95 protein-coding genes, 1 tRNA gene and 1 pseudogene are annotated in these 105,815 nt (G+C 62.4%); 58 read left to right on the top strand and 39 right to left on the bottom strand.

The window, feature by feature from the left end; translation table 11 throughout:
- Positions 1 to 555 (bottom strand): annotated as a pseudogene (locus ASU23_RS01900) (hypothetical protein); the annotation flags it as partial.
- Positions 556 to 733: 178 nt separating this feature from the next.
- Between ASU23_RS01900 and ASU23_RS01895 the strand changes: the two are divergent.
- Positions 734 to 1,234: an ImmA/IrrE family metallo-endopeptidase gene (locus tag ASU23_RS01895; protein ID WP_003946241.1), complete on the top strand. Its 501-nt coding sequence runs from the start codon at positions 734 to 736 to the stop codon at positions 1,232 to 1,234.
- The gene (locus tag ASU23_RS01890) at positions 1,231 to 2,232 is read left to right on the top strand and encodes a hypothetical protein (RefSeq protein ID WP_003946245.1); all 1,002 of its coding nucleotides are present in this window, start codon (positions 1,231 to 1,233) and stop codon (positions 2,230 to 2,232) included. The genes ASU23_RS01895 and ASU23_RS01890 overlap by 4 nt, the downstream gene beginning before the upstream one ends.
- 60 nt (positions 2,233 to 2,292) lie before the next feature.
- On the opposite strand, the gene ASU23_RS01885 is transcribed toward ASU23_RS01890, so the two are convergent.
- The gene (locus ASU23_RS01885; RefSeq protein ID WP_003946231.1) at positions 2,293 to 2,709 is read right to left on the bottom strand and encodes a helix-turn-helix domain-containing protein; all 417 of its coding nucleotides are present in this window, start codon (positions 2,707 to 2,709) and stop codon (positions 2,293 to 2,295) included.
- A gap of 479 nt (positions 2,710 to 3,188) precedes the next feature.
- Here ASU23_RS01885 and ASU23_RS34150 point away from each other — a divergent pair, with 479 nt between their 5' ends.
- The 3 genes from ASU23_RS34150 (at position 3,189) to ASU23_RS01875 (ending at position 4,866) form a co-directional block, all read left to right on the top strand.
- Entirely contained in the window at positions 3,189 to 3,344 is a 156-nt protein-coding gene (locus ASU23_RS34150) for a hypothetical protein (protein WP_003946253.1), read from the top strand.
- 145 nt (positions 3,345 to 3,489) lie between these two features.
- Positions 3,490 to 4,335 carry an SDR family oxidoreductase gene (locus ASU23_RS01880; protein WP_007729029.1) on the top strand — a complete coding sequence of 282 codons (846 nt, stop codon included), beginning with the start codon at positions 3,490 to 3,492 and terminating at the stop codon, positions 4,333 to 4,335.
- A gap of 48 nt (positions 4,336 to 4,383) precedes the next feature.
- Positions 4,384 to 4,866 (top strand): DUF2505 domain-containing protein, encoded by a 483-nt coding sequence (locus ASU23_RS01875; protein ID WP_054780866.1) that lies wholly within the window; start codon positions 4,384 to 4,386, stop codon positions 4,864 to 4,866.
- Here ASU23_RS01875 and soxR read toward each other — a convergent pair.
- Both soxR and ASU23_RS01865 read right to left on the bottom strand, forming a co-directional pair.
- Positions 4,852 to 5,331: a redox-sensitive transcriptional activator SoxR gene (soxR, locus tag ASU23_RS01870; RefSeq protein ID WP_058037036.1), complete on the bottom strand. Its 480-nt coding sequence runs from the start codon at positions 5,329 to 5,331 to the stop codon at positions 4,852 to 4,854. The genes ASU23_RS01875 and soxR overlap by 15 nt on opposite strands.
- 5 nt (positions 5,332 to 5,336) lie before the next feature.
- Entirely contained in the window at positions 5,337 to 5,825 is a 489-nt protein-coding gene (locus ASU23_RS01865) for an FABP family protein (RefSeq protein ID WP_054827500.1), read from the bottom strand.
- A 99-nt stretch (positions 5,826 to 5,924) separates the two neighbouring features.
- Here ASU23_RS01865 and arcA point away from each other — a divergent pair, with 99 nt between their 5' ends.
- On the top strand, positions 5,925 to 7,142 hold the full coding sequence (gene arcA / locus ASU23_RS01860; RefSeq protein WP_003946210.1) for an arginine deiminase: 1,218 nt from the start codon (positions 5,925 to 5,927) through the stop codon (positions 7,140 to 7,142).
- 13 nt (positions 7,143 to 7,155) lie between these two features.
- Here the strand turns inward: arcA and arsC are convergent, their stop codons facing one another.
- Positions 7,156 to 7,509 (bottom strand): arsenate reductase (glutaredoxin), encoded by a 354-nt coding sequence (gene arsC / locus ASU23_RS01855; RefSeq protein WP_003946209.1) that lies wholly within the window; start codon positions 7,507 to 7,509, stop codon positions 7,156 to 7,158.
- Positions 7,510 to 7,603: 94 nt separating this feature from the next.
- On the opposite strand from arsC, the gene ASU23_RS01850 reads away from it, so the two are divergent.
- From ASU23_RS01850 to ASU23_RS01835, 4 genes are all read left to right on the top strand, one after another.
- Entirely contained in the window at positions 7,604 to 8,287 is a 684-nt protein-coding gene (locus ASU23_RS01850) for an SDR family oxidoreductase (protein ID WP_003946268.1), read from the top strand.
- A gap of 42 nt (positions 8,288 to 8,329) precedes the next feature.
- Positions 8,330 to 8,689: a GntR family transcriptional regulator gene (locus tag ASU23_RS01845; protein ID WP_003946225.1), complete on the top strand. Its 360-nt coding sequence runs from the start codon at positions 8,330 to 8,332 to the stop codon at positions 8,687 to 8,689.
- A gap of 48 nt (positions 8,690 to 8,737) precedes the next feature.
- Positions 8,738 to 9,169, top strand: coding sequence for a DoxX family protein (locus ASU23_RS01840; RefSeq protein ID WP_003946228.1), 432 nt, complete (start codon positions 8,738 to 8,740; stop codon positions 9,167 to 9,169).
- Between the two features lie 84 nt (positions 9,170 to 9,253).
- Positions 9,254 to 10,888, top strand: a complete 1,635-nt coding sequence (locus ASU23_RS01835; RefSeq protein ID WP_003946258.1) for a BCCT family transporter — start codon at positions 9,254 to 9,256, stop codon at positions 10,886 to 10,888.
- Positions 10,889 to 10,960: 72 nt separating this feature from the next.
- Here ASU23_RS01835 and ASU23_RS01830 read toward each other — a convergent pair whose 3' ends face one another.
- On the bottom strand, positions 10,961 to 12,469 hold the full coding sequence (locus ASU23_RS01830) for a dolichyl-phosphate-mannose--protein mannosyltransferase (RefSeq protein ID WP_003946230.1): 1,509 nt from the start codon (positions 12,467 to 12,469) through the stop codon (positions 10,961 to 10,963).
- A gap of 74 nt (positions 12,470 to 12,543) precedes the next feature.
- Between ASU23_RS01830 and rsmI the strand changes: the two genes are divergently transcribed.
- Positions 12,544 to 13,374: a 16S rRNA (cytidine(1402)-2'-O)-methyltransferase gene (rsmI, locus tag ASU23_RS01825; protein WP_003946264.1), complete on the top strand. Its 831-nt coding sequence runs from the start codon at positions 12,544 to 12,546 to the stop codon at positions 13,372 to 13,374.
- Here the strand turns inward: rsmI and ASU23_RS01820 are convergent.
- Together ASU23_RS01820 and metG are read right to left on the bottom strand one after the other, a co-directional pair.
- Complete coding sequence (locus ASU23_RS01820; RefSeq protein ID WP_172826980.1) at positions 13,371 to 14,618, bottom strand: DUF2786 domain-containing protein; 1,248 nt, start codon at positions 14,616 to 14,618, stop codon at positions 13,371 to 13,373. The genes rsmI and ASU23_RS01820 overlap by 4 nt on opposite strands.
- Before the next feature lie 81 nt (positions 14,619 to 14,699).
- Entirely contained in the window at positions 14,700 to 16,298 is a 1,599-nt protein-coding gene (gene metG / locus ASU23_RS01815) for a methionine--tRNA ligase (protein WP_058037035.1), read from the bottom strand.
- Positions 16,299 to 16,319: 21 nt separating this feature from the next.
- Here metG and ASU23_RS01810 point away from each other — a divergent pair, with 21 nt between their 5' ends.
- Together ASU23_RS01810 and ASU23_RS01805 are read left to right on the top strand one after the other, a co-directional pair.
- Complete coding sequence (locus tag ASU23_RS01810; RefSeq protein ID WP_030536315.1) at positions 16,320 to 17,147, top strand: TatD family hydrolase; 828 nt, start codon at positions 16,320 to 16,322, stop codon at positions 17,145 to 17,147.
- Between the two features lie 77 nt (positions 17,148 to 17,224).
- Positions 17,225 to 17,614: a DUF6578 domain-containing protein gene (locus ASU23_RS01805; protein ID WP_058037034.1), complete on the top strand. Its 390-nt coding sequence runs from the start codon at positions 17,225 to 17,227 to the stop codon at positions 17,612 to 17,614.
- A gap of 36 nt (positions 17,615 to 17,650) precedes the next feature.
- On the opposite strand, the gene ASU23_RS01800 is transcribed toward ASU23_RS01805, so the two are convergent.
- Both ASU23_RS01800 and ASU23_RS01795 read right to left on the bottom strand, forming a co-directional pair.
- Complete coding sequence (locus tag ASU23_RS01800) at positions 17,651 to 18,397, bottom strand: amino acid ABC transporter ATP-binding protein (protein ID WP_030536313.1); 747 nt, start codon at positions 18,395 to 18,397, stop codon at positions 17,651 to 17,653.
- A gap of 17 nt (positions 18,398 to 18,414) precedes the next feature.
- Positions 18,415 to 19,863 carry an amino acid ABC transporter substrate-binding protein/permease gene (locus ASU23_RS01795; RefSeq protein ID WP_003946214.1) on the bottom strand — a complete coding sequence of 483 codons (1,449 nt, stop codon included), beginning with the start codon at positions 19,861 to 19,863 and terminating at the stop codon, positions 18,415 to 18,417.
- 236 nt (positions 19,864 to 20,099) lie between these two features.
- Here ASU23_RS01795 and ASU23_RS01790 point away from each other — a divergent pair, with 236 nt between their 5' ends.
- From ASU23_RS01790 to rsmA, 3 genes are read left to right on the top strand one after another with little or no spacing between them, the layout of a single operon-like run.
- On the top strand, positions 20,100 to 21,224 hold the full coding sequence (locus ASU23_RS01790) for a resuscitation-promoting factor (protein WP_042921286.1): 1,125 nt from the start codon (positions 20,100 to 20,102) through the stop codon (positions 21,222 to 21,224).
- Positions 21,225 to 21,255: 31 nt separating this feature from the next.
- Positions 21,256 to 22,383: a resuscitation-promoting factor gene (locus ASU23_RS01785; RefSeq protein WP_058037033.1), complete on the top strand. Its 1,128-nt coding sequence runs from the start codon at positions 21,256 to 21,258 to the stop codon at positions 22,381 to 22,383.
- Between the two features lie 9 nt (positions 22,384 to 22,392).
- Positions 22,393 to 23,292 carry a 16S rRNA (adenine(1518)-N(6)/adenine(1519)-N(6))-dimethyltransferase RsmA gene (gene rsmA / locus ASU23_RS01780; RefSeq protein WP_003946263.1) on the top strand — a complete coding sequence of 300 codons (900 nt, stop codon included), beginning with the start codon at positions 22,393 to 22,395 and terminating at the stop codon, positions 23,290 to 23,292.
- 59 nt (positions 23,293 to 23,351) lie between these two features.
- Here rsmA and ASU23_RS01775 read toward each other — a convergent pair whose 3' ends face one another.
- The 3 genes from ASU23_RS01775 to ASU23_RS01765 are packed head-to-tail and all read right to left on the bottom strand — an operon-like array spanning position 23,352 to position 26,744.
- Positions 23,352 to 25,613 (bottom strand): cation-translocating P-type ATPase, encoded by a 2,262-nt coding sequence (locus ASU23_RS01775; RefSeq protein WP_058037032.1) that lies wholly within the window; start codon positions 25,611 to 25,613, stop codon positions 23,352 to 23,354.
- A complete protein-coding gene (locus ASU23_RS01770; protein ID WP_058037031.1) occupies positions 25,613 to 26,527 on the bottom strand; it encodes a hypothetical protein in 915 nt (304 codons plus the stop codon). The genes ASU23_RS01775 and ASU23_RS01770 overlap by 1 nt, the downstream gene beginning before the upstream one ends.
- 7 nt (positions 26,528 to 26,534) lie before the next feature.
- Positions 26,535 to 26,744 (bottom strand): heavy-metal-associated domain-containing protein, encoded by a 210-nt coding sequence (locus ASU23_RS01765; RefSeq protein ID WP_003946267.1) that lies wholly within the window; start codon positions 26,742 to 26,744, stop codon positions 26,535 to 26,537.
- Positions 26,745 to 27,058: 314 nt separating this feature from the next.
- Between ASU23_RS01765 and ASU23_RS01760 the strand changes: the two genes are divergently transcribed.
- On the top strand, positions 27,059 to 27,262 hold the full coding sequence (locus ASU23_RS01760; protein WP_003946232.1) for a cold-shock protein: 204 nt from the start codon (positions 27,059 to 27,061) through the stop codon (positions 27,260 to 27,262).
- Positions 27,263 to 27,358: 96 nt separating this feature from the next.
- Here ASU23_RS01760 and ASU23_RS01755 read toward each other — a convergent pair whose 3' ends face one another.
- On the bottom strand, positions 27,359 to 28,327 hold the full coding sequence (locus ASU23_RS01755) for a YafY family protein (protein ID WP_042449230.1): 969 nt from the start codon (positions 28,325 to 28,327) through the stop codon (positions 27,359 to 27,361).
- Between the two features lie 97 nt (positions 28,328 to 28,424).
- Here ASU23_RS01755 and ASU23_RS01750 point away from each other — a divergent pair, with 97 nt between their 5' ends.
- From ASU23_RS01750 to ASU23_RS01735, 4 genes are all read left to right on the top strand, one after another.
- Entirely contained in the window at positions 28,425 to 29,420 is a 996-nt protein-coding gene (locus tag ASU23_RS01750; RefSeq protein WP_082661283.1) for an ABC transporter ATP-binding protein, read from the top strand.
- A gap of 36 nt (positions 29,421 to 29,456) precedes the next feature.
- The gene (locus ASU23_RS01745; protein ID WP_058037030.1) at positions 29,457 to 30,233 is read left to right on the top strand and encodes an ABC transporter permease; all 777 of its coding nucleotides are present in this window, start codon (positions 29,457 to 29,459) and stop codon (positions 30,231 to 30,233) included.
- Positions 30,234 to 30,314: 81 nt separating this feature from the next.
- Positions 30,315 to 31,250 (top strand): 4-(cytidine 5'-diphospho)-2-C-methyl-D-erythritol kinase, encoded by a 936-nt coding sequence (locus tag ASU23_RS01740; protein WP_030536307.1) that lies wholly within the window; start codon positions 30,315 to 30,317, stop codon positions 31,248 to 31,250.
- Positions 31,250 to 33,058, top strand: coding sequence for an ABC-F family ATP-binding cassette domain-containing protein (locus ASU23_RS01735; RefSeq protein WP_003946255.1), 1,809 nt, complete (start codon positions 31,250 to 31,252; stop codon positions 33,056 to 33,058). Before ASU23_RS01740 ends, ASU23_RS01735 begins: the two co-directional genes overlap by 1 nt.
- Here ASU23_RS01735 and ASU23_RS01730 read toward each other — a convergent pair.
- Complete coding sequence (locus tag ASU23_RS01730; protein WP_081558219.1) at positions 33,055 to 33,474, bottom strand: TetR/AcrR family transcriptional regulator; 420 nt, start codon at positions 33,472 to 33,474, stop codon at positions 33,055 to 33,057. The two genes, ASU23_RS01735 and ASU23_RS01730, sit on opposite strands and share 4 nt — an antisense overlap.
- 218 nt (positions 33,475 to 33,692) lie before the next feature.
- On the opposite strand from ASU23_RS01730, the gene ASU23_RS01725 reads away from it, so the two are divergent.
- Positions 33,693 to 34,931: an HNH endonuclease signature motif containing protein gene (locus tag ASU23_RS01725; protein ID WP_058037028.1), complete on the top strand. Its 1,239-nt coding sequence runs from the start codon at positions 33,693 to 33,695 to the stop codon at positions 34,929 to 34,931.
- Between the two features lie 80 nt (positions 34,932 to 35,011).
- Here the strand turns inward: ASU23_RS01725 and ASU23_RS01720 are convergent, their stop codons facing one another.
- Entirely contained in the window at positions 35,012 to 36,502 is a 1,491-nt protein-coding gene (locus ASU23_RS01720) for an acetyl-CoA acetyltransferase (protein WP_058037027.1), read from the bottom strand.
- Positions 36,503 to 36,641: 139 nt separating this feature from the next.
- Here ASU23_RS01720 and ASU23_RS01715 point away from each other — a divergent pair, with 139 nt between their 5' ends.
- Positions 36,642 to 37,466: an AraC family transcriptional regulator gene (locus tag ASU23_RS01715; protein ID WP_003946247.1), complete on the top strand. Its 825-nt coding sequence runs from the start codon at positions 36,642 to 36,644 to the stop codon at positions 37,464 to 37,466.
- 43 nt (positions 37,467 to 37,509) lie between these two features.
- On the opposite strand, the gene ASU23_RS01710 is transcribed toward ASU23_RS01715, so the two are convergent.
- Positions 37,510 to 39,267: an ABC transporter ATP-binding protein gene (locus tag ASU23_RS01710; RefSeq protein ID WP_058037026.1), complete on the bottom strand. Its 1,758-nt coding sequence runs from the start codon at positions 39,265 to 39,267 to the stop codon at positions 37,510 to 37,512.
- Positions 39,264 to 40,922, bottom strand: coding sequence for an ABC transporter ATP-binding protein (locus ASU23_RS01705; protein ID WP_253741122.1), 1,659 nt, complete (start codon positions 40,920 to 40,922; stop codon positions 39,264 to 39,266). Before ASU23_RS01705 ends, ASU23_RS01710 begins: the two co-directional genes overlap by 4 nt.
- 257 nt (positions 40,923 to 41,179) lie before the next feature.
- Here ASU23_RS01705 and ASU23_RS01700 point away from each other — a divergent pair, with 257 nt between their 5' ends.
- From ASU23_RS01700 to ASU23_RS01680, 5 genes are read left to right on the top strand one after another with little or no spacing between them, the layout of a single operon-like run.
- A complete protein-coding gene (locus ASU23_RS01700; protein WP_003946220.1) occupies positions 41,180 to 42,067 on the top strand; it encodes a siderophore-interacting protein in 888 nt (295 codons plus the stop codon).
- Positions 42,064 to 43,191 carry a Fe(3+)-siderophore ABC transporter permease gene (locus ASU23_RS01695; protein ID WP_058037024.1) on the top strand — a complete coding sequence of 376 codons (1,128 nt, stop codon included), beginning with the start codon at positions 42,064 to 42,066 and terminating at the stop codon, positions 43,189 to 43,191. The genes ASU23_RS01700 and ASU23_RS01695 overlap by 4 nt, the downstream gene beginning before the upstream one ends.
- Complete coding sequence (gene fepG / locus ASU23_RS01690) at positions 43,188 to 44,237, top strand: iron-enterobactin ABC transporter permease (protein ID WP_003946259.1); 1,050 nt, start codon at positions 43,188 to 43,190, stop codon at positions 44,235 to 44,237. The genes ASU23_RS01695 and fepG overlap by 4 nt, the downstream gene beginning before the upstream one ends.
- Positions 44,238 to 44,260: 23 nt before the next feature.
- Positions 44,261 to 45,112 (top strand): ABC transporter ATP-binding protein, encoded by an 852-nt coding sequence (locus ASU23_RS01685; protein ID WP_058037037.1) that lies wholly within the window; start codon positions 44,261 to 44,263, stop codon positions 45,110 to 45,112.
- Complete coding sequence (locus ASU23_RS01680; RefSeq protein WP_054827505.1) at positions 45,109 to 46,149, top strand: ABC transporter substrate-binding protein; 1,041 nt, start codon at positions 45,109 to 45,111, stop codon at positions 46,147 to 46,149. Before ASU23_RS01685 ends, ASU23_RS01680 begins: the two co-directional genes overlap by 4 nt.
- Before the next feature lies 1 nt (position 46,150).
- On the opposite strand, the gene ASU23_RS01675 is transcribed toward ASU23_RS01680, so the two are convergent.
- The gene (locus ASU23_RS01675; RefSeq protein WP_042448946.1) at positions 46,151 to 47,125 is read right to left on the bottom strand and encodes an ABC transporter substrate-binding protein; all 975 of its coding nucleotides are present in this window, start codon (positions 47,123 to 47,125) and stop codon (positions 46,151 to 46,153) included.
- 71 nt (positions 47,126 to 47,196) lie between these two features.
- The gene (locus tag ASU23_RS01670; protein ID WP_030536301.1) at positions 47,197 to 47,835 is read right to left on the bottom strand and encodes a TetR/AcrR family transcriptional regulator; all 639 of its coding nucleotides are present in this window, start codon (positions 47,833 to 47,835) and stop codon (positions 47,197 to 47,199) included.
- An 84-nt stretch (positions 47,836 to 47,919) separates the two neighbouring features.
- Between ASU23_RS01670 and ASU23_RS01665 the strand changes: the two genes are divergently transcribed.
- The 7 genes from ASU23_RS01665 to ASU23_RS01635 all read left to right on the top strand — a co-directional run bounded on the left by ASU23_RS01665 (position 47,920) and on the right by ASU23_RS01635 (position 55,950).
- The gene (locus tag ASU23_RS01665; RefSeq protein WP_047270341.1) at positions 47,920 to 49,302 is read left to right on the top strand and encodes an MFS transporter; all 1,383 of its coding nucleotides are present in this window, start codon (positions 47,920 to 47,922) and stop codon (positions 49,300 to 49,302) included.
- A 55-nt stretch (positions 49,303 to 49,357) separates the two neighbouring features.
- Positions 49,358 to 50,350: an ABC transporter substrate-binding protein gene (locus ASU23_RS01660; RefSeq protein WP_058037023.1), complete on the top strand. Its 993-nt coding sequence runs from the start codon at positions 49,358 to 49,360 to the stop codon at positions 50,348 to 50,350.
- Positions 50,347 to 52,272: an ABC transporter ATP-binding protein gene (locus tag ASU23_RS01655; RefSeq protein ID WP_253741120.1), complete on the top strand. Its 1,926-nt coding sequence runs from the start codon at positions 50,347 to 50,349 to the stop codon at positions 52,270 to 52,272. The genes ASU23_RS01660 and ASU23_RS01655 overlap by 4 nt, the downstream gene beginning before the upstream one ends.
- Positions 52,269 to 54,005, top strand: a complete 1,737-nt coding sequence (locus ASU23_RS01650; protein WP_030536297.1) for an ABC transporter ATP-binding protein — start codon at positions 52,269 to 52,271, stop codon at positions 54,003 to 54,005. The genes ASU23_RS01655 and ASU23_RS01650 overlap by 4 nt, the downstream gene beginning before the upstream one ends.
- Before the next feature lie 5 nt (positions 54,006 to 54,010).
- A complete protein-coding gene (locus ASU23_RS01645) occupies positions 54,011 to 54,652 on the top strand; it encodes a TetR/AcrR family transcriptional regulator (protein WP_244993139.1) in 642 nt (213 codons plus the stop codon).
- 97 nt (positions 54,653 to 54,749) lie between these two features.
- Positions 54,750 to 55,250: a nuclear transport factor 2 family protein gene (locus tag ASU23_RS01640; RefSeq protein WP_003946235.1), complete on the top strand. Its 501-nt coding sequence runs from the start codon at positions 54,750 to 54,752 to the stop codon at positions 55,248 to 55,250.
- 25 nt (positions 55,251 to 55,275) lie between these two features.
- Positions 55,276 to 55,950: a pyridoxal 5'-phosphate synthase gene (locus ASU23_RS01635; protein WP_042920963.1), complete on the top strand. Its 675-nt coding sequence runs from the start codon at positions 55,276 to 55,278 to the stop codon at positions 55,948 to 55,950.
- Between the two features lie 18 nt (positions 55,951 to 55,968).
- Here the strand turns inward: ASU23_RS01635 and ASU23_RS01630 are convergent, their stop codons facing one another.
- The 3 genes from ASU23_RS01630 to ASU23_RS01620 all read right to left on the bottom strand — a co-directional run bounded on the left by ASU23_RS01630 (position 55,969) and on the right by ASU23_RS01620 (position 58,986).
- The gene (locus tag ASU23_RS01630) at positions 55,969 to 56,541 is read right to left on the bottom strand and encodes a hypothetical protein (RefSeq protein ID WP_047270289.1); all 573 of its coding nucleotides are present in this window, start codon (positions 56,539 to 56,541) and stop codon (positions 55,969 to 55,971) included.
- A gap of 76 nt (positions 56,542 to 56,617) precedes the next feature.
- Positions 56,618 to 57,268: a nicotinamide riboside transporter PnuC gene (pnuC, locus tag ASU23_RS01625; protein WP_019744670.1), complete on the bottom strand. Its 651-nt coding sequence runs from the start codon at positions 57,266 to 57,268 to the stop codon at positions 56,618 to 56,620.
- Positions 57,268 to 58,986, bottom strand: coding sequence for a peptide chain release factor 3 (locus ASU23_RS01620; protein WP_050654517.1), 1,719 nt, complete (start codon positions 58,984 to 58,986; stop codon positions 57,268 to 57,270). The genes pnuC and ASU23_RS01620 overlap by 1 nt, the downstream gene beginning before the upstream one ends.
- A 238-nt stretch (positions 58,987 to 59,224) precedes the next feature.
- Here ASU23_RS01620 and ASU23_RS01615 point away from each other — a divergent pair, with 238 nt between their 5' ends.
- The gene (locus tag ASU23_RS01615; RefSeq protein WP_007728923.1) at positions 59,225 to 60,859 is read left to right on the top strand and encodes a fatty acyl-AMP ligase; all 1,635 of its coding nucleotides are present in this window, start codon (positions 59,225 to 59,227) and stop codon (positions 60,857 to 60,859) included.
- Between the two features lie 3 nt (positions 60,860 to 60,862).
- On the opposite strand, the gene pth is transcribed toward ASU23_RS01615, so the two are convergent.
- Positions 60,863 to 61,435, bottom strand: coding sequence for an aminoacyl-tRNA hydrolase (gene pth, locus ASU23_RS01610; protein WP_003946229.1), 573 nt, complete (start codon positions 61,433 to 61,435; stop codon positions 60,863 to 60,865).
- Positions 61,436 to 61,541: 106 nt separating this feature from the next.
- Positions 61,542 to 62,150, bottom strand: coding sequence for a 50S ribosomal protein L25/general stress protein Ctc (locus tag ASU23_RS01605; protein ID WP_003946242.1), 609 nt, complete (start codon positions 62,148 to 62,150; stop codon positions 61,542 to 61,544).
- Positions 62,151 to 62,440: 290 nt separating this feature from the next.
- On the opposite strand from ASU23_RS01605, the gene ASU23_RS01600 reads away from it, so the two are divergent.
- Positions 62,441 to 63,646, top strand: a complete 1,206-nt coding sequence (locus ASU23_RS01600) for a GAF domain-containing protein (RefSeq protein WP_058037021.1) — start codon at positions 62,441 to 62,443, stop codon at positions 63,644 to 63,646.
- Here the strand turns inward: ASU23_RS01600 and ASU23_RS01595 are convergent.
- Positions 63,643 to 65,103, bottom strand: a complete 1,461-nt coding sequence (locus ASU23_RS01595; protein ID WP_058037020.1) for an FAD-dependent oxidoreductase — start codon at positions 65,101 to 65,103, stop codon at positions 63,643 to 63,645. The two genes, ASU23_RS01600 and ASU23_RS01595, sit on opposite strands and share 4 nt — an antisense overlap.
- Before the next feature lie 82 nt (positions 65,104 to 65,185).
- Positions 65,186 to 66,367, bottom strand: coding sequence for an aminotransferase class V-fold PLP-dependent enzyme (locus ASU23_RS01590; protein WP_058037019.1), 1,182 nt, complete (start codon positions 66,365 to 66,367; stop codon positions 65,186 to 65,188).
- Between the two features lie 14 nt (positions 66,368 to 66,381).
- Here ASU23_RS01590 and ASU23_RS01585 point away from each other — a divergent pair, with 14 nt between their 5' ends.
- The 7 genes from ASU23_RS01585 (at position 66,382) to ASU23_RS01550 (ending at position 75,286) form a co-directional block, all read left to right on the top strand.
- Positions 66,382 to 67,656 carry an APC family permease gene (locus ASU23_RS01585; RefSeq protein ID WP_058037018.1) on the top strand — a complete coding sequence of 425 codons (1,275 nt, stop codon included), beginning with the start codon at positions 66,382 to 66,384 and terminating at the stop codon, positions 67,654 to 67,656.
- 78 nt (positions 67,657 to 67,734) lie between these two features.
- Complete coding sequence (gene egtA, locus ASU23_RS01580) at positions 67,735 to 68,958, top strand: ergothioneine biosynthesis glutamate--cysteine ligase EgtA (protein ID WP_050654522.1); 1,224 nt, start codon at positions 67,735 to 67,737, stop codon at positions 68,956 to 68,958.
- Positions 68,955 to 70,262, top strand: coding sequence for an ergothioneine biosynthesis protein EgtB (gene egtB, locus ASU23_RS01575; protein ID WP_042920949.1), 1,308 nt, complete (start codon positions 68,955 to 68,957; stop codon positions 70,260 to 70,262). Before egtA ends, egtB begins: the two co-directional genes overlap by 4 nt.
- 1 nt (position 70,263) lies before the next feature.
- On the top strand, positions 70,264 to 71,010 hold the full coding sequence (egtC, locus tag ASU23_RS01570; protein WP_050654523.1) for an ergothioneine biosynthesis protein EgtC: 747 nt from the start codon (positions 70,264 to 70,266) through the stop codon (positions 71,008 to 71,010).
- Positions 71,007 to 71,978, top strand: coding sequence for an L-histidine N(alpha)-methyltransferase (egtD, locus tag ASU23_RS01565; protein ID WP_058037017.1), 972 nt, complete (start codon positions 71,007 to 71,009; stop codon positions 71,976 to 71,978). The genes egtC and egtD overlap by 4 nt, the downstream gene beginning before the upstream one ends.
- A gap of 344 nt (positions 71,979 to 72,322) precedes the next feature.
- Positions 72,323 to 73,972 carry an HNH endonuclease signature motif containing protein gene (locus ASU23_RS35225; RefSeq protein ID WP_082661280.1) on the top strand — a complete coding sequence of 550 codons (1,650 nt, stop codon included), beginning with the start codon at positions 72,323 to 72,325 and terminating at the stop codon, positions 73,970 to 73,972.
- Positions 73,973 to 74,080: 108 nt separating this feature from the next.
- On the top strand, positions 74,081 to 75,286 hold the full coding sequence (locus tag ASU23_RS01550) for a sorbosone dehydrogenase family protein (RefSeq protein WP_058037014.1): 1,206 nt from the start codon (positions 74,081 to 74,083) through the stop codon (positions 75,284 to 75,286).
- Between the two features lie 3 nt (positions 75,287 to 75,289).
- Here the strand turns inward: ASU23_RS01550 and ASU23_RS01545 are convergent, their stop codons facing one another.
- The 6 genes from ASU23_RS01545 to ASU23_RS01520 all read right to left on the bottom strand — a co-directional run bounded on the left by ASU23_RS01545 (position 75,290) and on the right by ASU23_RS01520 (position 81,395).
- Entirely contained in the window at positions 75,290 to 76,177 is an 888-nt protein-coding gene (locus ASU23_RS01545; protein ID WP_030536286.1) for a cyclase family protein, read from the bottom strand.
- Complete coding sequence (locus ASU23_RS01540; RefSeq protein ID WP_007728891.1) at positions 76,177 to 77,757, bottom strand: SLC13 family permease; 1,581 nt, start codon at positions 77,755 to 77,757, stop codon at positions 76,177 to 76,179. Before ASU23_RS01540 ends, ASU23_RS01545 begins: the two co-directional genes overlap by 1 nt.
- A 79-nt stretch (positions 77,758 to 77,836) precedes the next feature.
- Entirely contained in the window at positions 77,837 to 78,370 is a 534-nt protein-coding gene (locus tag ASU23_RS01535; protein ID WP_058226039.1) for a hypothetical protein, read from the bottom strand.
- A gap of 362 nt (positions 78,371 to 78,732) precedes the next feature.
- Positions 78,733 to 79,713, bottom strand: a complete 981-nt coding sequence (locus ASU23_RS01530; RefSeq protein ID WP_003946284.1) for a ribose-phosphate diphosphokinase — start codon at positions 79,711 to 79,713, stop codon at positions 78,733 to 78,735.
- Between the two features lie 71 nt (positions 79,714 to 79,784).
- The gene (glmU, locus tag ASU23_RS01525) at positions 79,785 to 81,236 is read right to left on the bottom strand and encodes a bifunctional UDP-N-acetylglucosamine diphosphorylase/glucosamine-1-phosphate N-acetyltransferase GlmU (protein WP_003946310.1); all 1,452 of its coding nucleotides are present in this window, start codon (positions 81,234 to 81,236) and stop codon (positions 79,785 to 79,787) included.
- Between the two features lie 88 nt (positions 81,237 to 81,324).
- Positions 81,325 to 81,395: transfer RNA gene (locus ASU23_RS01520), tRNA-Gln, on the bottom strand.
- Between the two features lie 154 nt (positions 81,396 to 81,549).
- On the opposite strand from ASU23_RS01520, the gene ASU23_RS01515 reads away from it, so the two are divergent.
- The 11 genes from ASU23_RS01515 (at position 81,550) to ASU23_RS01465 (ending at position 96,097) form a co-directional block, all read left to right on the top strand.
- Positions 81,550 to 82,203, top strand: coding sequence for a TetR/AcrR family transcriptional regulator (locus ASU23_RS01515; RefSeq protein ID WP_003946303.1), 654 nt, complete (start codon positions 81,550 to 81,552; stop codon positions 82,201 to 82,203).
- Positions 82,204 to 82,392: 189 nt separating this feature from the next.
- Positions 82,393 to 83,034: a ScbR family autoregulator-binding transcription factor gene (locus tag ASU23_RS01510; protein ID WP_003946317.1), complete on the top strand. Its 642-nt coding sequence runs from the start codon at positions 82,393 to 82,395 to the stop codon at positions 83,032 to 83,034.
- Between the two features lie 285 nt (positions 83,035 to 83,319).
- The gene (locus ASU23_RS01505; protein ID WP_003946314.1) at positions 83,320 to 83,766 is read left to right on the top strand and encodes a holo-ACP synthase; all 447 of its coding nucleotides are present in this window, start codon (positions 83,320 to 83,322) and stop codon (positions 83,764 to 83,766) included.
- Positions 83,759 to 84,001 (top strand): acyl carrier protein, encoded by a 243-nt coding sequence (locus ASU23_RS01500; RefSeq protein ID WP_003946296.1) that lies wholly within the window; start codon positions 83,759 to 83,761, stop codon positions 83,999 to 84,001. The genes ASU23_RS01505 and ASU23_RS01500 overlap by 8 nt, the downstream gene beginning before the upstream one ends.
- Entirely contained in the window at positions 83,998 to 85,188 is a 1,191-nt protein-coding gene (locus tag ASU23_RS01495) for an acyl-CoA dehydrogenase family protein (RefSeq protein ID WP_042448906.1), read from the top strand. The genes ASU23_RS01500 and ASU23_RS01495 overlap by 4 nt, the downstream gene beginning before the upstream one ends.
- Positions 85,185 to 86,126, top strand: a complete 942-nt coding sequence (locus ASU23_RS01490; protein WP_058037013.1) for an amino acid--[acyl-carrier-protein] ligase — start codon at positions 85,185 to 85,187, stop codon at positions 86,124 to 86,126. Before ASU23_RS01495 ends, ASU23_RS01490 begins: the two co-directional genes overlap by 4 nt.
- Positions 86,126 to 87,112, top strand: a complete 987-nt coding sequence (locus ASU23_RS01485) for a DUF1839 family protein (RefSeq protein WP_003946304.1) — start codon at positions 86,126 to 86,128, stop codon at positions 87,110 to 87,112. The genes ASU23_RS01490 and ASU23_RS01485 overlap by 1 nt, the downstream gene beginning before the upstream one ends.
- Before the next feature lie 2 nt (positions 87,113 to 87,114).
- Positions 87,115 to 89,697, top strand: coding sequence for a glycosyl hydrolase (locus tag ASU23_RS01480; protein ID WP_058037012.1), 2,583 nt, complete (start codon positions 87,115 to 87,117; stop codon positions 89,695 to 89,697).
- A gap of 128 nt (positions 89,698 to 89,825) precedes the next feature.
- The gene (gene mfd, locus ASU23_RS01475; protein ID WP_003946285.1) at positions 89,826 to 93,452 is read left to right on the top strand and encodes a transcription-repair coupling factor; all 3,627 of its coding nucleotides are present in this window, start codon (positions 89,826 to 89,828) and stop codon (positions 93,450 to 93,452) included.
- A gap of 7 nt (positions 93,453 to 93,459) precedes the next feature.
- On the top strand, positions 93,460 to 94,296 hold the full coding sequence (locus ASU23_RS01470) for a MazG family protein (RefSeq protein ID WP_030536281.1): 837 nt from the start codon (positions 93,460 to 93,462) through the stop codon (positions 94,294 to 94,296).
- A 319-nt stretch (positions 94,297 to 94,615) separates the two neighbouring features.
- The gene (locus ASU23_RS01465; protein ID WP_030536280.1) at positions 94,616 to 96,097 is read left to right on the top strand and encodes a sugar transferase; all 1,482 of its coding nucleotides are present in this window, start codon (positions 94,616 to 94,618) and stop codon (positions 96,095 to 96,097) included.
- Positions 96,098 to 96,111: 14 nt separating this feature from the next.
- Here ASU23_RS01465 and ASU23_RS01460 read toward each other — a convergent pair whose 3' ends face one another.
- The 6 genes from ASU23_RS01460 to ASU23_RS01435 form a co-directional block, all read right to left on the bottom strand.
- Positions 96,112 to 96,666 carry a YdcF family protein gene (locus ASU23_RS01460; RefSeq protein ID WP_030536279.1) on the bottom strand — a complete coding sequence of 185 codons (555 nt, stop codon included), beginning with the start codon at positions 96,664 to 96,666 and terminating at the stop codon, positions 96,112 to 96,114.
- Positions 96,667 to 96,699: 33 nt separating this feature from the next.
- Positions 96,700 to 97,821, bottom strand: a complete 1,122-nt coding sequence (locus ASU23_RS01455) for a glycosyltransferase (RefSeq protein WP_030536278.1) — start codon at positions 97,819 to 97,821, stop codon at positions 96,700 to 96,702.
- Positions 97,818 to 98,354, bottom strand: coding sequence for a DapH/DapD/GlmU-related protein (locus ASU23_RS01450; protein ID WP_030536277.1), 537 nt, complete (start codon positions 98,352 to 98,354; stop codon positions 97,818 to 97,820). The genes ASU23_RS01455 and ASU23_RS01450 overlap by 4 nt, the downstream gene beginning before the upstream one ends.
- Complete coding sequence (locus tag ASU23_RS01445; protein ID WP_007728859.1) at positions 98,351 to 99,331, bottom strand: GDP-L-fucose synthase; 981 nt, start codon at positions 99,329 to 99,331, stop codon at positions 98,351 to 98,353. The genes ASU23_RS01450 and ASU23_RS01445 overlap by 4 nt, the downstream gene beginning before the upstream one ends.
- Positions 99,328 to 100,365, bottom strand: a complete 1,038-nt coding sequence (gmd, locus tag ASU23_RS01440; protein WP_007728857.1) for a GDP-mannose 4,6-dehydratase — start codon at positions 100,363 to 100,365, stop codon at positions 99,328 to 99,330. The genes ASU23_RS01445 and gmd overlap by 4 nt, the downstream gene beginning before the upstream one ends.
- An 83-nt stretch (positions 100,366 to 100,448) precedes the next feature.
- Positions 100,449 to 101,741, bottom strand: a complete 1,293-nt coding sequence (locus ASU23_RS01435; RefSeq protein ID WP_080712731.1) for a glycosyltransferase family 4 protein — start codon at positions 101,739 to 101,741, stop codon at positions 100,449 to 100,451.
- 408 nt (positions 101,742 to 102,149) lie between these two features.
- Between ASU23_RS01435 and ASU23_RS01430 the strand changes: the two genes are divergently transcribed.
- The 3 genes from ASU23_RS01430 to ASU23_RS01420 all read left to right on the top strand — a co-directional run bounded on the left by ASU23_RS01430 (position 102,150) and on the right by ASU23_RS01420 (position 105,707).
- Positions 102,150 to 103,412: a hypothetical protein gene (locus ASU23_RS01430; protein WP_007728853.1), complete on the top strand. Its 1,263-nt coding sequence runs from the start codon at positions 102,150 to 102,152 to the stop codon at positions 103,410 to 103,412.
- A gap of 166 nt (positions 103,413 to 103,578) precedes the next feature.
- Positions 103,579 to 104,883 carry a hypothetical protein gene (locus ASU23_RS01425; protein ID WP_156423046.1) on the top strand — a complete coding sequence of 435 codons (1,305 nt, stop codon included), beginning with the start codon at positions 103,579 to 103,581 and terminating at the stop codon, positions 104,881 to 104,883.
- Positions 104,880 to 105,707, top strand: coding sequence for a hypothetical protein (locus ASU23_RS01420; RefSeq protein ID WP_216637109.1), 828 nt, complete (start codon positions 104,880 to 104,882; stop codon positions 105,705 to 105,707). Before ASU23_RS01425 ends, ASU23_RS01420 begins: the two co-directional genes overlap by 4 nt.
- The last annotated feature ends 108 nt before the right edge of the window (positions 105,708 to 105,815 follow it).

Genomic DNA, 105,815 nt, shown 5'->3' with positions numbered 1-105,815 from the left:
CACGACGACTGAGCCCACGACGACTGAGCCGACCACGACTGAGCCCACGACCACGACTGAGCCCACGACGACTGAGCCCACGACGACTGAGCCCACGACGACTGAGCCCACGACGACTGATCCCACGACGACTGATCCCACGACCACGACTGAGCCCACGACCAACCCTTCGGCGTCGCAACGTCCGAGCAGCAGCGCTTCCCCCGCGACCAACGCAACTTCTGCGACCAACGCAACTTCGCAGACCGAGAGTCCTTCGAGCCAAGCACCCTCCGAGACACAGTCTCCTTCCGAATCGCAGCCGAGTTCCGAGCAGTCGTCCGCGGTAGCGGCTCCGCCGGCTGGACCGTCTGATCCGCAGGGACCGTCAGCGGGCGGCGGAGCGCCTGCACCCTCTGCCGGTGGACCGGCAAACGCTGCGCCGGGCGCAGTCGCAGCCCCTTCCGCACCCGAGGTTCTGGCCGCACCCGCACCCGTAGCTCCGCAGGTACCGTCGAACGTTCCGAACGTCGCGGCTCCGACTGACAACCCGCAGGCATTTCCGACGGCGTTCACTCAAGGGCTTCCGCCGATTCTCAACGCCGCCGCCGTCGCCGGCGGTGTAGGCGGAATGGCAGTGGTAGCGGCCGGTGCGGGAGCACTGACTTTCCGCGGAGCATCGCTGCAGAAGGCACGATTGGCTGCCGCGCGTGCCGAATTCCTGGCACCCGGATCACAGGGAGGTGCGTGAGTCGTGCCGGACAGACGTTCACATCGCCGCGTTCTGGCCGCGGTGGATGCCGTATGCGACGCAGCAGCGTCGTCGGAGGCAGTGTCACTGCTGACGGTGGTGCAGACAGTCGCCCGCGAGCGTGGGCGCCCGATCGAGATCGATCTGGAAACCCCTCTCGCCACCGGAGTGTGCGGTCAGCGCCGGGCCTACGACGACCACGACGTCATCGTTTTGGCTCCCGGACTACCCAATGTCGAGCGGACTCTGGCACATGAGTTGGGGCACATAGTGTTTCGCCACGAGGGTGCCGAGATCGCCGAGGCGACGCTCGAGGTCAGTGACGATTTGATCGCCTACATGTTGAGTCAACGTTCTCTGCGGCGCAACGAACCCGTGCCGATGGACGACATCGCGGAGTGGGAAGCCGAGACGTTCGCGTCGATGTTGATCATGCGTCTGCGAACGATGAGTGGCCGTGGGACACCGCTGTCGGTGTTGCGGTACGACGAGGCGATCGGATGATCTTTTGGGCTGTGGCCCTTCTCGTCTGGGTTGCAGCCGGCGCGAGACTGGGTCGAGTTGTCGCGCGCACCGCGACGCCGTTGCGAATGTCGATGGTCTTCGCCGGCTTCTCGGTCGCATTGTCGTCGACGGTCATGGTGCCTGCGGTATGGGACATCGTCGATCGCATTGCGCCGGAGCAGCATGCCGCCGCGATGATCGTCATCGTCTTGTGGACAGCGTTGTCTGCGGCCAGTGCAGTCGGCGCCGTGTCTGCGTGGCCGGTGATGTCACGTCCGGCTATGCGCGGCCTCGCCACCGTGCTGTACTCGGTGGGGCTCCTGGTGGCGATCGCGGTTCTCTTCGGCTACCCGGCGCCGGCTCTGATCTTTATCATCGTCGCTCTGTCCCTTGTCATTTCGACGGGGCTACGGCACGTTGCGTGGGCGCCGTTGGGGCGCGGAATCGCGTTGATCGTGACCGGTTCGTCGATCCTGCTCGTCGTGGTCGTCGTGATGCTTGTCGAATCGATCGGTGGCACCGGCGCACTCGAATCGGATATCTGGACGGGCGCAGGGGTGTGGTTCATCGCTGCCTCGAGTGTTCTGATTGCGCTGGGCATCACGTGGGTGCTTCTCGAGACCTGGTTACGTGCGCGACGAGATCTGTACCGGCTGCGGCGGATGCACGCGCTTCTCGTCAAGCGATTCCCCGAGGTAGTCGACGCGGACAGCGCCGGGAGTACGTCTGTGCTGCGGGCATCGGACATGATCGCGCAGATCATGGATGCGATGTACATCCAGTCCGGCGCCGGGATGTTCGACGTCGGTGGTCAGGAACCGCCGCGGGCCGTCACTGCACACGCGGGGATTTTGGCGGGGTGGATCGCCGATCCCTTGGCCTCGGATGTGTTGGACACCAGGTGGATTGCGCCTCCTGAGAAGATGTCGGCGCGCCGATGGGTGTTGTTGTTGGCGAAAGAACTCGATGAAACGACAAAAGTAGGTCGACGTTCGTAGTCGACCTACTCCATGTCATTGCAGTGCTCGAGATCGAGTCAGTGCTTCAGCACGTTCACATCAGCGTGACGCGTCAGGCGGAACCTCTGGCAAACCTTCACTCGCGCGGAGCTTTTCAGCCATCGTGGTGAGTAGATTCTGCGATTCTTCCGAGAGGTCGAATGCACGGCTCGAGAGGCGGCGAAGCCCGTAGCCTTGGAGCTGTGAGAGCAGTTCGAGATCGTGATCGATCTTGGCTGCGTAGATGTCGTTGAAGAAGTAGTCGGGCTTCACCTTGAAGAACCGGGCGAAGGCTGCGACTGTCTCGTCTGAGGGGTTGGTGCGCTGTCCCGAGCGGAGCTGCGAGATGTACGGCTTGGAGATCTGATGGCCGTCTTCGATGAGCGCTGCCGCAACCTCGGCGTTGGTATGGGGTTTGCGCCCCGGAGGATGAACACTGTCGAACAGTTTGTTCAATCGTTCTGCAAAGTCAGCCATTGTGAACCGCCCCGTAATCCTCTCTAGCTAGCAATTGTCCGTTCAGTGAATCCTACGGTATCACGCGGATAACCGATCGGTAGCTCACCGTAGTCTGTTTAGTGGACTAGTTGTCAAATGTGTCCGAGATTCGATTCGTCCGGCCAATGAGTGCTCAGCTATGTCTCAGCGCACATTGAGTTTCCGCCACACGGAAATGTGCAGCTACGACTGCGCTATTCGAACCTTCCAGTACTTGGCCAATCTGCCCAATATCAAACCTTTTACCCGTTTTGGCGATATTAGCTATGCGTTAGCCTGGTTTTTCACAACTATTTCGATTGAAAAACTGCAGTTCAAGCGATGTTTGAAGGTTTGGGGTCGCGATCAGGGTGGCTGGTTGCGATGTCATGCGGATCACCTCGGGGTTGAACCTTGAACGGTTTGCCGGATTGCGATCTGTGCTAGCTAAACCCTCCGAGTGGGTGCAGAATTGTGACATGAAACACACGATGAGCGATGATGAATTGCGCCGCGCAATCCGTGAAATTCAGGATCGAGCCCACGACGCACGCAAGCGTGGGGACGATGTAGCGGCGGAAGAACTCGACCGTACGGTCAAGGGCTATCAAGAGCAGATGATGCAGCGTCTCTAGTGCTCGCTGCGGTCGTCTCTGTGCGGTGTTTGCGCGGAGGACGGCCGTGCCCCGCTGGTCGTCTTGCGTGTTTCAGGGCGGCCGCACCGTGCGTGCGTAGACTTTCCCGCATGTCCACAGTACGAGTGCGGGGGAGTGTTCATCCATGTCTGTAAGGTCGCTCGACGGCAAGAAATGCCTGATCACCGGCGCTGGTAGTGGAATTGGACGTGCAACTGCGCTGCGTGCATCAGAGGTCGGCGCCGAATTGTTTCTCACCGATATCAACAGCGTCGGATTGGAAGAGACGGTCGCGATGGTCGGCGCCGGCGGCGGCACGGTCAGCATGGCGAAGGCACTCGATATCTCGGACTACGACGAGGTCGTGAAATTCGGTACCGAGATTCACACTCAATTTTCTTCGATGGATGTCGTCATGAATATCGCCGGCATTTCGGCGTGGGGAACTATCGAGAACCTCGAACATCGGCATTGGAAGTCCATGGTGGACGTCAACCTGATGGGGCCGATCCATGTCATGGAGACGTTTGTTCCACCCATGATTCGTGCCGGCAAGGGTGGACACCTGGTCAACGTGTCTTCGGCTGCCGGACTTTTGGCCCTGCCGTGGCACGCCGCCTACAGTGCGAGCAAGTTCGGCCTTCGCGGGGTGTCCGAGGTGCTGCGATTCGATCTGAAGCGGCACGGAATCGGGGTCAGTCTGGTTGTGCCGGGTGGGGTGAAGACGCCATTGGTGGGAACCGTGGAAATAGCGGGTATCGACAGGAACGACCCGCGGGTCGAAAAACTCACGCACCGGTTCGAGGCGCGTGCTGTCTCCCCGGAGAAGGTGGCGTCGTGCATTCTGCGGGGAATCGAGAAGAATACGTACCTCGTATATACGTCCAATGACATCCGATTCGGATACTGGTGGGCGCGCAAATTCGCCCTGCCTTACGAGTTCGTGATGCAAAAAGCGAACGACCAGTTCAGTAAATTGCTCAAGCGATGAGCGTTAACTCCGCCGGGACTTTTATCTAGTCGAATAGGGACCAAAGTCATGCCGAAGAGTTTTCACTTCGATATCGAATTCAAATATCCGATCGACGACGTGCATCGAACTTTGACAGACTCGAATTATTGGAAAGGCAGACTCGGAGACCTTTATGCCACCTCGGACATCGAAGTTCGAGACGGATCGATCGAAGTATCCGTGTCCGAGGAAATCGACTCCGCCTCCCTCCCGAGCCTGGTCGCCAAGGTTGCGCCGAGTCGGCTCGGTCTGAAACGGGTCGATCGGTGGGGACCTCTGTCGGACGGGCGTGCAGCAGGGTCGGTCACCGGAATCGCGCGGGGACTGCCGATCCGAATCGAGACGACGCTCGATCTCACCGCCGCCGAGTCCTGCACGCGGTTGGTCGTCGACGGAACGGCTGAGGTGAAGATGCCGATCATCGGCGGCCAGATCGAGAAGTTGCTGAAGAAGACCGTCGAGGACTTGCTGGGGCGCGATCGGGACGCCGTCGAGTCATTTCTCGCCTGAGCCTGCACCGAAATCTACTTCCAGAACGCGCGCACCCGGGCCGGCGGATGCGAGTTGATCGTGCGGGTTGGCGAGGGCGCACCCCTCCAACGAGAGGCACCCGCAACCGATGCAACCGGTGAGGTTGTCCCGTAGACGTTCCAGTTGCTCGATGCGTAGATCGAGGTGGCGCCGCCACACGGTCGACAATCTTTCCCAATCTGCGCGGTTCGGGGTACGGCCTTCAGGAAGTGTGCCGAGGGCCTCTCTGATTTCCGACAGCGGAATGCCGACGCGTTGCGAGATTCTGATGAAGGCGACGCGTCGAAGCGTGTCTCGTTGGTATCGGCGCTGGTTTCCGCTGGTCCGGCGACTGACGATGAGGCCTTCTCGTTCGTAGAAATGCAGGGCCGAGACGGCGACACCGCTGCGCTCGGAGAGCTGGCCGGGCGTGAGTTCCTTTGCCTTCCACGACGGCATCTCCATGGCGACTACCGGTCCGTCGCGCGGTGGAGGGTGGCGTGGAGATGATGCGTCAGCGGGGTGTCGCCGTGCGCCATCCACAGGTCGTATGTCAGCGTGTCGCCCTGAACGCGCACGACTCGCCGAACGTCGTGAACCGGTTTTGCGTCGGGTGATGCTGCGAGCGTGAGACGGGTCAAGGCGAGAGTGCCTTCGGAGTCGAGGGTGCCGCGATGGATCTCGACGAATCCGGTGGGCTGGCTGACCAGCAATTCGAGCTCACCACCCGGTGTTGGGCGCAGGTATCCCGATTCCATGTGAAGCGGTCGTCCGTCGGGGAGCCCACGAGTGCGCGACGAGTAGGTGAGAAACGGTTTCGGGGTGGGCGCGAACTCGATCTCCTCGGAGTACTCGAAGTCGTCGATGGTGGGGAAATGTCCGGCTCCAGCGCCGACCCAGCGCCCGGTGAACCTCTCGATTCCGGCGCCGTTCAGCGCCGCCTGATCCGTACTACTCATTGCCTGGTCCTCTCGCCTGCGTCGGATCAGACGTTACGCGGGCCGGTACGACAGCTGCTTATCCCTGCTGGGTGGGGCCTACGGGATTAGTGTTCACTCATGAACGCTTCTGGCTCCGTCCCCCTCGGTGTCGATTCCGAGGTGGGCCGATTGCGATCGGTCATTCTTCATCGACCTGGCGACGAGTTGAAACGATTGACTCCGCGCAACAACGACGAGCTGCTGTTCGACGCGTTGCCGTGGGTGGACCGCGCGCAGGAAGAACACGATCAGTTTGCGACCGTCCTTCGTGAGCGCGGCGTCGAGGTACTGCTTTTGTCCGATCTCCTCACCGAGGCGCTCGAGGTCAGTGGCGCAGCGAGGATCCAGGGAATCGCGGCCGCCGTCGACGCACGCAAGATCGGCCACGCGCTCGGGCAACACCTGGCCGCCTACCTGCGAAAGGTGGAGCCGAAGGAGCTTTCGTCGATCCTTACTGCAGGAATGACGTTCGACGAATTGCCGATCGATGCCGACTCGACCTCGTTGGTGCGCAGGATGCATCACGGCGGTGACTTCGTGATCGACCCGTTGCCCAACTTGCTCTTCACCCGTGATTCGTCGTTCTGGGTCGGGCCACGGGTCATCATCACGTCCTTGGCGTTGTCAGCGCGAGCTCGCGAATCCTCGATAACGGATCTCGTCTACGCGCATCACCCTCGATTCAAAGGCGTGCGCCGCGCGTACGAGTCGCACACGGCTCCTGTCGAGGGAGGTGACGTGCTGCTTCTCGCGCCGGGGGTGATCGCAATCGGTGTCGGTGAACGTACGTCACCCGCCGGAGCAGAAGCATTGGCGCGTAGCGTGTTCGACGACGGCCTCGCCCACACGGTGTTGGTTGTTCCGATCGAGCAACGCCGAGCGTCGATGCATCTCGACACGGTTTGCACCATGGTCGAGGCCGACGCGGTCGTCATGTATCCGGCCATTCAGGACACCCTGGCGGCGTTCACTCTGCGCAAGGAAGACGACGGGGTGAGTATTCGCGGTGCGACGCCGTTCCTCGAAGCGGCGGCCGACGCCATGGGAATCGGAAAACTGCGTGTGATCGACACCGGACTCGACACGGTGACTGCCGAGCGTGAGCAGTGGGACGACGGAAACAACACCCTCGCCGTCGAGCCTGGCGTCGTCGTCGCTTACGAGCGCAACGTCGAAACGAACGCCAGGCTGGAGGCCTCGGGTATCGAGGTTTTGCGAATCGCGGGTTCGGAACTGGGGTCCGGCCGAGGTGGTCCTCGGTGCATGTCCTGCCCGATCGCCCGCGATCCGCTGTAAGCCGTCGACGCTGTCAGAGAATTTCTTCCACCTTGGCTGCAGGCCGCGCGAGGACGGTGCCTTTGTCGGTGACCACGAACGGGCGTTCGATCAGAATTGGGTGCTCGATCATCGCGTCGAGGATCTCGGATTCGGATGCATCGGCGAGCCCGAGTTCCTTGTACTGCGTTTCGCGCTTGCGAACGGCTTGGCTGGGCTCGAGGCCGGCGTCGGCGAGGAGTTTTTCCAGCTCGGATCGGGTAGGCGGAGTATCGAGGTACTTCACAATGGTCGGTTCGATGCCGGCGTCGCGGATAAGTCCGAGAACAGTCCGCGACGTGTTGCACCGTTGATTGTGGAAGATGGTTGCAGATGCCATGTCCGTCATTCTGCCTCTGTGTCCGAACTCGTGGGACAAACAGGGGAACAACGGACACCTCCGGCGCGCTGCACTTGAAGTACCGACTTGTGAGGAGAAAACGATGACGGAACATCGAAGTGTGGACGAACGGCGCGTGGTCATTGCCGGTGGGCACGGCAAGATCGCGCAGCACCTGACGTACCTGCTGGCAGGACATGGTGATCGGCCGGTAGCGCTGATCCGCAACTCCGCGCACGAGGGTGCGGTCCGCACACTCGGCGCGTTCCCCGTGGTGATCGATCTGGAATCCTCCACGGTCGAGGAAGTTGCGAAGGTACTCGACGGTGCCGACGTCGCGGTCTTCGCCGCGGGCGCCGGACCTGGTAGCTCGATCGAGCGGAAGGACTCCGTAGACCGAGCTGCGGCGGTGCTGTTGGCCGATGCCGCCGAGAAAGCGGGAGTGCGTCGGTTCATACAGATCAGCGCCATGGGTGCTGGTGACGAAATACCGGAGAACACCGACGAGGTTTTTGCCGCCTACCTGCGGGCGAAGACTGCAGCAGAGGAAGACCTGAAGACAAGGACTTCGCTGGATTGGACGATTCTTCGGCCAGGCCTTCTGACAGACGACGACCCCACCGGTGAAGTCCTTCTTGCAGAGCCGCCCGTCGATCGAGGCTCTGTGCCTCGTGCAGATGTCGCCGCAGTGATCGAAGCGCTCATCGACGCGCCGTCCAGTGTCGGCAAGATATTGGTTCTGACCTCCGGCCCGCATACGATCCGCGAAGCGATCGAGGGTTTGTGAGAGAGAAGATGCTGTGACCGAGAAGATACGACGAGGGTGACGATGAAGATCGCGATCGAACACGATTCCTCCACAGCTCCGTACGACCAACTGCGGCAACAGATTATCGAGCAGGTTCACGGCGGCGGATTGATTGCGGGAACCAAGATCCCGACGGTGCGTGCATTGGCCTCGGAGCTGGGATTGGCGGCCAACACCGTCGCGAAGGCTTATCGCGCGCTCAGCGATCAGGGCGTGATCGAGACGAGGGGAAAGCAAGGGACGTTCATCGCTTCGGGGACCGATCCGGTGCAGGCGCAGGCGGAGCAGGCGGCGACCGCGTTTGCGCATAAGGTCCGCTCGCTCGGGTACTCCGACACTGAGATCGTCGCCATGGTGGAGTCGGCATTGAGAGGTGCGTGACACATTGATTAAGTTGACGCTTCAACTTAAAGCTGTCAGTCTTGGCTCATGAATTCGTCGATTGCTCGTGACCTCGGACTCCTCATCGCCCGTGTCGGCCTCGGGATCATCTTCATCGCCCACGGTTGGCAGAAGTTCTTCACCTACAAGATCGCCGGAACGCAGGCCGCATTCGAAGGGATGGGCGCCCCGCTCCCCAAGATTTCTGCAGTTCTGGCAGCATCCATCGAACTCGGTGGCGGCATCCTGCTCATCGCGGGTCTGCTGACCCCGCTCGTCGGCGCACTGCTGTTCCTCGACATGGTCGGCGCGTTCTTCATCGTGCACGCCGACAAGGGCGTCTTCATAGACAACGGCGGCTATGAACTCGTCGTCGCACTCGGTGTCGGTTCGCTCTTGATCGCTGTTATCGGCGCAGGACGCATCAGCATCGACGGATTGATCGGCAAGGGCAACGGTTGGGTTAAAACCCCAGCTTGATCGGGGTGAGAAGGCGGGTTCAACGGCTGTTGAGCCCGCCTTCCAGCTTGCTTTTGGCCCACAAAGTGACGAACGTAGTCATCTATGGTGACGAAATCTGATCGATCCGAACAAGATTCCGGGGCCAACGAAGAGCGCCCGGAGACGGGCTTTACTCGGGTAGGCGTTCGGACCGACTACGTGGTGTTTTCCGTGGCGGCCGCAGCGGTGCTGGCTATTGTCGTGTGGGGTCTCGTAGCTCCCGACAACCTGAACTCGGTAACCGGAAGTGTTCTCGGCTGGTTGGTGACGAACATCGGCTGGCTCTTCGTACTCGCAGCTTCGGCTTTCGTGCTGTTTTCCATCTACCTCGCTGTCAGTCGATTCGGCGACATTCCGCTGGGCAAAGACGGTGAGAAGCCCGAGTTCCGAACCGTCAGCTGGATCGCCATGATGTTCAGCGCCGGCATGGGCATCGGCCTGATGTTCTTCGGTGTCGCGGAACCGCTTGCGCACTACGTGACTCCGCCTCCCGGTACCGACGGTGGCGTCGGAACTGCCATGGCTACCACCATGTTTCACTGGGGTCTTCATCCTTGGGCGATGTATGCCGTTGTGGGCCTTGCCATTGCGTACGGGTCGTATCGCCGAGGACGCAAGCAACTGTTCAGTTCGGCCTTCATCCCGTTGCTCGGTCGCAAAGCCGAAGGGCCGATCGGCAAGGTCATCGACATCCTGGCAATCTTTGCGACACTTTTCGGCACCGCAGCATCTTTGGGGCTCGGCGCACTTCAGATCGGCTCCGGTTTCGAGGTAGTCGGCTGGATGGAAGAGGCCGGCGTATTCCTGCTCGTGGCCATCGTTGCGGTGCTGACCCTGGCGTTCGTCGCTTCGGCAGTTTCCGGTGTGGCCAAGGGAATTCAGTGGCTCTCCAACATCAACATGGTGCTAGCGCTGATCTTGGCCCTGTTCGTGTTCGTTCTCGGGCCGACCGTGCTGATTCTCAATCTGCTCCCGACGACCATTGGTGCATACGTTTCCGACCTCGCCCAGATGTCGGCCCGCACGGGTGCATCGTCGAATCCTGAAACCGGCGCGTGGCTTTCGTCGTGGACGATCTTCTACTGGGCATGGTGGGTGTCCTGGACGCCGTTCGTCGGCATGTTCCTGGCCCGCATCAGCCGCGGCCGCACGATCCGCCAGTTCATCGTCGGCGTCATCGCCGTTCCCACGACTGTCAGCTTGCTCTGGTTCGCGATCTTCGGCGGCGCAGGCATCGGCGAGGAACGCGACGGAATCGGCTTGTCCGGCCGAGGCTCGGAAGAGGCTCAACTGTTCGGCATGCTCGACAATCTGCCGTTGGCCGGAGTGACGACTGTCCTGGTCATGCTGCTCGTCGCAGTGTTCTTCGTCTCCGGCGCCGACGCTGCGTCGATGGTGATGGGGACGCTCTCGCAGCGCGGAACGCTCGAACCGAGTCGCTGGGTCGTGGTGTTCTGGGGCATGTTGACCGGTGGCGTCGCGGCGCTTCTGCTGTGGACCGGTGGTTCCGAAGCGCTCGACGGCTTGCAGACCATGACGATCATCGCTGCGGCGCCGTTCGTGCTGGTCATGATCGGATTGTGCTTCTCGCTGTACAAGGATCTTTCGCACGACCCGATCATCATTGCGGCGAAGGAGCAGAAACGTGCTCTCCTACGCCCGCGCCGAGGACGCCGTGTGGGTAAGTCAGTGGAGTAGGACTTGAGCGGAGTAGGACTTGAACCGTGAAGGGGCACCGAACTGCGGTTCGGTGCCCCTTTAGTCGTCCGGTTATTTCCAGCTGGGCAACCACAGATGGTTCTGCCACGATTCCGGCGTGATCGGCATGGCGGTGAGTATCGGCCAGAGGTAGACGAAGTTGGCCACGACCAGACCGATGTACAGACTGACTGCCAGAAGTCCGGTGGTACGACGCTCGACGGACGCGCTCGCCTTGCCCAGTACATCGCCGAGGACCAGCGCAAATCCCATGACCATGAACGGGGCGAGTGCAACTGCGTAGAAGTAGTACATCTGGCGGTCGAGCGTCGCGAACCACGGGAGGTAAGCGGCACCGTAGCCCGTCAGGACCACGGCGTATCGCCAGTCCCTGCGCACGAACGTCTGCCAGATCGCCCACGCCAACATCGGTAGGGCCAGCCACCACATCGCCGGTGTGCCGATCAGCATCACGGCCTTGACGCAGCTGGCGGCCCCGCAACCGGTGACCTGCTCGCCGTCGGCGTAGTAGTAGAGCATCGGTCGTAGCCCCATCGGCCACGTCCACGGTTTCGACTCCCACGGGTGGTGGTTTCCGGCGGAGTTGGTCAGACCGGCGTGGAACTGGAGAACGTTTCCGCTGTAGTACCAGAGTGAGCGCAGCGCGGAGGGAATGAAGCTCCATGTGCCGCCCTCACCGATCTCGTTACCGACGGCGTGACGGTCGACGCCGGTCTCGCTGGTGAACCAGGCCCAGTAGCTCGCGAGGTACACACCGAGCGGAATGATCACCAACGCATACAGAGCAGGCCCGATGTCGCGAACTGCAGTGCCGACCCATGGGCGCTGCACGCGGTAGGCGCGGCGCGCTGACAGGTCGAAGGCAACACTGAGCAATCCGAAGAACAGAATGAAGTACATGCCGGACCACTTGGTTCCGCAGGCCAGGCCGAGCAGGATGCCGGCGCCGAACCTCCACCACCGGAAACCCAGCCGCGGACCCCAGGCAGAGTCGCCGATTCGGCCCTCTTCGTATACCTTCGCCATCCGTTCGCGGACTTGGTCGCGATCGACCACCAGGCATCCGAGGGCGGCGAGAACGAAGAAAGCCAGGAAGATGTCGAGCATCCCCAGGCGTGAGGAGACGAAGGTGACGCCGTCGACGATGAGCAGGATTCCGGCAATCGCGCCGATCAGCGTGGACCGCGTCATGCGGCGCACGATCCGGATGATCAGCAAGACCATCAGTGTCCCGACCAGGGCCGACGAGAATCGCCACCCCCAACCGTTGTAACCGAAGAGTGCTTCGCCGATCGCGATCATCTGCTTACCGATCGGCGGGTGTACCACTAATCCGTAACCGGGATTGTCTTCGATGCCGCCACCGGTCAGAACTTGCCAGCCCTGCGGAACGTAGTGCTTCTCGTCGAAGACAGGTGTGCCGGCGTCGGTCGGGTAGGCGAGCATCGTGAAGCGTGTGATCGCCGCGATAGCGGTGACGAAAGCGGTGACAATCCAGCCGCGCAATCTGTCGGTCGGGCCGAAATCAGGATCCGGTACCAGCGGGCCGGGACTACGCATTACCCGATCGCTCGTGGCGGGCGTTGGCCGCTCGTCCGTCTGCACAGTCACCTGGCAATCGTAGGCTGTCAGGTATGACTGGTCGCTTGGTACTCGCCGCAACACCCATGGGAGATGTCGGTGACGCGTCTCCGCGTCTTCGGTCTGCTCTCGCAACCGCCGACGTCGTTGCTGCGGAGGACACACGACGCACCAAGTCTCTGGCGTCCGCGCTCGAGGTAACCATCACCGGGAAGATCGTCAGTTTCTACGATCAGGTCGAGATTTCCCGGCTGCCCGCGCTGGTCGCCGACGTCGCCGAAGGCAAGACCGTCCTGCTGGTCACGGACGCGGGCATGCCGTCGGTCAGCGATCCCGGATATCGCCTTGTCGCCGCCTGCGTAGCCGAGAACCTCGCCGTCACGTGCTTGCCCGGTCCGTCGGCGGTGACGACGGCGCTGGCACTCTCCGGATTGCCCGTCGAGCGGTTCTGCTTCGACGGGTTCCCGCCGCGTAAGCAGGGGCAGCGCAAGACGTGGCTCTCTGCCTTGGCAACCGAGCAGCGAGCGTGTGTGTTCTTCGAAGCGCCTCATCGCCTTGCCGACTGCCTCGCAGATGCGGTGGAAGTTCTCGGGCCGAATCGGCGCGCGGCCGTGTGCCGGGAATTGACCAAGACCTACGAGGAAGTGAAGCGCGGCACTCTCGGGGAGTTAGCTGCTTGGGCCGCCGAGGGCGTTCGCGGTGAGATCACGGTGGTGCTCGAAGGCGCAGTGCTGGTGGCATCTGATCCTGCCGATCTAGTCGACGAGGTGGAAAGGCTGGTCGAGGGGGGAGCACGATTGAAGGACGCGTGTGCTCTGGTCGCAACGGCCGGAGTCTCCAAGCGTGAGTTGTACGAGACGGTCCTGGCCGCTCGAAAGGACTAGCGGGAGCGGTTCACGGCGGGTGCGCCGGGACGCAGGTTGGCGTCGTCGGCTGCAGCCTGGCCGGCGTGCCAGCCTTCGGCGTCCACGGACCGTCCGCGAGTCTTGCGGGTTGTCGGGAACAATCGATCGAATTCGGCGTCGACGGCCTCGGATGTGGTGGCGAGGATCGGCAGAAGATCCGCGACGTCCATCGATGCCGCGTCGGCCGCTTCGGCGGTGGCTTTGGTGCCGGCGTCACGCAGGCGGTGTCCGATGCGGCTGGCGAACCCGGCCAGGAATCCCTTGCGGAACGAGGTGGTGCGTGAGCCGCCACGATTGCTCGAGTCGGCGAATTGCATTGCACGGGTTGCCTGTACGAGCAGGGAAGTGAACAGCATGTCGACTTGCTGAAGGTCGACCGGAGTGCCGACGACGGTCGCGAGTGCAATGTCGCTGAACCAGACAGTCCTGACTCGATTCGATTCGCCGATCTCGGTCAGGAGGTGAACCTTTTCCTTCACGTACGGGTTCTCGATGTGAATGCGTCGGGCATTGACGGATGTGTCGGTGACCCCGGCGCGACTGTGGAGCAGTGCGGAGTCGATGGCGTACCGGGTCATCAACTCCTGGGCCTTCGCGGTGAAAATCTCGGCTTCTTCCGCGAAGTTGGTTGCTTCCGCTTTGGCGAGTAGTCCACGAATTCGCTTGAGTACCTTGGCGTCGACCTCGGTATCGCCGACGCCGGCATAGCTGGTATCGGTGCGTTGCGACGGCCAGGTGGATGGTGGCGCGAGCAACACCGTCCACTGAGGTAGGCGCATCCACGATCGCGCGACGTCGACGATCTGCGAAACGAGGAAGTAGGGATCCTGGAACAGAAGGCCGGCCGCGAGGGAGCGAAAAACGTCGTCGTCCACGGTGATTCGAGAAGCGATATGCCGAGACTTCGGATACTGCTCGCCGATCGTCTGCAACTGCCCCACCCATTCGAGCGGAGCGCGATCGGAGGCGCGCGACGCCTTCGCGTCGAACAGGATGGTGGTGGCGGCGAGATCGGCGTCGGACGCGTCTTTGCTTCGACGCGCCAGATGAATCAGATCCGCCGGCTGCCATCCGCGGTCGTACGCCGCGGACAGTTCGGAAACGAGATCTCGCACCGCGGAAACGGATTGAGGGCTGACCTCCTGAGTGGACACCCGCGCTCCGTTCCATGGCAGTGTCTGCGCCGAAGCGCTGGTTCGAATGTATGTTCTATTCGTCGTCATGGCTGGAGTGTGCACGTGGGGTCCGACACATCCGCCTGTAACCGGATATCTCGGACCCCACGTGCGGCACTCTCGCTTAGCTCATTCCTCGACGAAGCGGGGGAAAACTGGCGCCGGAGCAGGCAGTTTCCGGTTCGCGTCGATGCGAACCGCAATGTCGGCGAACTGCCGGTTCTCTTCGCTCTGGCCAAGCAGATCGAGGATGCGTGACGCCGCGTCGGGCATCACCGGCTGAACGAGAAGCCCGACGATACGGACCACTTCGAGCGTCACGTACAGAACCGTCGCCATGCGTGCCGGATCCGTCTTGCGCAGAACCCACGGTTCCTGCTTGGAGAAGTACCGGTTGGTCTCGCCGAGAACGCCCCAGATGGCTTCCAGTGCGAGATGCAGCGCCTGCACGTCGAACTCGCTGCGGCACTTGGCAAGCAGGGCATCCGCCGACGCCAGCATCGCCAGGTCGTCCTCGGTGAACTCGCCGGGGGTCGGTACCTGGGCATCGCAGTTCTTCGCGACCATCGTCAGTGAACGCTGCGCGAGGTTGCCCAGTTCATTGGACAGGTCTGCATTCATACGCGTCACGATTGCTTCGTGGCTGTAGCTGCCGTCCTGGCCGTACGAGATCTCGCGGAGCAGGAAGAAACGGACCGCGTCGAGGCCGTACTGATCGACCATCGCGATGGGGTCGACGACGTTGCCGACCGACTTCGACATCTTCTCGCCCTTGTTGTACAAGAACCCGTGGACGAAGACCCGCTCCGGCAGTTCGATGCCGGCAGACATGAGGAACGCCGGCCAGTACACGGTATGGAAACGCGTGATGTCCTTGCCGATGATGTGCAGGCTCGCGGGCCAGAACTTCTCGAACTCCGCCGAGTCGACGTTCGGGTAACCCACGCCGGTCAGGTAGTTGGTGAGGGCGTCGACCCAGACGTACATGACGTGGTCGGGGTCTCCGGGAACCTCGACGCCCCAGTCGAACGTGGTGCGCGAGATCGACAGGTCCTTGAGGCCGCCCTTGACGAAGCTGACGATCTCGTTGCGACGAGTCGCGGGGGCAATGAACTCGGGATGCTCTTCGTACAGAGCAAGCAAACGGTCCTCGTAGGCCGAGAGACGGAAGGTGTAGTTGGACTCCTCGGTCCACTCCACCGGAGTGCCGGTCTCCGTCGACTGACGGGTGCCGTCGTCCAGAAGCGTGGTCTCGGCTTCGGTGTAGAAGGCCTCGTCACGAACCGAATACCACCCCGAGTACGTGTCGAGGTAGATGTCGCCCGATGTGGCCATCTTTTCCCAGATCGCCTTGCTGGCGACCTGATGATCGGCGTCGGTGGTGCGGATGAACCGGTCGTACGAGATGTTCAGGACCTTGTCGAGGTTCTGGAACACGTCGGAGTTCCGAGCCGCGAGTTCGCGGACGTCGATGCCCTCTTTGATTGCTGTCTGCTGCATCTTCAGACCGTGCTCGTCGGTGCCGGTCATGAAGAACACTTCGTGACCGTCCAACCGCTTGAAGCGGGCGAGCGCGTCCGAGGAGATGTACTCGTACGCGTGGCCGATGTGCGGAGCGCCGTTGGGATACGCGATCGCTGTCGTGATGTAGAACGGCGATCGTTCCGCGCCTTCCGGGGCAGCGGAGTCCGGGCGCGGGGTCTGGGAGGGTGAGGCAGGCACAGTCATGGTGGGCTTACTCTATCGGGCGTGAGCAAAGACCGTCCCGCCCCCGATGCCCCTGAGCCCTTGTCGCCTCTGATCGACGCACATACGCACCTCGACGCCTGTGGTGCGCACGACGCTGCGACCGTGGCCGAAATTGTCGATCGGGCCGAAGCCGTCGGCGTCGGACGGGTCGTCACGGTGGCCGACGACCTTGATGCCGCACGCTTTGCCGTCGACGCTGCGAACTGGGATTCGAGGGTTTACGCAGCCGTCGCAATCCATCCGACCAGGGCGAACGTCCTCGATGTCGATACCAGAGCCGAGATAGAACGGTTGGCGTCCGATCCGCGGGTCGTCGCGGTGGGGGAGACCGGGCTGGATCTCTACTGGCCAGGCAAGCTCGAAGGGTGCGCCACCATCGAGGAGCAGGTCGACGGTTTCCGGTGGCACATCGACCTCGCGAAGCGTCTCGGCAAGACGCTGATGATTCACAATCGCGAAGCCGATGAGGACCTGCTGCGGGTGCTGCACGAGGAAGGCGCGCCGGAGACCGTGGTGTTCCATTGCTTCTCCTCGGATTCGGAGATGGCCCGTGCGTGCATCGACGCGGGCTACGTGTTGAGTTTCTCGGGAACCGTGAGTTTCAAGAATGCGAAGGCGCTGCGTGAGGCCGCGCTATTGGTGCCGTCGGATCAACTGATCGTCGAGACGGATGCGCCGTTCTTGACGCCGCACCCGTTCCGCGGTGCGCCCAACGAGTCGTACTGCCTGCCGTACACGGTGCGCGCACTCGCAGACATCCGCGGCGAGGATCCGCAGGCGCTGGCAGCAGCGTCCACGGCGACAGCGGAGCGCGTCTACAAGCTCTGACGCTATGGTGGTCTGACAGGTAACTCCGCGCCCGGGATCGTCGTGTCCCGGTCCGTCTACTGCGCGGAGTAATTCAGATGAATGACTACAACGTGGTCACAGTCCGCATCGAAACATGGGAATTCGAGTGCTGTGCACCGTTGCCGGTGGTCGGCGAAAAATCTGCGTGGGCTTTGCACCCCATACGTGAGTCGCTGTGGTTCGACGGGACGGTTCATGGAGGAATCTATCCCGACGACGTGGAACCTACGGCCGGGATCGTTCTCTCGATCCGACTCGAGCGCGGCGAGTTTGTCGAACAAGAACCCAGGCACTGGGTATTGGTACCTGGGAGCACCGATCACGTTCGAGTCGAGAAGGTCCCACGGTCTTTTCGCGGCATGTCGTCGCTGGTTGCCGGTCGTCGTGGCTGGATGGAGACGGCCGTTGTCGTCGAATTGGCCACCACCCGTGCGCCTTTCCGGTAGTCCCCACTACCAAAAAGGCGCACAGGGGGCTTGCCCCTAGAGAACCTTCGCCAGGAAGTCCTGGGTGCGCTGCTGCTGGGGGTTGCCGAACAGACTCTCCGGCTTACCTTCTTCGACGATGTATCCGTCGGCCATGAAGATGACTCGGTCGGAAACCTCACGGGCGAAGCCCATCTCGTGGGTCACGACGACCATGGTCATGCCCTGCTTGGCGAGGTCGCGCAGCACCTGCAGAACCTCACCCACCATTTCGGGGTCGAGGGCGCTGGTGGCCTCGTCGAAGAGCATGATGTCCGGACTCATCGCGAGTGCGCGGGCGATGGCAACGCGCTGCTTCTGCCCACCGGACAGGCTGGCGGGCTTGGCATCTGCCTTCTCCGCGAGACCGACCTGGCCGAGCAGCTTGACGGCGATCTCGCGAGCTTGCTCCTTGGTCGATCGCCCGGTCTGCACCGGAGCGAGCATCACGTTTTCGACGACGCTCATGTGGGGGAACAGGTTGAAGTGCTGGAACACCATCCCGATGTGCTGGCGCACCTTGTCGATGTCGACATCCTTGTTCGTGAGGTCGAACTGGTCGACGCGCACGGATCCGGCGGTGATGTCTTCGAGGCGGTTGAGGCAACGCAGGAAGGTCGACTTGCCGGAACCGGAAGGCCCGATGACGCAGACCACTTCACCGCTCTTGATGTCGACGTCCAGGCCCTTGAGGACCTCGTTGTCGCCGAACGACTTCTTCAGTCCCTTGACCGAAATCTTGACCTCGGTGGCGGACTTGCCCATGTTGACGGCTGTTTCGGTCACTTGTTGATCCTCTTCTCGAGGCGGTTCGACAGCTTGGTGAGCGCCATGATGATGATGAAGTACATGACGCCGATGATCAGCCACATGTTGAACGACTGGAAGTTGCGCGCGATGATGATGCGCCCTGTCTGAGTGAGCTCGGCGAGTCCGATGACCGACAGGATCGACGTGTCCTTGAGGGTGATCACGAACTGGTTGATGTACGACGGGATCATCGTGCGAATTGCCTGCGGCATGATGACTTTTCGCATCGACTTCATGTAGCTGATGCCCAGGCTTCGTGACGCCTCCATCTGTCCCTTGTCGACGGACAGGATGCCGCCGCGGACGATTTCAGCCATGTACGCGCCGGCGTTGAGCGAGAGCGTGATGATGCCTGCGGTGAAGGCGGACATCTGGAAATGCAGGGCTGCCGGGATGCCGAAGTAGATGAAGAATGCCTGCACCAACAGCGGTGTGCCGCGGAAGATGTCGACGTAGGTCGTGCCTATACCTCGGACGAACATGTTGGTGGACACGCGGCAGAGACCGAAGATCGCGCCTAGGACCAGAGCGATCGCGATCGAGACGACCGAGAGAACGATCGTCAACCACAGGCCCTTGAGAAGCTGCGGGTAAGTGCTCTTGATCAAGCCGATGATGGAGTTGTCCGACGTCGACGCGCCCTGACCGAGGTAGGTCGAGACGATTTCGTCGTACTGGCCGTCGTCGCGCAGGTTCTGCAGTCCGGCGTTGAACATCTGGAGCAGTTCGGCGTTCTGGCCCTTGTTGACTGCGAAGCCGTAGCTCGCGCCCACCTCTTTTTCGGTGACCGTCTTGAGGCCGTTGCCCTGTGTGATGCCGTAGGCGAGGACGGGGTAGTCGTCGAAGACTGCGACGGAGTTCCCGGTGCGGACCTCGTCGTACATGCTGGCGGAGTCGGCGAAATAGACTGTGGTGAAGCCGTATTGGTCCTTGATGGACTCGGCGAAGCTGGCGCCCTCGGTGCCGTTCTTGACGGCGACGCGCTTGCCCCTCAGATCCTCGTACGACTTCACGTCGTTGTCGGTCTCGAGGACCGCCATCTGCACGCCCGACTCGAAGTACGGGTCGGAGAAGTCGAACACCTGCTTGCGGGCGTCGGTGATGGACATGCCCGCGATGACGCCGTCGGCCTGCCCGGCCTGCACGGCCTGCAGTGCAGCGTCGAAGCCGAGCTGCTTGATGTCGACCTTGAAGCCTTGGTCCTCGGCGATCGCATTGAGCAGGTCGATGTCGATGCCGACGAGTTTGCCGTCTTCGTTCTCGAATTCGAACGGGGCGAATGTCAGATCGGTGGCGATCGTGTAGGTGCGGCCGGGTTGCGCGCTCGCGATTCCGGGGGCGAACAGCGCTGCGATCAGCGCCAGCAGGATGGCCAGGATCGGCCACCTGGCATTACGTGGTCTGTCGAATCTTCTTCGCACTATCGCCCAGCTTTCTTCTGTCGCGCCCGGGATCGCCGGACTGCTTTGAACCAGACGAGAACATACTGCGCCCAGAGCTGAATCGATACACGGGTATCGGAGCCGGAAAGTGCAGAACACACGACACGCCGTTGCCGTTCCGTGACAAAAGTCGCATTTCGTTGTGATTTGGTTGCCGATACAACGCTCGGTCGTTACCGTATTGTGATCGAACGTCGTCTGCCTTGGGATTTCCTGTGTCGCCTTTTGCCAAGATCAACTCCACGAAGTCACCACTTCTCTATTCAGTGGTGGGTGCGTTGCTTCTGACGCTCATCGTCGGGGGTGCGCTCGCCGTGGTTCGGCACAAGACGATCACCCTCGATGTCGACGGCGACATGATTTCGCTGTCCACGATGTCGAGCAGCGTCGGTACCGCTCTCGAGGACGCCGGATACCCGGTCGATCCCAAGGACGCGCTCGCACCCAGTGCCGATTCCTCCCTGTCCGATGGCGATACCGTCGTACTGCGCCGTGCCCGTGAGTTGGCTCTGACCGTCGACGGTCAGCCGACCACCATCTGGACCACCGCATTGACGGTCGACGAGGCATTGAAGCAGGTAGATGTTTCCGACGACTTCGCAGTCTCAGCTTCGCGCTCGCATCGTCTGCCGCTCGAACGGACCGAGCTCGACGTCGTCAGCCCGAAGACCGTCAGCGTCAGCGACGGTGGCGCTCCCGCGGCGGAGGTCAAGCTCGCCGCCGTGACCGTCGGCGATCTTCTCGCGGCCAAGAATGCGCCGCTCGAGCAGGCCGACTCGGTGGTTCCCACCGCCGACACACCCGTTACCAACGGCCTGACCATCCAGGTCACTCGCGACCGCACGGACACTCGCGTCGAGACGCAGCCGATCGCGCCGCCGGAGAACAAGGTCGAGGATCCCGAGCTGGAGAAGGACAAGACCGTCGTCGAGAACCCGGGTGTTCCGGGTGAGCGCACGGCCACTGTCGAGGTCAAGACCGTCAACGGCGTCGAGGCCGGACGAACCGAACTGTCCGCGACCGTGATCAAGGAACCGGTCGCAGCAGTGGTGAAGGTCGGTACCAAGCAGGCTTCCGCTCCCGCTGTGTCCAACGCGTCGACGTGGGATGCCATTGCTCAGTGCGAGGCGACCGGAAACTGGGCCATCAACACCGGCAACGGTTTCTACGGAGGACTTCAGTTCACCCAGAGCACCTGGGAAGCATTCGGCGGCGGTCAGTACGCAGCTCGCGCCGACCTCGCATCACGTGAACAGCAGATCGCGATCGGCGAGAAGGTCCGCGCCGGTCAGGGCTGGGGTGCTTGGCCGTCCTGCACCAGCAAATTGGGCCTGCGCTGACGCGCTCACACCTCACAGAACACAGGAACCGATGTCACCGTTCGCCAAGATCAACTCGACCAGGTCGCCGTTGTTGTACTCGGCGATCGCCGCTCTTATCCTGACGGTTCTCGTGGGTGGTGTTCTGGCCGTCGTCCGGCACAAGACCATCACTCTCGATGTCGACGGTGAGCAGATTCGCCTGAGCACCATGTCGACCAACGTCGACGGCGCTCTCGAGGACGCCGGTTACCCGATCGGTGACAAGGATGCAGTTGCTCCCGCGGCCGACGCTTCGCTGTCCGACGGCGACACCGTGGTGCTCCGTCGTGCCCGTGAGATCACGCTGACGGTCGACGGTCAGCCGCAGAAGCTCTGGACCACTGCCTTGACCGTCGACGACGCGTTGAAGCAGTTGGACGTCGCGGCGGATGTGCACGTGTCGGCTTCGCGCTCGCAGCGTCTTCCGCTGGACGGCGCCGCGCTCGACGTGCTGACACCGGTCGTCGCAAAACTGGTCGACGGCGCAAACGCGGCAGCAGACGTGCGTATCGCGGCGCCGACGGTCGGGGAGTTCCTTACCGCCAACGGCACTCCGCTCGAGCAGTCGGACACGGTGGTTCCCGCCGCCGACGCTCCACTGACCGAGGGCCTGGAGGTCACGGTGACGCGCAACCGCACCGAGAACAAGGTCGAGACCTTGCCGCTCGATCCGCCGGATCAGCGCATCGAGGATCCGACGATGAACCAGAGTCGCACGATCGTCGAGAACCCGGGCGTGCCCGGCGTGCGTGACGTGACGTTCGCCGTGAATCTCGTCAACGGTGTCGAAGCCGGACGTACCCAGGTCTCGGAGACGATCACCACACCGGCGCAGCCGAAGGTCGTGCGTGTCGGAACGAAGCCGGGCACCGAGGTGCCGCCCGTGGAGAACGGTTCGACGTGGGATGCGCTCGCACAGTGCGAGGCCACCGGTAACTGGGCCATCAACACCGGCAACGGTTTCTACGGCGGCGTGCAGTTCGATCAGAACACCTGGGAACGACAGGGCGGGTTGAAATATGCGCCCCGCGCCGACCTCGCCACCCGTGAAGAACAGATCGCGATTGCGACACAGACCCAGCGCACTCAGGGCTGGGGCGCATGGCCGTCGTGCTCGGGTCGCCTCGGACTGGGATAAGTTCTACTGGTGTCAGACGCCGAACAATCGAACGAACCCATCGCTACTCCGCGCGGGCAGGCAGCCCTGCTCGGTCCGGTCGAGGTGCGCGCTCTTGCCGAGGAATTCGGTGTCCGGCCCACGAAACAGTTGGGGCAGAACTTCGTTCACGACGCCAATACCGTGAGGCGCATCGTCACCACGGCAGGCGTGACACGTGACGACGTCGTTCTCGAGGTAGGGCCTGGTCTCGGTTCGCTGACGATGGCGCTGATGGACGTCGTCGATCGTGTGATCGCGGTCGAGATCGATCCCAACCTCGCGGCTCGCCTGCCGAAGACGGTGGCCGAGCGAGCGCCGGAACTGGCCGATCGACTGACCGTCGTCGAAGCCGACGCGATGCGTGTGCTGCCTTCACAGATTCCCGGCGAGCCGACCGCGCTGGTCGCGAACCTGCCGTACAACGTCGCGGTGCCGGTGCTGTTGCACCTGTTCGCGTCGCTTCCGAGTCTGCGGACCGCACTCGTGATGGTGCAAGCCGAGGTTGCCGATCGCCTGGCGGCTGATCCGGGAAGCAAGATCTACGGCGTTCCCAGCGTCAAGGCCAACTTCTTCGGCGAGGTTCGCCGCGCCGGTGCCGTCGGACGCAACGTGTTCTGGCCGGTGCCGAAGGTCGAATCAGGACTGGTTCGTATCGACCGGTATGCGGAGCCGCCGTGGCCGATGGACGAGAAGCACCGCAAGCAGGTTTTTGCGGCGATCGACGCCGCATTCGCGCAGCGCCGCAAGACTTTGCGTGCCGCTCTCAGCGGTTGGGCAGGTTCGCCTGCCGAGGCCGAACGACGGCTCCTCGCTGCCGGCATCGAGCCACAGACGCGTGGCGAGATGCTCGACGCAGCAGCCTTCGTTCGGCTGGCTGGAGGCGAATAGCCCCGTGCGCGGTTAAGGAGTGCAGGGACTCCCTAACCGCGCACAGGGGGCTTGCCCCCTTATTTGAACCGCCGCAACCTCAGGCTGTTGCTCACCACGAACACACTGCTGAATGCCATTGCGGCACCGGCGAGCATCGGGTTGAGCAGGCCGGCCGCAGCCAGCGGGATCGCAGCCGTGTTGTAGGCGAATGCCCAGAACAGGTTGCCCTTGATGGTCTTGAGCGTCTTGCGGGACAGTCGAATTGCATCGGCTGCCGACCGCAGGTCACCTCGCACCAGAGTGATGTCGCTGGCCTCGATCGCAACGTCGGTACCCGTGCCCATCGCCAGGCCGAGATCGGCCTGAGCCAGGGCTGCCGCGTCGTTCACGCCGTCGCCGACCATGGCCACGACGCGTCCTTCCGCTTGCAGTTTCTTGACGGCGTCGACCTTGTCCGCAGGCATGACCTCGGCGAAGACGGTGCTGATCCCGACCTGATCCGCGACAGTGCGAGCAACGGTGGCGTTGTCACCGGTCAGCAGAACCGGTTCGAGGCCGAGTGCTTTCAACTGCGCGATTGCTTCGGCGCTCGTGTCCTTGACCGCGTCGGCGATCACGAGGATGCCGTGCGCCTTGCCGTCCCAGCCCACCGCGATTGCGGTGCGCCCGGCCTTCTCTGCTGCAGCCTTCGCCTCGCGGAGATTTTCCGGCAACGGCATCGACCAGTCGGCGAGCAGCGCGTCTCGGCCCGCGACGACGGCGTGACCGTCGACCATTCCCTGCACGCCGCGCCCGGCGACGTTCACGAAATCCTCGACCGTAGGCAATTCGCCCACGGCTTTGGTCGCACCCTTCGCGATCGCTGCGGCGATGGGGTGCTCGGAGCGATGTTCGAGTGCGCCGGCCAGCCGAAGGACCTCGTCGACGGTTGTTCCTTCGCCCACCACGGTGTCCAGCAATGTCATCTGACCGGTGGTGACGGTTCCCGTCTTGTCGAGCACGACGGTGTCGACTGCGCGCGTCGATTCGAGCACCTCGGGTCCCTTGATGAGGATTCCCATCTGAGCTCCGCGACCCGTGCCCACCAACAGGGCTGTGGGCGTTGCCAATCCGAGGGCACAGGGGCACGCGATGATCAGCACGGCGACCGCAGCGGTGAAGGCCATCTCGATGGGGTTACCGGTACCGAGCCAGTAGCCCAGTGTCGCAACGGCAATCGCGATGACGACCGGCACGAAGATACCGGCGATCCGATCGGCGAGGCGCTGAACTTCGGCCTTGCCGTTCTGGGCGTCTTCGACCAGTGCCGCCATCTGGGCGAGTTGGGTGTCGCTCCCGACCCGGGTTGCCTCGACGGTCAAGGTTCCACCGACATTGACGGTGGCGCCGACGACAGTGTCCCCGACACCGACTTCCTCCGGCACGGATTCGCCGGTCAACATGCTCATGTCGACGGCTGAGCGGCCCTCGGTGATGATGCCGTCGGTGGCGATCTTCTCGCCGGGCCGGACGATGAAGGAGTCGCCCGCTGCCAGTTCTTCGGCGGGGATTCGTACTTCGACGCCGTTGCGCAATACCGCGACGTCTTTCGCACCGAGTTCCATGAGTGCGCGTAGTGCGGCGCCGGACGTGCGCTTGGACTTGTGCTCGAAGTAGCGTCCGGCCAGCACGAACGTGATGACGCCCGCGGCAACTTCGAGGTAGATGTTGGCGCTGCCGTCCATCCGGTCGACCGTCAGCCGGAAGGCGTGCTTCATACCGGCTTCGCCCGCAGTGCCGAAGAACAGTGCGTAGAGCGACCAGACGAAGGCCGAGATGGTGCCCAGCGAGATGAGCGTGTCCATCGTGGCCGCGCCGTGACGCAGGTTCACCCAGGCAGCCCGGTGGAAGGGGAGGGCCGCCCACACGATGACCGGTGCGGCCAGTGTGAGGGAGAGCCATTGCCAGTTGTCGAACTGCAGCGCAGGAATCATTGCCATAGCGATGACCGGCACGGAGAGAAGAGTCGAGATGATCAGGCGGGTACGGAGCTCGCGCAGATCACGATCCTGCGGGGTTTCCGCATCCGGGTCGACGGTGTCCGGCGCGCTGGGCGGCTTGGGGAGCGCGGCGGAATAACCGGCGTTCTCGACGGCAGTGACCAGATCTTCGACGGGTACCCCGTCCGGGAAGGTGACCTTGGCCTTCTCCGTCGCGTAGTTGACGGTGGCTGTGACGCCGTCGATCTTGTTGAGCTTCTTCTCGATTCGTGACGCGCAGGAGGCGCAGGTCATCCCGGTGATCGCGAGTTCGACGCTGCTCGAGTTGGCAGCATTGTCGACCGCAGTCGGTGACGTCATCAGTGCCCTCCCTCGTGATTGTCTGGAACTGAAGCTGTGGAAATGCCTGCATCAACAGTGAATTCGGCGGTCCGAACCACGCCCTCGTGCTGGAAGTCGAGGAACAGCCGGTATGTGCCTTCGCTCGGTGCCTGTGCGTGGAAGGAAATGTCCGGACCAGGAGCTGTGACGCCGTCGCCTGGCTCGCCTTCGGGGTGCACGTGCAGGTAGGCGAGGTCGCCGGTGCGCAGGGCAACGAGGTGACCGAAGGCACCGAGGTACGGATCGAGATCGGTGACCGGGGCTCCGTCGCGAGCAACGCTCAGCGTGATCGGGCCGCCGGCAGTGGTCAGATCACCGTCGAGAGTCACGGTGTATCCGTCGACGGTTGCGGTCGCGCTCTTCGCAGGTAGCGGCGTAGGAGTGAATTCGCCTGCCACGTCGAAGTTTCGGCCGAGTGTCAGTTGGGTGCCGTCGGTGGGATCGAAGTCCGCGAAGACTCGGTAGGTGCCGGCGGCGGGCCAGGCCCAGTCGATCGACCAGGTGCCGTCTGCAGCGAGGGACGGATGTACATGGCGGAATTCGCTGGTGTCGTTTCGGACGACAATGAGGTGGAGTTTCTTCTCGTGCAGGAGGTCGAAATCGACGACGGGCGTGTTGGTGTCGTCGAGAATCCGGAAGGTCAAGGTTCCCGGCTCCCCAGCTCTACCGGGTGCGGTCACATCGGTGAGTGTGTATCCGCCGGAGGAGACTTCGAGTCCTGCAGGTGTTGCCGAATCCATGCCTGGCATCGATTCGGTGGTTGATTCGTGGGTGCTGTGCTGGGTGGTGGACATGTCTATCGGGCTTCCGATTGCGGCCCCCACGCCGAGGGCGGCGCCGAAGACGGCGACCAGCCCTACGGCGTAGGCGGCAAGTGTTGTCGAGGTGCGCACGGCTGACTCAGCTTGGTACGACTGCGTAGCCGGCTTCGTCGACTGCTGCGACGACGTCGGCTGCGGAGACGGGAGCATCGCTGGTGACGACGACACGTCCGCTCGCCAGTTCGACATCCACCGCGGTTACTCCCGCGATGTTGCCGATCTCTTCCTTGACGGATCCGACGCAGTGTCCGCAGGTCATTCCGGAAACGGTGTATTCGGCGGTGGTCATCGCAGGTCCCTTCGGTTGTGGAAAGCTTATTTTACGGATACCCGGTGTAGGTATCACTCTGCAATCGAAGGTACCCCCAGGGGGTATGCCTGTCAACGGGCTGGGCAGTGACGAAGGCCTCAGGGAAGACAACAGGGCGGATGTGTGGTCTACTTGTGTTGGTCGTAAGTGTTTGTGTTTGTGTTTCCACGCTCGCAAATGGTTAGGTTGCGAGCGTTTGGACATCCTCCACGGATTTGTCTCAGAACGGTCGTAGTAAGTGACCCGGGCGGTCGAAGCGACTGCCTGTTGACACTGTGTTAGAGGAGATTTACATGGCAGAGGGCATCGTGAAGTGGTTCAACTCCGAGAAGGGGTTCGGCTTCATCGCTCCCGAAGACGGCAGTGCTGACGTCTTCGTTCACTACTCCGAGATCCAGAGTGGCGGCTTCCGCACTCTCGAGGAGAACCAGCGCGTGGCGTTCGAGATCGGTCAGGGCAACAAGGGCCCGCAGGCCACCGGCGTTACCATCGTCTAAGACGTCCATGTGAGTCGGGCAACCGACGCATGACGTACTGACAAGACCCCAACTCTTCGGAGTTGGGGTCTTGTTGTATTTGGGTGAAAAACGCTGTCATGCATCCAGATACCGCTGAGTGGCGACTGCCGTCTCCGCCGCGATCGTGCGGCATTCTTCGCGGAGTTCAGGTGGATTCACAACGGTGAAATCGACGTCGAAAGCTCTGAGCCAGTGTGCGATCGATCGCAGAGAAGTGCCCGAAAGCACTATGACGCAACGCCCTTCGTCGGTGGACTCCACCGATCCCCACTGTTCGTTGACCATGGGTGCTATCTGCTCGATGGGTGCATGCAGTAGAACTGTTGCGCGCGTGGAGGAATAGGCCCGAGCGACACCGCGGGAAACGAAGTCTGCTGCACCACCGGCGGGTAGTTCCCGCGGCACGAATCGTGGGCCGGTGGGGATCTTGGGTTCCATTCTGTCTACGCGAAATGATCGCCAGTCTTCGCGAGCGAGATCCCAGGCCACCAGATACCACCGGACGCCCGACCGTACGAGCCGGTACGGTTCCACCTCGCGCCGGCTCTGGGTGCCGTCGTGAGTGCTGTAGTCGAATCGCAGGCGTTCGTGGTTGTGGCACACCGACGCGATGGCGGACAAGACCGACGCATCGACTGCGCTCGCGGCGGGCTCGCGTGGCACGACGTCGATCGACAGCGACTCCAGACGGTGTCGCAGCCTCGACGGCATGATCTGCCGCAGCTTCGCCAGCGCGCGCATCGAGGCCTCGCCGATGCCGACCACCGAGCCGGTCGCTCCGGACTGCAGTGAAAGTGCCACCGCGAGCACTTCTTCGTCATCGAGCTGTAGCGGGGGCATCTCCGCGCCCGCTCCCAGGCGATATCCGCCACCGACTCCGACTGTCGCGTCGACCGGGTAGCCGAGATCGCGGAGGCGGTCCACGTCACGTCTGACTGTGCGCGGGGTGATCGCGAGTTTGTCCGCGAGTTCGGCACCGGACCAGTCTCGACGCGTCTGGAGCAGTGACAGCAACCGCAGTAGGCGAGCCGATGTCTCCTTCATGGCCAGAAGTCTGCCAAACATTTAGGACCCAATGCGTCCTCAATTGAATTTAGGTTGGTCCGCATCCGACCAATCGAGAAGAAATTGGGGCCACATCATGAGTCGCATCAACGACGGCGGACCGATGATCGAGACGAAGGCGCTCACCAAGCACTTCGCTCAGGGCAAGAAACTCGTGGAAGCAGTCAAGGGAGTCACGCTCGACGTAGCGGAGGGTGAGTTGGTTGCCTTGCTTGGGCCGAACGGTGCCGGAAAATCGACGACGTTGCGCATGCTGACCACCTTGCTCGAGCCCACGTCCGGCAGCGCGCGAATCGCAGGATTTGACATCGCTGCGGCACGAAACGAGGTGCGCTCCAGCCTCGGATACGTCGGACAGGGGAACGGAGCCGGCCACAACCAGCGAGTTCGCGACGAGTTGGTGACGCAGGGGTTGTGCTACGGAATGCCCAAGGGCGACTCGCAGGTCCGGGCCGACGAATTGCTGCGTGATCTCGAACTCACCGCGTTGGGTACTCGAAAGGTCAGTACGCTGTCCGGCGGGCAGCGACGGCGGCTCGATATCGCCCTCGGCCTGGTCCATCGCCCACCGCTCCTGTTCCTCGACGAGCCGACCACGGGCATGGACCCGCAGAGTCGGGCCAACCTCTGGGACCACATCCTGCGGTTGCGGCGCGAGATGGGCACCACGATCGTGCTGACCACGCACTACCTGGAAGAAGCGGATTCGATGGCGGAGCGGGTCATCGTCATCGACGAGGGCACTGTTATCGCGGACAACACCGCCGCTGCACTCAAAGTGGATCTTGCGGGGGATCATCTTCTGCTCACCTTCGACAGCGTCGAGGCGGCCGCCGTCGCAGCGTCGGTGGCCGAGCGACTTGTCACTGTGCGTGACGTCACCGTCCAGGCGAGTTCGGTGAGTATCCGTGCTGGCGAGGGTGATTCGACGCTACCGGTGTTGCTGCGTGAAGCCGATGCCCGTGGTGCCCGCGCACTCACTGCCGACATCACCAGGCCGACTCTCGACGACGTCTTCCTCACTCTCACCGGCCGCAGCCTGCGCGAGAGCGCCGCTGCTGTCGCTTCCTGAAACACGACAAAGATCTTCGACGAACAGGAATCCGCCATGACAATCACACTCGATACCCCACGTACCGTGCACGGCAACATCGTTCGAGACAGCGTAGTCGTGATGGGCCGTGAGCTACGACCGATGTTGCGCGACCCGGTCAGCGTCATCTTCAGCCTCATCCAGCCGCTGATCCTGTTGGCGTTGTTCGGGCCTCTGCTCAAAGGGGTTCCGGGTACCGGTGACGGCGTATGGAATTGGTTCATTCCCGGTGTGTTGGTGATGATCGCGATCTTCGGAACGACGATGACCGGGTCCAACCTCCTGATGGAGATGCAGCAGGGATCGCACGAGCGAATGTTGGTGACTCCGCTCCGACGCTCGTCCTTGTTGATCGGGCGAGCGTGCAAGGAGATGGTTCCGCTTGCCGCGCAGGCGATTCTGATCATTCTTGTCGCACTTCCGCTCGGATTGGACGTCAATGCAGCGGGAGCCGCGCTCGGGATAGTCCTGCTGGGAGTGTTCGGCGTCGGACTCGGTGCGCTCTCGTACGCTCTCGCTCTGGCTGTGCGGGAGCAGGATTGGATGTTCTGGGTCGTTCAGCAGACGCTGATGTTCCCGCTCCTGATCCTGTCGGGAACCATGCTTCCACTCGAGGACTCACCAGGTTGGATGAAGGTCCTCGTGAACATCAATCCGCTCGGCTACGTCGTAGACGCCGAGCGGGCACTCTTTGCCGGAGACTTCGCGTCGAGCAGCGTTCTGGCAGGAATCGTCGCCGCCTTGGGCGTGGCGGTGGTCGGTCTGGGCGTAGGTGTGCGCGCGGTGAAATAGCGTGGGTGTGCTGGCTGTCGGACGGGCTGCTGCGGTCGCAGGTTTTCGCCCAGGTGTTCGCAGCGCCTATTGTTGTTCCTTGTGCTCTCCGTCGTTCCACGCCCCGTAGTCGTCCGGGCCCCGTCCAAGGTGAATCTCCACCTTGCCGTCGGGGACCTGCGAGACGACGGCTATCACGAGCTGACGACGGTTTTTCAGGCATTGTCGCTGGCAGACACCCTCACGGTGGCGCCTGCGGACACCTTGACCGTGCGGGTGATCGGCGACGACGCCGCGGCCGTGCCGACCGATCGCACCAACCTCGTGTGGCGTGCCGCCGAGATGCTCGCCGTCGAGGGTGGCGTGGCCCCGAACGTCGAGATAGTCATCGAGAAAGGCATCCCCGTCGCAGGCGGAATGGCCGGCGGGAGTGCCGACGCAGCCGCCGCTTTGGTTGCGCTCAACGCTTTGTGGAAGCTCGACTTCTCGCGGCCTGATCTCGACGCTTTTGCGGCACGCCTCGGGAGTGACGTTCCGTTCTCGCTGCACGGTGGCACTGCCCTCGGAACCGGCCGCGGCGAACAACTTGTCCCCGTGTTGACCCGCCACACTTTTCACTGGGTGTTGGCGCTGGCCAAGGGTGGCTTGAGCACACCAGTCGTGTTCCGCGAGCTGGACAAGCTGCGGGCAGAAGGCTCCCCGAAACGGTTGGGGAGCGCCGATGCGTTGATCCAGGCACTGACCACGGGTGACGCTCATCTGCTTGCGTCGCTGCTCGGCAACGATCTGCAGGCTGCGGCACTCTCACTCAACCCGGATCTACGACGGACGCTTCGAGCGGGCGTCGAAGCCGGAGCTTTGGCCGGCATCGTCTCCGGCTCCGGACCGACATGCGCCTTTCTCTGCGCCGACGCACAGTCCGCGGTGGAAGTGAGCGCAGAACTTGCGGGAGCGGGGGTGTGCCGCACCGTTCGCGTGGCGAGCGGACCCGTTCCCGGAGCACGAATACTCGACAATGCGGCAAAGGGACAGCACTGATGGCGAATCTGATCAATCTGGAAAACGTGTCGAAGTCTTTCGGCGTCAAGCCGTTGCTCGACGGGGTCTCCCTGGGCGTCGAGGAGGGCGAGCGCATCGGCGTCGTCGGCCTCAACGGTGGCGGTAAGACGACCATGCTCGAAGTCCTCGCGGGTGTGGAGCAGCCGGATTCGGGACGCGTCAGCCGCGTCGGCGGATTGCGTATGGCCGTCGTGACGCAGCGCGGTGTGCTGCCTCCCGGCTCCACTGTCGGTGAAGTGGTCCTGGGGCCGCTCGGAGTGGCGCAACACGAATGGGCCGGCGACGCGCGCATCCGTTCGGTGCTCTCGGGTATCGGCATCGACAACCTGGGCGCCGGTGGCGAGCGGTCCGCATTGGACGCCAAGGTCGACGGCCTGTCCGGCGGTGAGCGTCGCCGCGTGGCTCTCGCTGCGGCCCTGGTTCAGGACCTCGACCTGCTGGTGCTCGACGAGCCCACCAACCACCTCGACGTCGAAGGTGTTCAGTGGTTGGCCGAGCACCTCGTCTCGCGTCGCAGCGCGCTTGTCGTCGTGACCCACGATCGCTGGTTCCTCGACACCGTCGCCACCCGCACCTGGGAGGTTGTCGGCGGCGGCGTCGAAAGCTACGAGGGTGGCTACAACGACTGGGTGTTCGCTCGCGCCGAGCGTTCGCGTCAGGCTGACGCTTCCGAAGAGCGTCGACGCAACCTTGCACGCAAGGAACTCGCATGGCTGCGCCGCGGTGCGCCGGCCCGTACGTCCAAGCCGAAGTACCGCATCGAGGCCGCGGAGGCCCTGATCGCCGACGTTCCGGCACCTCGTGACGCGGTGGCACTTGCGTCCTTCGCCCAGCGTCGACTCGGCAAGGTTGTCATCGAACTCGAAGACGCGCGTCTGGAGACTCCGGACGGCCGTGTACTCGTCGAGGATCTGACCTGGCGTCTCGCTCCAGGTGAGCGTGTCGGCCTGGTCGGTGTCAACGGCTCGGGCAAGACGACTCTGCTGCGGACTCTGGCCGGCGAACTCGAGCCTGCCGCCGGAAAGCGCATTCAGGGGCAGACCGTCCACATCGGTTGGCTCAAGCAGGAACTCGACGATCTACCGACCGACATGCGCGTACTCGACGCGGTCAAGGATGTAGCCGAGCGAATCACGCTGGGAGACAAGGAAGTATCGGCGGGTCAGCTGGCTGAGCGGTTGGGCTTCACGCCGGCGCGTCAGCGCACCCCAGTCGGTGATCTCTCCGGTGGTGAGCGCCGACGTCTGCAGTTGACGCGTGTCCTCATGGCCGAGCCCAACGTCCTGCTTCTCGACGAGCCGACCAACGATCTCGACATCGACACGCTTCAGCAACTCGAAGATCTGCTCGACGGCTGGGCGGGCACCATGGTGGTCATCTCGCACGACCGGTACCTGATCGAGCGCATCTGTGACACCACTTGGGCGCTCTTCGGTGACCGCAAGCTCACCAACCTTCCCGGCGGTATCGAGGACTACCTGCGTCGGCGCGCAGCAATGGGGGATGGCGACAACCCGTCGGTGGCTTCGACGGCGAGTGGTGCGTCGAAGAGCAAGCAGGTCCGCGACGGCGCCGCGGATCGCGCTGCACGCAAGGAACTTTCGAAGCTCGAGCGGTCCATTGCGAAGTTCGACGACCGAGAGAAGAAGCTGCACGCTTCCCTCGCCGACGCGGCCACCGACCCGGACAAGCTGCAGAAGCTCGGCGCCGAACTCAAGCAGGTCATCGCCGACAAGGAAGCCGCCGAAGAGCAGTGGATGGAGCTCTTCGCCGAGCTGGACGGCTAGGGGAACTTCGCTGCGAACCTCTTGAAGATTCGCTCGGGATCCAGGGTTTCCGGAGCATGCCTGCGCAGCAGTGCGTCCAGAACGAGCCCGTCCAGTGCTGCGACCAACTCCGTTGCATCGGACGAGGTCATGCCGCGTTCGACCAGGATGTCGACAAACCGATCCCGACCACGCACCAGTTCCACTGCGAGGTCGGGATCGTGGAATGACGCGATGATCAGTTCGTAACGCGCCCGAGTGCGGCCGGATTCAGGCCCCAGCCACCGGGCCACCTGTTGCTTCGGCGTCTCGCCCGGGCGAGGAAGATCACCGTCCAGAAGGTGTCGCACCACCTCGACTATCAGTCCACGCTGGTTTGCGAAGTAGTGCCGTGCGCTGCCGTGTGGCACGCCCGCCTCGTCTTCGACGCCTCTCATCGACCAGGCTCGAAACCCAACCCGGCCCGTCTTTTTCGACATCCTGCTTGTGCTGTGCGTTGTTGCGATTGTGTGTTTCGCGGGATACGTCCTCTATCGCGTCGTCTTTGACGGCTAGCTGAATGGTGATGTACTGCAACAGGTCTCAAGTCTTCATGTTCCCGAAGTTGTCCGGTTTGTCTCTGGTTATCGAAAGTATGTTCTATTAAACTTTGAGCATGGACAGTCGGGAAGCGTGGCAGCTGGATGGCGAGGACCTCAAGGGTGAGGTTCTGGATCTGGTGCGCGCCCGACACGAGTTGCAGTCGCGGATGGTGTTGCTGATCGTGGAGATGTTTTCCCGGGAGGTTCTCGGTGGGAAGGGTTTTCGGGCGATCGCGCAGTGGTTGCATGGGTCGACGAATCTGGAGATCGGTGAGTGCAGTCTGCTGGTCGGGTTGGCGCGGTTGCTGATGCTCGAACCTGTTGTCGCGGATGCGTTTCACCGTGGTGACGTGGATGCGTTGAAGGCGCGGCAGGTGGCGTCGTTTTGTCAGCATCCACCCAAGAACATGACCCTGGCGGATGTGGACAAGGCTCGCGGGATCCTGCTTGGCCTGGCGTCGAAGAACATCGCCGATTGTGATGCAGTGCGGGCAGCGATCCGGCGGATCGAGAAGCAGTACGGCAAACGCGAAGACGGCGTTCCGGTGGGTGAGGATTCGGAGCGTAACGAGTTCTACGCCTCGAAAGGCTTGTACGGGCGGGTGACCGTGAAGGGCGACCTGGATGCTGTGAACGGGGCACGTCTGATCACGTTGCTGTCGAGCCTGTCGGCGCCGACGCCGGAGAAAGACGGCGTCAAGGACGCCCGCACGCCGGCATTACGACGGGCGGATGGGTTCTGCGAATTGTTGCGGCGGTACGAGCGGGCGGGGCTGGGTCCGATCGAAGGCGGAGTGAAACCGCACATCACAGTCACCGCCAGTGCAAAAGACATGACCGACCTCAAAGCATTGAAGGATCTACTGCCGTCGACTCAGGAACTGGGTTTCGCGTGGGCGGATTGGGTAGGTCCGATCAGTATCGATACTGCCCGGATGCTGGCGTGCGACTGCACGGTCACCCGGATTTTGTTGGACGAGAACGGTGTTCCGCTCGACTGCGGCAAAGAAGCAAGGACCGCGACGCTACCCCAGCGGCGGGCGTTGGCGGTTCGTGATGGTGGGTGTGCGTTTCCGGGATGCGGGACACCGTCGGGGTGGTGCGATGCCCATCATATTGTTCACTGGAACGATGGTGGCCCAACGGATCTCGACAATCTGATCTTGTTGTGCGGTCATCATCATCGGACGATGCACCGCACCGAATGGCGGGTGGAGATCGGGCCGGATCGCAAATCGGTGTTCTATCCGCCGATGTCTGTTGATCCGTATCAGCAGCCGATCGGCGGGAACAGCCCACCGACAGCAGCCTGAACCGCGACAACTGAAGACGTGAGCACCGGGGCATCACCATGCCCCGGTGCTGACGGCTGTCTACTGTCAGAACGCTACTGTCAGAACGTGAGCGTGAGTCGCCCGTTCTCGTCGCTGATGTGAACAGTTCGCCCGATCGACGGAGGGTTGTCACCGCGAAGCTGGGTCAGTTCGGCGGCATTCTCGGGACCGGTGTGACCGGCGACGCGGCCGCCGTCCGGCGTTGCCGCGATCACGAACCCGATCTCAGGCTCCCCGGTGCGGCCGTATTCGACAGAGGCCGTAACTATTTCCGCCGTGCCCGTGTAATCAGTGATCAGTTCCGGAACCTCCGCAGTTAGCGCGCGTGCGTCGGGATCACCGACGTACCCGCCAGCGTGAGCGGCGGACGACAGCAGTACGCAGTGCTGGTAGGTGAGGAATCCACCGTTGCCGTGGACGAGGGCAAGGTTCGCGCCGTCGCGAATTCGCCTGGTGACTTCAGCGACGGAATGCAGGGTGTAGCTGTTGAGCGGTCCGCCGAAGAACGAGTGTCCTCCGGTGACGCTTGGGATCGCGGTATCGGGAAGTCCGAGTTCGCGGATCAACAGCTTGGGCACGATCGGGAAGCAGCTGTAGGCATCGACGATGTCGAGTGCGTCGGCGCCGACTCCGGCACCATCGAGTGTGCGATGTACGGCGTCATGCATCGCGGCCGAGCTGTCGAAGCTGTTGCGGCTGAGGATGTCCAACGGATCACTCGCACCAGCGCCGCCCCAGAGGTACACCAGCTTGTTTTCATCGATCCCGAACTCGCGGGCCGTCGACAACGAGCAGACGACAACGGCCGCAGCCTGATTGACGAAAGGCATGGCGTTGAGCATCAGCGGGTACGGCTCGGAGACCATCCGATTGCCGGGGCCGACGGTGCCGATCTCGTCTGCCGATCGGATCTCCGACGTCCAGGAGGCGGGATTCTTCGAAGCCAGTTCCGAGAATGCGGCGTACATCCGCGCGGACCAGTCTAGCGATTCACGGGCGTCGTGGCCCTCGGCAGCGCTGAAACAGTTCTCGAAGAGCGGGTAGACGCGCGTAGGCACGATGAAACCGGCGCGCTGCATTTCAGGGCTTCCCAGGTCGGTCGGATCGAATCCGGGAGGCCCACCCGGCGCGGCTGTCCACCCGATCGAGTCGGGGGCGACTCCGGACTTTCGCAGGGCGGTACTGCTGGCGTGCGATTCGCCGCCCACGAGCAGAGCAGCCGAGGATTCACCGCGAGCGATGGCCGCGCCGATCCGATCGAGGAGCGCCGCGGGCCAGTGGCCACCGATCGGCGAGGTAGAGGTGACCGTGGGGGTCGCGCCTAATCGTGAGGCGAGTAGTCCGGGGAGATCGTCGTACGACCAGCTGACTGTCTTGATCGCGAACACGGAATCGATCTGTGTTCCCAGTTCAGCGTGTCCACTGTCGTTCAACGCGGCGACGGTGGCGTCGTGAATCAGATCGAGGGGTTCGCGGTGCCCGTCGGCAGGATTCCAGCGCAGATCGCCGACGCCGACGATGACCGGGATTCGTGATGCGTCAACCATCATGTACCTCTCGTTGCCGACCCGTAGCCGGGAGTTGCAGTCACGATATCGGGGACCCTGGTATGTGTAACTCGGGGGTCACAGTCAACAATTTTCGGGTTCCTATTTAGGTATGCCTAACGAAAGTCCTATACTCGTCTTCATGACAGCTGTGGCAGAGAGAATTTCGGTGCCCGTGGGGCCGCGTTCCATCGATCACCCCTACTCGATGACAACGGTGACTCTGAAGCTCTCTCATCAGCGGCAGTGGGCCCCGCATCGTCATCCTGAACATGAGCTGATCTGGGGAAACTCCGGTGGAATGCTCACGGTTGTCGCTGACGGCATCACTTGGGAGGTGCCGCCTTCGGCCGGACTGTGGCTGCCTGCCGGGGCGTTGCATGCCGTGAAGGCTGGTCCGGGTACGGAGTTCTTCTGCACCTACTTCCGGCCCGAGGCTCACGCCGCGCCGTCGGGTGTTCCGGGCTTGTTCGGTGTCAGCGCTCTCCTGCGTGAGGTACTCCTGCACATGCATCGGCGGAACATGCCCGACGAGGCGCGCAGTCGCGCCGAGCGGGTGGCCTTCGACATGTTGCAGCCGCTCGAAGTTGCTGCGGTGGAGGTTCCGATGCCGACCGATCCGCGAGCGTTGTTCGTCGCCGAAGCGTTGGTCGCCAATCCGGCAGACCAGCGGTCGCTGTCCGAATGGGCGCTGACGGCTGGCGGTAGCGTCCGTACGCTGACGCGTGTGTTCGCGCAGGGCACTGGAATGACTTTTGCGCAGTGGCGAATTCAGGTACGTGTCCGCGCAGCATTGACGTATTTAGCTGCTGGAGTGCCGGTTTCGGTTGTCAGTAGGCGGGTCGGATACGAAACTCCGAGTGCTTTTGTCGCAGTGTTCCGCCGGGTCACCGGCCGTACGCCCGGCAGCATGATGAACAAGGGGAGTGTGGCGCCCGAATCGGTGCCGTACCTTCTGCACGCTTGAGTTGGGTTGCACCGGGCGGAAGTGCTCGGTGCAACCGTCGCGGTCAACTCCGCGGCGCGGACCACGCTTCCCACAGCTCCGCGTACCGACCCCCGAGGTTGACCAACTCGTCGTGAGAGCCGTGCTCGACGACGCGGCCGTCGTCCATCACCAGGATCTGATCGGCGTCGACGGCCTGTGAGAGTCGGTGTGCCACTGTGACAGCAGTGCGACCTCGGGTCAGAGCGAGAGCGGCATCGTCGAGGACCCTGGCTCCAGCGCTGCCCGCTTCGGCGGTCGCCTCGTCGAGAATCAGCAGCGGCGGATCCAGTAATTCGATTCTTGCCAACGCAAGTTGTTGGGCCTGTGTTGCGGTCAGCCGGTGTCCACCGTCTCCGACCACGGTTTCCAGTCCGTCCGGGAGAGCCCGCAGCCAATCCGACGCGCCGACGGTATCGAGCGCCGCGGTGATGTCGTTGTCGGTTGCCGACGGGTCGGCCAGCCGCAGATCCTCGGCCAACGTGCCGGCGAAGACGTGGACCTCCTGAGTCACGAGGGCCACCGCGCTCCGAGATGTCGACGGTGGCAGTTCGTTCCGGGGCACCGTCCCGATCTTCACGACGCCTTCGGTCGGTTCGTAGGTTCCCGCGATCAGCTTTGCGACTGTAGATTTTCCGGCTCCGGTAGCGCCCACCAGTGCGGTGACGGTTCCTGCCGGAATGGTGATGTCGATGTCTCGCAGAACAGGAGCGTCGCCGCTTCGGTACGAGAATGTGACGCGTTCCAAAGAAGCTGAGCTGTCGACAGGTTCCTGCGGATCGGTCGGTGCAGATGGCACGGGCGCAAGCGTGACTCCGACCAGGCGAGCCAACGCGATTGTGCCTTCCTGCAATTCGTCGAACACGCTGAGAACTGCGCCCACCGGATCGAAGAGGCGGTGGAAGAACAGGGCTGCGGCTGTGGCGGCACCGATGCTGATCTGCCCGTCTTTCACCAGCCAGAAGCCAGTGATCAGCACGGCGGACAGACCGATGAACTCCGCGATGTTGAGCCGGCCGAAGAACCTGGTGCGTAGACGCGTGGTCAACAGGCTCAGCCGGACGGCCGTCATCGATCGGGATTCGATCTGTTCGAGATGCGACTCGGCCAGGCGAAGCGATCCGACGGTGTCGGAGTTGCTCAGCGAGTCCAGGAGCTGTTGCGCACGTGCACCTTCTGCCTCCCGCTCCTCGCGGTAGACCGGTGCCGACCTCGAGAGGTACCAGCGCAGCGCCTGGATCTGGATGGGTGCCGCGATCACCGCGGCGACGGCGAATCTCCAATCGAGGCTACCCAAGCCAATCAGCGTCAACACGATGGTCAGTGCCGCGGTGGCAAAAACCGGAAGTGCTTCGGATACGGCCCGGGTCACCAACCGCACGTCACCGGTGATGCGGGAGACGAGATCTCCGCGCCCGGCGCGTTCGACGTCGCTCTGCGGAAGGTCGAGAACCCGGACGACGACTTCTTCGCGAAGGTCGGCGACAACGCGCTCGCCGACGCCGGCGAGCAGGTAGTTGCTCACTCCGACGAGAAAGGATGAGGCAACCGCGATACCGACCAACGCGAGAGTCAGTGTGCCGATGCGAGAGACAGCGTCGCCGTCTGCGTCGGTCACGGCGTCGACCATGGCGCCGAGGACCAGCGGTGTGAGCAGACCGATCGCGGTCGCGGCGGTCAGGGTGACGACTGCTGCGATCGCGGAAATTCGGTGGGGTCCCATCAACCGAAGTGCCGCGCGGCGCGCTTGTTTCGGTGTTGCGGTGGGGAGTAGTTCGTTCACAGCTCGATCACCCGATCGCAGATATCGAGCAGCACTGGGCTGCTGGTCAGAAGTATTGTGGCGTGCGCCCCGCGTACCTCGGCGATCCCGCGAGCAATGCGCGCTTCGGTGACGGAGTCGACGGCAGTGGTGGGATCGTGCAGGACCAGGACGGGAGCTTCGCTCGCCAGTGCCCTCGCCAGCGCGATGCGCTGACGCTGACCGCCGGACAAAGAATTCCCTTGCTCGGTGACTCGGGTTGCGAGGCCGAGCGGCAGTGCCGAGATCACTTGATCTGCCGCAGCAGCGGCGATGGCCTCGTCGTTGCGGCTGCCGATCGGTGCGAGGGCGTCGATGTTGTCGCCGACTGTGCCGATGAACAGTGCCGCGTCGTGCGGTGCTGCCAGAACGTGAGTGCGAAGTTCGTCGATGTGCAGCTCGTGAATGGCGTTGTCGCCGAGATGAATTGTTCCGCTCGAAGGCTCGATTCGACGCGCCAGTGCGTCGACCAACGCATCCGCCCAGACGGCATTCTCGGTGACGATGCCGATGATCTCGCCGCGTTTGACGTCGAGATCGACTGGTGACGCTCCGGCCAACACGACGTCGCGCAGCGTCAGGAACTCGGAGTGATTCAGGGACACAGGTTCACCCGCGGGAGTGACAGCCTCGGTGGTCCCGAGAAGTGCTGCGACGCGGTTGGCGGAAGCACGCGCCCGTGCCAGACCGGCGCCGAAGTAGATGATGTCGATCAACGGACCCCGAAGGAACTGTGCCAGACCAACCACGGCAACGAATTCACCGACCGAGATGCTCCCGGACGCTGCCATCCGTCCGCCCACGTACGCGATGACGGCGAGGAAAGCGCCGGCGATCGCAACATTGGCGGCGGAGTACATCGCTTGGTATCTCTGTGCGCGAAGGGTTGCTTCCAACGAAGTCCGGCTGGCTCCCCGATACCGCTGCGCTGCAGCATCTCCGGCGCCGATTCCGGAAAGGATTCGGAGTCCGGAGAGTAGATCTGCGGCTAGCGCGCCGGCCTTGGCGCCCTGCCATTGATCGGTTTCGGCTCGGCGTTCGAGCGGCCGACTGACCACCTGCATGAGAGCCAGCACCGGGGGAGTGCCGAGGATGACGAGCAGGCCGAGTGGCACCGAGATCACCAGTAGCGAAATCGCGGCGGTCAGCACTCCGCAGGCGGCCGCAAGTTTGGTGCTCAGCGTGTGCGTGAATCCGGCCACCGAACCCGCGTCGGATGTTGCAATCGAGTAGACCTCGCCCGGCATACGCCGCGGCGACATGCCGTGCGGATCGAGGCCTCGGCGCGCGATGTCCATCCGCAAGCGATGTGCTCCGTGCTCGGTGACGGAATCGGAGATGCGCGCCGCGAAGCGCCAACTGAGCAACAAGCCGGTGAAGAGAATTCCGAGAACGAGGATCCAGTTTCCGAGCGCTGCGGCATCGCTGGTCGCCACAGCACGGTCGATCACTGCACCGATCACCACCGGCACCAACGCTTCCGCGACCTGGTGGCCGGTGAAGCCGACGGACGCGGCCGCCAGCTTGGCTCCGCGACCTTCGGAAGCGATCGCGCGTGTGATTACCTGACGCGGCGTGATCGCCGGGCTGGTTGGGGGACCGTTTGTCTCGGCCGAAAGAAGTGGTGTCGAAGGCACTGGGTCCACGCTAGGGATCGTGGGCGGTAGTCAGAAGTCACACCGGTGCCAATACTTGTCGTGAACAGGCCATACGTATTGCGTTGGCCGAATTGCGATAGTAGTTGGCCCCGTTGCAGCGGAGAAGGCATCGACTCATCGACGACACTGCAATAAATTAAGGTCTACCTTACTTAGCACGGGTTAACTATGTCCGGAAGTCGGATAGATCCTCGTGTTCGGGTCCGGTTCATGTTCCATCGATGTTGGAGATTGTTGTGAGTCTTGTGTTCGGCGAGGTACTTCACAAGGAGTACGTGACCCCGGGAATGGTTCGTATCGTGTTCGGTGGGGAGGAGCTGACCGCCTTCGAAACCACCGGTACCGGTGACGAATACCTGCGCCTCCACTTCCCGGTCCCGGCTACAGGCAAGTTCGTTCTTCCGGCGGAAGATCCGGATGCACCGCGCGGTTGGCGATACCCGGAGGGAGAGGAACCGTCCCCGTGCCAGCCGTACACCGTGCGACGGTTCGATTCCGAAACCAGCCGCATGACGATCGACTTCGTCGTTCACGAGGGTGGTATCGCCAGCGACTGGGCACAGAAGGCCGAGATCGGTGACAAGTTGGCGATCGGCGAGTCTCGTGGCCTCTACGAGCCCCCGGCCGACGCACGCTGGCAGGTGTTCGTCGCCGACGCGACTGGACTCCCCGCACTCGGGCGCTTGATCGAACAGTTGCCCGCCGGGATGTCGGCCAAGGCGATCGTCGAGGTGGTGGACGAGTCTCACAAGCAACAGATCACCTCGTCGGCCGACGTCGAGTTCATCTGGCTGGTCGGCAGTGGCAACGGTGTTGCACCGTCGAAGTTGCCGGACGCGGTTCGCGCGATGAACCTGCCCACCGAACTCGGATACGTGTGGGTTGCAGGCGAGAGCACGATGCTCCGTGACATCCGCAAGTACCTTCGCCACGAACTGAAGTTGCCGGGTGAGCAGTACAAGGTCATCGGCTACTGGACGTACAAAGCCGAGGTGTGGAACGCGAAGTACGAGGCCCTCGACGAAAGTGTCCGCGCGGCACTCGATGCGGCCTGGGAATCGGACCGCGACGAGGAAGAGATCCGCGACGAGGTCGAGAAGACTCTAGAGAGCGCCGGCTTGTGACCGTTGGATTCGACAAGAGTGCTGTCGACAGCGGTGCGGCGGACAAGAGCGCAGTCGACAAACACACCGAAGAACTGATCGACGAGTCGCTAGACGAGAAGCAGAAGCAACCGGACGGGCTGGTATCGACCAACTCTCGTCGTATGGCGGGTCTTCTGGTGTGCCTGGTGGTGCTCGCCGCCGTGCTCCTGCTGAGTATCGCGGTGGGATCGAAGACAATTCCGTTCGGCACCGTGATCGACGCGCTGGTGAACTACGACGATTCCAATGATCACGTGATCATCCGTGATCTGCGGCTACCTCGTACTCTGCTCGGTCTGATAGTCGGTATGGCACTGGGTGTGGCCGGTGGCCTCATCCAGGCGATGACACGAAATCCCTTGGCTGATCCAGGAATTCTCGGTGTCAATGCCGGCGCGGGCTTCGCGATGGTCGTTGCCGTCGCGGTCTTCGGCTTGACCAGCATCTGGTCGTACATCTGGTTCGCTTTCCTCGGAGCGGTGATAGCCACGGCGATCGTCTACACGCTGGGCTCGATCGGTCGAGGTGGTGCGACGCCCATTCGGCTGACGCTTGCCGGTGTTGCCATCGGCTCCGTGCTCGGCGGCATCTCGTCCGGGATCACCTTGCTCAACCCGACCGCCTTCGACCAGATGCGCCAGTGGAATGCCGGCTCACTCAGCGGGCGTTCGTTGGAAATCGTTCTCGCCGTCGCACCGTTCATTCTCATCGGGCTCTTCCTGGCGCTCGCGTTGGCGCGCCAACTCAACGCGGTGGCCCTGGGTGACGATCTGGCACGTTCGCTCGGTGCCAACATCACTCGTACTCGCATCCTCGGTGTCATCGCGGTGACATTGCTGTGCGGCGCGGCGACAGCTGCGGCCGGGCCGATCGGATTCGTCGGTTTGATGGTTCCGCACGTCGCGAGATGGTTCGTCGGACCGGATCAGCGATGGATTCTCCCGTACACGTTGGTGTGCTCGCCGATTCTTCTTCTCTTCTCCGACGTCGTCGGCCGAATCGTGCTGCGCCCGGGTGAACTTCAGGTCGGCATCGTCACGGCCTTCATCGGCGCTCCGGTGCTGATCATGCTGGTGCGTCGAAGCAAGGTGAGCGGTCTGTGAGCATCGATTTCGGGCGCGCCACCACGGTGGTGCGCTCACCCAAAGAAGGCTGGTCCGCGCGGATCGACGTCCGCACGGTCACAGTCTGCCTCGTCCTCGTTGCGCTTGCATTGGCCATCGGTGTCATCGCGCTCGGTAGTGGTGACTACCAAGTGCCGATCGGGGACGTCCTCGGTGCACTGTTCGGCGAAGCCCCCGCGCGTATCCACATGGTCGTCGTGGAATGGCGTCTGCCCCGAGTTCTGTTGGCGCTGATGCTCGGTGCGGCGCTCGGTATGAGCGGTGCGATCTTCCAATCGCTGACCAGGAACCCGTTGGGTAGCCCGGACATCATCGGCTTCAACTCCGGTGCGTACACGGGCGCTCTGGTGGTCATCCTCCTCATCGGTGGTACTTACTACGAGATCGCAGTCGGTGCTCTGGTGGGCGGAATCGCCACCGCAGCAGTTGTTTATCTCCTTGCGTACAAGCGAGGTGTGCAGGGATTCCGGTTGATCATCGTCGGTATCGCCATCAGCGCGATGTTGGGCTCGGTCAACACCTGGATGATCCTCAAGGCGAAACTTGACGACGCCATGGCTGCCGCAGTGTGGGGTGCCGGTTCGTTGAACGGCCTCGGCTGGACTCAGGTGTGGCCGGTGGTCGTCGTGCTGGCCATCCTCGTTCCGCTGATCCTGGTGTTGGGCAGGCGGATGCAGATGCTCGAGATGGGCGACGACGCCGCCAAGGCGCTCGGCGTCCGGGCCGAACCCACGCGGCTTTCCCTGGTTGTTCTCGGCGTCGCCCTGACGGCCATGGTGACAGCAGCGGCCGGTCCCATCGGGTTCGTCTCTCTTGCGGCTCCGCAGTTGGTGAGGCGATTGACCGGTAGTGCCGGAGTGACCCTGCTGCCGTCGGCAGCAATGGGTGGCGCGTTGCTGATGGTCAGCGACTGGGTGGCGCAGCGAGCTTTCGCGCCGACACAGTTGCCGGTCGGCGTCGTCACCGTCTCCATCGGTGGCATCTATTTCGTATGGCTTCTCGCGCGAGAGGCACGTAAGCAGTGATCGGTGAAGGAACGAGGAACAGCGTGAACGAGACAAGTACGGCCGCCGTCGTGGTCGAAAGGACGAATCGGCTTCGCGCCGAGGACGTCACGATCGGTTACGACAAGCGCGTCATCTCGGAACACCTCGACGTCGAAATCCCCGACGGTGGCTTCACCGTCATCGTCGGTCCCAATGCCTGCGGCAAGTCGACGCTTCTTCGTGCGCTGTCCCGGTTGCTCAAGCCGACCACCGGCAAGGTCCTTCTCGACGGTAAGGCGATCACGTCGTACCCGGCAAAGGAAGTTGCGAGGCGACTCGGGCTTCTGCCGCAGACGTCGATCGCGCCGGACGGAATCAAAGTCGCCGATCTGGTTGCGCGAGGGCGTTATCCGCACCAGAAGCTGATCCGCCAGTGGTCCCGAGATGACGAGGCCGCCGTCATCAAGGCGATGGAAGCAACCAAGGTCACGGATCTGTCGGCCAGGCCGGTCGACGAACTGTCCGGTGGTCAGCGCCAACGTGTCTGGGTAGCTATGGTTCTCGCGCAGCAGACTCCGTTGGTGCTACTGGACGAGCCGACGACGTTCCTCGACATCGCGCACCAGATCGAGCTGCTGGAACTCTGCCGCGATCTGAACGAGAACGACGGACACACGCTGGTGGCGGTGCTTCACGATCTCAATCACGCGTGCCGCTACGGAACTCACATCATCGCGATGAAGGACGGCGCGGTGGTCGCCGAGGGCCCGCCCGCGGAGATCATCACCGAAGAACTGGTGCAGGAGGTGTTCGGCATGGCGTGCCGCATCATCGACGATCCGGTTTCCCACACACCGCTGGTCATTCCGCTGGGACGCGAGCGTCAGCGAAACATCGAAGGAGCAAAGGTATGACACTCGTCCTGGATGCGCAGGTTACCGACACGGAGTGGGCTCAGATCGTCGACCGCATTTCGCGACGCCGATTCTTCGGTGGCGCAGCTGGTGTGGCTGCAGCATTGGCGCTGAGCGCCTGCGGAAGCTCCGATGGCGAATCCGACTCTGCCAGTGACACTCTCCCGTACACGTGGGCCGAGTTCAGTGGCGACGTTCCGCGCGACCCGAAGCGTGTGGTGGTGCTCGACGGCCGCGTCGACCTCGAATTCGCGATGATGATGGACTACCCGATCGTCGGTTCGGGCAACTTCTGGTTCCCCGACGCCAAGGCAGGATTCCAGTTTCCCGGCCGCACCATCGAGGACGCGAGCTTCGTCAACGTCGCCGGCGACTTCTCCACCAACTTCGAGGCTCTGCTCGCTCTCGAGCCCGATCTGATCGTCATCACTGCGATCGGATATACCAGTGACTGGTACGGCACCGAGCGCTTGTCTTCCATCGCGCCGCTGTTGGTCGTCGGCGACGACGTCGAACCGATTGCCGGGCACCCGGTCGACTGGCGAGGTGCTCTGATGGCGCAGGCGAGCCAGCTCGACCGGGTGACGATCGCCGAGGCTTCCATTGCGGAGTACGACGACAAGCTCGCGAGACTGCGACCGATGTTGCAGGAGAAGCTGGGCGGAAAGAAGATCGTGTTCGGCGTTCAGACGCCGACGGGCTTCCTTGTGCATCAGCGGAATCTGCGAATCAGTGTTGCACTCGATGCCGGCCTGGACGTGCTTTTCCGTGACGACGACAATGCAGAGAACTCGTTCGAGTTGTCGTTCGAGCAACTCGACACCTTGGCTCCGGCGGATGTGATCATCGCCCAAGCACGCGATCAGGAAGCGCTCGACGCGATCAAGTCGCAGCCGACGTGGCAGCGGTTGCCTGCAGTTCAAGCGGGCAACGTGTTGACCAGCGACGCGCGATACAACCAAGGATTTGCGCTCACCGCGGCCATCTTCCTCGACGTTCTCGAGGAAGCGGCCGGACGAATCACTGCTGGGCAGTAATTCAGGCGACGTTGCGGGCCTGGTCGAGTAGTTGTGCAACCTGCTCGAACCAGGCGCCGTAATTGGCGTAGGTGTTGGGACGCTTGTCGTCGAAGTCGATCACCTGGTTCGCGGTCACCGCGGGCAGCTTGACGAACACAGGTGATGCCGCGAATGCCTCTGCCGACTTCGCGAACTGGAACACGATGTCCGCCGGATAGTCCGGTACCTGTTCCCAGCTGAGATCGGCCCAGCCCTTGTCGCCTCCCGGACCGGTGAACTTCACGCCCAGTTCCTTCAGGTAACCGAACTGAGCGAGCGCCGTTGTGCCTGCGTACAACTCGGAGCTGTCACCGTTCAGGGCGAGGACTTCGATGTCGTCGACCTTGGCCGCAGCAGTTCGGATGCGCTCTGCACCGGATTCGAATGCTTCCTTGCCCTCGCGTGCTGCGGCTGTGTCGGTGTTCCCGCCGAGTGCTTCGGCGAGTGAGGCGTACTCGTTCAACACGTCCGGTGTCGAGGCTCCGGAGAACTTGACGCCGACAAACGGTGCAACATTGTTGACGGTCTTGCCCATCGGCTCGTCCCACCAAGTCCATCGTGTCGGGTCGTCGCTGTTGCCGTACCCGATGACCAGGTCTGGGTCCAGCGCCGCAAGAGCTTCCGCGCTGAGTTCACCTTCACGGCCGACGACGGTCATCGTCGACTCGTCAGCGCGATCGGTGACGTCTGGATTGCCGACGCCGTAACCGAAGATGCCGACCGGCCGAATGCCGTAGTCCCACAGAGCCGCAGCGGAGTACGCGTCGACGACGATCCGCTCCGGGGCGTGGTCGAGGGTGATCGTGTTTCCGTATCCCGTTGTGTAACTCCAGGACTGGTCGGCAGACCTGGTCTCGGTAGAGGGCGCTGCGTCGCTACTTCCGCAACCGGCGAGTAGGAGCGTGGCGACGGCGGGTAGAGCGGCGAAGCCGGCGAGCCGGCGATTGATTTTCATGAGAACCTTCCGAACATGGCGAAATAAGCTAGGTAAGCCTAACCTGACATGTCATTCGGGTGTTCTCGGGGTCAGTTGCCCTGCCACATCTGAAGCCATTCGCTCCAGGACGGGGGAGTGATCGTTGGTCGAGGTGTTCCGCCACGAAGTCCGTCGAGCATGAAGTCGAGATAGCGCGTGTGTATTTCGGTGGCTCGATCACCCTCGATCGGCAGAGTCGGCCGCAGATGCACTGTCATGAGCATGACGTCAGCAGCAGTGAAGTCGGGCGGGACTTCGCGAGCGTCGATGCAGACGTCGACCATCGATTGCAGTGCGGCCTCCAATTCTTCGGCGGCACGAGTGACTTCGGCGTGTTCAGGTAACTTGCCGCCGAGGACCGGAATGAGCGGTCCCACTGATTCGGTGAGATATCGCGAGAAGAACGTCTTCAATACGGCTTCATCGGTTTTCGCGGTGCTCATGCACTCTCGGGCGAGGGTGGCGAGGTGGTCGATCGCCCAGACGCGCAGGGATTGCGCCAGTTCCTCCTTGCCTCGGTATCGGCGATAGATGCTGCCTACTCCCACTCCGGCCCGGGTGGCAATTGCCGATACCGGTGCATTCCAACCCTGTTCGGCAAAAATCTCGCGCGCTGCTCGCAGTACGGTGACGTCGTTGTCTGCGGCTTCTCGGGCGCGTCCGGGGAGGCTCGCATTCTCTTTCGCCATTCCCACAGGCTAGCAATGCATGGTTTACTCAATCGGAACGGAGTGTTCCGTTCCGATTCGATTCATGATTGGAGGAAGGTGTCGATGACAACCTTGGCGGAGGCGCCCACGCGATCCGGGAGCCGGGTGATCGCCGCGCTTGCGGGGGCGGTACTCGTCTACTCGCTCATGCAGACCATGCTGGTACCGGCGTTGCCGGTGTTGGGTGAGCATTTCGACACGTCCGTGGCGGTGACCGGCTGGATCCTGACGGCGTACCTGTTGGCGGCCGCGGTGATGGCTCCGATAGTCGGCGCGATGGGTGACCGATTCGGCGACAAGCGAGTCCTGGTGATCGTCCTGATCATCTTCGCTCTCGCGACATTTGCCGCGGCAGCCGCCCCGAATATCGGGGTGCTGCTTGTCGTTCGAGCTGTCCAGGGAGTGAGTATGGCGAGCTTCCCGCTTGCGATGGCAGTACTGCGGAGAACGGTAGTAGGTCCCGAGTTGTCTTCAGGGATAGGTTGGCTCGCTGGGACTTTGGGAATCGGTGCCGGAAGTGCACTGGTGATCGGCGGTGTCATCCTCGAGTATCTCAGTTGGCAGTGGTTGTTCGTGATCACCGGGATCTTGATCGTGCTCGCATTGGTCGCAGTGGTGGCCGTGGTTCCGGGCTCGCATCGCCGCCCGGGTATGCCGACGGACTGGGCCGGTGCCGGCGCTCTGGCGTTCGGATTGGTGAGCCTGCTCTTGGCGATCACGAAAGCCTCCGACTGGGGAGTTTTGTCGCTCGGATTCTGGGGTCTGGTGGTAGTCGCGTTCGTTTCGTTCGCGACACTGATTGCCGTCGATTCCCGCCACGACGCGCCGATCGTCGACATGCGAGTTTTTCGGGACAAGCCGATGATGATCACCAGCGCACTCACCCTGGTGTTCGGGTTCGTGCCGTACATTTTCTATCTCTGTCTGCCGCGGATCCTCCAGGCGCCGGAAACGTCCACGTATGGAAGCGGATTCACCGTTGTGCAGACCGGCTTGGCGCTCTTGCCCGCCGCTGTCCTCGTCTTTCTCGGTGGCCGCTTGACGCCGGCTCTCGCGCGGCGATTCGGGCCGCGGGTGCCCGCTGTCATAGCGCTGGCCCTCATGGCGGCGGGCGCAGTCGGACTCGCGATCTGGCCGAGTTCGGTGGTTGCGATCGTGGCGTTCTTTTCCCTCGTCGGATTGGGGAACGGCGTGGGGTTCGCGGTCTGTGCTCTGTTGGTTGCCTCGATCGTCCCGCCATCGGAAATGGCAGCAGCCAGTGGAGTCAACAGTGTGATCAGAACCGTCGGTTCGGCGGTGGGCGCCCCGGTGACCACAGCGGTCCTGGCGATCGGCATTTCCGGCGACTCGTTCGCGCTGGCGTTCGTGATGGGTGCCGTCATCAGTGTTGTCGCCTGTCTGCCGGCGATTGCACTTCCAGCGACGAGGACTGCACAAAAGGCGTGACTTATTGTAGGCTCCCCTAATCGAGACAGCGTGTAACTAAAGCGGGGAGAGAAGGATGCGGCAGCAGTGGGGCCTGCGAGCAACGGCACTCGCAGCGACAGCAACGGCGCTTGTCGGTTGCTCCGTGGGCGGCGATGACGCAGACGCATCGGAAACAGGCGAGTCGTCGGCCGTACCTGCACCTCAGAAACTGCTCGCACTGGACGAGTTCGCAGCGCTCAACGCACTCACGCTCGGGGTCAAGCCCGATACGGTCTTCGCCACGCTGCAGTCGCAGGCGGCGAAGGAGATATTGCAGAGTGAGGGGATCGAGGTCGTCGACAAACCGACGTTCTTCCAATCACCAGATGTGGAGCAGATCGCGGCCGTTCATCCTGACCGAATCCTGCTCAGTGATGTCGGCTCGTTGACGTCGATCACCGTGCAGGCCAACGAGATTGCCCCGACGACGGTGCTCGCCTATGCGGCGCCGTGGCGCGAAGTTCTGAATACCGCGGCGACTGCACTGGGTCGAGAGTCCGAAGCTCGCGAAATCGTGTCGAGGCTCGAGGCCAAATTTGCCGAAGTATCCGGAACGGTCGAGGCGCAACCGCAGACACTGTCAGTGCTGGTGGGATTCTCCGGCGGCATCTACACCGTCATCCCACAGTCGCCGATGTCCTCGATCATCGAGGAAGCCGGTTTCGGGCGCCCGCAAGCCGAACTCGACGCGAAGATCGGCCCCAACACAGGTGTTGCCACGTCTTCGGTGTCCGGCGAGGAGGTCGGACAGCACGCGGCGGACGCGATGGTCGTGACCTCGGGCAACATCTACGACGGCGCTCTAGTTCACGCAAATCCACTGTTCAACGAGATCTCCGCAGTGAAGGCCGGACGCACGGCGGACGTGAGCGGTGAACTTTGGTTCGGCAGTTATCCTTTCGCGGTCTACTGGATCCTCGAAGACCTCGAGGCTCTTGCCGATCGCACTCTCACCGGCGCGGAACTCCAAGGCCGCATCGCATCCGACGCCGACGCAGTAACCCGATGGAAGGCGTTCTCGAAATGACGACGACACAGGCTACGAAAGCAGACATTTCATCTGAAGAGGCCGACGCATCACAAGGAGCGACGGCCGAAGCCTCGCAAGCCAAAGCTGAAGCGGCGGCGCACAAGAGCGCGCTTCGCGAACTCCTTGCGCCAGTTCGTACACGGACCACCATCGCGATGGTGATGCAGGTGATCGCCGCGGTCGCGGCCATCGTGCCGTACGTGGCCATCGCCGAGTTGGGTAAGACGCTGATCGTGGGCGGCGACATCGACTCGTCTCGCGTCTGGACGATAGTGTGGGTGGTCGTCTTCGGTCTGGGTATGCGCGCGTTCTTCGGAGGCGGTGCATTGATCGTGACGCACTTCGCCGATGTCAATCTTCAAGCTGTGCTTCGGCGTCGAATCGCAGCGACACTCGGTCGACTTCCACTGGGCTGGTTCACCTCCCACTCGTCCGGAACCGTACGAAAAGCCGCGCAGAACGACATTTCCGATCTCCACTACCTGGTTGCGCACAGCGCCGTCGAGACCACCGGCGCCATTGCGGTGCCGCTCGTCGGGCTCGGCTACGTGATCTCGATCGACTGGCGTCTGGGACTGGTCGCGATTGCCACCCTCCCGATCTACATGATCGCCTACGCGATGATGACCAAGGACATGGCCGTCAAGATGAGCCGGATGAATGAGGGCATCGCGGCCATCAGCAACACCATCGTCGAGTTCGTCACCGGCATCGCAGTGGTCAAGACCTTCGGTCAGGACAAGCAGTCACATTCTCGATACCGCGACGCTGCCAAGGCATTTGCCGTCTCGTACGAGGGCTGGGTTCGCCCGATGCTCCGGACCGAGGCGCTGGCCTCGATTGCGTTGAGCGCACCGGTTGTCCTGGTGGTCAACCTTGGCCTCGGCTCGTGGTTCGTTCACTCCGGATGGGTGTCACCCGTCGATGTGCTGACCAGTTCTCTTGTCGCGATGGTGATTCCGGTGTCGGTGACGACCATCGGTTTCGGTATGCAGGCTCGCCGTGAGGCAGCCGCCGCTGCGGCGCGACTGATTGCGCTGTTCGCAACCGACGCTCTGCCGGAAACCGATCATCCGAAAAAGCCTGTGGGGAACGAAGTTCGATTCTCCGGAGTTTCCTTTGCATACGACGACGGCGCCGACGTTCTGACCGGCATCGATCTGACGCTGCCGGAGGGCACGGTGACGGCGTTGGTCGGACCTTCGGGTTCGGGTAAGTCGACGCTGGCAACGCTGGTTCCGAGGTTCCACGACGTGCGTGCCGGATTCGTGGCCATCGGTGGTGTCGACGTCAGGGAAGTCGCTACCGACGAGCTGTACCGCCACGTCGGATTCGTTCTGCAGGACGTGCAGCTGGTCGAAGCGACCGTGCTCGACAACATTCGGCTTGCCCGACCGCAGGCGACTTCGGCCGAGGTGAAGGCCGCTGCCGCAGCCGCGCAGATCGACACCCGAATCGAAGCGCTCCCGAGGGGGTACGACTCGGTGGTCGGGGTCGACGCCAGATTCTCGGGTGGTGAAGCCCAAAGAGTCTCCATCGCGCGTGCGATTCTCGCGGACACTCCTGTTCTCGTGCTCGACGAGGCAACCGCGTTCGCCGACCCGGAGTCCGAAGCCGATATCCAAGAAGCGCTGTCGCGTTTGACGGTGGGGCGCACCGTGCTGGTGATCGCGCACCGGTTGGCTTCGATCGTGAGTGCCGATCAGATCGTGGTCCTCGACGCCGGACGGATCGTGGAGAAGGGCACGCACGATCAGCTTGTGGCGAGTGGTTCAACCTATGCCCGGATGTGGGCGAGTCACAGTCGGGCCGACTCGATTGAACACAGTCGGGCCGACTCGATTGAACACAGTCGGGCCGACTCGATTGAACGCAACACCGCAGGTAAGTCTGACGCAGCAGGAAAGGCCAACTCATGATTCGCGACCTCTTCCGGATACTCGGCCCGCAGAATCAGGGCCGTTATCGCGAGTTCCTGGTGTGGGCAGTGTTGTACGGCGTGATGCAGGGTTTGGCAGTGGCGCTTCTGGTCCCTGCGGTGCAGGCACTGTTCGATCAGAGCTGGGGCAGTTTCGTTCGGTGGCTCGCCGCCATGGCCGTATGCGCTGTGATCAGTTCGATTGCGCACTACCTGCAGGCGATGAAGGGTTTCGAGTCGGCCCTCACTCTGCTGCGGACGATGCATCTGCGCCTGGGAGATCATCTCGTCACTCTGCCGCTCGGCTGGTTCGGCGCCGGCCGACTCGGGCAGGTATCGCAGGTTGCCAGCAAGGGCACCATCTCGGTGATGGGGGCCGCTGCGCACCTGATGACACCGATCATCTCCGGAATTGCCAGCCCGGCAACCATTGTCGTGTGCATGTTGTTCTTCGACTGGCGGCTCGGGCTCGCGCTGGTAATCAGCGTTCCGATTCTCTTCGCGGCAGCACGATTTGCCTCGACGATGACTGCCAAGGCCGACGATCGGGCTCATGCAGCGGCCGTCGAATCGAACAATCGAGTGCTCGAATACGCGCGTTGCCAACCGGTCCTGCGTGCTTTCGGACGCACCCACGGGGTGTACGAACCGCTCGACGACGCGATCGAAGCGCAACACACTGCGGGTCGTTCACAACTGTGGTTCGTGGTGATCGGGTCCGTGGTCAACGGGATCGCCCTGCAATTCGTGTTCTCTGCCGTGATCATCTTGGGCGCGTTCCTCGCGCTCGGCGGCGACATCGATCCGGTCACGTTGATCGCGCTACTCGGACTGACCGCACGGTTCATCCAGCCGCTGGGTGAGATCGGCGAGTTCGGCGGTGCAATCAGAATGGCACGCAATGAAATCCGGCGAATGTCCGAGATCCTCGAAGTTGAACCAATGGTCGAACCCGATACCAGCGGGACGGCGACGGGGGAGACGGCAGTGCAGTTCGACGCCGTCGACTTCGGATACGCGGACGGTGGGCAGGTTCTGCGAAACATCTCCTTCGACGTGCCACGGAAGTCGTTGACGGCGTTGGTCGGTCCGTCAGGGTCCGGCAAAACCACCGTCACCCGGTTGATCTCGCGCTTCTACGACGTCGACTCCGGTGTGGTGCGTGTCGGCGGCGTCGACGTGCGGGACCTCACGAGTGCCGACCTGATGTCGCAGCTGTCTCTGGTCTTCCAGGACGTGTACCTCTTCGACGACACGTTGATCGCGAACATCCGCCTCGGCCGCCCCGAAGCCACGGACGAAGAAGTCTTCGACGTGGCTCGGATCGCGGGCGTCGCGGAAATCGTCGAGCGGCTTCCTCGGGGTTGGGACACCCGTGTCGGTGAGGGCGGGACGGCACTGTCCGGTGGAGAGCGGCAGCGGGTCTCCATTGCACGCGCACTCCTCAAACGCGCACCTGTCGTTCTGCTCGACGAGGCGACTGCCGCGCTCGATCCCGAGAACGAGGCACACGTTCAACGTGCGATGCAAGAACTCGCCAGGGAAAGCACACTGCTCGTGATCGCTCACAAACTGTCGACCGTCGTGGCCGCAGATCAGATCATCGTGCTCGGTGACGACGGTTCGATCGTCGAAGTGGGCACCCACGAAGTCCTGCTCGCAGCCGGTGGGAACTACGCCGCGTTCTGGAATCAGCGCCACCGTGCGTCGGGATGGCGGTTGGTGGCAAGCTGAGCAGAATGCAGACCGGAAAGAAGACGGGGCGGCCGCCGACGTTGTCGACAACGGACATCGTCGAGGCCGCCCTGGCCGGTGATCTGAGTGAACTGACGATGCCGAGCGTGGCAAAGCGGCTGGGCGTCAGTCATTCTGCACTTTATCGCTACTTCGCAGACCGCGAAGCGCTGCTGCGTGCCTGCTCGGATCATGTTGTGCGTCAGACTGTATGGCCCGATACGAATCGTCCGTGGCGCGAATTCCTGAGGGATTTCTGCGACGTTCTGTGGTCCTCGTTCGAGCGCTATCCAGGTCTGGCCCAGGTCGGTCTCGCAGTTCCGGGCACGCCGCCGGCGATAATCGAGATCGTGGAGAAACTGGTCGGTTCGTTGACTGCGCAAGGCTTCACACCCCACGATGCGATATTGGCGGTGGACTTCATCTCCGAGGTGACGATGACGCAGTTCGCAATGATGGCGGCGATGGACAAGACCGTCAGCTCCGCCGATTCACGTTCCGCGCGACAGGCGTATCAGGAAAGTTGGAATGCGTCGGAGTCGTTGATCGAGGGAATCGGCGACGAATCGACGTGGCACGGGCGAGGTTGGTTGGACGAGAAGATCACGATCATGCTCGACGGCCTGGAAAAGCGTGTTATCGGCTGACATTTCTACTAGCTTTGAGAGTAATGCCCGTTTCGGCGTGATACAGGCTAATGTGCACACATAGGACGGGTGGTTGCTGCACCGGGAGGCGGGGATCATGGATCTCGAAGCGATTGTTCTCATCCAAAGACTCAAGTACCGATACGCACGCGCCTTGGACACCAAATCGTGGGTCGAATTCGCCGACACTCTGACCGTCGACGCCACCGCGATCTACGGAGAACAACTCAGTTTCGATTCCCGAGATTCGTTCGTCTCCTTCCTCGAGAACACTCTCGGATCACACATCATCACCGAACATCAGTGCGGGCAACCCGAGATCGACGTCGACGGAGACACCGCAACCGGGATCTGGTGCCTCGCGGACACAGTGGTAATCCCCGAAGACGGCATGCTGCTTCGCGGATCGGCCTTCTATCACGACAGATACACCCGCTGCAGCGACGGTGAATGGCGAATCTCCCACACGAGCTACGAGCGGACCTGGGAATCGGTGGTGGCGCTCGCCGACATGCCGAGTTTCCGATTGACGTCCAACAAGTGGGCGCTGCTGCAGCAACCGTCGTTCGGCGACTCGGTCGTTCGCAACGTCTCCTGAGGTCGCCCGCGATTAGAGTCGGCTCATGGTTGATGCAGATTTTTCGCTGCCTGACGTACGGACGTGGATTCGCGGTATCCCCGCGCTGACCGGAACTCCGCCGCCCGCGCCCGAGTGTTTTCCGGAAAAGCCGGGGGAGTTGTTCCTCGACTGGCTCCGTGCGGCCGTGGCCTTCGGCGTCGTCGAGCCACACGTGTGTGCGCTCTCGACCGTGGACGGCGACGGTATGCCTGATTCTCGTTTCCTCATCCTCAAGGACGTGACCGAGGGTGGGTTCTGGTTCTCTGGTTCAGCTGCTTCGCCGAAAGGTGTTGAGTTGAAAGAAAATCCGCGAGCATCGCTCGCCTTCTACTGGCGCGAAACAGGCCAACAGGTCCGGATTCGCGGAACGGTTCGCGAGGGCGACGACGCACTTCGACGCCGAGACTTCGTCGAACGCTCCGTCACGGCGAGAGCGGTGGCGACGGCAAGTGAGCAGAGCGAGGTGCTCGAAGACTTAGGGGCGTACGACACGTCGGTGGCCGCTGCGGAAGCAAGAATCAGCGACGACCCAGGGTTCGTGTCGAAGGACTGGCGTGCGTGGTGCCTCGAGCCGGAGTCTGTCGAGTTCTGGCAGGCAGACTCCGGGCGTCGACATCAGCGGTGGTTGTACCGGCGCGGCTCGGACCGAGCATGGACACGAGCAGTGCTGTGGCCCTAAGGGGCAGCTGGGCCCAGATCAGCTCGCGCTGATCTCCGGCGATACGAGGTTGACGACGATCGACTGTCCGCCCAGCTTGGCGTGGATTTCGGGATGTTCGAACCCCGAGGACAACAGGTAGCTGCCGAGCATCGTGAGCAACTCGTCCAGATCCGTCGTGGGATCGGAGGAATGTGCGCTCGAGGGTGAGGCCTGATTTGCGATGAGTTCGGTGTGGGTGAGTCGACCGGCCACTCGAACGGCGGCTACGCCCATCGCGTCGCGACGTACGACGGTACGACTCCGAGTTTCGAGCGTCCTCGATGATTCGCGTGTTGAAGCTGGCACTGAAAGGTCCTCTCCGCTGCTGTGTGCGGCCGTGGTTCGGGCAGGAAGCGGAAACGTGAATGCATCGGATTGCTTGGGTGCGGTCGACAGAAAATCCGCTGTGGCGGTGGCACTGCTGGAACCGTTACCCGTGGAAAGGTTGCTCCCAGAACCATTGCTTGCAGAACCATTGCTTGCAGAACCATTACTTGCGGAACTATTGGCTCTCGATCCGTTGCCGGAACCGTTGGGGCCCGCTATTCCGTGAGAATTCTTGTCTTCCATTGTTTCGCTCCTGATGCCCGTAAACAGACCGCCGGTTTGCTTAATCGACGCAAACATACCAGGAGTTGGTTTACGGTCACACCCCTTGTGGAGTTCGGCGTTGAATGCGCAGCCACATTGCGAAGCCCCACAGGACGAAGAATGCATAGACCAGATAGAGGATCGCCGAAGGGTAATAGCCGGCTCGGAAAAGAAGGGGAACACCAACGGCGTCGACGCCGATCCAGATGAGCCAGAATTCGGTCCAGCCGCGCGCCATGCCGTATGTCGCGAGGATGGAGCCGGTGAAGATCCAGGCCTCCGCCCACGCTCCGTACGAGCCGAGGAGGTCGAAGATCCAGGCGAAAGCGATTGTGCCGCTGGCCATGACGGCGATCATGGCGACGCGCTCGCGAGTTGTCGCCCAGTGGGGCAGGACTGCGCGACCGGAGTCGCGTGCCCCGCGTCGCCACTGAGTCCACCCGTAGACGCTGACGGTGATGAACAACAACTGACGGCCGGCCTGGCCGTAGAGATTGAGCTCTTGCGGAGTGTGGAAAAGTGCGCCCATGAACACCGTGAACAACAAGGCATTTCCGGCTATACCGACGGGCCACGCCCATACCGAGCGTCGCGCGCCCGCGATCGCGGAGCCGATTCCGAACGCGTTTCCGATGATCTCTCGCCAGAGAATCGTGGCGCTGCCGATGTGCAGTTCGGCGTCGAACAGCGCCTCGATCAGGCTCATCAGTCCGCAGCAGCGACGAGGGGTTCGAGCGTCAGATCCGGGAGTTCCTTCTGGATGTACTGCAGGCGCCACTTGTCACTGACCAGGGCGAGCAGAACACCGTCGGAACGGGTGAAGACCTCCACACCGCGCTGACGGTTCAGTTCGACCTCGGACGCGGCGTCGGTACGGCGAGCCAATGCGTAGCCGAGCGGTTCCATCTTGGCCTCGACGTTGAACTCGGCCTTCATGCGCGCTGCGACGACCTCGAACTGCATCGGGCCGACAGCCGCCATGACGGGGGAGGCGTCGCCGCGGATGTCGTTGCGGAGAATCTGGACGACGCCCTCGGAATCGAGTTGGTCGACAGCACGGCGGAACTGCTTGTACTTGCCGGCGCTTTCGGCGCGCAGGATCGAGAAGTGTTCCGGCGCGAACGACGGGATCGGCGGGAACTCCACCTTCTTCTCGGTGTACAGCGTGTGGCCGGGTGCGAGTGCGGTGGCGTTGACGAGGCCGACGACGTCGCCGGGGAACGCGGATTCGACGGTGGAACGTTCACGTCCGAACACCGTCTGGGCGTACTTGGTCGTGAAGGGCTTGCCGGTTTGGGCGTGTGTGACAACCATGCCGCGCTCGAACACGCCGGAGACGATGCGCATGAACGCCAGACGGTCGCGGTGCGCGGTGTCCATACCGGCCTGCACCTTGAAGACGACCGCACTGAACGGATCGGTGACCTCGCGCGGCTTGCCGCTGAGGTCTTCGCGCCCACGCGGCGGCGGCGCCAATTCGACGAGGGTGTCGAGGATCTGGCGGACGCCGAAGTTGAGCATCGCGGACGCGAAGATCACCGGGGAAGTCTGACCGGCGAGGAACATCTCCTGATCGTGGTCCTGGCCGGTAGCGGAGAGCAGTTCACTCTCCTCGGCCGCGGTCTCCCACTCGGAGCCTTCCTTGGCGAGCGCCGCGTCGGCGTCCATGACCTCTTCGGGGGCGATCTTCGCGCCGCCTGCGGTACGGGTGAAGCGGACGTATTCGCGAGCCTGACCGTCTTCACCGCGCCGCAGCAGTCCGCGGAAGTCGCCGGCGATGCCGACCGGCCAGTACAGGGGGGTGGGCGTGAGGCCGATCCGTTCGCTGATCTCGTCGAGCAGTTCGAGAGGAGTCTGACCGGGACGGTCCCACTTGTTGATGACGGTGATGACCGGAATGCCGCGGTGACGACACACCTGAAACAGCTTGAGCGTCTGCGGTTCGAGGCCCTTGGCAGCGTCGATGAGCATGACCGCCGCGTCGACGGCGGTCAGGACGCGGTACGTGTCCTCGGAGAAGTCGGAGTGACCGGGGGTGTCGACGAGGTTGATGACGTTGATCTGCTCGTCCGGGGTCTCGGACGAGTGGTAGTTGAACTGCAGTGCGGTGGAACTGACGGAAATGCCGCGGGCCTTCTCCATCTCCATCCAGTCCGAGACCGTCGACTTGCGGCCTGCCTTGCCGTGGACGGCTCCTGCCTCCGAGATCTTCTTCGCGTGCAGTGCCAGCGCTTCGGTCAGCGTCGACTTTCCGGCGTCGGGATGCGAGATGACGGCGAAGGTGCGGCGACGCTCTGCCTCGGCGGACAGGCCCTTGGTCGTCGTCGTGACCGCGACCGACCCGCTCTCGGTTGAATCGGGGCCTTCGGTGTCGGACTGGACAGTCGAGTCGGAAGGGACGGTCGAGTCGGACGGGGTAGTCAACGAAGAACCTCTCGAAGTGGGCGTCGGTGCCGGCGACGTGCCGGTGCGCGGACAGGTGGAGAGTGCGGCAGCACAACAGAGAAAGGATACTCGCAGACCACGATGCAATAGCCACTGCGGCGTAACACTCGGCGAACGATCGCTGATTATCCATGTATGTGTGTGTTCGAACACACAGCCATTTGTGTCCTGCGAAGAGTTGCACTGATCGAAGAGTGACACTGACCGAGGAGTTGCGTTGAGCAAGTTCACCGAAGAGATGTATGCGACCGCCGCAGTCACCGACCGCGGCCTGGTGACGGGAGAGCCGGACAACGCTTTCCGTCAGACCTGGGGCGACATCCACCAGGAGGCTCGGCGCATGGCCGGCGGCCTGGCCGAGGTCGGTATCGATCGCGGCGTCGCGATCGGCATTCTCGCCGGACAGCCCGTCGACATCGCACCTGCCTGCCAGGCGACGTGGATGCGCGGTGCGTCGGTGACGATGCTGCATCAGCCGACCCCCCGAACGGATCTGGGCGTCTGGGCTCAGGACACCGAGACTGTGATCGACATGATCTCCGCGAAAGCCGTCATTCTGGGTGCGCCCTTCGACGCGGCCAAGCCGCTCCTCGAAGAGCGTGGCATCACCGTCGTGACGGTGGACGAGCTTCGCAGCGGAACGTCGATCGATCCCGTGGAGACGGCCGAATCGGATATCGCACTCCAGCAGTTGACGTCCGGTTCCACCGGTTCGCCCAAGGCCGTGCAGATCACGCACGAGAACTTCTACACAAATGCCTACGCCATGATCAACCGCATCAAGTTCTCCATCGAAGACGACGTGATGGTGAGCTGGCTTCCGCTCTTCCACGACATGGGCATGGTCGGTTTTCTCACGGTTCCGATGCAGGTGGGCGCAGAGGTCATCAGCATCACGCCGATGGATTTCCTGCGTACCCCGGTGCTGTGGGCCGAACTGATGGGCAAGTACGGCGGAACCGTCACCGCCGCACCGAACTTCGCGTACTCGCTCTTGGCTCGTCGACTCGCACAGGCGGAAGACGGGGCAGTCGACCTGTCCAGCGTCCGATACATGTGGAACGGCGCCGAGCCGGTGGATCCCGACACGATGGATGCACTCGCCGAGGCAGGTGCGCGTTTCGGTTTGAACCCGACTGCGCTGGCGCCCGTGTACGGAATGGCGGAAACCACGCTCGCCGTGTCGATTCCGGATCCCGATCAAGGTCAGGTCCTCGACTACGTCGATCCAGACTTTCTCGAATCGATGTCTCGAGCGGTGCCGTCCAATCGCCCCAACGCTCGTGCCCTCGCCACACTCGGCAAGATGGTGCCTGACCTCGAGGGACGCATCGTCGACCGTGACGGTCAGGTGCTTCCGGCCCGCGGTGTCGGAATCATCGAGGTTCGCGGCAAGGCAGTCACTCCCGGGTACGTCACGGTCGACGGACACAAGCCGGCCCAGGACGCCGACGGTTGGCTCGACACCGGTGACGTCGGGTACTTCACCGAGGAAGGACTGGTCGTGGTGTGCGGGCGTGTCAAGGACGTCATCATCATGGGCGGCCGGAACGTGTACCCCACAGACATCGAACGGGCGGCCGGAACCGTTGCCGGTGTGCGTCCCGGAAATGCCGTCGCGATTCGTCTCGACGCCGGCCAGAAGCGTGAGAGCTTTGCAGTCGCCGTCGAGACCAACGCTTTCGAGGATCCGGAAGAGGTCAAGCGTATCGAACGCGAAGTGGTCCACGCCGTGGTTGCCGACGTCGGTGTCCGACCTCGCGCCGTTGCGGTCCTGGGTCCCGGCAGTATCCCGAAGACGTCGTCGGGGAAGCTCCGCCGCGCGAATTCGGCTGCACTGCTGGGTAACTGACCGTCAGTGCAGGCGGTTCTGTGCGGCTTCCAACCCGAGTTCGAGCAGTAGCTCCACTGCATCCGCAGCCTCTTCGCATACGAGATCGAGTTCTTTTCGCTCCGTGGACGAGAACGGCTTGAGAACGTAGTCCGCCGGGTCCATGCGGCCCGGCGGACGACCGATCCCGACGCGCGTGCGCAGGTAGTCCTTGGTGGTCAACGAACTCGAAATGGACCGCAGGCCGTTGTGGCCGCCTTCGCCGCCGCCGAGTTTGAGTCTGATCGTCCCGAAATCGAGATCCAGTTCGTCGTGGACGACGATGATGTTCGCGGCGTCGACCGAGAAGAACCGTGCGAGACCGGCGACAGCGCCACCCGAGAGATTCATGTACGAGCGTGGTTTTCCGAGAATCACGCGCCGGCCGGCGAGGCGACCTTCGACGATTTCGGCGCCACTCTTCTTGTGTACGTTGAACTTTCCGCCCATGCGCCCGGCAAGGGTGCCGGCGACCATGAAGCCGACGTTGTGCCGGGTCTTCTCGTACTGGGGGCCGGGATTACCCAGGCCGATGACGAGGGCGGTATCTGTGCTCAACGGACGCTACTTTCTGGCTTGATTTTTCCTGCTACGCACGAACGGCGCGTCACTCCGAATCGGAATGACGCGCCGCGCGCAGTGAGTTCTGTTGGAACCGAGAGGATCAGGCCTCTTCTGCAGCCTCGTCGGCGGCGGGAGCTTCTGCGCCCTCTTCGAGGTCTGCCTCGGTGGGTGCAGCAACGACGTTGACGATCAGGGTGTCGGCGTCAGCCTGCAGGGTCGAGCCCTTGGGCAGTTCGAGCTGGCTGGCCAGGATCTGGGTGCCGATCTCGAGACCCTCGACCGAAACCTCGATCTGCTCGGGGATGTGAAGCGCGTCGGCCTCGATGGAGATCGTGGATGCGTCCTGCGCGACCATCGTGCCTGCAGCAGCATCGCCGACGACGATGACGTTCACGTCGATCGTGACCTTCTCGCCCTTCTTGATGACGAGGAGGTCGGCGTGCTCGATGTAGTTGCGGATGGGGTGCACGACGACCGACTTGGTCAGTGCAACCTGCTCCGTGCCCTCGATGTCGAGGGTGAGGATGGCGTTGGTGCCGTGTGCACGGAGGATGGCGGCGAAGTCGCGAGCCGGCACATTGAGGTGGCGGGGATCTTCACCGTGGCCGTACAGAACCGTGGGGACCTGGCCGTCACGACGTGCGCGGCGAGCTGCGCCCTTGCCGAATTCGGTGCGGACGACGGCGACGAGGTTGTTTTCTTCAGACATGATGAAACGGCTCCTACAACTCACGGGGTTCGTGCTCGGTTTACTGACGTGTGGTTTTGCCTGCGGCAAGGCGGACAGGCGCGCACACGGCCAGGAGCGAAACGCTCGAGCTGAGCCGTAGCCGCGTCGATCACGGTAAACCTGCAACGTGTGGAACTGCTGCGATTCACCCTCGCCGAGACAACTTCGGATACGTTACCGGAGTTTGCTCCCGGCCGCTAATCGCAGGTGGTGGGGACCTGGCCGTGTGGACGTGGTTCGCGTCACATCGAAAGCGGTAGCCTGACGGAGTGACCACCGTGGGGAACGCTCCCGAAGGCAGTCGGCTCGGTGCCGTCGTGCCGGGTACCGACCTGTCGCAGCATGCTCGCCTACTCAGTCGGGTGCACGACGCAGTTCTCTCCGGCCAGGAACCACCGGCGCAGCCGCGGACCGTCGTGGCGCGGTCGTGGTCGAGGGTGGCCGCCGGCGGGCTCACGCCGGATCACTGCGGTGCGTCTACTGTCGCCGATTTCTCCGAGTTGGAGGCGAGGCGTTCGCGTACCGCGCTGCGAAGCGTTCTGCCCGAACTGCGAACCACGCTCACCGAGGTCGCCGAGGACGCGGGCTTCATCGTGGTCGTTGCCGACGCCGACGGTGTCCTGCTCTGGCGCGAAGGGGCGAAGACCGTCAAACGTGCGGCGGACGCTCTCGGGTTCGCGGAAGGCGCACGCTGGTCGGAGCAGTCGGTGGGGACCAACGCGATAGGTACCGCGCTGATCGAAGACTCTGCGGTGCAACTCTTCTCGGCCGAGCACTATGCGCCCACGCATCACAATTGGTCGTGTACCGGCTCGCCCGTGCACGACCCACGGACGGGCGAGATACTGGGCGTGGTGGACATCAGTGGATCCGCAGCTTCGGTGCATCCCACCACCGTCGCGCTGGTGCGCACCGCGGTTCGCCTCGCGGAGGCGACGCTGTGGCGCGAGCACGCGGCTTCGCTCGAGCGCCTGCGCTCGCGGGCGGCACCGCTGTTCGCGGCAGGAACAGGTCCGGCATTGGTGGTCGACGAGTTCGGCTGGGTGGCCGGCGCCAGCGGGATTGCCGCGCCCGACCGTGTGGCAGCACCCAGTGCGGGAAAGCCAGTCATCGTGCCAGGTCTGGGGATGTGTCTGCCTGAGCCGCTCGGAGACGGCTGGCTGTTGCGCACCGGCGTCGGCGGGCCGTTGATCGAGCTGGAGCTGGCCTTCGGCGCATCGCCGCAGGTGACGGTGCGTGGTGACGCCAACTGGACGCGCGCGCTTTCGCCGCGTCACGCTCAGATCTTGCGGGCACTGGCAGCCGTCGGTTCGGCAGGTGTGGATGCCGCAGGCCTGAGCGAAGTGCTCTTCGGTGATCGCGAGCATGTCGTGGCAGTGCGCGCCGAGGTGTCCAGACTGAGGAAACACCTCGGCGCGGTCCTGCAGACTCAGCCGTACCGCTTTGCCGAGGGCGTGCGAGTTGTGGTGATCTAGCGCGCCGCGCTGATTCCGGCACGACGTCCGAAGAAGCTGCCGTCGCCGAGACTTGTCCCGCTGGCGTAACCGCCCGCACAGACACCGGACGTGCAGCGACCCGCTGCGAACAGTCCGGGGATCGGCGCACCCGAGACGTGCAGAACCTCGGAATCGACGGTGGTCTTCAATCCTCCCAGCGTGAATCCGCCTGTGCGGCCACGGAGATCGATTGCCGCGAACGGGCCGACGATCGGCTTCACCCACTCGGACTTCTTGCCGAGCACCGGATCCGAACCTTCAGCCGCGTGCCGGTTGTAGAGGTCGACGGTGGATTGCAGCGATCCGGCGGGCAATCCCATCTCGGCTTCGAGTTCCTCGACGGTCTCCGCCACCCAGCTCGGCTGCGCCCGCAACTGTGCACTGGACGATTCGGCATTCATGCCTTCCTCGTACGCAGCTTCGTCGATCACGAGGAATGCCTGGTTGTCCTGCTGGAACAGCGTTGCCTGGCCGATGCGGCCGGGGTAGGTGTCCTCGGGGATGTATCGCTGACCGCGGCCGTTGACAAGAATGCCGCGCACCATCAACTGCGGGTCGCAGAAGAACGCGACCTCGGTGGCGTCCATGTGTGCGGTGTCGGCGCCGAGTGCCTGACCGATCTGGATTGCGCGGCCGTCGTGCGCCTCGATGGAGGCCGCCGGGTGGCCGAAGATACGCGGTGCGTTCGAGCGCACCATCTCGTTGTTGTACGCGAAGCTGCCCATCGCCAGCACTACGCCTTTGCGGGCACGAATCGCGACATCCTTGCCGTAGCGCTTGGCGACGACGCCGACAACCCGATCGCCGTCTACCACCACAGTTTGGACGCGCAGATCGTATTCTGCTCGGACGCCGAGCTTTTCGGCCGTCTCGACGAGTGGCTTCATCAGCATGTAGCCGCCGCCCTTCTCGCCGGTGTTCTTCTCGGACATCTGCGGAACGTGTCCGCGGGGCGCGGGGTCGACGAGGGTGTTGAACGGCGCGGCGTTCTCGCCTCCCGAGTACATCAGGCCGTCGTCGTACGGCGGTTCCCAGCCGGGCTGACCCCAGAACGATTCCTTGAACGGGACCCCGGCGTCGACGAGCCAGTTGTAGTGATCGACGCTGCCCTCGCAGTACGCGTCGATCTTCGTATCGTCGGTTCCGGGGCCGAGCGCTGCCTTCATGAACGTCTTCATGTTCTCGACCGAGTCCTCGAACCCGCACGCCTTCTGCAACGGCGTTCCACCGCCCAGGTAGATGAATCCACCAGCCAGTGACGCGGCTCCGCCCCAACCGCCCGTCCGCTCCAGGACGAGCACCTCGGCGCCGGCACGAGCTGCTTCGATCGCAGCGGTGACGCCGGCGATGCCGTATCCCGCGACGACGACGTCGGCCTCGTAGTCCCAGGTGGTGATGTCGGCAGCGGAGATCGGTCTGACGGTGGGGTCGGCCATGCGAATAGTCCTCTCGGAAGGCGAAACTGCTGATCACCCCACAGTTGCAGTTTCGACTTCCGCAGATCAGGCATGGTCCCGGTCAACGGGAGGTTTGCAAACTCCTCACCGCGCCCAGAAATGTGTCCAGGTCGGCTTCGTCGACGAAGTAGTGCGGCGATGCGCGAACCACGGCGTCGAGTCCGCGGGCATCCATGTCGAGGAGGGTGGACCCGCGACCGCTGACGGTGACGGTGATGTTCTGTGCTGCAAGCTGATCCCGAACCAGGTGCTCGGGGATACCGTCGACGGTGAAGGAAACGATGCCGCTCAGCTGGGTTCCTCGATCGCGGACTTCGACTCCGGGAATCGATGCCAGCTCTTGCCTCAGCGTGACTGCTCTGGATTCGATCTGCTCCCACACCGTGTCGGTGCCGATCGAGAGCAGATAGTCGGCGGCGACGCCGAGACCCAGGCGCGCCGCGACACTCGTTTCCCAGAGCTCGAATCGTGTTGCGTCCGGTGCGGGTACGAAGATGTTCTCGCCGGTCCATTCCGCTCCGTGCAGGTCCATCGCAGCGGGTTCGAGTGCGTCGACGAGTCCGGGGCGGACGTACAGGAATCCGGTTCCGCGTGGCCCGCGGAGCCACTTGCGGCCGGTTGCGCTGAGGGCGTCGACGCCGAGTTCGGTGACGTCGATGGGCAATTGGCCGACGGACTGGCATGCGTCGAGCAGAACGAGCGAGCCGTGGGCCCTCGCGAGTTCGACGACCTCGCGAACGGGGTTGATCAGGCCGCCGTTGGTGGGGACGTGGACGACGGAGACGACGCGAACCCGATCGTCGAGCATGTTCTCGAGTGCGTCGAGGTCGATGCGTCCGTACTGATCGCTCGGGATGATCTCGACGTGGGCACCGGTCGAACGCGCCCGCCCCAGTGCAGCGATGGCGTTGCTCGCGTATTCGACTCCGCTGATGAGAATTCGATCACCGGGTCCGAGCGGAACGGCAGCGAGGAAGTCGTTCCACGCGCGGGTCGCGCTGTCCGTCAAAGCGATATCGGTTGCCTGAGCACCGATGACCCGGGCCAGCGAATGGGGAACAGCAGCGAGGGCGCCGCTCTGACGAGCAGCTGCGACGTATCCGCCGACGTCGGCTTCACGTCGCAGGTGCTCGATCATCGTGGCCGGCACCGGCTCGGGCGGGAGCGAGGATCCCGCGCTGTCGAGGAACACCTTGTCAAGGCATCCGGGAGTGTCGCGGCGGATCGTGTCGAGATCGAACATGGCACCTTCCGTTCATGTCGGTGTGGTTCAAACTACCTGTGAACGAAGCTGTCCCGATGGAGCGAAGACTGGGCACGGCCGATGCCGTGGTGATCGGCCTCGGCGCGATGATCGGCGCCGGAGTCTTCGTGGTGTTCGCGCCCGCTGCCGCAGTAGCCGGTACCGGGTTGCTTGTGGGCCTGGCGATTGCAGCGTTCATCGCCTACTGCAACGCGACGTCGTCGGCGCAGCTTGCGGCCAGATACCCCACTTCAGGTGGGACCTACGTCTACGGACGTGAGCAGCTCGGACCCTGGTGGGGGTTTGCCGCCGGCTGGTCGTTCGTGATCGGGAAGACCGCGAGCTGCGCGGCAATGGCCCTGACTTTTGCGACGTATGTTGCGCCTACGGCCTGGCGTGTCCCCGTCGCGGTATTGGTGGTGGCAGCGCTGGTTGCAGTCAACTATCGCGGAGTCACGCGGACGGCGCACATGGCCAGGGTGATCGTCGCCGTGTCGACGACGGCGCTGTGTGTAGCGCTGGTGGTTGCCGTCGTCGGTCCTGGTGCGGTGCGCGAGTTCCCGGACGTCGCGTTCGGGTCGTGGTACGGAATTCTGCAAGCGGCGGGGCTGCTTTTCTTCGCGTTCGCCGGTTACGCCAGGATCGCGACGCTGGGGGAGGAAGTGCGTGATCCGCGTCGAACGATTCCGCGGGCGATCCTGATCGCACTCACCGTCGCCGTTGTCCTCTATGCGCTGGTAGCGGTGGTGCTGTTGGTGACGCTGGGACCTGATCGGCTGGCGAATTCGGCGCGACCACTGGCAGATGCGGTGGGCGCAGTCGGTTGGAGTTGGGCCGTTCCCGTAGTGGTGATCGGTGCCGCGGCGGCGTCGGCGGGGGCGCTGCTGGCTCTGATCGCCGGCGTGAGTCGTACGGCGATGGCGATGGCCCGCGAGCGCGATCTGCCAGTGGCCCTCGCTGCAGTCCATCCACGGTTCGGGGTCCCTCACCATGCGGAACTTGTGGTCGGTGCCGTTGTGATCGCCTTGGTCTCGACAACCGATCTTCGTGGGGTGATCGGCTTTTCGTCGTTCGGAGTGCTGCTCTACTACTTCGTCGCGAACGTGAGTGCGTACAGCCAACGCGGTGTGGACCGGATGTATCCGAAGTGGCTGCAAGCGGTCGGCGCGGCTGGTTGTGTCGTTCTGGTGGTCACACTTCCGTGGATCGCGGTTGTTTCCGGCGCAGGTGTGGTTCTGGCCGGTTGTGGGTACCGGTGGATACGACTGAAGAAATTCAACGACACGTAACACCACAAAGGGTGCATCTCGGACGTTGGCGTTCTATCGTCGGTAGCGACCGCGAAGACCGCCCGAAGGGGAAGTCGAATGGTGACAGCAGCGTTGACAGCAGCACAGACCACGCAGGTGGATTCACGTCCTGCGGCCGAGGCCTACGTCGGTGGTGTGTGCTTCAAACAGGGGCCACCCCGTTTGGTCGGAGCTGAGCTCGAGTGGCTGACCAGCCAGGTTCCCGGTGGGGAGCGGCCGTCAGCAGCGACTCTGGCAAAGGCACTCGGGCGATACGCGCCCACCAGTATCGACCCGGATTCACCAGCGGTTCCGCTTCCTCGTGGCAGCCTCGTCACCGTAGAACCTGGCGGACAGATCGAACTCTCGTCAGCGCCGCGGACGTCCGCCCGAGAACTGTGTGACTGTCTCGACGAAGACCGTCGTACTCTCGAAACACTCCTCGCGTCGTACTCCATCGAAATCAGTTCTGCCGCGGCCGACGTCGCCCGCCCACCTTCCCGGATTCTCCGGTTGCCACGTTATTGCGCAATGGAATCCCGCTTCGCCGGGATAGGACCGTACGGCACCTTGATGATGTGCAATACAGCAGCAGTGCAGGTCAGTGTCGATGCCGGCGGCAGCCCGGAGTCCATTGCCCAGCGTTGGCGGCTCCTCGGGGACATGGGGCCGGCGCTCATCGCTGCGTTTGCGTGTTCTCCACGCTTGCAAGGGGTTCCGAGAGGGGATTGGGCGTCCCAACGCATGCGGACGTGGCTCGAACTCGATTCCTGGCGAACGGTCGCAGTCCCGGAAGTGCAGGACTACGCCGGCTGGGCGCTCGATGTTCCGCTGATGTGTGTGCGAAACGAGGGCGACGATTGGACGGCTCCGCGGGGTGCCACTTTCGGGGACTGGATAGACGGCGCTTTGGATGCCGAGATCGGACGCCGACCCGTCTGGGCGGACTTGGACTATCACCTGTCCACGCTGTTCCCGCCGGTTCGCGCTGTCGGCCATCTGGAGGTTCGCTACATCGATGCGCAGCCGGGAGATCTGTGGCGAGTACCGGTAGCAGCGATCGACGCGTTGCTGTCCGGGCCTGCCGTGATGCGTGAGGCGAGTGATGCCGCAGCGTCGACGGCCGGGAGATGGCGGGATGCGGCAGAGTACGGTTTGGACGACGTCGAACTGCGTTCGGCGGCAACCTCTCTGATGTCGCTTGCCGCGTCGTACGCGCCGGAGCCGCAGTTTGTCCGTCTTCTCGATGCCGCAGCCGAACGGTGTTGTCGCGCAATTGTGCCCGGTGAGAGCGACACATGACGGGGGAGATCACCAAGGAAGCGGTCGAGGCCGTACTTCTGCGAGCGCGTGAACGGTCGACGCTGCTCACCGACTGCGTCGACGATACCGAATTGGTCGCTCAGCATTCTCCGTTGATGAGTCCACTCGTGTGGGACCTGGCGCATATCGGCAATCAAGAGGAACTCTGGCTGGTGCGAGATGTCGGTGGCCGCGATCCGGTGCGTAGCGACATAGACGAGCTGTACGACGCGTTCAAGCATTCGAGATCGTCGAGACCCACACTTCCCCTGCTCAACCCGGCCGAGGCGCGCGAATACGTACGTACGGTTCGCGGGAAGGTCTGGGATGTGCTCGAAGCCAGCACCTTCGGACGCACAGAACTCGACATGGACGGTTTTGCCTTCGGGATGATCGCGCAGCACGAGCAGCAACACGCCGAAACCATGCTCGCAACACACCAATTGCGTTCGGGACCCACGGCACTCGTTGCCACACCCGCTCCGCAAGCGGCCCGCATGCCGGAACTCGACGAGGTCACGATCCCCGCCGGCCCCTTCGTCATGGGGACCGACGACGAACCGTGGGCACTCGACAACGAGCGCACTGCGCATCAGGTCTATCTCACCGACTTCGCGATCGACAGATTCCCGGTCACCAATGGGCAGTTCGTCGAATTCATCGAGGACGGCGGCTATTCCCGACCGGAACTGTGGTCCCGTGACGGTTGGCGGCATCGCGTCGACGCGAAGCTCCGTGCACCACTGTTCTGGGAACGCGACAGTTCGGGTTGGTGGCACGAGACTTTCGGCGTCGAGGCTCCGGTCCCACCGGACAAGCCCGTCGTGCATGTGAGCTTCTACGAAGCCGAGGCCTACGCGTGCTGGGCAGGCAAACGGCTTCCCACCGAGGCGGAATGGGAAAAGGCCGCGCGGTGGGATCCGGAATCCGGAAGATCGCGACGATTCCCGTGGGGGGACGTGTCCGCAGACGAGAAACTTGCCAATCTCGGTCAGCGCCATCTCGGTCCCGCCGGCGTCGGCTCGTACCCGGCGGGTGCGTCGGCAGCGGGTGTCGAGCAGTTGATCGGTGACGTGTGGGAGTGGACGTCTTCGGGTTTCCATCCGTATCCGGGTTTCCGGGCCTTCCCGTATCGGGAGTATTCGGAGGTGTTCTTCGGCGGCGACTACAAAGTGTTGCGAGGGGGATCGTTCGGGACCGACAGCGTTGCCTGCCGGGGGACGTTCCGCAACTGGGACCACCCGATCAGGCGCCAAATCTTCTCGGGTTTTCGCTGCGCCAGAACGATTTCGGGTAGATCCTGACATGTGTCGGCACCTCGGCTATCTCGGGCCGCCGCGTTCGGTTCGTGAACTCCTCCACGACGGCGAAAACTCACTGATGCGACAGTCGTGGGCACCTCGCGAGATGCGTGGCGGCGGGACCATCAATGCCGACGGATTCGGCGCGGTGTGGTGGAACGGTGGAAGGCAGGGACGGTACCGCAGTATCTCGCCGATCTGGTCGGACCCGACAGTCGACGAGACGTTGTCCCACATCATTTCCGGATCCGTTCTCGCCGCCGTACGTTCCGCGACGGAGGGGATGGCCGTCGAGATCGGTGCCTGCGCACCGTTCGTCGACGGAACCTACGCTTTCAGCCACAACGGAGCGGTATCCGGTTGGCCTGGCTCACTCGCCGACTTGGCAGCAGAAGTTCCGGCCGTCGAATTGCTGAAGATGCCCGCGCCGACGGATGCTGCCTTGTTGTGGACAGTGCTTCGGCATCGGTTGAAGTCGAAGCCCGCGGAAGCCGCCGTGACGAGCCTCGTTCACGATGTGGCTGCGGCGGCACCGGATTCACGATTGAACCTCCTGTTCGGCGACGGGCAGGAACTGTGGGCCACGGCGTGGGGCCACACGTTGTACACGCGGGTCGACGAGTCGCGGGCACTGATCGTTTCCGAACCGTCCGATGGTTCGCCGGACTGGGAGCAGGTGCCGGACCGGCACATCGCCTGCGCGCGTCCCGGCCATTTGATCGTCACCCCGATACCGATGGGAGAACAATGAAAACCCCTACGCTCGAGGTTTATCTGACACCGGCCGAATCGGTCGACGCATTGCGAGCCGAGGCCAGGGAGGGCTTGACCGCTACGCCGAAGTGGCTCTCGCCCAAATGGTTCTACGACGCGCGTGGAAGTGAACTGTTCGAGGAGATCACGGCCTTACCCGAGTATTACCCCACCCGTACCGAACGCGGCCTGCTCGCTCGGTACGCCGACGAGATCGCTGCGTTCACCGATCCTGAGATCCTGATCGAACTGGGTTCCGGTTCCTCGGAGAAGACGCGGTTGCTGCTCGATGCAATGACTGCTCGTGGAACTCTGCGAACGTATGTACCGCAGGATGTTTCGGTGACAGCACTGGAAGGCGCGGCGCAGCAAGTCGGTGCCGAATTCCCCGGCATCGATGTGGTCGGGGTGGTCAGTGACTTCACCGGTTCGCTGCATCATCTGCCAGGTGGTGGACGGCGGGCGGTCGCGTTTCTCGGTGGAACTCTCGGCAATCTCGTTCCGGCAGAACGCGCCGAGTTCCTCTCGGGCATTGCAGCGGTGCTCGATCCCGGTGAGAACCTGATCCTGGGCGTGGGATTGGTGATCGATCCCGCAGTCCTCGTGCCCGCCTACGACGACGCTGCCGGTGTGACTGCTCAGTTCAATCTCAATGTTCTCTCGGTCCTGAACAAGCAACTGGGAGCGAACTTTCCCTTGGAGGACTTCCGTCACGTCGCGCTCTGGGATGCCGAGAACGAGTGGATCGAGATGCGCCTGGAAGCACTTCGTGAAGTCTCGGTGCACATCGACGACCTGGATCTGGAGATCACCTTCGCAGCGGGCGAGCAGCTGCGCACCGAGATCTCGGCGAAGTTCACCGAGGACGGGATTGCCGCGGAACTCGCGTCCGCGGGCTTCGGGGTGCGGAAGGTGTGGACGGATCGGGATCAGCGCTTTGCGTTGTTGTGCGCGCAGCGGGCGTGAAGTGGGCGCTTGTCAGAGGATGCTGTCTCCCCCTAGAAGTGTCTCAAAAGTTCTGTAGGCGGCAATATTTGAGAAGTGTCGAGATTGAGATCTGCGGTGCCAGTATGGACAGCGTCCGACACCGGCGCAAGATCCACGAGATGCGCGAGTTTTACATAGGACTGGTCATCGCTCGCGCCGAGCGGATACTCCTGCTCGCCGGCCTTGCGCTCGAATTTTGACTGCGCCTCAGCGGGGTCGCCAGCCCAGATGAGATAACAGTCCTCTCGGTGGAAGCACCCGACCCCGTCATTCTTCCCCAACTCGAATATCGCTATGCCGAAGTACGGTTGATCTCGTGTCGGATGCTGAGTCATGCGATTGAACGTAGTGACATCGGAGCGCAAAAGGTATCGGTGAATACCCCGGGATTTCGCAAAAACTTGTCGGTGGGCGCCCGTAGAATCGCTCATATGTTCGAATCGAAGACTTCCGCGGACGCGCTGTTTCGGCAGCATGCGGAAATCGCGCGCGCCCACTTCCTCGAGATCGACGCGGTCACTGCGCTGTACTTGGACCGTTGTGAGGAGGATGCCGCGGTTGGAGTCAATGAGGCTTTTCGGGGTCAATTCGCGCACGTGGAGATCGCGTCGATACTGAGCATTACGGAGTACGCCGCGCAGAAAATGATTGCACTGGGATGTGACCTGCGCTGGCGACTTCCGCGGGTGGCGGCCGCTTTTGCTTGCGGTGACATCGATCTGGCCAAAGCGATGGCACTGTCCGAAGCTCTCGCCAACGTCTCCGAGCACGCGCTCGATGACATCGAGCGACTCCTCGTGGACGGTGCCTGCCGTGTAACCGGTAACAAGTTGAAGGCGCGCGCACGAGGTCTCATTGCTCGGCACGACCCTGATGGGGTGCGTGCCAGGCGAGTTCGTGCGGAGGCGGATCGGGACGTTCGGACGTGCGCGTCGCACGACGGTATGTCGACTCTGGACGGAATGCTTCCAGTGGTCGGCGCTCAGACTTTGGCCACGAGGCTCCGTGCGATGTCGATGCAGGTCTGTGGTTCCGATCCGAGAACTTTCGGGCAACGGCGTGCCGATGCACTGATCGCATTGGCGGAAGGAAAGACGTCGTTGGATTGTCAGTGCGACGGCGATTGCACCCGTAGGGATGATACGAAGACCTCCGCGCTCCCGATTGCGACAATTCTTGTGGGTGTCAACGCTTCCACCCTGCTCGGATTCGACGACCTGCCAGGCTATTTGCAGGGGTACGGCCACATCGATGCCGACCTTGCGCGCGCGATCGCCGCGGACGCCACGTGGCAGAGAGTCCTCACCCTTGCACCGTCCGAGGTGCAACATTGTTCGACTGCGGGGGCAGCCGGACCGGTGCTCGGCGTGGGTCGGTCGATGCGCTCACCGGAGATATTGCCCGCTGCGGCAAGGGATAATCGCTCGCGAAGGAACAGTGGTTCGCGGCGCGGTGAATCCACGTACCAGCCGTCCGCGGCGTTGGTGACGATTGTAAGGACGCGAGACGGTACGTGCCGCTTTCCGAATTGTGTTGTGCGTTCTGATAGTTGCGATATCGATCACACGGTGCCGTTCGATCACGGCAACCCCGCTCAGGGAGGGCCTACTGCAGAACGGAACTTGGCCTGTCTGTGTCGAAAACATCACCGACTGAAGACGTTTGGCAGGTGGACAGTGAAGCAAATCGGAGGTGGTCTTCTGGAGTGGAAAGATCCGTCAGGACGACGAACGGTTACCGCGCCCGTAGGCCCATTCTGTGACCCCGAACTGAGAGTGCCCGACGCGGCGAGACTGCATTTGACGGACGGCGATGCGCTGGAACGACGTTTCGGACTTCGGGACAGGGGAGTGGAAGCGGATCTCGAATACCTCCTGGACTGGAGTGTGCCCGGCTGGCGGAAGGCACGATCTGCATCAAGACGTAACGCATCCCCACTGGCGAACGCTTTGCCGGAGTTTGCCGACTTCTGAAGGGGTTTCGTTTCTCCTGTGGCCTGCGGGTATAGCGAGAGGGCCCGAAAAATGGTGTTTGTCTGTTTATAGTGAGGCGCAGAACGGTTTCCGACCCGAGGAGAACGCGTGCGTCATCCGAAGCTCGCCGCATTGACCGTGGCCCTGACTGCAGTACTGGTGATGCCGGTAACGCAGAGCGTGGCTCAACCATTCCCCTTCGACCCCGGCAGTTTCGGCAACGGAAGCACCGGATCGTTGGGGAGCGACGACCCGGACATACCCATCGAGGACACCCTCCCGCAGTTGTCGGTCACCACACTGGTCGACGGACTCGACCACCCTTGGGACGTGGTGGCGGCCCCGGACGGTGCAATCCTGACCGGACAACGATCCGGCGGATTCTTCGTTCGCCGAGGCGACAACACGACAGGTCCAGTCGCTGCTGACCTTTCGGATCTCTACGCGCAGTCCGAAACCGGTCTCATGGGTATCGCGCTTGCCCGCGACTTCGCTCAGTCGCGCACCCTCTACACCTGCCAGGGATTCAGCGCTGGGGGAGTCACGGACGTTCGAGTGATCTCGTGGACCGTCGACGCCGGATGGACCGCACTCACGCGAACCGGAACTGTACTGCCAGGAATCCCGGTCTCGTCCGGGCGTCACGGGGGTTGCCGAATTCTTGCGGCGCAGGACGGAACGCTGTTCGTCGGGACGGGTGACACCGCGACGCCGAGCGTCCCCCAGGATCCGAATTCGCTGGGCGGCAAGGTCTTGCACATCAACGCCGACGGAACTCCGGCGGCGGGGAATCCGAATGCTTCCAGCCCGGTCTACACGCTCGGGCACCGCAACGTCCAAGGCTTGGCCGTGCAACCCGGAACCGGCCGGGTGTACTCGGTTGAACAGGGCACAAGCGTCGACGACGAAGTCAACCTGCTTACCCCCGGCGGAAATTACGGCTACCGCCCGGATCGGCTTCCCGGAACGTACGACGAATCCGTGCCGATGACCGATCCCGTGCGAGTGCCGGGAGCGATTGCGGCGGTGTGGCGTTCGGGTAGCTCGACGTTGGCTACCGCCAGCGCTGCCTTCACCGGTGGAGCTGCATGGGGTGCCTGGGACGGTGCGCTCGTAATGGGTGGCCTCAAGAGCAAGGAACTGATCTTCCTCCGCCTGAGTGCCGACGGACGCTCGGTCGACGCGCAGACCTTCGGGTTGGAGAACCAGTTCGGTCGCTTGCGGTCGGTGACCCCGACGCCCGACGGCTCGCTCCTGGTGACCACCGACAACGGCGCCGGCGACAAGGTGCTGCGGGTGACGCCTACGCCCTGATCTTCAGTACCAGGCGATGACCCGGCACGGACCACCCGAACCACCCGCATGCGTCGGCGCTCCCACCATCACCGTGGCGCCGACGGCCGGAAGTGCGGACAGATTTGCGAGGGCTTCGACTGCGTACTTTCCTGAGCCCAAAGCGCTTCGGTGAGCCCCGTGGGTGGTGCTTCGGCCCGCGTCGATGCTGAGGGTGTCCGAGCCCACGGCGACGATGTTGCGCTCGCGGACGAGAAAGTCGATCGCCTCGGGGTTGAATCCCGGTGTGTGTTGCACGCCGAGTGCATCTCGATTCGTGAAGGCGCCACCGGCACCGGCCCGGGTATCCCAACCCGAGTTCATCGCAACCAGGCTGCGGGGAGCGATGGTCCCGTGGAGGGACTCCCAATCGAGGATGTCCTGGCGGGTGAGCAGTGTGTCGGGGTCGACGGAGGCTCGGGCACTGATGTCGACGACCGCAATCGGCACGACGAGGTCGGCGACGGGAATCTTCTCGACGGTGATTCCGTCCGCACTGGCGTGTGCGGGAGCGTCGATGTGAGTACCAGTGTGTTCTTCGAGGCGGAGTTCGTTGAGGTAGAAGTTTCCACCTGACCCGGCGGAGCCGAGCGAGCCCAGAGATCCGGCGGCGTCGGCGATCTTCGCCAGGTTCCTCATCTCGAACGAGCGCGCGCCCGGCCACACCGGGAACTCCGGCGTCAGTACGTGGGTCAGATCGACGATGGTCTGACCTGTTGGTGCTGCCGACGCAGTGGGCTGTACAGCGCCGGCCATGACGGTCGCGCCGAGGGCACCGGTGCCCAGCGCCGCGAACATCGATCGACGGCTGATCTTCCTGCCTTCGCGTCCTATCGATTCGTAGACCTCCGACAAGACCTTCGGTGAGCACATCAGAAACTCCAGATCACTGGGATCAACACCGTTGCAACTATCAGGAACCACAACAACATCGGGAGTCCGAGCTTCCAGTAGTCGCCGAACTTGTAACCACCAGGGCCCATCACCATCATGTTCGCGGGAGTGGCTACGGGCGTCAGGAAGGAGGCCGCGGCAGCGACGGTGACCGTCATCAGAAGGGGCAGCACCGAGATGTCGAGTTCGATGGCGACCGAGATCGCGATCGGCGTGATGATCAACGCGGTTGCAGTGTTGCTGATCAGCTGGCCCAGAGTCGCCGTCACGACGAAGAGTCCAGCGACGACGACATACGGGCTTGCCCCACCGACGACGTCGACAAACGCATGCGCGAGCTTTTCGGCCGCGCCGGTCTGCTGGATTGCGGTCGACAGCGGGATCATTCCGCCGACGAGAATCAACGTGGTCCACGAGATGGACCGATGCGCCTGCTCGACGCTGATGACTCGTAGCAGCACCATCGCACATGCCGCGAGGAGTCCGGCTATCGCGGACGGCACCAATCCGAACGTCAGCATCACTACCATCGCCGCAACGACGACGAGAGCGATGACCGCGCGGGTTCCCAACGGGGCTGCCTGCTTACGGATCTGGGCAGGTGCGTCGACCACGAGGACGTTCGGATCGACGGCGGTGTGGGTGTCGAGATCGTCCCAGCTTCCTTGCAGGAGAAGCGTGTCACCGGCCGCCAACTTGACGCCCTTGGGGCCGCAGTCCTCACCGGCGCGCTGGACTGCGAGTATCACCAGATCTCCACTGTCGGTCACCATGCCCGGAAAAGCCCTGTCGCCGATCATTTCCGAGCGCGGCGGGATGATCACTTCGACCACGCCGTCGTGCTTGGTGATCAAGGGCTCTGCGGACGGCGCATCCTTTCCCATGAGCTGATACTGCTTCGCGAGGGTCTTGGCATGCCGGCTCAGGTCAGGCGACATCGACGTCCCCGCACGATGGGGGAGGACGTGAGGACCGAGAAGTACGGCGATCGCAATCGTTCCCAATACGAGCGGCGCACCGACCAAGGTGAAACTGAAGAACCCGAAAGCACCGGCCCCGGATTCCTCGGCGGCTTCGGAAACGATGATGTTGACCGGTGTTCCGGTCAAGGTGAGCATCGATCCGGCATGGGCGGCAAATGCCAACGGCAGAAGCAGTTGTGACGTCGATTTACCGAGACGTACCGCCAAGACGACCACCATCGGTACCAACGCGGCTACGGCCCCGTTGACGCTGATCAATGCGGTCAACGCGGCAACCAGCAACATGATCGCACTCACGAGACGGACTCGGGATTCGCCGACTTTCGCCAGCAGTTTCTCGCCCGCCCACGTGGTGACACCGGTGGCGTCGAGGGCTTCGCTGACGACAAAAAGCGCGGCGATGAACACCACCGTCGGATCGCCGAATCCGGCGAGCGCCTGCTCCATCGTGATCACACCGGTGGCGTACAGCGCCAGGGCAGTGCCGATCGCGATGATGCCGACCGGGATTCGGCCGATCACGAACAGCGCCACGACCAGTGCAAGCACGACGAAAGTGATGGTGATGTCATTCACGATTCGTAAAGGTACCTGCTCATACAGAACGGCCCCGTCTCGCAAGTGAGACGGGGCCGTGGGACGGACGCGAGGAGAATTAGTTGGAGGCGGCGATGCGGGCCTTCTCGAGAGCGGCCAGCGTGCGAAGAACCGTGGCCTTCTGCTTGTTCAGATCGCTCAGTCGTGCGCGAGCCGGCAACCCTTGTGCGAGTTCGGCGACCTTGATCTGCTCGTCGATCGAACCGAGCTGATCGAGAAGCCCTAGGACGCGCGTCTGGAGCGTGTCGATGTCCACGGTGTCGGTCTTGACCGGAGCGGCAACACGCGTCGCTGTGCCCGTGCTGGCGGGGCGGGAAGCGCGTGCGGGTGACGTGTCGGCGACAACCGTTGCGGCGCGGGGCCGAATTGCCTTGCGAACAGCGGCCGCATCAGGAAGGACGTCCATACGGATCTCGTTCAGGACTCGGCGGGCCTCGCGTGCGTTGACGCGGTACTCGCGCTCTTCGTCGTCGTCGGACTGCAGCGTGCCGCCGAGCGGGCGCAGACCGTACATGCCGAGGAAGCGCTTGGCGTCGTCGATGATGCCTTCGTTTTCACGGCATTTTCCGCAGCGGGGTTCGTTGCGGAACATGTCCACGGAGTTGTCGTCTCCGCACCAGACACAAGATCCTGGGCGCCACCGCCGGATCGTCGGAACTGATGAATTCAGGGAATGAGATTCGGGCCGGGATTCCAGGGTTTGCGCGTCGATCACGACGAGCCACACTAGGCGAAGATTGCGGCGCGGTGAACACCGCCCCAACATCGACCTGGGTTTCTCGACGGGAGCGTGATCAAGATCATGTCAATCGTCGCATTCGGCGGTATTCGTGTGTCCCACAGGTGGTTTCATGATGACCGGGTGGTCTGTTTCTGAGACCTTCACGAAGACGACGACGGGCGCGTACCGGTGACCGTGAAGTCACAGGTACGCGCCCGTAGTGCGGCGCGAGACTAGGCGCTGCCGTTGAACAGCGAAGTCACAGAACCGTTCTCGAAAACTTCCTTGATGGTGCGAGCGAGCAGCGGTGCGATGGACAGCACCGTCAGCGTCGGGAACTTCTTCGACTCGTCGATCGGAAGTGTGTTGGTGACAACAACTTCCTTCGCGCCACACGTCGACAGACGCTCGGCCGCAGGGTCGGAGAGGACGCCGTGGGTTGCAGCGATGACGACATCACCTGCACCGGCCTCCTTGAGCACCTTGACCGCGCCGGCGATGGTTCCGCCGGTGTCGATCATGTCGTCGATCAGGATGCAGGTGCGACCTTCGACCTCACCGACGACTCGGTTGGACTTGACCTGGTTGGGTACCAACGGGTCGCGCGTCTTGTGAATGAATGCCAGCGGTGCTCCGCCGAGCGAGTCGGCCCACTTCTCGGCGACACGAACGCGGCCCGAGTCGGGGGACACCACCGTGATGTTCTCGAGGTTGTAGCCCGCGCGAATGTGGTTGGCCAACTGGCTGTGTGCGTGCATGTGATCGACGGGGCCGTCGAAAAAGCCCTGGATCTGATCGGTATGCAGGTCGACCGTGATGATGCGATCGGCGCCGGCGGTCTTGAGCAGGTCGGCAATCAGGCGAGCGGAGATCGGCTCGCGTCCGCGATGCTTCTTGTCCTGGCGGGCGTACGGGTAGAACGGAAGAACGGCGGTGATGCGCTTTGCCGATCCACGCTTGAGAGCGTCGATCATGATGAGCTGCTCCATCACCCACGTGTTCAGCGGTGCCGGATGACTCTGCAGGACGAACGCATCGGAGCCGCGAACCGACTCTTCGAATCGAACGAAGATCTCACCGTTCGCGAAGTCGCGCGCGGTCTGCGGGGTGACGCGGATGTCGAGTTCCTTCGCCACCTGCTCCGCCAACTCGGGATGTGCGCGACCCGAGAACAACATCAGGTTCTTCTGGTTGTCGATCCAATTCGCAGTCACTGGTTCATGCCGTCCTTTTGTACTTGCCGGTCGATCTGGTGGTGATCTGTGCTGTCTGTTGTGCAGGGCTGTCAGGTTGTTGCAGGGCCGTCAGGTTGTGCAGCTGCTGCAGCGGCATCTGCCGCGGGTGTGCCGGGACGATTCTTCTGGACCCAGCCCTCGATGTTGCGCTGCACCCCACCCGAGACGGCGAGCGCCCCAGGCGGTACGTCGTTCTTCAAGACTGTGCCCGCACCCGTGTATGCGCCGTCTCCCACGACGAGAGGGGCGACGAACATGGTGTCGGAGCCTGTTCGGACATGCGACCCCACCACAGTACGGCTCTTGTTCACCCCGTCGTAATTGACGAAGACGCTCGAAGCTCCGATATTGCTGTGATGGCCGATGGTGGCGTCGCCGACGTAGGTAAGATGCGGAATCTTCGAATGCTCGCCGATATCCGCGTTCTTGGTTTCCACGTAAGCGCCGATCTTGCCGTGTGCCCCGAGGCGGGTACCAGGCCGGAGATAGGCGAAGGGGCCGACAGTCGCGTCCGCGCCGACAACGGAGTCGGTCCCGTGCGAGCGGACGACGACTGCACGCTCACCGACTCTCACGTTGTCCAACGTGGTATCCGGGCCGATCACGGCGTCTTCGCCCACCGAGGTCGTGCCGGTCAACTGAACTCCGGGCAGGAGCGTCACGTCCTGTGCGATGTGCACGTCGCAATCTATCCATGTGCTCGCAGGATCGACGACGGTGACGCCGGCACGCATCCACTTCTCGAGGATCCGACGGTTCATCTCGCGGGCGAGCGTCGAGAGCTGCACGCGATCGTTGGCGCCCGCGACGAGAACCGAATCCGCGATGTGCTGAGCACGAACACGCTTGCCCGCGCGACGGGCGATCATGATCACATCGGTGAGATAGAACTCGTGTTGTGCGTTGTTGGAGTCGAGGGACGCCAGCGCGTCGCGCAGAGTTTCGAAGTCGAAGGCGTAGACCCCTGAATTGACTTCGGTGATCGAGCGCTGCGAATCGGTGGCTTCCTTCTCCTCGACTATGGCGTTCACCTCGCCGTCCGTCGTACGAAGGATTCGCCCGTAGCCGGTGGGGTCGACGGCCGTCGACGTCAACACCGTCACCGCGGCCGCGGGAGCAGCCGTGTGCTGGGCGAGGAGGTCTGCGATGGTCTTGCCGTCGAGCAGAGGCACGTCGGCGGCTGTGACGAGTACGGTCCCGGAGAAGTCGGCCGGCAACCCCTCGAGCCCACAACTGACAGCGTGCCCGGTGCCCTTCTGCTCGTCCTGAACAGCGACGGTGACGGAACGGTCCAGTTCCCCGGCGACTGCGTTCACGGCTTCGGTGACACGCTCACGATCGTGACCGACGACGGTCACCAGGTGCGTGGGATTCAGTGAGGTTGCCGCGTGAAGCGAATGTGCCAGCATGCTGCGTCCGGCGAGAGTGTGGAGGACCTTGGGAGTCTTCGACTTCATTCGTGTACCGGCACCCGCTGCGAGAACGATCACGGCGGTCTGCACTGGTTTGAGCTCCCTCTGTCGATCAAACTGTCGATCAAACTGTCGATCAAGACATACATTCCGCTCGGGAAAGCATGTTGTTCACCAGCTCCGCCGCCAGGACTCGAACCTGAACTATCTGAACCAAAATCAGAGGTGCTGCCATTACACCACGGCGGATTGCCACGCATTGCCGAGCCTTGCGGCCGAACGCGCGAAAGAATAATCGCATGCCGACCCGCCGTAGGTCGAACCGCTCCTCCGATCGGGCCCCCGAAGTCCCGATAGGCTGAGCGTCCACAGCAGTGATTTGTGTGTCGGCGAGAGGAAGACAATGGCGACGGTGTCCGGTTCGGGTGGCGGGGATCCAGTTCCCGAACGAGTGACACGGATCCGGATGACCGGTACCCAACGTCGGCAACAGCTGATCGAGATCGGGCGGGCATTGTTCGCCGAACGGGGATACGAAGCGACCTCGATCGAGGAGATCGCCCAGCGCGCGAACGTGTCCAAGCCTGTCGTGTACGAGCACTTCGGCGGCAAGGAGGGGCTGTACGCCGTCGTAGTGGACCGGGAAATGTCGCGACTCCTCGAGATGATCACGTCTTCGCTCTCACAAAATCGCTCGAGAGTTCGAGTCGAGCGGGTTGCGTTGGCTTTGCTCACCTACGTGGAAGAGCACACCGACGGATTTCGGATACTCGTGCGCGATTCGTCCGTTGTCGCGCCCAGTGGGACATATTCGAGCCTCCTCAACGACGCGATCAGTCAGGTGGGCTACCTGTTGGCGGGGGACTTCTCCAGACGCGGTTTCGACCCCGGACTAGCAACGATGTACGCACAGGCGCTTGTCGGCATGGTGTCCACTACGGCTACTTGGTGGCTCGACGAACGGACTCCGTCGAAGGAAGTTGTCGCCGCTCACCTCGTGAATTTGTGTTGGAATGGGCTGACGAATCTGGAAGCCGATCCACAATTGGAGGGTTAACCAGGCGCGCCTGCCGCGCAGAGATGGATCGCGGTCTAAGCTGTGTTCGCTGTATCACGATCGTTTGATGGGCAAATGTCTCATTTGTTTGCAGGGTGGGTTGAATGCCGAACCGTGCCATCCATTTTGACGCTGTGAACGGGTAAGACCAAGAATTCGTTCGATGTGTGGTGATTGGAGGCCGGATCGATGGTGAGGCAAGAGCGGGCAGAAGCCACCCGTGATTCGGTGCTGCGCGGAGCAGCGGGTGTGTTCTTGCGCCTGGGCTATGCCAATGCCAGCTTGAGCGAGATCATCGCCGAGTCGCAGGTGACCAAAGGCGCCCTGTACTTCCATTTCGGGTCCAAGGAAGAACTCGCGCGGGCAGTGATCGACGAGGGTTCGGCACGTTTCGACGCAAAATGTGAGCTCTGGTTGGACCGTCGAACTCCCGCGCTCGAGTCACTGATCGGTATTTCGTCGGTCATCGTCGACATCGGTGCGCATGACGCCATGGTTAGAGCTACGTTCCGCTTGTTAGTCGAGATCGGAGACTATCGGGGCTCCGGGCCGGCGACTCTGGACGTGTGGCTCGACATTTACCGTGAACTTGCCAGCCGTGCGGCCGACGAAGGTGATCTGCGTTCGGACGCGGATTCTGCTGACATTGCTCGTTTCCTGTTGGAAGTTGCGTCGGGAGTTCGGCTGATGGCAGCCGCGACCGGGACCGTTCGTGAGCTTTCGGACTCCATGAAGGCATCGTGGAACTTGATACTGCCGATCGTGGTCCCGGAATCGAAAGTGGAGTACTTCAGGCAATTCGCGGCCCGTCGCCTTGCCAGTGATCACTGAAATCACTGGCTCTCCGCACTGCTCCTTGGTCAATTTGCTGCAAATGTCCTGGTAGGGACATTGTTCTCTTTGTTCTGCATTCGAAACAAACTGAGAGTATGTTTATAGTGTTGATGGGAATCTGGAAGTCCGATCTTGCCGTCAATCTTCGGATTGCGGTATGTTCTATCGGTAGCTGAAGAATTGCTGGGAATGAAGGTTTGTCAGGGCAGGGTGACGGCGTCGGCGCACCGGGCAGCATAGGGGGCTGCCCGGCGTGTACGACCCCAGATGGGGAGTCGACAGATGGGTGACACTGCGCCGACGCCGATGCTCGACATCGGCCCGCGGATCGGCTGTGACGTAGTGAACGTCGTGGATGTCACTCGAAGTATCGAACTCTTCGGGCGGAGGTATCTCGATCGGACCTTCACCCCGCACGAATTGCAGACCTGCGCCGGGCCGGCGCGGGATCAACGATTGGCTGCACGTTTCGCCGCCAAAGAGGCTGTGGTGAAGGTACTGCGGCCTGGTGACGTTCCCGTTCCGTGGAGTTCCATCGAAATCACTCGGGCCGAGTGGGGTGGCTGTGGGGTGACACTGTCCGGTAATGCCGCGGAACTCGCGCGGGCCCAGGATCTGCACGATTTTCAAGTATCTATCTCGCACGAAGCGGACGTGGCCATCGCAATGGTGATCGCAACACGCTCGGGCGCTCGCATCGAAAAGAAGGACGACATCGCTGATGATTGATCAGGCAATTCGGAAAGTGCTCGTCGAGCACGGTCGGCTGGCAGTCGACGTGAGCACGATCGACGGAGAGGCCGATCTTTACGAGTTGGGTTTGACGTCGCACGCGAGCGTGAATGTCATGTTGGCGCTGGAGGATTCGTTCGACATCGAGTTCCCTGACGAGTTGTTGCGGAAGAGTACTTTCGCAAGCGTCAAGGCGATCGAGGGTGCGTTGACGGAGTTGGGTGCTGCATGAACGCTCCGCAATCGCAGTGCTCCACCGGAACGGCCCTCGAGCGGGCCGCACGGTTGGCCGACGAAGTTGCAGCGGTGTGGGCCGACGAAGTCGATGCAGAAGCAAGGTTTCCGCGTGAAGCTGTCGACGCCATGCGAAGCGAACGGCTGCTGTCCGTAGCTGTGCCGAGGGAACTAGGCGGCGAAGGGCTCTCGCTGCAGGAAGTGTCGCAGATCGCCCGTGTGATCGGAACACGCTGTGCAGCAAGCGGAATGATTTTCGCGATGCATCAGACGCAGATATACTCGTTGGTCAAGCACGGCAACACCGAAGCACTACGCGAGTTTGTCGAAGAAACGGTCGACAAGCAATTGCTGTTGGCATCGGCAACCACTGAGCTGGGAATCGGTGGTGACGTCAGCCGGAGTTACTGCGCGGTGGAAGACTTGGGCGGTCACCTGCTGTTGATCAAGAACGCGCCTGTCATTTCGTACGGTGAACACTCCGACGCGATAGTCGTGACGGCTCGGCGAACACCGGAGAGTCAGCCGAACGATCAGGTTCTCGTGGTGTGTCGTACCCCAGACCTGACGCTCGAACGCACCACCGAGTGGAACACGCTGGGGCTGAGGGGAACTTGCAGTCTCGGTTACATCCTTCGGGCCACCTCGACGCCGGAGATGGTCGCCGACGTACCGTATTCCGATATCTCCACCCACACGATGCTTCCGGTCTCGCACGTCGTCTGGAGTTCGGTGTGGTTGGGAATTGCCGACGCTGCAGTCGAGAAGGCGCGCAAGTACGTGCGTGCCGCCGCCCGCAAGCAGCCCGGGGTCACTTCCCCCGGAGCGCTGCGGCTCGCCGAAGTTGCCGCTTCGGCACAACAATTCGCCGATCTCGTCGGCGCCTCTGCACGCAGGTACGACCGCGCAGTCCACGCGGAGGAAGGCGTTGCCGATTTCGAGGCGACGGGAGCGGTGGGATTTTCGCTCGCAATGAACAACCTGAAAGTCACAGCGTCGACAGCGGTGGTGGAAATCGTGGGGCAGACAATGTTGATCTGTGGAATCTCGGGATATCGCGAGGACACCGAATTCTCGCTCGGTCGGCACCTTCGTGACGCGCACGGCGCAGCGGTGATGGTGAACAACGATCGAATCATGGCAGGTTCAGCGCACATGGCTATCGGATACCGGGGAACGCTATGACGAACGAGACTGTGACAGGCGAGACCGATCTGGATCGGGCCCGGGCTGCATTTCAACGTGAACTGCTCGTCGAAGGACTTCTCGTCGAGACGGAGGTGCCGGGACTCTACGGGCGTTCCGGAGTGTTCGAGGACATCGTCGACGGTATCGACCGAGTGGTGATTGCAGCGGGGCCAGGCGACGCCGCGACTCGGCTGCGGTTCCCGCCGGTGTTCCCGCGGAGCAGTTTCGAGCGCACCGACTACATCGCTTCGTTTCCCAACCTCACCGGCGCCATCAACACCTTCGCTGGTTCCAATCGCGATCACGCGCGACTGCTGGCCGATCGCGCCGAGGGACAATCGTGGGACCGCCACCTCGAGCCGACCGAGACCATGCTCGTGTCCGCAGCGTGCCATCCTGCCTATGCGCGGTATACCGGAGTTCTCCCCGAAGGCGGAGTGCTGCTGGACATCTACGGTTTTTGCTTCCGGCACGAACCGGCGATCGATCCGGCTCGCATGCAGGCGTTTCGGATGCACGAGTTCGTGACGATCGGTGACGCCGCGGCAGCGCGAGCGCATCGCGAGCACTGGATCGAGCGGGGGCTCGAGGTGCTCGGCCGGCTCGAACTCGACGCTACCCCGGTGATCGCCAATGATCCTTTCTTCGGGCGCGCCGGAAAGATGCTTGCAGCCAACCAGCGTGAAGAGAATCTCAAGACGGAACTGACGGTTCGGCTCTACGGAGATCTCGACGAGGGCACGGCGATCGTGTCCTCGAACAACCATCTCGACCATTTCGGTGTCAACTTCGACATCCGAACGGCGGAGGGGGAGGTGGCACACAGCTCGTGCGTCGGCTTCGGGATGGAGCGAATCGCGTTGTCCTTGTTGCGGACTCATGGTCTTGACGTGGCTGCATGGCCAACCTCCGTTCGTGAACGAATGGGCATCTGATGTCACGGCTCATCGACATTTCACCTGATCGCTACAGGCCCCATTCGTTGCATCAGGACGACCGCGTGTGGGCGCAGACCAACTGCTACACGGATCTGTGGATCGAAGTGTTGCATTCGCTGGGATTGGACCCCGTCCCGGCATTGGCATGTGCCTTCTCATCGCGGTTCGACGGGACTCAGTGGACGTTCCTCAAGCTCAAGGCCGAGGACATCTACGCGCTGTACGGAATCGAAGTCGCCGAGATGAACGTCTGGCGGGCACCGCTGATCCATGTCGAGGACAACCTCGCGGTTGGGATGCTGTCGACGGTTGAAGTGGACGGATACTGGCTTCCCGACACTCTTGGAACGAGTTATCACGAGGGGCACACCAAGACCACGATCGTGCCCAATCGGATCGATCGCGTTGCCGGCGAGCTCGAGTACTTTCACAACAGCGGGTACTACTTGCTGCGAGGCGACGATTTCTCCGGCGTCTTCGATCTCGATCGTTCCTCACTTCCTTCGTTCGTGCCCTACGTCGAACAGATCAGGTTGAATCCGGTTCACGCGACCAACGCCGGAAACATCGCCGAAGTGGCTCGGCGGAATGTAGCGGTTCGAGCGGTGGGTAATCCCGTGCGAGAGCTGGGACGCAAGGTGATCGACGACCTCGAATGGGTGCAGGGGGCGGGTATGGATGCGTTTCACCTCTGGTCCTTCGGGCTACTTCGTCAGTGCGGGGCCAGCGCGGAGCTGGCCGCCGACGCCAGCGAGTTCTTGGACACTGCAGGTTTCTCCGGGACAGGCGAAGCTGCGCCAGATTTCCGCAAAGTGGCATCCGGTGCCAAGAGCGTGCAGTTTCAGATGGCGCGTGCATCCAGGGGCCGCGCGGTGGACCCGCGTGAGCAACTCGACGAGATGGCCGTGTCGTGGAAGAGGGCGATGGAAATCGTTGCCGACACAGTCGGCGTCGACTCGCATCGACACCTGAGGTTGGTCTGACAGTGCCACGTTCGTCAGCAGACCTGCTGGCCGGCGCGATATGGCGATGCGCTGCAACCGAACCCGGATCCATATCCGACCCGGATGCCCTCGAAGCCGTGACCGAGTGGGTCGCAGCGTCCGTGCCTGGAACAGTCGTCGGTGCGTTACGTGCGGCGCAAACGGACGCCGGACGCACAAAGTCCGTTTCGTCGTCTGTTTCAGAATCATCCGTTTCATCGTCGGACTGGTGGTTCGTGACTACCGTGGCCACGACTGGTGAGGGGTCGTGGCTGCTCCAGTTCGACGGTATGACGGCGTTTGCGGATGTCTGGATCGGCGGTGTCCGTGTCGCGTCCACTGAATCCATGTTCGCACCTGGGGAAGTGAGCATTCCGGCCGGAGTCGGCGCTGGTAAACGTGTCCAGGTGGCTGTTCATTTTCATTCTCTCTCCGCGATTTTGAGATCGAGGCGTCCTCGAGGACGTTGGCGCTCGTCGATGGTCCGTGAGCAGGGCCTTCGGTGGATCCGAACCACGATGCTCGGTATGGCTCCCGTGTTCAGTGGTGTGCCGGTACCGGTGGGTCCGTGGCGGGGTATCCGCCTGTTGGACAAGGGGATTGCCGCCGTAGTCTCTGCTGTCAAGCATGCGAGTGTTGACGGCACAACCGGTCGCGTTGCCGTCAGTGCTCGGCTCACCGGATTGCCGGCCTCGCTGGAGTACGTGACCGTGCGTGTCGGCGAACACTCGCGGCAGTTGGCTGTATCCGCCGGACCGGATGGATTTCTCGAGGTGTCCGGCGTCGTCGAAGTGCCGGAAGCGAAGTTGTGGTGGCCGCACACTCATGGCACCCCGCGCACTTATCGGGTGACGATGGAAGCGGTCGGAGTCTCCGAGCATCTCGGTTCAGTTGGCTTCCGGACGGTGGAGGTCGACAGATCCGATGGTGGATTCCGTTTGTATGTCAACGGCATCCGGGTGTACTGCCGTGGTTCGGTGTGGGTGCCGACCGACCCGATCTCGCTTCAAGGCGACGCCGGCACCACTCGCGTCTTGGAACGCCTGGCAGAGGCCGGCCTGAACATGATTCGAATCCCGGGGACGATGGTCTACGAGAGCGACCACTTCTGGGAGGAATGCGCGCGACTGGGCATTCTCGTGTGGCAGGACATGATGTTGGCGACGCTCGATCCGCCCGACACCGACGAATTCTTCGAACTCGTTGCCTCCGAGGTCACCGAGTTCTTGCACAGAGTGCGCGGAAATCCCGCTTTGGCAGTCTTCTGCGGCGGCAGCGAGACCGAACAGCAGCCGACCATGCTGGGCTTGGTCGATCAACACATCCCGCTCATTCATTCGAGACTGCCGGAGTTGATCTCGACGGTGGCACCCGAACTCGAGTACGTGACGTCGTCCCCCTCGGCGCCTCGCGGGGGCGAGCAATTGGCAACGCATGTCGGAAGCGGGGTCGCTCACTACTTCGGGGTGGGTGCCTATCGTCGTCCACTGGCCGACGTGCTCAGCGCGCGAGTACGTTTTGCGACCGAATCATTGGCATTTTCGATTCCACCGTCGAATGCCGTGATCGAGAACGAATTCGGTTCACTCGCCGTCGCGGGGCACCACCCGGCATGGAAAGCCGCGGTGCCTCGGGACAACGGATCGTCGTGGGATTTCGAGGATGTTCGGGACCACTACGTCTACGCGCTTTTCGGCGAAGACGCTCGTGAAGTCCGGTGGTCCGACCCGGAACGCTATCTCGACCTGGGGCGAGCAGCTGTATGTGAGGCGTTCGCATCGACGCTCGGATACTGGCGTCGCCCGGACTCTCGGTGCGACGGCGCCTTGACACTCGCACTGCGAGACATGGAGCCCGGACCGGGATGGGGGGTCCTCGATTGGAGCGGCAGCCCCAAAGCTCCGTGGTTCGTGCTCCGTAGGAGCGCCAAACCGATCGCGCTCCTCGTCACGGACGACGGTATGGACGGATTGAGGCTCGACGCGATCAACGAGACCGCCGAACCTGTCGTCGGCGAGATCAGGTTCCGAGCGCACAGTCGGTCAGGTGTCGTCCCGGTCGACGTCGCGCTACCGGTCAACGTGGAAGCGCATTCAAGTCTGACCTGGTCCGTGGACAGCCTTGTCGGCCGTTTCACCGACCTCACTCACGTCTTTCGGTTCGGGGCGCGGACATACGACGCCGTCACCGTCACACTCGAAGACGAAGACGGCGAGATGGTGGACGAAGTGGTCCACCTCCTGGGTGGCTCGGCGCGGCCTCGCGAGCGATCGGTCGGACTTGTTGCCACAGCGCGCAACGTCGGTGACGAAGAGTGGGTAGTCGACGTCTCGACGGATGCTTCCGCCCAATACGTTGCCCTCGAACTGCAGGGCTTCGAGCCCGAAGACTCCTGGTTCCACCTCGCGCCGAACGGTCGCAGGACTGTACGCCTACGGAGAACCGGTCAGGCGACGAAGGTGATCGGTCGCGTTCGGGCGCTCAACTCGCACGTGAGTGCGGCCGTGGCGCCGCCGATCACTCCGGTCACACAATCCTCGCCGTCCAAGCGGACGTCGAAGAAGACGAGTGCTACGGGAAACTGAACGGATCGGACTGCGCTGCGAGATCGCACACCGATAGAATCGAACCGGCGCGCAACTCTGCCTCGGTGGGGATATTGCGCTCGGGCTGTGCGTCCGCAACCCGTCATCACTGTTCAGGAGCGCGTTCGTTGACTTCCTTGTCCTCTGCCCAGACTGCGCTCGCTGGACTCGCCGAGGTCGCCCTCGCAGATGCCGCGTTCACTCCGGTGATCGAATCCATCGGCTCGGCCGCCTTGGACATCGTGGCTCCGAAGCCGGCTCGACCGTTCATCGCCGCTGCACTCGCCGCTCGCACGCCGGTGCTGCTGGTGACAGCCACCGGTCGTGAAGCCGACGATCTCACTTCGGAACTCACCGAGATGCTCGGTGGAGGCGTGGCGCAGTTCCCGTCGTGGGAAACATTGCCGCACGAGCGACTGTCGCCGAGCGCGGATACCGTTGGGCGACGGGTGGAGGTACTGCGCAGACTCGCCAGGCCAGACGACGCCTCGTACGGATCGCCTCTTCGGGTGATCGTCACCACGGTGCGCTCCCTCGTTCAGCCGATGGCGCCAGGCCTGGGCGAGATAGAACCGATCACGTTGCGCGTCGGCACCGAGATCGATTTCGATTCCGTTCTGGTTCGTCTGGTTGAGATGGCGTACAGCCGGGTCGACATGGTGGGAAAGCGTGGTGAGTTCGCGGTCCGTGGTGGCATTCTCGACTTGTTCTCGCCCACGGCGGATCATCCGGTCCGTATCGAATTCTGGGGTGACGAGGTATCGGAGCTTCGCTACTTCTCAGTTGCCGATCAGCGTTCGCTAGCGGACGTCGACGTCGATTCCGTGATCGCGCCGCCGTGTCGTGAACTGATTTTGACAGCTGATGTTCGTGATCGAGCTGCCGCACTCGCTGCTGAGAACCAGGCTGACGCGTCGTTGGTCGAGATGCTGGACAAGATCTCGGCAGGTATCCCCGTCGAGGGGATGGAAGCTCTGCTCCCGGTTCTCAAACCCGGTGAACTGCAGCTTCTTTCCGATGTACTTCCTGAAGGGGCGCACATTCTTCTGTGTGATCCGGAAAAGGTGCGCACCCGCGCCACCGACCTGGTGCGCACCGGCCAGGAATTCTTGGAAGCATCGTGGACGGCGGCGTCGATCGGCGGCGCTGCACCGCTCGACACGTCGATCCTCAACGGCGGAGGAGTCGATCTCGGTGCCTCCGCGTACCGGTCGCTTCGTCATGTTCGCGAATCTGCCGAAGCTGCCGGCCGACCCTGGTGGACAGTCAGCCCGCTGGCGTCGGGAAACGGTGAAGAACTCGAACTCCCGGTGCATGCGGCACCGCAGGTGCGCGGTTCCGACGACCTGTTGGCCGAGCTGTTCGTCAGCCTTCGGGCGCACGTGAGCACGGGCGGTCGCGCGGCGATCGTGGTGGCAGGTGCCGGAACCGCAAGCCGCGTCGTGGAGCGACTCGGTGAAGCCGAAGTGCCCGCCAAGATGCTCGATGCCGGCGCTACCCCCGCCCGTGGACAGGTCGCGGTGCTCCGCGGATCACTGCATGACGGACTGGTACTCGCCGGCGACGACTCGACGCCTGGGATGGTGATCGTCACCGAGTCCGATCTGACCGGCAACCGCGTTGCTGCGGTCGGCGACGGAAAGCGCTTGCCGGCCAAGCGCCGCAATCAGGTTGATCCCCTCGCGCTGTCGGCAGGGGACATGGTCGTGCATGATCAGCACGGTATCGGCCGGTTCGTCGAAATGGTCGAACGCACTATCGGTGGGGCGCGTCGTGAATACCTGGTCATCGAATACGCGCCGAGCAAGCGCGGTCACCCGGGCGATCGTCTGTTCGTCCCGATGGAATCGCTCGATCAACTCTCCCGATACGTCGGTGGGGAGTTGCCGGCGCTGAGCAAGCTCGGTGGATCCGACTGGGCAAACACCAAGCGTAAGGCCCGCAAGGCAGTTCGTGAGATCGCGGGCGAGCTGGTTCAGCTCTACGCAGCGCGTCAGGCTGCTCCCGGGCATGCGTTCGGCCCGGACACACCGTGGCAGAAGGAACTCGAAGACGCATTCGCGTTCACCGAGACGATCGACCAGTTGACCGTTATCAGTGAGGTCAAGGCCGACATGGAGAAGCCGGTTCCGATGGACCGGGTGGTCATCGGTGACGTCGGGTACGGCAAGACGGAGATCGCCGTCCGCGCCGCGTTCAAGGCAGTGCAGGACGGCAAGCAAGTGGCGGTGCTGGTGCCGACGACTCTGCTTGCACAGCAACATCTTCAGACCTTCACCGAACGAATGGCGTCGTTCCCGGTGAAGGTGCGAGGGCTGTCCCGGTTCACCGACGCCAAGGACTCGAAGGAAATCATCGCCGGCATGGCGGAAGGTGAGATCGACATCGTCGTCGGTACTCACAGGTTGCTGCAGACCGGTATTCGCTGGAAGGACCTCGGGCTTGTGATCGTCGACGAGGAACAGCGATTCGGAGTCGAGCACAAGGAACACATCAAGGCGTTACGCACCCACGTCGACGTCCTGACGATGTCGGCTACCCCGATTCCTCGTACTCTCGAGATGAGCATGGCCGGGATCCGCGAGATGTCCACGATCCTCACACCGCCGGAAGAACGTCATCCGATCCTCACGTACGTCGGCGCGTATGCGGACAAGCAGGTTGCCGCGGCCATCCGGCGTGAACTTCTGCGCGACGGCCAGGTCTTCTACGTACACAACCGTGTCAGCTCGATCGACAAGGCAGCCAAGAAGATCCGTGAACTCGTCCCGGAGGCTCGCGTCGTCGTCGCGCACGGTCAGATGAACGAGGACACTCTCGAAAAGACCGTGCAAGGATTCTGGGAACGCGACTTCGACGTGTTGGTCTGTACCACGATCATCGAAACCGGTCTGGACATCTCGAACGCGAACACACTGATCGTCGAACGTGCGGATTCGCTGGGCCTCTCGCAGTTGCATCAGCTTCGCGGACGCGTCGGGCGTAGTCGTGAACGTGGATACGCCTATTTCCTGTACCCGGCCGAAAAGCCTTTGACGGAAACGGCATACGACCGACTGGCAACGATTTCGCAGAATTCGGACCTCGGCGCGGGTATGGCCGTCGCGATGAAGGACCTCGAAATCCGTGGAGCCGGAAATGTTCTGGGCGCAGAGCAGTCCGGCCACGTCGCGGGGGTCGGGTTCGATCTGTACGTCAGGCTGGTCGGTGAGGCGGTCGAAGCCTTCCGGGCTGCAGCCGACGGCAAACCGATCACAATGGACGAGGGCACGAAGGAAGTCCGGATCGACCTACCGGTGGACGCGCACATCCCGCCCGACTACGTCACCAGTGACAGGCTCAGGTTGGAGGGGTACCGCAAGCTCGCTGCGGCAACTGATTCCGACGGCATCGCTGCCGTAGTCGAAGAACTGGTCGATCGCTACGGCCCACTGCCCGAAGAGGTTCGACGGCTGATCTCGGTGGCCAAGCTTCGACTGCTCTGCCGCGAGTATCAACTGGAGGAAGTCGCCGTTACCGGAACTCAGCTCAAGATCTCGCCTATGTCACTGCCCGATTCCAAACAGATCAGGCTCAAGAGGATCTATCCGAGCGCGCAGTACCGGGCAACGACCGGGCTCGTGCAACTCCCGCTGCCTCGCACCGGCGGAGTCGGCTCGGATCGCCTGCGGGACGTCGAATTGCTCCAGTACATCGCGGACTTCATCCTGGCGATTGACGGGCGCGCCGCCGGTGCCGTCCTGGTCGAGGCGTGAGCACACGGTGAACGAATCGCCCGTCGTCGTACTGCTCGATCCTTTGCGGCCGCATGTCTTTCCGCTGGAGGCGCTCCCGTTCCTGTCCGGCGCGATCGATATCGACCCGGACGTCCCCGACTCGGTACGCGGCGCACTGCCGGCCACGACACCCGGCGCCGCGGTGACTGTGATGATGGACACCGCCGAGCCGAAGATCGCGGCGTTGTCTGCCGCTGGGGTAAAGATGATTCGCGCCGAACCCATTCACGGCGATCGACTGGTGGAAGCGGCGTCGATCATGGACCGGTTGTGGAATCGCGGCGGTTGGGAGTCGACCCAGACGCACGAGAGCCTCTCCGTTTACCTCGTCGAGGAGACCTACGAGGTACTCGACGCGATTCGAAGCGACGACGAGAGCGATCTTCGGGAGGAACTCGGAGACCTGTTGCTTCAGGTGTTGTTCCACTCGCGGATCGCTCAAGCACACGGTGTTTTCGAATTGGACGACGTGGCCGGTGCATTGATCGCGAAACTCGTGCACCGCAGCCCGCACCTGGTCAGTTCCGGGGCGGTCGACATCGCTGAGCAAGAGCGGGCGTGGGACGCTTTGAAGGCTGCCGAGAAGGCTCGCGCGTCATCCATGGACGGCATCGCTCGGTCGCAGCCGCCGTTGCTCCTCGCCGAAAAAGTACTGAGCAGGGCCGCCAAAGCTGGTGTGATCGAAAGCGCCGATGAAGCTGATCTGGAAGCTCTGATCGAGCAGTGCCGACGCGCCGACACTGCACTCCTGGGCGCCCTGGACATGCTGATCGCCGACATTCGGATTCGTGAGGGAAGACGTCTCGAAGACGTGGAGGATTAGCCCTCTTTGACGTAATTGCCCGGTAATCACCTGGCAATCGGAAAATAGCTTGGGCTTGGTGAGTGCAGTTGAAACAAACCTAAGGTATGTTTACGTACGAAATGAGCAACACAGGGTCGTTTTCTTGCATGAATTGGCCTTTGATCGGCGGTTATGTAGGGGGGTCCGATGACGGTTCATTTCTGCACTGCGAGGAGCGAGGTACGGCAACCGGCGGGGTGTTGCCGTACCTGGACGCTCGCGGTGGCTACCGATCAGCGATCCCCCAAGCCGTTCGATCCGCTGACGCCGTTCGTATGACAAGAAAGACTGATGGCAAATGAGCGTTCATGCTGAGGTGGAGAGCCGGTCGGCGGTATCGCAGGATTCCGCTCATGTCGGAACAGACTGGCGCCGGGCATACCGGAAGCGGATCGCAGTGAGCGATTCGATCACGGTCCTGTTCGTGATCGCACTCGCTCAGATCGGCAGTATGTGGCCGCATCCCATCGAGTGGCTGACACCACTTAAAGTGATCGCGTCTGCAGCGTTGGGCGGACTGTGGATGATCGCCCTCGCACGGGGGCGTAGCCGTCATCAGGCGATGCTGGGCGAGGGCAGTGACGAGTACGAGAAGGTACTGCTCGCTACCGGCCAGGTCTTCGGAGTAGGCGCATTGGCCGGGATCATTCTGGGCGTGGGAATTGCGCGAAGCTACCTCATGATCGCACTGCCCGTCGGACTCGCTGCGCTGCTTCTCGGACGCTACCTCTGGCGACGCGACATTCGAAAGAAGCGTGCGATCGGGGATTGCCGTAACTCGGTGCTGTTGGTCGGTGGACATGCGTCCGTCGTTGCTACTACGCGTGCCTTCGTGCGGGAATCCTCGGCAGGCTACGACGTTGTGGGAGCGTGCATTCCGCGTCGGGCGACCGCGTTGGACGATCACATCGTTGTCGACGGAGCAGCAGTCCCGGTAATGGGCAACGAGTTCGAGGTAGTCGAGGCGATGCGCGCAAGTGGCGCAGACACCGTCATCGTAACCGGGACCGAAGACCTCGGACAGGTGGGCATTCGCAAACTGATGTGGGACCTCGAAGCCGAGGGCGTCGACATGGTGGTTTCACCGGTCGTGGCCGATGTGTCGAAGGCTCGCTTGATGTTTCGCCCTGCGGCGGGACTCCCGTTGATTCACGTTGCGCGGCCGCGCTACCAGGGCGCGAACCGGCTTGCGCCCGCTGTGTTCGACGCGGTGTTCTCGATGCTGATGATCCTCCTCGTGGCGCCGGTCATGCTCGCCGCTGCCGCTGCAGTCAAGTTCACGTCGAAAGGCCCGGTGTTCTACAAGGCGGAACGCATCGGCCTCAACGGGAAACCGTTCCCCATGTTCAAGTTTCGTACCATGGTGGAAGGCGCCGATCAGCAGGTTGTCGATCTGATGGGGGACAACGAAGGCGCCGGAGGTGTGTTGTTCAAGATGCGTGAGGATCCACGAATCACGTCCGTCGGCAAGATCCTTCGTCGATTGAGTATCGACGAGCTACCGCAGTTCTTCAACGTCATTCGCGGAGAGATGAGCGTTGTCGGCCCACGGCCGCCATTGCGTCGCGAGGTCGAGATGTACGACGACGAGGTTGCCCGGCGCCTGCTGGTCAAGCCTGGCATCACCGGTCTCTGGCAGGTAAGTGGTCGCAGTGATCTCTCCTGGGAAGAATCTGTTCGTCTCGACTCTTCCTACGTGGAGAATTGGTCTGCGGCGCAGAATATCTCGATCATCAGCAGGACCGTATCCGCAGTGCTCAGGAGCGACGGAGCGTACTGACCGGACAGAGGCAGTCAGCATTCCTGGAACTGGGCGCGAACATACCCGGCGGTTTGCCACACATAGTTCGCGGCCCAGACCCAGATCGGAAGTGGTCGGGGGTCCGCGACTACGTCGATGTCACCGTCCCAGCAACGGTTGATGATGTAGCGACTGCGAGAGACATGGGGAACGAAGGTCACAACGATGACACGCTTCCATCCCTGTGCCTCGGCGCGACGCCGAATCTCCTGTCCTTCACCACGCGTGGTCGACGGATCTGGCTTGAAACAGCTGACCTCGAAGTCGTAGGTTCCCTCGCATATTGCGGTGATCCTCGGATCATTGCTTCGATACGGATTCGAAAAGATGATCTGGGGCGCGTAGCCCTGCTCGGCCAAGGACAGTCCGTATTCTTCTCTGCCGTCGTGATCACCGCCGAGAACAACTATCGCGTCGGCCATTTCGGGTGTGTCGATCACCGGATCGACGTAGACCGGCCAGCCGGCGGCAGTGATTGCAGTAAGTCCGCCGACAATCCCGCTGAGAACGAGTACGCGTCGACGGACCTTGGGGCGAGTGGATTTCACAATTACTTCCTGTAGTGCAGATGTGGGAGCCGCTCAGAGCCCGTACTGGGTTTCGAGCACCGCACGAACGGCAGGCATTCCTAGTCGTTCGCGAGCAACATTTCGCGCGCGGGCGCCCATCTCTGCAGCGGCGACGGGATCCTTCAAGAGCGACGAGATCGCCGCGGTCACTGATTCGGTGGCGTCATCGGTCACGAGGCCACACCGACCATCCCGGATCAGTGGTGCGAGGCCGCACGTGTCGGTGACGACTACGGGCAGTCCAGCGGCCATCGCCTCGAGTACAGACATCGGGAACGGTTCGTTCACGGAGGGCAAGACATATACAGCGGCTTGACGAAATCGTTCGGGAGACTTGTCGAACGGTAGTGGGCCTTCGTACTGGATGCAATTGCTATGTCCGGAGCGTTCGATCAGTCGGTTGACGGCTTCTGCTTCACCCTCATCCGGTCCGACTATCGAAAAGCGCGCCGTGTGTCCGCTGTCCAACAACTCTTTTGCGGCTTCGACGAAGACCTGGGGTCGCTTTCTTGCCTGTAGTCGTGCGAGGTAGAGGACCTCGGGCGGGTCGCAACTGTTGACTGGCCGTGACTCGAGGTCTTCGGCCTCGGGGATCCCGTTGTTGAGTTCCACCAAGTTGACGCGACTGTCTCCGACAACAGACTGCAGGTCTGTGTGCTCTCGTTCGGTCAGATAGAACACTGTCCGTGCTCGTTTGAGGACCGGGATCGTGAAAGCAGCGTCCAACGGCCTTGCCAGCAATTTGTCTGTCTCGTCGATCATCCCGTGAGTTTGTGCGAAAACTGGAATACCGTATGCAAGAGCCAATTTCGCGGCAGGAAGGGTCACCAGGTCACGCGCGAGATGAATGTGCACGACGTCGAATTCTCGGACGTGCTTGCGAAGCCACACAAGCATCGACGGCGCGCCGATTCCCGCGTACCCGATTTTGGGGATCACGGTTCGCGCCGGAAACAATTGCAGAGCGATACCCTGCTCGCGTGTCGGTGGCACCGCGTATCCACGCTCACCCGCGGCGATAGTTACGTCATGCCCATTGTCCTGCAATGCTTTCGACTGATTTAGGGCGACCCTGATAGGCCCTCCGTAGGCGGCGTCCGGTGAGAAGAGAGTGACGATCTGCAGTATCTTCATCGTGCAGCGCCGGCCCGTGGCGCCAACATCGTGGCTCCGGCGGAAACATCGGACGTCACCAAAGCCGTCGCGCCGACGATTGCGTTGTCCCCGATCGTTACACCGCGGAGTATCGTCGCACGGGCGGCGATCCATGCTTGGTCACCGATGGCGATGGGAGCATTGTCGAACTCGAATGTGGGACTTCGGTGATCATGACTGCCCGTACACAGGAGGACATCCTGCGAGATAGCCGTATTCGCCCCTATCGTGACGGGTTCGAGATTGAGTATCCATGTTCCCTCGCCGATCCACGAGTCTGCTCCGACCGTCAGTTTCCACGGCCAGTGGATACGGACGCGGTGTCGAATCAGGACCCCGTCGGCGATGTCGGCACCGAACCGCCGGAGAACTGCAACGCGTACTCCATTGGGGCACCACCAATGAGAAAGCAGCACACCGGAAATCGCGAGCCAGGAGATTTGAACCAGCGGGCCGCGTCCCTTGTCGTATCCTGCACCGGTGAACCCGGACAGAGTGCGGTTTGTGCTCACAGTCGGACCGCTGCAGACGAATCCCGTACGTGCTCGCGATACCAGGCTACGGTCGACTCGATGCCCTCGCGGGTTGAGATCTGTGGTTTCCAACCGGTGGCCATCAATGTGGACACGTCGAGTAGTTTGCGCGGTGCACCATCGGGCTTGCTTGTGTCCCAGTCCATTCGGCCTTCATATCCCACTGCTTCGGCCACAATATTTGCGAGCTCTTTAATGGTTTCGTCGTGACCGGTACCGACGTTGACATGCCCGGACTCGTCGAAGGTGTCAAGTAGGTGAAGGAGTGCATCGGCCAAGTCGTCCACATGGAGGAATTCTCGACGTGGGCTCCCCGAACCCCAGTTTGTGACTGATTCAATTCCCTCGTTCTTGGCTTGGTCGAGACGGCGGATCATCGCAGGAAGTACGTGCGAAACATTCTCCGAGAAGTTGTCGCCGGGTCCGTACAGGCTTGTCGGCATCGCCGAGATCCAGGGCAACCCGAACTGCCTACGAACAGCCTGGACCTGGATGATTCCCGCAATCTTGGCGATCGCATATGCGTCGTTGGTCGGTTCGAGATGGCCGTTCAGTAATTGATCTTCTCTGATCGGCTGTGGCGCCAGGCGCGGGTAGATGCACGAGGACCCGAGGAACAGCAATCGGCGCACGCCGTGCCGCAGCGCTGCGTCGAGCACATTGGTCTGGATCTGAAGGTTGTCGGAGATGAAATCGACCGGATACGTGTTGTTCGCGACGATTCCTCCGACCTTCGCGGCAGCCAAGACGACGCACGACGGTTTGGCGGCTTCGAAGAAGGCGAATACGTCTGCTCGGTTTCGCAGATCGAGTTCGGCAGATGTGCGGCCGATCAGGTCGGTGAAGCCACTCTGTTCGAGCTTGCGCCAGAGCGCGGATCCCACCAGTCCCTTGTGTCCGGCGATGTAAGTCGGGGCGCTGCGATCAAGAGGTGCAATCGATTTCGTTGTGATCATGAGAGCGAGATCTTCCAATCAGGGAGATGCGGCGTGTCGATCCACGGTGTGCCGGCATGCGCCAATGCTGCGATGTCGGCGTCCATCATGATTCGAGCCAATTCTGGGGTCTGTACTGTCGCTTTCCAGCCCAGTTTGTCCTCGGCCTTGCCTGCATCGCCGACCAGAGCGTCCACCTCTGTGGGGCGAAGGTAACGAGGATCGAATTTGACGTACTTCTGCCAGTCGAGACCCACATGTTCGAATGAGGCCACGACAAAATCTTGGACCGTGAAGTTTCCTCCAGTGGCCAACACGTAGTCATCTGGTTCGTCGACTTGAAGCATCCGCCACATACCCTCGACGTACTCGGGTGCGTAGCCCCAGTCCCTGACCGCGTCCAAATTGCCCAGGTACAGGGAATCTTCGATCCCGGCCTGGATTCGCGCGACTGCACGCGTGATCTTTCTCGTGACGAATGTTTCACCGCGGCGGGGTGACTCGTGATTGAAGAGGATCCCGTTCACCGCGTGAATTCCGTAGGCCTCGCGATAGTTCCTGGTGACCCAGTACGAGTACACCTTTGCAGCGCCGTACGGCGACCGCGGATAGAACGGGGTGTCCTCGTTCTGTGGAGGCGGACTGGCTCCGAACATTTCCGAACTCGAAGCCTGGTAGAAGCGGCACTGCAATCCCGTCATGCGGACTGCTTCGAGCAAACGAATAGACCCGATTCCGGTTGTGTTGCCTGTGTGTTCGGGCTCGTCGAAGCTGACCCGCACGTGCGACTGCGCAGCGAGGTTGTATACCTCGTCTGGTGCGATCTTCGACAGGAGCGTGACGAGTCGTGCGCCGTCGGACAGGTCACCGTAGTGCAAGAACAGCCGTGCGCCCAGTTCGTGAGGGTCCTGATAGAGGTGATCGATGCGTGACGTGTTGAAAGTTGATGCGCGTCTGATCAATCCGTGAACTTCGTAACCTTTGGCCAACAACAGTTCTGCCAGGTAGGAACCGTCCTGTCCGGTGATCCCTGTGATGAGTGCGCGTTTGGTCATCGAGCGTCAGCTGCCTTGTCTATGTTCGTCGTCTTCAGATCCGAGTCGAGATGTGTGAGGTTTTGTTCCGAGCAGCTCGCGTACTAACTGCGGCCGGCCACCAGCTCGCGGATCCACTTTTCGCATTTGTCGATGGACGCGGTTTTGCCAACCGAGGTGGCGCAGTAATGGACCCCGGCGGCACCAAGTCTGGCGGAAGTCTCCGCGTCGCCCGCGAGTTGTAGGGCTGCAGAGAGCAGGCCTGCGGGATCACCGTTCTGAGTGACGACCCCAGCACCGGAGGCACGGATCTCGTCGGCAGTCGTAGATGCCACATCGGTTGCGGCGACAATCGGGGTACCGCTGCTGAAATACGACGTCAGCTTGCTCGGCACTGCCATCCCGACGATCCCGGGTGCCTCGTTGACCAGTAAAACGTCGGCGGCGGCCATGGCAGTGCGGAAATCCTGGTCGTCGAGTGGGCGGACGAAGTCGATTCGATCGACTCCGACTGCCGCGGCTTCGAGGTTCGGTCGCTGATTGCCGTCACCGACCAGAACGAATCGGATTGGCAGACTCTGCTCGTCGGCGAGTCGAGCGGCCTCGACGACATTTTCCAGACCTTGTTTCACGCCCATGTTTCCGGTGTGCAGAACAATGGTTTCGTCAGGCGACCAACCGAATTTGGTGCGTGCGGCGGTGAGATCGTCCACATCGATCGGCGTCACGTGCGTCCAGTTCCGAACCACTGTGACTCGTTCGCGTGGGACGTGAAGTTCGTTGACGACATGGTCGACGAAACGGTCATGGACGACGGCGATTCCGTCGGCGGACTTCACGACAGCCGCCTCGAGCCTGGACGTTGCGCGGGCACTGCGGCCTGTCATCGCACCGGTCTCCACGACGCCTTGACCGTACAAGTCGTGTACCCAGACCCCGATGGCCGGACGTTTGGGTGTCAGCCGAGCACGTCCGAGGACCATCGCAGTGGCCAGCAATGCCGGACTGGTGCACACGATTACGTCAGGTGTGTTCCATCCGGAACTGGCGGCACGTGCGCCGAAACTCAGCTCCATCTTGATTCGTCCCAAGGCATTCGGTGGGCTGGGCACGAAGTGGCGGCGTCGGTGAACGTGAACGCCGTTCACGACCTCGTCGATCGACCGTCCATGGTAGGAAGCGTCGATTTCCCACGCCGGATAGTGCGGGTACCCGGTGACGACGTGCACCTTGTGCCCGCGCTCGCCGAGGGACTCGGCAAGGTCCGTCATGTACGGGGCTATCCCCGTGGTTTCCGGCGCGTAGTTGATGCCGAGAATCGTGATGTTCAGCGATTCGACGGGACCACGATTGGATAACTCGAAAGTCGCGGAGACGTCACCAGGTTTGTCGTGCATCTGGTCGATCTGGGTGCTGATGACGAACCTCCAGTTGGTAAACTGCGCTTCAAACAGTCAAATGGTTTGGTTTACGCTATTTAAGCCCTATTTCCACGGTTTATCAACTGGTCTCATGTCGTGCTTCGATCGCCGGGAGCGATGTTGCTGCATCAGATGGAGGCGAGCCTGTGCGCGCGTAGTGTTAACCAGCAGGTTGCAACAGGGTGATGGATGGACTGGCCTCGTTGGGCAATTTCGAATGTGGCGGAGCGCACTGGCGGAAGGCGGAGATTTCGATCCGGCCGCGGGTTCCCTCGGAGGTTCTGCAAACTCGCTGAAACCGGCGCACGGTTGTTTTGCCGCGAACGAAGGGAAATTGGTCGGTGAGGATTGAATTTCGGGCACACGTGATCGTGGAGGGATGAAGTGAAGGTCGATCCGCTGGCAAGCACGTACTGCTGTCACGCGCAGGAGTCCTTCGGCCCAGTCGATAGAGCTGGTGTCGTAGCCGTTGTCAACGAGTGGATCTCGGAGACTTTCGAAGCGGGTATCGGGGTCTTCCCCCTGATTTTCGAGATGCGTACCGCTGGTGAGGGTTCGCCTACTGCCTCGTTACACGGACTGGGTGCCGTCGAAGGAATGCGCGTGGCCGACGTGTCTTCGGCGATAGGCGTCGAGGTATTCGACCGGACATTGTTCAAGTATTTCAATGCGCGACGATTCAGTGACCCTCGCGAGATCACGGTCGTCGTTGCACGCAACATGATCGGCCTGATCTATTCACACATGTTTGGTGACGAGACGGTCTTCATGCCGAAATCAGAACGACTCTTTCTTGCGTTGTCGGGTCTGGATCCGGCGCTTGGTCCGCGCTCTCCCGCTGTGCGCAGATTGTCGAAGCGTCGGATCGTTGCTGCCGGGCTTTTGATGGCGTCGACCAATCCCTTGATTGCCGCGACGTCCCTGAGGCGAATCCTCAGTGGTACAAGTATGTTCCAGCGTGAGGTGGTGAGTCGGCGGGCATCGGGAAACGCAATCTCGTCCTCGGCCGTATCCACGGAACCTGTTCGCGGGTGGTGGCTCTCCGTTCGTTTGGTTGCAGCACCTGGAACCCGTGTGCCTTCCGTGTATTTCTATTGCGCAGTGCTCGCGGCTCTGGAGTGCGGCCCCGACGTCACTCATCACGTGGTTGTCGACCTGCGATCGGCATCGCCCCTACTGGCGAGGACAGGGGGGAATGCGTTCAGTCACATTCCTTTCCGGGCAGATTGGACAGCTAGTAGTCCCCTCGAAGTGGCTTCGCAGGTTCGGTCGAGGATTCGCTCCGGCGAGGCGCTCGTCCGGCGTGCTGCTGGGGAGTTGGTCGGACGGCGCAATAGTCGGTCCCGGGCCGACCCTGATGGCGTGGCGTCCCCGATGGTGCTTGCAACTACAATGTCGTGTTTTCGGGTGCCCGGTGATCGAGATCATGCGTTCAGTGGTGGTGATCTGGCGTTCGCGAGGGGAATGCAGACACTCGAGCCGGCAGTTCTCGCGTCCAACATGCGCACGACGGGCCGCTACGCCGACTGTACATACAGCCATTCGGGCAATTTCGTCGATCTCGAGAAGATGCGTTCGGCCGTCAACGCTGCGGCCGCCTACCTCGGGCTTCGAATCGCGGTCAACACTGGCTCGCACTTCGACTAGAGAAGGTTCGTCTGGAGGAGGTTCTCTCTCTGGAGGAATGCACGAAGGCAACCCCGGCTACTTCGCAGTAAACAATCCTATAGACTGTTTCAGGTGGACTGAGCCGACCGACGGTTTCAATTTGATCTCAGTCTGGAGACACCACGTGTGCAAGGGAGGTGGGGTCGTGGCAGGTCTGAAGCTGCGAGTGCTGTTCAGTGCGGGTGACCAAGTGCTGTCCAGCGTAAGTAACGCGTTGATTCTGTTCGCGATGGCCGGACCGTCCTCCGTCAGTGAGTTCGGTCTGGCGATCCTTGTTTTCTCCATCCTCACGGCTGCGCTCGGATTCGTTCGAGGTGCAGTTGGCACACCCCTGCTGTTGATGAGTGCCCACAGTCGCAACAGGATTCGCGCGGAGAGCAGACATGCGATCTCGGGTGCTGCCACCTTCGGAGTCCTGGTTGGGATCGTTGCCCTCGGAGTCTCGGTTTTCCTTCACGAACCGCAGGTAGGGATTGCATACGCCGTTGCCGCGCCGGTTGTTCTCGCGCAGGATGCGTTGCGGTTCACCGCGATGTCGATGGGAGAACCGGAACACGCGTTCTTCAGCGACGCGTTGTGGGCGAGTGCGGCGTTCGGTGTGCTTGTCGTGACTTGGATTCGACCAGAGGCACTTTCGATCGCAGAGATGATTTGGTTGTGGTCCGTCGCCGGAGGACTCGCACTCGTTTACCTGATGATTCGCGTACAGACGCTACCGCGACTGACTGGTCTGTATCGCTGGTGGGCGTCGTTCTGGACTCATCGAATCCGGTTCGGATTCGAGAGTGGCATCGACCAACTGGCTGCAATCGTGATCGTCGCGGTGTCCACGGCCTTCATCGGAACGGTGGCTGCCGCGTCTTTGCGCGGAGCCGTGACCGTCCTGGGGCCGTTCGCCGTGCTGATCAGTTCTCTTCCACTGATCGTCATTCCCGAATCGGTGCGGGCCGGCCATACCGCGCGCCAGGTGTGGAGCACACTGCGTTATGCAGCGTGGCTCACATCTGCGATGGCGGCAACGATCGGATTCGCCGCTCCCTTCCTTCCAGATGCACTCGGCCGAGTCGTTCTAGGAGAGTCCTGGGCCGAGGCTCGCCATGTTCTGCCGTTTCTCGGACTCGAGTACGCGGCGATCTGTTGGATAGCGGGTGTTTACAATCTCTACCGCACTCAAGGAGCCAGCGGACGACTGCTCAAGCTGCGAATTGTCCAGAGTCTCACGGCAATCGTCATCTGCAGCGCGGCCGCGGCCCTCACGGGAACCGCGGTCGGAGTCGCGATCGGGCTGGCGGTCTCGTCCGTCCTCGTTGCGGTGTGCCTGGTGGTCGCTGCCCAACGGAAGCACTCCGGCCGTGAAGACCCCGCGAGCGTGTCGTCCACTGCTGATCGTGCCGAACCAGGCGATCTGCGCCGAACACGAACAGGCGCACTGGCCGGGACGACCACGTGAAAACAATTTCCAGCGGGCGGACAAAGCCTCACGAGTTCGCGGAATTCGACGTCGGGCGGCAGGACTCGTTGATGCCACCGCTGATTGCGATCTGGACCGCGGTGATCATGGTGATCATCGTGCCTTTCGCAGTCGTCGAGTTCACTCCGACACCGCCAGGGCGTGTATGGATGGCGGTACTTGCCGTCACCACGATTTCGGGACTGCGCTATGCGTGGATTGTGGGCGAGGGCTTTCGTCGGCTCGTCGAGATGTCGTTCTGGGTTTTCACCTATGTCTTCATGGGTCTTGCCCCACTTGCCCAGCTCCGCCTGCGAGAGATTCCTCCTACGACGCCCCGAGTGGATCCGTCCCTCAACTCGACAGCGGTGGCTATCGTCCTTCTGGGAATCGGCGGCTTCCTGGTGGGATTAGTGTTCTCCGGAGCGGTGTGGCGTCGAATCAGAGACACGCGATGGGGAAACGCCACGAGCGTGCGTGTGGATCCCGTTCGGGTTTTGATTCTTGCCGGTTGCGCCCTGGTCGCCAACGCGTACTACATCAAGAAACTTGGTGTAGGGACGCTTCTGTCGAGCCGAAGTGCCGTGGTGGAGCAGGCGAGTGCGTCGCTGGGGCAATCCACGGTCGCCAGCATCATCGGCGCCGTCGCGATGATGTCTTTGCTTGTCGCATTCATCGCGGTGGTCAAATACCGTGATCAGAATCCGGGAGCCGATCGTTTGTTTCTTCTCTGCGCCATCGTGCTCGGAGCCGTGCTGTTGTTGACTTTCAATCCGATCTCGAGTGCGAGGTATCTGTTCGGTACTGCAGCACTAGCTGTATGAGGAACGGACGTTAGTTACGCGGTGCCGGCGGTAAGCGGCGGGCGGTCGTCCTCCGCGTGTTGAATGCGGTCGATGATAATTGTAGTGAACGTTCCAGATTTCCACGGC

This window comes from Rhodococcus sp. KB6 (assembly GCF_001445685.1).
Taxonomy (GTDB): Bacteria; Actinomycetota; Actinomycetes; order Mycobacteriales; family Mycobacteriaceae; genus Rhodococcus_F; species Rhodococcus_F qingshengii.
This window is presented reverse-complemented; position numbering and strand designations above follow the sequence as displayed.

Coding starts and splice junctions, on each gene's coding strand:
- egtD (WP_058037017.1), top strand. CDS start 71,007: ATGAAAACCCCTACGCTCGAGGTTTATCTGACACCGGCCGAATCGGTC.
- ASU23_RS01585 (WP_058037018.1), top strand. CDS start 66,382: ATGTCGGTGTGGTTCAAACTACCTGTGAACGAAGCTGTCCCGATGGAG.
- ASU23_RS01510 (WP_003946317.1), top strand. CDS start 82,393: ATGGTGAGGCAAGAGCGGGCAGAAGCCACCCGTGATTCGGTGCTGCGC.
- ASU23_RS01845 (WP_003946225.1), top strand. CDS start 8,330: ATGAAGATCGCGATCGAACACGATTCCTCCACAGCTCCGTACGACCAA.
- arsC (WP_003946209.1), bottom strand. CDS start 7,509: ATGACGGACATGGCATCTGCAACCATCTTCCACAATCAACGGTGCAAC.
- pnuC (WP_019744670.1), bottom strand. CDS start 57,268: ATGAGCCTGATCGAGGCGCTGTTCGACGCCGAACTGCACATCGGCAGC.
- ASU23_RS01655 (WP_253741120.1), top strand. CDS start 50,347: ATGACGACGACACAGGCTACGAAAGCAGACATTTCATCTGAAGAGGCC.
- ASU23_RS01720 (WP_058037027.1), bottom strand. CDS start 36,502: ATGATGGTTGACGCATCACGAATCCCGGTCATCGTCGGCGTCGGCGAT.
- ASU23_RS01750 (WP_082661283.1), top strand. CDS start 28,425: ATGAGTCGCATCAACGACGGCGGACCGATGATCGAGACGAAGGCGCTC.
- ASU23_RS01725 (WP_058037028.1), top strand. CDS start 33,693: ATGGACAGTCGGGAAGCGTGGCAGCTGGATGGCGAGGACCTCAAGGGT.
- ASU23_RS01785 (WP_058037033.1), top strand. CDS start 21,256: ATGTCACCGTTCGCCAAGATCAACTCGACCAGGTCGCCGTTGTTGTAC.
- ASU23_RS01665 (WP_047270341.1), top strand. CDS start 47,920: ATGACAACCTTGGCGGAGGCGCCCACGCGATCCGGGAGCCGGGTGATC.
- ASU23_RS01605 (WP_003946242.1), bottom strand. CDS start 62,150: ATGTCTGAAGAAAACAACCTCGTCGCCGTCGTCCGCACCGAATTCGGC.
- ASU23_RS01800 (WP_030536313.1), bottom strand. CDS start 18,397: ATGGGCAAGTCCGCCACCGAGGTCAAGATTTCGGTCAAGGGACTGAAG.
- ASU23_RS01755 (WP_042449230.1), bottom strand. CDS start 28,327: ATGAAGGAGACATCGGCTCGCCTACTGCGGTTGCTGTCACTGCTCCAG.
- ASU23_RS01745 (WP_058037030.1), top strand. CDS start 29,457: ATGACAATCACACTCGATACCCCACGTACCGTGCACGGCAACATCGTT.
- ASU23_RS01535 (WP_058226039.1), bottom strand. CDS start 78,370: ATGTTCCGCAACGAACCCCGCTGCGGAAAATGCCGTGAAAACGAAGGC.
- ASU23_RS01670 (WP_030536301.1), bottom strand. CDS start 47,835: ATGGCGAAAGAGAATGCGAGCCTCCCCGGACGCGCCCGAGAAGCCGCA.
- ASU23_RS01830 (WP_003946230.1), bottom strand. CDS start 12,469: ATGCGTAGTCCCGGCCCGCTGGTACCGGATCCTGATTTCGGCCCGACC.
- ASU23_RS01850 (WP_003946268.1), top strand. CDS start 7,604: ATGACGGAACATCGAAGTGTGGACGAACGGCGCGTGGTCATTGCCGGT.
- ASU23_RS01715 (WP_003946247.1), top strand. CDS start 36,642: ATGACAGCTGTGGCAGAGAGAATTTCGGTGCCCGTGGGGCCGCGTTCC.
- ASU23_RS01775 (WP_058037032.1), bottom strand. CDS start 25,613: ATGACGTCACCGACTGCGGTCGACAATGCTGCCAACTCGAGCAGCGTC.
- rsmI (WP_003946264.1), top strand. CDS start 12,544: ATGACTGGTCGCTTGGTACTCGCCGCAACACCCATGGGAGATGTCGGT.
- ASU23_RS01865 (WP_054827500.1), bottom strand. CDS start 5,825: ATGAGTAGTACGGATCAGGCGGCGCTGAACGGCGCCGGAATCGAGAGG.
- egtC (WP_050654523.1), top strand. CDS start 70,264: ATGTGTCGGCACCTCGGCTATCTCGGGCCGCCGCGTTCGGTTCGTGAA.
- ASU23_RS01840 (WP_003946228.1), top strand. CDS start 8,738: ATGAATTCGTCGATTGCTCGTGACCTCGGACTCCTCATCGCCCGTGTC.
- soxR (WP_058037036.1), bottom strand. CDS start 5,331: ATGGAGATGCCGTCGTGGAAGGCAAAGGAACTCACGCCCGGCCAGCTC.
- ASU23_RS01630 (WP_047270289.1), bottom strand. CDS start 56,541: ATGGAAGACAAGAATTCTCACGGAATAGCGGGCCCCAACGGTTCCGGC.
- ASU23_RS01465 (WP_030536280.1), top strand. CDS start 94,616: ATGAGCGTTCATGCTGAGGTGGAGAGCCGGTCGGCGGTATCGCAGGAT.
- ASU23_RS01820 (WP_172826980.1), bottom strand. CDS start 14,618: ATGACGACGAATAGAACATACATTCGAACCAGCGCTTCGGCGCAGACA.
- ASU23_RS01595 (WP_058037020.1), bottom strand. CDS start 65,103: ATGGCCGACCCCACCGTCAGACCGATCTCCGCTGCCGACATCACCACC.
- ASU23_RS01735 (WP_003946255.1), top strand. CDS start 31,250: ATGGCGAATCTGATCAATCTGGAAAACGTGTCGAAGTCTTTCGGCGTC.
- ASU23_RS01505 (WP_003946314.1), top strand. CDS start 83,320: ATGGGTGACACTGCGCCGACGCCGATGCTCGACATCGGCCCGCGGATC.
- ASU23_RS35225 (WP_082661280.1), top strand. CDS start 72,323: ATGCTGAGTCATGCGATTGAACGTAGTGACATCGGAGCGCAAAAGGTA.
- egtA (WP_050654522.1), top strand. CDS start 67,735: ATGGTGACAGCAGCGTTGACAGCAGCACAGACCACGCAGGTGGATTCA.
- ASU23_RS01880 (WP_007729029.1), top strand. CDS start 3,490: ATGTCTGTAAGGTCGCTCGACGGCAAGAAATGCCTGATCACCGGCGCT.
- ASU23_RS01730 (WP_081558219.1), bottom strand. CDS start 33,474: ATGAGAGGCGTCGAAGACGAGGCGGGCGTGCCACACGGCAGCGCACGG.
- ASU23_RS01760 (WP_003946232.1), top strand. CDS start 27,059: ATGGCAGAGGGCATCGTGAAGTGGTTCAACTCCGAGAAGGGGTTCGGC.
- ASU23_RS01660 (WP_058037023.1), top strand. CDS start 49,358: ATGCGGCAGCAGTGGGGCCTGCGAGCAACGGCACTCGCAGCGACAGCA.
- egtB (WP_042920949.1), top strand. CDS start 68,955: ATGACGGGGGAGATCACCAAGGAAGCGGTCGAGGCCGTACTTCTGCGA.
- gmd (WP_007728857.1), bottom strand. CDS start 100,365: ATGACCAAACGCGCACTCATCACAGGGATCACCGGACAGGACGGTTCC.
- ASU23_RS01765 (WP_003946267.1), bottom strand. CDS start 26,744: ATGACCACCGCCGAATACACCGTTTCCGGAATGACCTGCGGACACTGC.
- ASU23_RS01675 (WP_042448946.1), bottom strand. CDS start 47,125: ATGAAAATCAATCGCCGGCTCGCCGGCTTCGCCGCTCTACCCGCCGTC.
- ASU23_RS34150 (WP_003946253.1), top strand. CDS start 3,189: ATGAAACACACGATGAGCGATGATGAATTGCGCCGCGCAATCCGTGAA.
- arcA (WP_003946210.1), top strand. CDS start 5,925: ATGAACGCTTCTGGCTCCGTCCCCCTCGGTGTCGATTCCGAGGTGGGC.
- ASU23_RS01805 (WP_058037034.1), top strand. CDS start 17,225: ATGAATGACTACAACGTGGTCACAGTCCGCATCGAAACATGGGAATTC.
- ASU23_RS01635 (WP_042920963.1), top strand. CDS start 55,276: ATGGTTGATGCAGATTTTTCGCTGCCTGACGTACGGACGTGGATTCGC.
- metG (WP_058037035.1), bottom strand. CDS start 16,298: ATGACTGTGCCTGCCTCACCCTCCCAGACCCCGCGCCCGGACTCCGCT.
- ASU23_RS01495 (WP_042448906.1), top strand. CDS start 83,998: ATGAACGCTCCGCAATCGCAGTGCTCCACCGGAACGGCCCTCGAGCGG.
- ASU23_RS01545 (WP_030536286.1), bottom strand. CDS start 76,177: ATGTGCTCACCGAAGGTCTTGTCGGAGGTCTACGAATCGATAGGACGC.
- ASU23_RS01650 (WP_030536297.1), top strand. CDS start 52,269: ATGATTCGCGACCTCTTCCGGATACTCGGCCCGCAGAATCAGGGCCGT.
- ASU23_RS01835 (WP_003946258.1), top strand. CDS start 9,254: ATGGTGACGAAATCTGATCGATCCGAACAAGATTCCGGGGCCAACGAA.
- ASU23_RS01490 (WP_058037013.1), top strand. CDS start 85,185: ATGACGAACGAGACTGTGACAGGCGAGACCGATCTGGATCGGGCCCGG.
- ASU23_RS01875 (WP_054780866.1), top strand. CDS start 4,384: ATGCCGAAGAGTTTTCACTTCGATATCGAATTCAAATATCCGATCGAC.
- ASU23_RS01515 (WP_003946303.1), top strand. CDS start 81,550: ATGGCGACGGTGTCCGGTTCGGGTGGCGGGGATCCAGTTCCCGAACGA.
- ASU23_RS01680 (WP_054827505.1), top strand. CDS start 45,109: ATGACACTCGTCCTGGATGCGCAGGTTACCGACACGGAGTGGGCTCAG.
- ASU23_RS01500 (WP_003946296.1), top strand. CDS start 83,759: ATGATTGATCAGGCAATTCGGAAAGTGCTCGTCGAGCACGGTCGGCTG.
- ASU23_RS01485 (WP_003946304.1), top strand. CDS start 86,126: ATGTCACGGCTCATCGACATTTCACCTGATCGCTACAGGCCCCATTCG.
- ASU23_RS01445 (WP_007728859.1), bottom strand. CDS start 99,331: ATGATCACAACGAAATCGATTGCACCTCTTGATCGCAGCGCCCCGACT.
- ASU23_RS01435 (WP_080712731.1), bottom strand. CDS start 101,741: ATGCACGACAAACCTGGTGACGTCTCCGCGACTTTCGAGTTATCCAAT.
- ASU23_RS01640 (WP_003946235.1), top strand. CDS start 54,750: ATGGATCTCGAAGCGATTGTTCTCATCCAAAGACTCAAGTACCGATAC.
- ASU23_RS01590 (WP_058037019.1), bottom strand. CDS start 66,367: ATGTTCGATCTCGACACGATCCGCCGCGACACTCCCGGATGCCTTGAC.
- ASU23_RS01455 (WP_030536278.1), bottom strand. CDS start 97,821: ATGAAGATACTGCAGATCGTCACTCTCTTCTCACCGGACGCCGCCTAC.
- ASU23_RS01645 (WP_244993139.1), top strand. CDS start 54,011: ATGCAGACCGGAAAGAAGACGGGGCGGCCGCCGACGTTGTCGACAACG.
- ASU23_RS01885 (WP_003946231.1), bottom strand. CDS start 2,709: ATGGCTGACTTTGCAGAACGATTGAACAAACTGTTCGACAGTGTTCAT.
- ASU23_RS01890 (WP_003946245.1), top strand. CDS start 1,231: ATGATCTTTTGGGCTGTGGCCCTTCTCGTCTGGGTTGCAGCCGGCGCG.